Annotated in this window: 97 protein-coding genes, 1 tRNA gene, 3 rRNA genes and 1 pseudogene (2 of these 102 only partly in view); 64 read left to right on the forward strand and 38 right to left on the reverse strand. The window is 47.3% G+C overall.

All coding sequences use genetic code 11. The features are described from left to right. From P6910_RS05730 to P6910_RS05745, 4 genes are all read left to right on the forward strand, one after another. Positions 1-1,130, forward strand: a 23S ribosomal RNA gene (locus P6910_RS05730); it begins 1,761 nt to the left of the window's first position. Positions 1,131-1,321: 191 nt separating this feature from the next. Further along, positions 1,322-1,437, forward strand: a 5S ribosomal RNA gene (gene rrf, locus P6910_RS05735). A gap of 80 nt (positions 1,438-1,517) precedes the next feature. Beyond that, positions 1,518-1,633: ribosomal RNA gene (rrf, locus tag P6910_RS05740) — 5S ribosomal RNA — on the forward strand. 384 nt (positions 1,634-2,017) lie between these two features. Further along, a tRNA-His gene (locus tag P6910_RS05745) sits at positions 2,018-2,093 on the forward strand. Positions 2,094-2,167: 74 nt separating this feature from the next. Here the strand turns inward: P6910_RS05745 and P6910_RS05750 are convergent. After that, positions 2,168-2,341, reverse strand: a complete 174-nt coding sequence (locus tag P6910_RS05750) for a hypothetical protein (RefSeq protein ID WP_317145326.1) — start codon at positions 2,339-2,341, stop codon at positions 2,168-2,170. A gap of 376 nt (positions 2,342-2,717) precedes the next feature. Between P6910_RS05750 and P6910_RS05755 the strand changes: the two genes are divergently transcribed. Then, positions 2,718-3,425, forward strand: coding sequence for a glycerophosphodiester phosphodiesterase family protein (locus P6910_RS05755; protein WP_317145327.1), 708 nt, complete (start codon positions 2,718-2,720; stop codon positions 3,423-3,425). A gap of 36 nt (positions 3,426-3,461) precedes the next feature. Here the strand turns inward: P6910_RS05755 and yjgA are convergent, their stop codons facing one another. Continuing rightward, complete coding sequence (gene yjgA, locus P6910_RS05760; protein ID WP_317145328.1) at positions 3,462-3,989, reverse strand: ribosome biogenesis factor YjgA; 528 nt, start codon at positions 3,987-3,989, stop codon at positions 3,462-3,464. Between the two features lie 203 nt (positions 3,990-4,192). On the opposite strand from yjgA, the gene pmbA reads away from it, so the two are divergent. Both pmbA and P6910_RS05770 read left to right on the forward strand, forming a co-directional pair. Beyond that, positions 4,193-5,548, forward strand: a complete 1,356-nt coding sequence (gene pmbA, locus P6910_RS05765; protein WP_317145329.1) for a metalloprotease PmbA — start codon at positions 4,193-4,195, stop codon at positions 5,546-5,548. 52 nt (positions 5,549-5,600) lie between these two features. Beyond that, positions 5,601-6,752, forward strand: coding sequence for an AAA family ATPase (locus tag P6910_RS05770; protein ID WP_317145330.1), 1,152 nt, complete (start codon positions 5,601-5,603; stop codon positions 6,750-6,752). A 775-nt stretch (positions 6,753-7,527) separates the two neighbouring features. Here the strand turns inward: P6910_RS05770 and mgtE are convergent. The 12 genes from mgtE to P6910_RS05830 form a co-directional block, all read right to left on the reverse strand. Next, positions 7,528-8,886, reverse strand: a complete 1,359-nt coding sequence (gene mgtE / locus P6910_RS05775; protein WP_317146510.1) for a magnesium transporter — start codon at positions 8,884-8,886, stop codon at positions 7,528-7,530. 188 nt (positions 8,887-9,074) lie between these two features. After that, positions 9,075-9,344 (reverse strand): HPr family phosphocarrier protein, encoded by a 270-nt coding sequence (locus tag P6910_RS05780; protein WP_317145331.1) that lies wholly within the window; start codon positions 9,342-9,344, stop codon positions 9,075-9,077. Next, positions 9,344-10,201 (reverse strand): RNase adapter RapZ, encoded by an 858-nt coding sequence (gene rapZ / locus P6910_RS05785; protein WP_317145332.1) that lies wholly within the window; start codon positions 10,199-10,201, stop codon positions 9,344-9,346. The genes P6910_RS05780 and rapZ overlap by 1 nt, the downstream gene beginning before the upstream one ends. Positions 10,202-10,466: 265 nt before the next feature. Continuing rightward, entirely contained in the window at positions 10,467-10,919 is a 453-nt protein-coding gene (gene ptsN, locus P6910_RS05790) for a PTS IIA-like nitrogen regulatory protein PtsN (protein ID WP_317145333.1), read from the reverse strand. Positions 10,920-10,933: 14 nt separating this feature from the next. After that, complete coding sequence (gene hpf, locus P6910_RS05795; protein WP_317145334.1) at positions 10,934-11,245, reverse strand: ribosome hibernation-promoting factor, HPF/YfiA family; 312 nt, start codon at positions 11,243-11,245, stop codon at positions 10,934-10,936. A 193-nt stretch (positions 11,246-11,438) separates the two neighbouring features. Further along, positions 11,439-12,893, reverse strand: a complete 1,455-nt coding sequence (locus tag P6910_RS05800; RefSeq protein WP_317145335.1) for an RNA polymerase factor sigma-54 — start codon at positions 12,891-12,893, stop codon at positions 11,439-11,441. Between the two features lie 258 nt (positions 12,894-13,151). Next, on the reverse strand, positions 13,152-13,877 hold the full coding sequence (lptB, locus tag P6910_RS05805; protein ID WP_317145336.1) for an LPS export ABC transporter ATP-binding protein: 726 nt from the start codon (positions 13,875-13,877) through the stop codon (positions 13,152-13,154). A 100-nt stretch (positions 13,878-13,977) separates the two neighbouring features. Beyond that, positions 13,978-14,565 carry a lipopolysaccharide transport periplasmic protein LptA gene (lptA, locus tag P6910_RS05810; protein WP_317145337.1) on the reverse strand — a complete coding sequence of 196 codons (588 nt, stop codon included), beginning with the start codon at positions 14,563-14,565 and terminating at the stop codon, positions 13,978-13,980. After that, positions 14,549-15,121 carry an LPS export ABC transporter periplasmic protein LptC gene (lptC, locus tag P6910_RS05815; RefSeq protein ID WP_317145338.1) on the reverse strand — a complete coding sequence of 191 codons (573 nt, stop codon included), beginning with the start codon at positions 15,119-15,121 and terminating at the stop codon, positions 14,549-14,551. The genes lptA and lptC overlap by 17 nt, the downstream gene beginning before the upstream one ends. Positions 15,122-15,440: 319 nt before the next feature. Then, on the reverse strand, positions 15,441-15,974 hold the full coding sequence (locus tag P6910_RS05820) for a KdsC family phosphatase (RefSeq protein WP_410493917.1): 534 nt from the start codon (positions 15,972-15,974) through the stop codon (positions 15,441-15,443). Further along, positions 15,974-16,948 carry a KpsF/GutQ family sugar-phosphate isomerase gene (locus tag P6910_RS05825; protein WP_317145340.1) on the reverse strand — a complete coding sequence of 325 codons (975 nt, stop codon included), beginning with the start codon at positions 16,946-16,948 and terminating at the stop codon, positions 15,974-15,976. Before P6910_RS05825 ends, P6910_RS05820 begins: the two co-directional genes overlap by 1 nt. 198 nt (positions 16,949-17,146) lie before the next feature. Beyond that, entirely contained in the window at positions 17,147-18,097 is a 951-nt protein-coding gene (locus tag P6910_RS05830) for a calcium/sodium antiporter (protein ID WP_317145341.1), read from the reverse strand. A gap of 393 nt (positions 18,098-18,490) precedes the next feature. On the opposite strand from P6910_RS05830, the gene P6910_RS05835 reads away from it, so the two are divergent. From P6910_RS05835 to P6910_RS05890, 12 genes are all read left to right on the forward strand, one after another. Next, the gene (locus P6910_RS05835; RefSeq protein WP_317145342.1) at positions 18,491-19,306 is read left to right on the forward strand and encodes an ATP-binding cassette domain-containing protein; all 816 of its coding nucleotides are present in this window, start codon (positions 18,491-18,493) and stop codon (positions 19,304-19,306) included. Next, positions 19,303-20,097, forward strand: a complete 795-nt coding sequence (gene mlaE / locus P6910_RS05840) for a lipid asymmetry maintenance ABC transporter permease subunit MlaE (protein WP_317145343.1) — start codon at positions 19,303-19,305, stop codon at positions 20,095-20,097. The genes P6910_RS05835 and mlaE overlap by 4 nt, the downstream gene beginning before the upstream one ends. Before the next feature lies 1 nt (position 20,098). Continuing rightward, positions 20,099-20,560: an outer membrane lipid asymmetry maintenance protein MlaD gene (mlaD, locus tag P6910_RS05845; protein ID WP_317145344.1), complete on the forward strand. Its 462-nt coding sequence runs from the start codon at positions 20,099-20,101 to the stop codon at positions 20,558-20,560. Between the two features lie 47 nt (positions 20,561-20,607). Continuing rightward, positions 20,608-21,279 carry an ABC transporter substrate-binding protein gene (locus P6910_RS05850; protein WP_317145345.1) on the forward strand — a complete coding sequence of 224 codons (672 nt, stop codon included), beginning with the start codon at positions 20,608-20,610 and terminating at the stop codon, positions 21,277-21,279. Positions 21,280-21,320: 41 nt separating this feature from the next. Next, positions 21,321-21,641: a lipid asymmetry maintenance protein MlaB gene (locus tag P6910_RS05855; RefSeq protein WP_317145346.1), complete on the forward strand. Its 321-nt coding sequence runs from the start codon at positions 21,321-21,323 to the stop codon at positions 21,639-21,641. 244 nt (positions 21,642-21,885) lie between these two features. Beyond that, the gene (locus P6910_RS05860; protein ID WP_317145347.1) at positions 21,886-22,125 is read left to right on the forward strand and encodes a BolA family protein; all 240 of its coding nucleotides are present in this window, start codon (positions 21,886-21,888) and stop codon (positions 22,123-22,125) included. 25 nt (positions 22,126-22,150) lie between these two features. Further along, on the forward strand, positions 22,151-23,413 hold the full coding sequence (gene murA, locus P6910_RS05865; protein WP_317146511.1) for a UDP-N-acetylglucosamine 1-carboxyvinyltransferase: 1,263 nt from the start codon (positions 22,151-22,153) through the stop codon (positions 23,411-23,413). A gap of 194 nt (positions 23,414-23,607) precedes the next feature. Then, positions 23,608-24,252, forward strand: a complete 645-nt coding sequence (gene hisG, locus P6910_RS05870) for an ATP phosphoribosyltransferase (protein WP_317145348.1) — start codon at positions 23,608-23,610, stop codon at positions 24,250-24,252. 78 nt (positions 24,253-24,330) lie between these two features. Continuing rightward, entirely contained in the window at positions 24,331-25,635 is a 1,305-nt protein-coding gene (gene hisD, locus P6910_RS05875; RefSeq protein ID WP_317145349.1) for a histidinol dehydrogenase, read from the forward strand. Between the two features lie 70 nt (positions 25,636-25,705). Further along, a complete protein-coding gene (locus tag P6910_RS05880) occupies positions 25,706-26,344 on the forward strand; it encodes a VTT domain-containing protein (RefSeq protein ID WP_317145350.1) in 639 nt (212 codons plus the stop codon). 313 nt (positions 26,345-26,657) lie between these two features. Beyond that, the gene (locus P6910_RS05885) at positions 26,658-27,428 is read left to right on the forward strand and encodes a hypothetical protein (RefSeq protein ID WP_317145351.1); all 771 of its coding nucleotides are present in this window, start codon (positions 26,658-26,660) and stop codon (positions 27,426-27,428) included. A 50-nt stretch (positions 27,429-27,478) separates the two neighbouring features. Next, entirely contained in the window at positions 27,479-28,054 is a 576-nt protein-coding gene (locus P6910_RS05890) for a hypothetical protein (protein WP_317145352.1), read from the forward strand. A 214-nt stretch (positions 28,055-28,268) separates the two neighbouring features. Here P6910_RS05890 and P6910_RS05895 read toward each other — a convergent pair whose 3' ends face one another. Beyond that, on the reverse strand, positions 28,269-29,396 hold the full coding sequence (locus P6910_RS05895; protein ID WP_317145353.1) for a S1C family serine protease: 1,128 nt from the start codon (positions 29,394-29,396) through the stop codon (positions 28,269-28,271). 191 nt (positions 29,397-29,587) lie between these two features. On the opposite strand from P6910_RS05895, the gene P6910_RS05900 reads away from it, so the two are divergent. From P6910_RS05900 to tdh, 5 genes are all read left to right on the forward strand, one after another. Continuing rightward, positions 29,588-30,349, forward strand: coding sequence for a Nif3-like dinuclear metal center hexameric protein (locus tag P6910_RS05900; RefSeq protein ID WP_317145354.1), 762 nt, complete (start codon positions 29,588-29,590; stop codon positions 30,347-30,349). A gap of 151 nt (positions 30,350-30,500) precedes the next feature. Continuing rightward, the gene (gene cysD, locus P6910_RS05905) at positions 30,501-31,457 is read left to right on the forward strand and encodes a sulfate adenylyltransferase subunit CysD (protein WP_317145355.1); all 957 of its coding nucleotides are present in this window, start codon (positions 30,501-30,503) and stop codon (positions 31,455-31,457) included. Then, complete coding sequence (cysN, locus tag P6910_RS05910; RefSeq protein WP_317145356.1) at positions 31,457-33,076, forward strand: sulfate adenylyltransferase subunit CysN; 1,620 nt, start codon at positions 31,457-31,459, stop codon at positions 33,074-33,076. Before cysD ends, cysN begins: the two co-directional genes overlap by 1 nt. 308 nt (positions 33,077-33,384) lie before the next feature. Further along, complete coding sequence (locus P6910_RS05915) at positions 33,385-34,584, forward strand: glycine C-acetyltransferase (protein WP_317145357.1); 1,200 nt, start codon at positions 33,385-33,387, stop codon at positions 34,582-34,584. 34 nt (positions 34,585-34,618) lie between these two features. Continuing rightward, positions 34,619-35,644, forward strand: coding sequence for an L-threonine 3-dehydrogenase (tdh, locus tag P6910_RS05920; RefSeq protein ID WP_317145358.1), 1,026 nt, complete (start codon positions 34,619-34,621; stop codon positions 35,642-35,644). A 173-nt stretch (positions 35,645-35,817) separates the two neighbouring features. On the opposite strand, the gene pstB is transcribed toward tdh, so the two are convergent. From pstB to pstS, 4 genes are all read right to left on the reverse strand, one after another. Beyond that, positions 35,818-36,567 carry a phosphate ABC transporter ATP-binding protein PstB gene (gene pstB / locus P6910_RS05925; protein ID WP_410493918.1) on the reverse strand — a complete coding sequence of 250 codons (750 nt, stop codon included), beginning with the start codon at positions 36,565-36,567 and terminating at the stop codon, positions 35,818-35,820. Between the two features lie 92 nt (positions 36,568-36,659). Then, the gene (gene pstA / locus P6910_RS05930; protein WP_317145360.1) at positions 36,660-37,502 is read right to left on the reverse strand and encodes a phosphate ABC transporter permease PstA; all 843 of its coding nucleotides are present in this window, start codon (positions 37,500-37,502) and stop codon (positions 36,660-36,662) included. Continuing rightward, positions 37,502-38,413, reverse strand: coding sequence for a phosphate ABC transporter permease subunit PstC (pstC, locus tag P6910_RS05935; RefSeq protein WP_317145361.1), 912 nt, complete (start codon positions 38,411-38,413; stop codon positions 37,502-37,504). The genes pstA and pstC overlap by 1 nt, the downstream gene beginning before the upstream one ends. A gap of 96 nt (positions 38,414-38,509) precedes the next feature. Continuing rightward, positions 38,510-39,559, reverse strand: a complete 1,050-nt coding sequence (pstS, locus tag P6910_RS05940) for a phosphate ABC transporter substrate-binding protein PstS (RefSeq protein WP_317145362.1) — start codon at positions 39,557-39,559, stop codon at positions 38,510-38,512. Positions 39,560-40,435: 876 nt separating this feature from the next. On the opposite strand from pstS, the gene wecB reads away from it, so the two are divergent. From wecB to P6910_RS05955, 3 genes are read left to right on the forward strand one after another with little or no spacing between them, the layout of a single operon-like run. Continuing rightward, positions 40,436-41,500: a non-hydrolyzing UDP-N-acetylglucosamine 2-epimerase gene (gene wecB, locus P6910_RS05945; RefSeq protein WP_317145363.1), complete on the forward strand. Its 1,065-nt coding sequence runs from the start codon at positions 40,436-40,438 to the stop codon at positions 41,498-41,500. A 2-nt stretch (positions 41,501-41,502) separates the two neighbouring features. Continuing rightward, the gene (locus P6910_RS05950) at positions 41,503-43,695 is read left to right on the forward strand and encodes a glycosyl transferase family protein (RefSeq protein WP_317145364.1); all 2,193 of its coding nucleotides are present in this window, start codon (positions 41,503-41,505) and stop codon (positions 43,693-43,695) included. Next, positions 43,695-46,211 carry an NfrA family protein gene (locus P6910_RS05955; RefSeq protein ID WP_317145365.1) on the forward strand — a complete coding sequence of 839 codons (2,517 nt, stop codon included), beginning with the start codon at positions 43,695-43,697 and terminating at the stop codon, positions 46,209-46,211. Before P6910_RS05950 ends, P6910_RS05955 begins: the two co-directional genes overlap by 1 nt. Positions 46,212-46,214: 3 nt before the next feature. On the opposite strand, the gene P6910_RS05960 is transcribed toward P6910_RS05955, so the two are convergent. Beyond that, positions 46,215-48,383 carry a heavy metal translocating P-type ATPase gene (locus P6910_RS05960; protein WP_317145366.1) on the reverse strand — a complete coding sequence of 723 codons (2,169 nt, stop codon included), beginning with the start codon at positions 48,381-48,383 and terminating at the stop codon, positions 46,215-46,217. 129 nt (positions 48,384-48,512) lie between these two features. Then, the gene (locus P6910_RS05965; RefSeq protein ID WP_317145367.1) at positions 48,513-49,097 is read right to left on the reverse strand and encodes a heme-binding protein; all 585 of its coding nucleotides are present in this window, start codon (positions 49,095-49,097) and stop codon (positions 48,513-48,515) included. Positions 49,098-49,193: 96 nt separating this feature from the next. On the opposite strand from P6910_RS05965, the gene P6910_RS05970 reads away from it, so the two are divergent. The 19 genes from P6910_RS05970 to P6910_RS06060 all read left to right on the forward strand — a co-directional run bounded on the left by P6910_RS05970 (position 49,194) and on the right by P6910_RS06060 (position 76,811). After that, a complete protein-coding gene (locus P6910_RS05970) occupies positions 49,194-49,883 on the forward strand; it encodes a response regulator transcription factor (protein WP_317145368.1) in 690 nt (229 codons plus the stop codon). A 25-nt stretch (positions 49,884-49,908) separates the two neighbouring features. Continuing rightward, positions 49,909-51,216 (forward strand): HAMP domain-containing sensor histidine kinase, encoded by a 1,308-nt coding sequence (locus tag P6910_RS05975; RefSeq protein ID WP_317145369.1) that lies wholly within the window; start codon positions 49,909-49,911, stop codon positions 51,214-51,216. Between the two features lie 272 nt (positions 51,217-51,488). Continuing rightward, on the forward strand, positions 51,489-52,871 hold the full coding sequence (locus P6910_RS05980) for an RING finger protein (RefSeq protein ID WP_317145370.1): 1,383 nt from the start codon (positions 51,489-51,491) through the stop codon (positions 52,869-52,871). Between the two features lie 228 nt (positions 52,872-53,099). Continuing rightward, entirely contained in the window at positions 53,100-54,539 is a 1,440-nt protein-coding gene (locus tag P6910_RS05985) for an RING finger protein (RefSeq protein WP_317145371.1), read from the forward strand. 228 nt (positions 54,540-54,767) lie between these two features. Further along, positions 54,768-56,201, forward strand: a complete 1,434-nt coding sequence (locus tag P6910_RS05990; protein ID WP_317145372.1) for an RING finger protein — start codon at positions 54,768-54,770, stop codon at positions 56,199-56,201. A 153-nt stretch (positions 56,202-56,354) separates the two neighbouring features. After that, the gene (locus tag P6910_RS05995; protein ID WP_317145373.1) at positions 56,355-57,791 is read left to right on the forward strand and encodes an RING finger protein; all 1,437 of its coding nucleotides are present in this window, start codon (positions 56,355-56,357) and stop codon (positions 57,789-57,791) included. Positions 57,792-57,929: 138 nt separating this feature from the next. Then, positions 57,930-59,363, forward strand: a complete 1,434-nt coding sequence (locus P6910_RS06000) for an RING finger protein (RefSeq protein ID WP_317145374.1) — start codon at positions 57,930-57,932, stop codon at positions 59,361-59,363. A gap of 335 nt (positions 59,364-59,698) precedes the next feature. After that, complete coding sequence (locus P6910_RS06005) at positions 59,699-61,147, forward strand: RING finger protein (RefSeq protein WP_317145375.1); 1,449 nt, start codon at positions 59,699-59,701, stop codon at positions 61,145-61,147. Between the two features lie 71 nt (positions 61,148-61,218). Beyond that, complete coding sequence (locus P6910_RS06010; RefSeq protein WP_317145376.1) at positions 61,219-62,667, forward strand: RING finger protein; 1,449 nt, start codon at positions 61,219-61,221, stop codon at positions 62,665-62,667. A 225-nt stretch (positions 62,668-62,892) separates the two neighbouring features. Next, positions 62,893-64,326, forward strand: coding sequence for an RING finger protein (locus P6910_RS06015; protein WP_317145377.1), 1,434 nt, complete (start codon positions 62,893-62,895; stop codon positions 64,324-64,326). Between the two features lie 399 nt (positions 64,327-64,725). Next, on the forward strand, positions 64,726-66,171 hold the full coding sequence (locus tag P6910_RS06020) for an RING finger protein (protein WP_317145378.1): 1,446 nt from the start codon (positions 64,726-64,728) through the stop codon (positions 66,169-66,171). A gap of 274 nt (positions 66,172-66,445) precedes the next feature. Beyond that, positions 66,446-67,578 (forward strand): IS630 family transposase gene (locus P6910_RS06025; protein WP_317141894.1). Its coding sequence is split into 2 segments (ribosomal slippage): positions 66,446-66,866 and positions 66,866-67,578, totalling 1,134 coding nucleotides; the frame shifts between segments, so codons are not numbered across the junction. Positions 67,579-67,733: 155 nt separating this feature from the next. Next, positions 67,734-69,149: an RING finger protein gene (locus P6910_RS06030; protein ID WP_317145379.1), complete on the forward strand. Its 1,416-nt coding sequence runs from the start codon at positions 67,734-67,736 to the stop codon at positions 69,147-69,149. 184 nt (positions 69,150-69,333) lie between these two features. Beyond that, positions 69,334-70,773, forward strand: a complete 1,440-nt coding sequence (locus P6910_RS06035) for an RING finger protein (RefSeq protein WP_317145380.1) — start codon at positions 69,334-69,336, stop codon at positions 70,771-70,773. A 307-nt stretch (positions 70,774-71,080) separates the two neighbouring features. Next, the gene (locus P6910_RS06040; RefSeq protein ID WP_317145381.1) at positions 71,081-72,526 is read left to right on the forward strand and encodes an RING finger protein; all 1,446 of its coding nucleotides are present in this window, start codon (positions 71,081-71,083) and stop codon (positions 72,524-72,526) included. A gap of 176 nt (positions 72,527-72,702) precedes the next feature. Further along, complete coding sequence (locus P6910_RS06045) at positions 72,703-74,118, forward strand: RING finger protein (protein ID WP_317145382.1); 1,416 nt, start codon at positions 72,703-72,705, stop codon at positions 74,116-74,118. Between the two features lie 325 nt (positions 74,119-74,443). Continuing rightward, a complete protein-coding gene (locus P6910_RS06050) occupies positions 74,444-75,925 on the forward strand; it encodes an RING finger protein (RefSeq protein ID WP_317145383.1) in 1,482 nt (493 codons plus the stop codon). Positions 75,926-76,046: 121 nt separating this feature from the next. After that, complete coding sequence (locus tag P6910_RS06055; RefSeq protein WP_317145384.1) at positions 76,047-76,391, forward strand: helix-turn-helix domain-containing protein; 345 nt, start codon at positions 76,047-76,049, stop codon at positions 76,389-76,391. Between the two features lie 183 nt (positions 76,392-76,574). After that, positions 76,575-76,811 (forward strand): hypothetical protein, encoded by a 237-nt coding sequence (locus tag P6910_RS06060; RefSeq protein WP_317145385.1) that lies wholly within the window; start codon positions 76,575-76,577, stop codon positions 76,809-76,811. Between the two features lie 126 nt (positions 76,812-76,937). Here the strand turns inward: P6910_RS06060 and folE are convergent, their stop codons facing one another. Further along, positions 76,938-77,495 (reverse strand): GTP cyclohydrolase I FolE, encoded by a 558-nt coding sequence (gene folE, locus P6910_RS06065; RefSeq protein WP_317145386.1) that lies wholly within the window; start codon positions 77,493-77,495, stop codon positions 76,938-76,940. Between the two features lie 249 nt (positions 77,496-77,744). On the opposite strand from folE, the gene P6910_RS06070 reads away from it, so the two are divergent. From P6910_RS06070 to P6910_RS06085, 4 genes are all read left to right on the forward strand, one after another. Beyond that, a complete protein-coding gene (locus P6910_RS06070; protein WP_317145387.1) occupies positions 77,745-78,770 on the forward strand; it encodes an amino acid ABC transporter substrate-binding protein in 1,026 nt (341 codons plus the stop codon). A gap of 127 nt (positions 78,771-78,897) precedes the next feature. After that, positions 78,898-80,097, forward strand: coding sequence for an amino acid ABC transporter permease (locus P6910_RS06075; protein WP_317145388.1), 1,200 nt, complete (start codon positions 78,898-78,900; stop codon positions 80,095-80,097). A gap of 11 nt (positions 80,098-80,108) precedes the next feature. Continuing rightward, complete coding sequence (locus P6910_RS06080) at positions 80,109-81,197, forward strand: amino acid ABC transporter permease (protein WP_317145389.1); 1,089 nt, start codon at positions 80,109-80,111, stop codon at positions 81,195-81,197. A gap of 39 nt (positions 81,198-81,236) precedes the next feature. Further along, positions 81,237-81,998: an amino acid ABC transporter ATP-binding protein gene (locus P6910_RS06085; protein ID WP_410493919.1), complete on the forward strand. Its 762-nt coding sequence runs from the start codon at positions 81,237-81,239 to the stop codon at positions 81,996-81,998. A 90-nt stretch (positions 81,999-82,088) separates the two neighbouring features. Here the strand turns inward: P6910_RS06085 and P6910_RS06090 are convergent, their stop codons facing one another. Continuing rightward, positions 82,089-83,378 carry an OmpP1/FadL family transporter gene (locus tag P6910_RS06090; RefSeq protein ID WP_317145391.1) on the reverse strand — a complete coding sequence of 430 codons (1,290 nt, stop codon included), beginning with the start codon at positions 83,376-83,378 and terminating at the stop codon, positions 82,089-82,091. Positions 83,379-83,983: 605 nt separating this feature from the next. Here P6910_RS06090 and P6910_RS06095 point away from each other — a divergent pair. Next, positions 83,984-84,343, forward strand: a complete 360-nt coding sequence (locus P6910_RS06095; RefSeq protein WP_317145392.1) for a hypothetical protein — start codon at positions 83,984-83,986, stop codon at positions 84,341-84,343. Between the two features lie 130 nt (positions 84,344-84,473). On the opposite strand, the gene P6910_RS06100 is transcribed toward P6910_RS06095, so the two are convergent. Further along, positions 84,474-85,763, reverse strand: a complete 1,290-nt coding sequence (locus P6910_RS06100; RefSeq protein ID WP_317145393.1) for an OmpP1/FadL family transporter — start codon at positions 85,761-85,763, stop codon at positions 84,474-84,476. A 673-nt stretch (positions 85,764-86,436) separates the two neighbouring features. Here P6910_RS06100 and P6910_RS06105 point away from each other — a divergent pair. The 5 genes from P6910_RS06105 (at position 86,437) to P6910_RS06125 (ending at position 91,334) form a co-directional block, all read left to right on the forward strand. Further along, positions 86,437-87,051, forward strand: coding sequence for a trimeric intracellular cation channel family protein (locus P6910_RS06105; RefSeq protein WP_317145394.1), 615 nt, complete (start codon positions 86,437-86,439; stop codon positions 87,049-87,051). Between the two features lie 210 nt (positions 87,052-87,261). Continuing rightward, positions 87,262-88,497 (forward strand): OmpP1/FadL family transporter, encoded by a 1,236-nt coding sequence (locus P6910_RS06110; protein WP_317146512.1) that lies wholly within the window; start codon positions 87,262-87,264, stop codon positions 88,495-88,497. Between the two features lie 78 nt (positions 88,498-88,575). Further along, on the forward strand, positions 88,576-89,148 hold the full coding sequence (locus tag P6910_RS06115) for a hypothetical protein (RefSeq protein ID WP_317145395.1): 573 nt from the start codon (positions 88,576-88,578) through the stop codon (positions 89,146-89,148). A gap of 7 nt (positions 89,149-89,155) precedes the next feature. Beyond that, complete coding sequence (locus P6910_RS06120) at positions 89,156-90,562, forward strand: hypothetical protein (RefSeq protein ID WP_317145396.1); 1,407 nt, start codon at positions 89,156-89,158, stop codon at positions 90,560-90,562. Positions 90,563-90,578: 16 nt separating this feature from the next. Then, positions 90,579-91,334, forward strand: coding sequence for a VacJ family lipoprotein (locus P6910_RS06125; RefSeq protein ID WP_317145397.1), 756 nt, complete (start codon positions 90,579-90,581; stop codon positions 91,332-91,334). Between the two features lie 73 nt (positions 91,335-91,407). On the opposite strand, the gene yaaA is transcribed toward P6910_RS06125, so the two are convergent. The 11 genes from yaaA to nrdA all read right to left on the reverse strand — a co-directional run bounded on the left by yaaA (position 91,408) and on the right by nrdA (position 105,629). After that, complete coding sequence (yaaA, locus tag P6910_RS06130; protein ID WP_317145398.1) at positions 91,408-92,181, reverse strand: peroxide stress protein YaaA; 774 nt, start codon at positions 92,179-92,181, stop codon at positions 91,408-91,410. A gap of 485 nt (positions 92,182-92,666) precedes the next feature. After that, positions 92,667-94,070, reverse strand: a complete 1,404-nt coding sequence (locus P6910_RS06135) for a PhoH family protein (protein WP_317145399.1) — start codon at positions 94,068-94,070, stop codon at positions 92,667-92,669. 293 nt (positions 94,071-94,363) lie between these two features. Continuing rightward, positions 94,364-95,779: an ATP-dependent RNA helicase RhlB gene (rhlB, locus tag P6910_RS06140; RefSeq protein ID WP_317145400.1), complete on the reverse strand. Its 1,416-nt coding sequence runs from the start codon at positions 95,777-95,779 to the stop codon at positions 94,364-94,366. A 274-nt stretch (positions 95,780-96,053) separates the two neighbouring features. Next, positions 96,054-96,341, reverse strand: a complete 288-nt coding sequence (locus tag P6910_RS06145) for a hypothetical protein (RefSeq protein WP_317145401.1) — start codon at positions 96,339-96,341, stop codon at positions 96,054-96,056. A 307-nt stretch (positions 96,342-96,648) separates the two neighbouring features. After that, entirely contained in the window at positions 96,649-97,104 is a 456-nt protein-coding gene (gene pyrI, locus P6910_RS06150; RefSeq protein WP_317145402.1) for an aspartate carbamoyltransferase regulatory subunit, read from the reverse strand. Between the two features lie 14 nt (positions 97,105-97,118). Then, positions 97,119-98,039, reverse strand: coding sequence for an aspartate carbamoyltransferase (pyrB, locus tag P6910_RS06155; protein ID WP_317145403.1), 921 nt, complete (start codon positions 98,037-98,039; stop codon positions 97,119-97,121). A gap of 377 nt (positions 98,040-98,416) precedes the next feature. After that, positions 98,417-100,261, reverse strand: coding sequence for an extracellular solute-binding protein (locus P6910_RS06160; RefSeq protein WP_317145404.1), 1,845 nt, complete (start codon positions 100,259-100,261; stop codon positions 98,417-98,419). A gap of 92 nt (positions 100,262-100,353) precedes the next feature. After that, a complete protein-coding gene (locus P6910_RS06165; RefSeq protein WP_317145405.1) occupies positions 100,354-101,619 on the reverse strand; it encodes a hypothetical protein in 1,266 nt (421 codons plus the stop codon). Between the two features lie 177 nt (positions 101,620-101,796). Continuing rightward, positions 101,797-102,075, reverse strand: a complete 279-nt coding sequence (gene yfaE, locus P6910_RS06170; protein ID WP_317145406.1) for a class I ribonucleotide reductase maintenance protein YfaE — start codon at positions 102,073-102,075, stop codon at positions 101,797-101,799. 52 nt (positions 102,076-102,127) lie between these two features. Further along, positions 102,128-103,258, reverse strand: coding sequence for a class Ia ribonucleoside-diphosphate reductase subunit beta (gene nrdB / locus P6910_RS06175; RefSeq protein ID WP_317145407.1), 1,131 nt, complete (start codon positions 103,256-103,258; stop codon positions 102,128-102,130). A 100-nt stretch (positions 103,259-103,358) separates the two neighbouring features. Next, the gene (gene nrdA / locus P6910_RS06180) at positions 103,359-105,629 is read right to left on the reverse strand and encodes a class 1a ribonucleoside-diphosphate reductase subunit alpha (protein ID WP_317145408.1); all 2,271 of its coding nucleotides are present in this window, start codon (positions 105,627-105,629) and stop codon (positions 103,359-103,361) included. Between the two features lie 797 nt (positions 105,630-106,426). Between nrdA and P6910_RS06185 the strand changes: the two genes are divergently transcribed. Together P6910_RS06185 and P6910_RS06190 are read left to right on the forward strand one after the other, a co-directional pair. Then, a complete protein-coding gene (locus tag P6910_RS06185; RefSeq protein ID WP_410493881.1) occupies positions 106,427-107,146 on the forward strand; it encodes a winged helix-turn-helix domain-containing protein in 720 nt (239 codons plus the stop codon). Between the two features lie 30 nt (positions 107,147-107,176). Next, the gene (locus tag P6910_RS06190; RefSeq protein ID WP_317145410.1) at positions 107,177-108,766 is read left to right on the forward strand and encodes an ATP-binding protein; all 1,590 of its coding nucleotides are present in this window, start codon (positions 107,177-107,179) and stop codon (positions 108,764-108,766) included. 65 nt (positions 108,767-108,831) lie between these two features. Here the strand turns inward: P6910_RS06190 and P6910_RS06195 are convergent, their stop codons facing one another. After that, positions 108,832-109,785, reverse strand: a complete 954-nt coding sequence (locus P6910_RS06195) for a LysR family transcriptional regulator (protein ID WP_317145411.1) — start codon at positions 109,783-109,785, stop codon at positions 108,832-108,834. Positions 109,786-110,054: 269 nt separating this feature from the next. Between P6910_RS06195 and P6910_RS06200 the strand changes: the two genes are divergently transcribed. After that, the gene (locus P6910_RS06200) at positions 110,055-110,780 is read left to right on the forward strand and encodes a hypothetical protein (RefSeq protein WP_317145412.1); all 726 of its coding nucleotides are present in this window, start codon (positions 110,055-110,057) and stop codon (positions 110,778-110,780) included. 94 nt (positions 110,781-110,874) lie between these two features. Here the strand turns inward: P6910_RS06200 and P6910_RS06205 are convergent. Next, positions 110,875-111,195 (reverse strand): annotated as a pseudogene (locus P6910_RS06205) (LysR family transcriptional regulator); the annotation flags it as partial. 270 nt (positions 111,196-111,465) lie between these two features. Between P6910_RS06205 and metE the strand changes: the two are divergent. Continuing rightward, entirely contained in the window at positions 111,466-113,751 is a 2,286-nt protein-coding gene (gene metE, locus P6910_RS06210; RefSeq protein WP_317145413.1) for a 5-methyltetrahydropteroyltriglutamate--homocysteine S-methyltransferase, read from the forward strand. Here metE and P6910_RS06215 read toward each other — a convergent pair. Further along, a complete protein-coding gene (locus tag P6910_RS06215; RefSeq protein ID WP_317145414.1) occupies positions 113,732-114,169 on the reverse strand; it encodes a hypothetical protein in 438 nt (145 codons plus the stop codon). The genes metE and P6910_RS06215 overlap by 20 nt on opposite strands. Positions 114,170-114,507: 338 nt before the next feature. Between P6910_RS06215 and P6910_RS26715 the strand changes: the two genes are divergently transcribed. The 4 genes from P6910_RS26715 to P6910_RS26730 form a co-directional block, all read left to right on the forward strand. Continuing rightward, positions 114,508-114,672, forward strand: a complete 165-nt coding sequence (locus P6910_RS26715; protein WP_410493921.1) for a transposase family protein — start codon at positions 114,508-114,510, stop codon at positions 114,670-114,672. After that, positions 114,650-115,045 (forward strand): transposase, encoded by a 396-nt coding sequence (locus P6910_RS26720; protein WP_410493882.1) that lies wholly within the window; start codon positions 114,650-114,652, stop codon positions 115,043-115,045. Before P6910_RS26715 ends, P6910_RS26720 begins: the two co-directional genes overlap by 23 nt. A 14-nt stretch (positions 115,046-115,059) precedes the next feature. Beyond that, on the forward strand, positions 115,060-115,191 hold the full coding sequence (locus tag P6910_RS26725; RefSeq protein WP_410493922.1) for a hypothetical protein: 132 nt from the start codon (positions 115,060-115,062) through the stop codon (positions 115,189-115,191). Between the two features lie 73 nt (positions 115,192-115,264). Then, positions 115,265-115,343 carry the 5' portion of a transposase gene (locus P6910_RS26730; RefSeq protein ID WP_410493923.1) on the forward strand. The gene runs 41 nt beyond the window's last position, so 79 of the gene's 120 nt are visible here — the first part of the coding sequence; it begins with the start codon at positions 115,265-115,267; its stop codon lies off the right edge, out of view.

Genomic DNA, 115,343 nt, shown 5'->3' on the forward strand with positions numbered 1-115,343 from the left:
GACTGTTTATTAAAAACACAGCACTGTGCTAACACGTAAGTGGACGTATACGGTGTGACGCCTGCCCGGTGCTCGAAGGTTAATTGATGGGGTTATCTTAGGAGAAGCTCTTGATCGAAGCCCGAGTAAACGGCGGCCGTAACTATAACGGTCCTAAGGTAGCGAAATTCCTTGTCGGGTAAGTTCCGACCTGCACGAATGGCGTAACGATGGCCACGCTGTCTCCACCCAAGACTCAGTGAAATTGAAATCGCTGTTAAGATGCAGTGTATCCGCGGCTAGACGGAAAGACCCCGTGAACCTTTACTACAGCTTCACAGTGGATCTTGATGTTGCTTGTGTAGGATAGGTGGGAGGCTTGGAAGTGTGAACGCCAGTTTGCATGGAGCCAACCTTGAAATACCACCCTGGCAATATTGAGGTTCTAACCCAGGTCCTTTACCAGGATCGGGGACATTGTGTGGTGGGTAGTTTGACTGGGGCGGTCTCCTCCCAAAGAGTAACGGAGGAGCACGAAGGTTGGCTAAGCACGGTCGGACATCGTGCGGTTAGTGTAATGGTACAAGCCAGCTTGACTGCGAGAGGTACATCTCGAGCAGGTACGAAAGTAGGTCATAGTGATCCGGTGGTTCTGAATGGAAGGGCCATCGCTCAACGGATAAAAGGTACTCCGGGGATAACAGGCTGATACCGCCCAAGAGTTCACATCGACGGCGGTGTTTGGCACCTCGATGTCGGCTCATCACATCCTGGGGCTGAAGCCGGTCCCAAGGGTATGGCTGTTCGCCATTTAAAGTGGTACGCGAGCTGGGTTTAGAACGTCGTGAGACAGTTCGGTCCCTATCTGCCGTGGACGTTGGAAGTTTGAGGAGAGCTGCTCCTAGTACGAGAGGACCGGAGTGGACGAACCACTGGTGTTCGGGTTGTGTCGCCAGACGCATTGCCCGGTAGCTAAGTTCGGACGGGATAACCGCTGAAAGCATCTAAGCGGGAAGCCCCCTTCAAGATGAGACTTCCCTGGCCGCAAGGCCCATAAGAGACGTTGAAGACGACGACGTTGATAGGCGGGGTGTGTAAGCGTTGTGAGGCGTTGAGCTAACCCGTACTAATGACTCGAGAGGCTTGACCATATAACGCCAAAGCGATTTAGCAGCCGAAAGCTTGAAGCTGGAAGCCGTACACAGTGAACGAGAGTGTTGAGCAAGAAGAAACGACACAGCTTAAAAAGAGATTTGGATTCCAGAGCCTTCCGCTTGCGACAAACAGCTTCAAGCCTCCAGCTTCAAGCTTCCAGCTCAAAAGCAAGGTTCAACCAGTTTTGCCTGGTGACCATAGAGTGTTGGAACCACCCGATCCCATCCCGAACTCGGAAGTGAAACGACACATCGCCGATGGTAGTGTGGGGCTTCCCCATGTGAGAGTAGGTCATCGCCAGGCACTCATTTTGGAAACTCTGAAAATATTACAGAGTTTTAGTCTCAAAGCAGTCTGTAAGACTTTGAGAAAAACCGATTTTGCCTGATAGCCACAGAGTATTGGAACCACCCGATCCCATCCCGAACTCGGAAGTGAAACGATGCATCGCCGATGGTAGTGTGGGGCTTCCCCATGTGAGAGTAGGTCACTGTCAGGCATTGAATAAAAAAAGGCCCACGATAGAATTCGTTGGCCTTTTTTTTTATTCAGTGATTTGCGACGTTATACCCATCACAGAGAAGAGCCGCACTAGCCTCGTCGATACGTAAGCGCTAAATTCCCCTCATTAACATCGTCAAAAACTCCAGTGAATGTTTTGCTTTTAACTGGGGTTTTATGACAGCAGAAGAGCGTGCCAACTGAAAGGCCTCTTGTAACGGTGCTTACAAGAGCGGCATGTATCCGGAATATCTTAAGCCGACGGAACAAAAAGATTTCGTTTTTTACCAGAAGTGCTATTTTTTGCTTGCAAGGAGATCGGCTTTCCTTATAATCAGCCGCGTCTTCAGGGATGGCATCTCTTCCCAGAAGCGACGAAGTGGTGGGCGTAGCTCAGTTGGTAGAGCCCCGGATTGTGATTCCGGTGGTCGTGGGTTCGAACCCCATCGTCCACCCCACTTTTAAAAAGGCCTGGCTATCAAGTCAGGTCTTTTTTGCTTTTGAACTCAGCACTCATTATTTTCTTATACTTCTACTGATCTTCGTGCAGCTCGAGATAAATCCTGTATTTTTTGTTGTAGTAATCTGCAAGCGATGTGTCAGGGGATAGCGTTTCCTTTTGCCGACTCATAGCCTGTATAGACTCTCCCATTAAAGCGTAAGTTCCACTTGCGACAGAAGAAACCAAAGCACCTGATAACAACATGCAGTCGGATTCTTGAGGCATATTGCGGGTATACCTGATAAATTGACGTGTTCCTGAGCAAGCAGTGTATTTTTCGCCAATCCGCCACAGGGCGGGAGTTCGCTGCAGGCATAAGATGTCATCAGAGGGCTGCATTATTGTGTCAGAAGTCTGCCAGAGCTTTAGTGTCTGGGTGTTTTTTTGCCAGTATCTTTCCCCTTTTGGTGACCAGGGCAGATCGCAAACTGGCTGTGCCCACATCAACACTGAGAAGCGCATCTTCTATCGTTGTAAACCCGACAACAGTCTTCCATATTACCTGCGGTTTTTTGCCACAAAAATAAGCATAATAGTAGAAGAGTAAATCAGCAGGTTTTGAAGAGATAAGCAGATGATTATGGACTCAGTGATCGGGCATCGAGGTGCAGCCGCTGTGGCTCCGGAGAATACTCTGGCTGGCATTCAGAAGGCGGCCGATTTGAGGCTGAAATGGATAGAGCTGGATGTGACCCTGCTGGGAGATGGCTCAGCGGTGATGTTCCATGACCCAACAATGAGCAGGACTACTTCAGGAAGTGGGCATTTAAGGGGAAAGAATCTGGCTCAGGTCGTTACTCTGGATGCCGGAAGCTGGTTCTCGGGGGCGTTCGCCGGTGAAAAGGTGCCAACACTTCTTGAAACACTGACTTTGATCAAGAAACTGAAGCTGAGTTTGAATCTTGAGTTGAAGCCCAATCGTTGCGATTTAAAGCTTTTGGTTGAGGAAGTGGTTGCAGCCATAGAAGCGGCTGAATTTCCTGAGGATCAACTGCTGGTGTCGAGCTTTAATCATAAAGTGCTGGTTCTGTATCGGGCAAAAGCTGGCAGCAGGATTGGTTGTCTTTTCGAGTCGCTGCCTCGAAACTGGAAACACAAAGCCAGACAGGTTGGTGCCAAAACGATTCATCTGAATGGCAAAAAACTGAAAGAGAAAAATGCGCATGACATCAAAGCGGCAGGTTATGAGCTTTATTGCTATACCGTTAACGACAAGGATATGGCTGATCGATTAAGAACCTGGGGCGTTGATGGCGTCTTTACGGATAACCCTGCTTTAATCGCTTAACAGAGTGCCTGGCAGGCACTCGGTTGCAACTGAAAATCAGTGCTCTTCGTCTACTTCTCTCAAGTACTTGAATAGTTTTCTGGAAGCCGCGGGAGGTTTGTCCTGTCCGGCTTCCTTTTGAGCGTTACGTACCAGTTGTCGTATGTGCTGATGATCGGCTTCAGGGTATTTGTCGAGGTATTCGGTGAGCACCTCATGTCCCTCGTTGATCAACCGGTCACGCCAGCGCTCCAATTGGTGAAAGCGACGATTGTATTCCTCGCTGGTGGAATCCAGACTATCGAGATATTTCTGGATGGGTTCCAGCTCCTGGTCTCGCATCAATTTGCCAATGAAGCCCAAGTGCCGTTTGCGGGCATTATTGCTTTTAATTCGCTTGCTCTCATCCAGCGCTTCCCTGAGACGCTCATTCAGGGGCAGCTTGTCCAACATGGCTGGCTTCATATCCATCAGGCGGGCACCCATGGCCTTGAGCTCGTCCATATCGCGTTTGAGCTCGGATTTGCTGACGTAAATGATTTCTTCAACGTCGTCTTCAAATGGGTAGGGGTCTTGATCTGACATGATTCAGGTCTACTTAAAGAGATGCAGGCATTTTACTCCAGTTACGGAGATTCAGCTATGAGTGTAGAAGGCTGCCACACTTGTATCCGGCCAATGATGATAGTACTCATGGTGAATGGTTTGTTTTTCTTTCGCTATGGGCATTTGCGGCTGGGCACGGCACAATAGGACTTACACGTATAATTCTGGAAGGCAGGAATTTCATGGGTGATAAAACCAACGCTGTACTGGATCCCCGCTCTGAAGAGGATCGCCTGAAGACCCTGGTCAGCGATATTTTGGCCGAAGCCCGACGTCAGGGGGCAGATGCCTGTGAAGTCGGAGTCAGTCTCGATGCAGGTCTTTCGGTGGGTGTCAGAATGGGTGATGTTGAAACAGTGGAGTTTAACCGTGATCAGGGTTTTGGTATCACCGTTTATCAGGGAAAGAAAAAAGGATCAGCCAGTACTTCAGACAGTACACCTGAAGCCATCAGGGAGACTGTAAAGGCAGCTTGTGATATTGCTGGATATGCCTCGGAAGATCCTTGTGCCGGTCTTGCTGATGCAGAGTTAATGGCGACTGAACTGCCAGAGCTGGACCTGTATCACCCTTGGGGTGTTGGTGCAGAAGAGGCTATAGAGCTGGCTTTGAAGTGTGAGGAAGCTGGCAGATCGTTTAGTAGTAAAATCAAGAATTCTGACGGTGCCAATGTGGGTACTCATCAAGGCTGTCGTGTATATGGGAACAGTCACGGCTTTGTAGGCAGTTATATTTCCAGTCGTCATAGTCTGAGTTGTGTTTTGATTGGTGAAAAAGCCGGTGAAATGCAGAGAGATTATTGGTACACCGTCGCCCGTGATGGTAGTGATCTTGAGTCTGCTCCGGATGTCGGTCGCAAGGCAGCGGAAAGAACGTTAGCCCGGCTGGGTGCCAGAAAAGTCCCCACGGGTCAGGTACCTGTGCTGTTTGCAGCAGAAGTGGCTTCAGGTCTTGTATCACATCTGTTGGAGAGTATCAGTGGTGGCAGCCTTTATCGTCGGGCTTCATTCCTGCTGGATCATCTGGGTAAGCAGATATTTCCTGACTGGGTGCGCATCCATGAGCAGCCATACCTGAAGAAAGCACTGGGTTCGGCCAGTTTTGATAATGACGGTTTGGCTACCCAGGCCAAGGATTTTATCTCTGATGGGGTTCTGGCCAGCTATCTCCTGAGTACTTATTCTGCCCGCAAGCTGGGCATGAAGAGTACTGCTAATGCCGGAGGTGTCAATAACCTGTTCCTTGACTGCAATGCAGGCGGCAGGGAAGAGTTATTAAAACAGATGGGAACGGGCTTGCTGGTGACTGAGTTGATGGGGCAGGGCGTGAATATTGTCACAGGTGATTACTCAAGAGGTGCGGGGGGCTATTGGGTTGAAAATGGCGAAATACAGCATCCTGTCTCTGAAGTGACTATCGCTGGAAACCTGAAAGATATGTTTATGAACATGGTGGCTGCAGGGAATGATTATGATCGCAGAGGGAGTATTCAGACCGGTTCGATTCTGATCAGTGAGATGACTCTGGCGGGTGAGTGATAAGGGTTCAGCCTGTTATCCGTTTGGCTGAGTATAAAAGCAGGTTAAATGAATGATAATCACATCTTTAAAGCTAAAGAATTGGCGGAACTTCCGTGATGCTGAGATCAATTTGGCCCAGGTTTCTTATATTGTCGGTCCGAACGCATCCGGTAAGTCAAACTTACTCGATGTTTTCAGGTTTATAAGGGATATCTGTAGAGCCGATGGCGGAGGACTTCAGAAAGCTGTGAAGGACCGTGGGGGTATCACAAGACTGCGTTGTTTGCACCATCGTCGAGATACGGAAGTAAAAATAGAAGTTTCTATGTCAGAAGGAGGACAATCGGATGCTGCAAGCTGGAAATATGTACTGGCCTTCAAAACAGAAGGTAAGGGTGCACAGAGGATTATGATTTCCAGCGAAGAAGTATGGAAGAATGGCAAAAGAATATTAAATCGACCTGATAAAGACGATAAAAAAGATGCTTTGTTGTTAACTGAGACTCACCTGGAGCAGACCCGGGCAAATAAAGAATTTAGATCAATCGTTACAAGTTTTTCGGAGGTCACTTATCTCCATCTTGTTCCGCAGCTGCTTAAATATGCAGATCATATTGGCGGGAACAGGCTGGAAAACGACCCTTTTGGGCAAGGCTTTCTTGAGCGATTGGCCAGAACTCCAAAAAAAACCAGGGATTCGAGACTAAAAAAGATTGGGGATGCACTTTCCATTGCCGTACCACGATTTAAAGGCTTGAGATATATACAGAACGAAAGAGGTCAACCTCATCTGGAAGCGCAATATGAACATCATCGTCCAAATGCAGGCTGGCAATCAGAGGAGCACTTTTCTGATGGAACCTTGAGATTGTTGGGTATTCTTTGGAGTTTGTTGGAAGGTAAGGGGGTTCTGCTACTGGAAGAGCCAGAATTATCACTCCACAATGCTGTAGTGGAGCAAATTCCTTTGATGATTGATCGAGTGCAAAGAAGGGCAAAAACGAGAAGAAGGCAGGTCATCATAAGCACTCACAGCGAAGCAATTCTGAATAATGAGGGTATTGATCCAAAGAGCGTAATCATTCTGGAGCCCGGCAGAGAAGGTAGCCAGATTCGAACAGTCAGCAAGGCTGAAAATAAAGCACTTGAAGCGGGTTTGACAGTGAGTGAAGTGATATTGCCTAAAACCCGACCCGCAAATGTCCAGCAGCTAGGAGCCTGACCGAGAATAGACTGCCCTACTGCGGCGGCAGCAAATCGGTCTGAAAATCCGCTTTTGTTCGTCAAATAGCTCGCTATTCTCCTCACAAAACCGAATTTTCATCCTCAATTTTCTGCCGTCCTCGCTACGGGCGCTATTCTCGGTCAGGCTCCTAGGGTTGTGGGGATGATACCGCCGTATGTCGCTACTGAGGATCAGTTGAGTAGCGCAGTAGCTGTTTCAATGATATAAGGACTGCAGATAAGAAAGGGCTCTTTGACATTCAAATGATAAAGCCCACAGGTAATGGTCAGTTAAAGAGTAGATTACCAAAATATATAAACTTGTCGCATACGTATCCCGTCTTGATGATAACTGATCTTGACAGGATTATATGTGCTCCGATTCTGATTTCTCGGTGGCTTGGTCAACAGAGAGTGCCTGATAATATGCTTTTGAGAGTTGCCGTGAGGGAAACAGAAGCCTGGTTACTTTCAGACTCGGATGGCTTTTCAGATTATTTTCAGGTGCCTGTGTTTAAAGTGCCAGATCATCCCGAGAACCTCGATGACCCCAAAGTCACGCTTTTGAACCTGATTAGACGATACGGAACAAAGAAGGATAAGTAGGAAATCTTGCCTTCAAAAGCCAGCCGGTCAAAAGTCGGTATTGCATATAACAGTCGTTTAATCACTTTTGTTGAGAAAGGCTGGAAAGCAGAAAGAGCCTCTTTGAAATCAGATAGTTTGAAGAGAGCTATAGGACGCCTTCAAGAGTTAGCAGACAGACTGCACTGTCAGCCATAAAACAAGGCCGCCAGTCCCAGGAAAGACAGGAATCCAACAACATCGGACACTGTCGTTAGTATTATCGTGCCAGCTAATGCGGGATCTATTTTCATGGATTTGAGAATAACCGGCAGGCTGGCACCGACAACAACGGCAGTGCTGAGATTGATGATCATGGCACAGGCGATCACCAGAGAAATGACCGGGTCATGAAACCATAAATAGGCAATCAGGGAAACCAGAGCAGCCCAAAGTATTCCATTGAGAAATCCTGCCATTAATTCACGACTGAGTAACCATCGAAGGTTGGTCCGACTGATCTGGCCCAGTGCCATGCCCCGAATCACCAGGGTCAGAGCCTGTCCGCCAGCATTGCCGCCCATTCCTGCAACAATGGGCATCAGGACAGCCAGAGCAACGACCTTGTCGATGGTAGCCTGAAACATACCTATGACAGAAGCGGCAATAAAGGCTGTTATCAGGTTGATACCCAGCCAGACTGCGCGTCGACGGGCTGTCTTCAGTGCGGGAGCAAAGGTGTCTTCATCGTCATCCAGACCTGCCATACTCATCATGGAGTGTTCGGCTTCTTCCCGGATAACATCTACCACGTCGTCAATCGTAATGCGGCCCAAAAGCTGCCCCTGCTCCGAAACTACCGGTGCTGATACCAGGTCCTGCCGTTCAAACAATTGGGCGACCTGGCTGTCTTCCATATCGGCAGCGATAGGTTCCAGGTCGGTCTGCATTACTTCAAACACTGTGGCTGAAGGGGATGTGGTAAGGAGAACGGACAGAGGCAATGCCCCAATGTATTCGTCTCTGCGGTTGACGACAAACAGACTGTCTGTCATCTCCGGAATATCCTTGTGACGCCTGAGGTAACGAAGCACAACATCGAGTGTACTGCTGGGTCGGATGGTGATGACATCGGTATTCATCAGTCCGCCGGCTGTGTCTTCCGGATAAGAGAGAACGGCTTCTACCCGTTGCCGATCCTGACTGTCCATAGAATCCAGCACTTTTCGGGTGATGGTGTCGGGCAGCTGCTGTAGCAAGTCAGCTATGTCATCAACGTCCTGACCTTCGGTAATGACTTTGAGCTCTGCCACATTCATCCTGTCCAGGAAAAACTGCCGGACTTCGTCACTCAGCTCTTGCAATACGTCGCCTTCCATCTCTCGATCGATCAGGCGCCATAGAAGGCTGCGAAGTTTGGGGGGGGAAGATTCAAGCAGATGAGCCGCATCCGGAGCCGGAAGACCATTCAGCATACGCCTGAGTTCGGGAGAAACGCCGTGCTCAAGAGCTTCGTTGAGCTCCTGAAATGCTTTGTCTCCGATACTCAGTTGTAGCTGTTGTGCCATAGATGCGTATCCGGCTTTTTTGGTAGAAGTGTCTGAGTATCGAACTTCTGTTCTGGTAACCATCAAGTCTGATAGTCAGACTCAGCCATTTCACATGTCATTCTTTGTTTGCTTTGCTGAGCTTTCAATCTCTGGCAAAGCTTTTCGAGATACCAGTATAAACAGAGATTTAATGATGAAAAGGGTGACTATTCACCCTCTTCAAAAAAATCATTGATCAGATTGCACAGAGCCGAACAGGCCTCTTCTTCATCATGGCCTTCAAATGTCAAATCAAGGACAGAGCCCTTTCCAGCAGCCAGCATCATGACGGCCATGATGCTTTTTCCATCCACTTCACGGCCATTAAAGCTCACTCTTGCCTGGCTGGCAAAAGCCGAAGTCGTAGAAACAAATTTGGATGCTGCCCGAGCATGTAAACCAAGTTTATTAATAATGGTGATCTGCTTCTTGATCATTATTTGGAAAGCTCCCGATGTCTGACCTGAACACAGTCAAAACGTTCTTTGAGCCACTCGCCCAGTTTTTCACTAATAAATACGGAACGGTGCTGCCCGCCGGTACATCCGATCGCAATCGTCATATAACTGCGCTGTCCGGATTCGAACCTTGGTAACCATTTTTCCACGAATGTGCTGAGATCTTCAAACATCTCATCCACCATGGGTTCTGATGTCAGAAAATCTTTAACGGGCTGATCCTGACCTGTGAAGGATCTTAAGGCTTCAACCCAGAAAGGATTAGGCAGACAGCGAACATCAAAGACGTAGTCTGCGTCAACCGGCATGCCGTGCTTGAAGCCAAAGGACTGGATCATCAGGGTCATACTTTTGCTGGTGGAGCCGCAGAGTCGTTGTCTTATCTGTTCTCTGATTTCATGGACAGACAGTGGTGAAGTGTCCAGCCTTATGTCGGCTTCTTCAGCCAGTGGAGCCAGCAGTTTCTTTTCCAGATTAATGGCTTCTGTCAGGGATACCTCATCATTGCTGAGAGGATGGCGACGGCGTGTCGAGCTATAGCGCTTCATCAGGGTGTTGCTGTCTGCGTCGAGAAATATTACCTGACACTCAACCCCCTGTTTTTTCAACTTTTCCAACAATGTCGGGAAGCGTTCCAGAGAGCCGGGCACATTACGAACATCGAGGCTGACAGCCATACGGTGCGGTTCAACCAGGTTGCTTTTAAGATTGGCTGGGAGATCATTCAACATGCTGGCAGGAAGGTTGTCTACACAGTAAAAGCCCTCATCTTCAAGGGCGTGAAGGGCGGAGCTTTTGCCGGAGCCTGAACGTCCACTGATGATGACCAGCTTCATGGTGTGTCCTTCCCGATTGTTTGACTGTGTAAACAGGTCTCTCACCTGGTTCCGAGTGAGGCAAGTCTATCAAAACCCAATGAGATTAGAACCAGTCGCTTGCTTTTATTTCTAGCATAGTCCGGATATTTCTATTCCATGCAGTTTTGAAGGATAAATAGGCTTTGTAGTGACAAAAGTGAAGAAGAAAGGATTTCTGAGCAAAAAACATTTTGCCTGCTTCTCTTATCAGATCAGCAAGCAAAATGTTTTTTATATACAGCCTTTAAGCGGGGGGACAGATGATGTTGTAAAGTGCCTCGGAAGTTTCTGCCGCTCGCATCTGGCTCAACAATACTTCTGATTGAAAGCGTTCAGCCACAGCCTGCAGTATATTCAGATGCTCCTGAGTATTTTCTTCCGGAACGATGAGTGCGAACACCAGATCGACCGGCTGTTTGTCCACAGAGTCAAAATCTACGGGTTCAGACAGTTTGATCAGAAGTCCGGTAGGATGCTGACAAGCACTGGAGCGACAGTGGGGCAGAGCTATCCCTTTGCCTAAACCGGTGGTACCGAGTCGCTCTCTGCTAATCAGCTTGTTAAACAGATCCTTGGTGTTGATGGCGGGAACATGCTCACTGATGATTTCCGCAACAATTTCCAGGATTTTCTTTTTGCTGGCCCCCTGCACATCGCAAAGGGTGCGCCCGGGGGTAAGAATGTTTTCAATAATCATACAGCGATCGATGCTTACAGGCGGCCGTTGGCACCCTGTAGCCGGTCAAGCGTTTTCTCTTTGTGTTTTACCAGTTGTCGATCCAGTTTGTCCGACATGTCATCAATGGCAGCGTACATATCTTCAGCCTCAGCGGTTGCATTAATATCCGCCCTACGAACATGTAGAGTCGCTTCCACTCTGTGCTTCAGTTTTTCAACACTCAGAGTGACCTGAACGTTTGTAATCTGATCAAAGTGGGCGGCAAGGCGGTCGAGTTTCTTGGTGACATAATCTTTCAGAGCCTCAGTCACCTCTACATGATGTCCACTGATGTTGACTTGCATGTAACGCTCTCCTGCTGATCCCGATTCTCGACATTGGACTGCCCCCGGGATTCTACGGGCAACCCTGATTGAAAGTCTATCACTGTCATTGACAGTTGGCGCTGTTCTGAGACAAAAAATCTATGGGGCGATTTGTGGTATAAGGGTCGATTACCTCAACCTGCGAAAGCTTATTACCATAATCGCTGAAGGCTCAAATAAGCTGCTTGCGTTCATTCGATGGCGGAATATTCATCGATTCACGATATTTGGCAATGGTTCTCCTGGCTACTTTGATCCCCTGATCCCCCAGCAAACCGGCAATTTTGTTATCACTCAGTGGTTTTTTAGGGTTTTCATCGGATACCAGTTTTTTGATCAAGGCTCTGATGGCTGTTGATGAGCACTCGCCGCCAGTGGCTGTGCTGACATGGCTGGAGAAAAAGTATTTCAGCTCAAACACGCCTCTTGGAGTGTGCATGTATTTCTGGGTAGTGACCCTGGAAATAGTGGACTCGTGCATATCCACTGCCTGAGCAATGTCTGCCAGCACCAGGGGCTTCATTGCCTGCTCACCCTGCTCCAGAAAATCTTTCTGAAATTCAACAATCTTGTCGGCTACTTTCAGTAGGGTTTCGTTACGACTTTGCAGGTTTTTCAGAAACCAGCGGGCTTCCTGTAGCTGGTTCTTCATAAAGACGTTGTCACGACTGTTATTGGCACGCTGCACCATTGAGGCGTAATTGTTGTTGATGCGAAGTCTGGGCAGGGACTCTGAGTTCAGTTCAACCGCCCAGCGGTCCCTGACTTTGGTGACCGAAATATCGGGGGTGACGTATTCCGTGTCTGCCTGACCGATTTCAGATCCGGGCCTCGGGTTGAGGCTTTGAACCAGGTTAAGGGCTTCCCTGAGTTGATGTTCTTTGAGACGGGTACGCCGCATGATTTGAGCGTAGTCACGACTTCCCAGTGCCTGAAGATGATTCTGGATCAGCAGGCGTGCTTCTTTCAGGAAATGGGTTTCTTGTGGCAGTTGATTGAGTTGAACTTCGAGACATTCTTTCAGGTTGGCGCTGGCGCAACCCACCGGATCAAAGTGAAGAATCCGTCGCTGCATGACCTGAAGTTCTTCAAACGCCAGTTCCTCTAGCTGTTCCTGTAGCGAAAGATAAATTTCTTCCAGGGAGTGAGTCAGGTATCCATCATTATTGGTGGCTTCGATAACAGCCAGACCCATCAGCCTGTCTCTGTCAGTCATGGGAGTCAGGTTTAACTGCCATTCCAGGTAGTCCTGGAGGGAATCAGTAGCCCGGGAGCGGGCAATAGGATCATGTTCTTCATCGGTTGCAGCGGGCAGGCTGGAATAGACATCATCCCATCCGGAGTCAACGGGCAGGTCATTGGGTATGCTGTCGGCCCACTGGGGTTCTTCCGGTTCCGGGGGCTGTTCTGCTTTTTCATTAAAGTCAACAGGTCGCTCCCCTTCATCACGGGGTGCAGGTGGTTCTTCAACAGACTCTTCAGACTCCAGCATCGGGTTGGATTCAAGAACTTCCTGGATTTCCTGCTGAAGATCCAGAGTGGAAAGTTGTAGAAGCCTTATGGCCTGCTGCAGCTGAGGTGTCATGGTCAGCTGCTGGCCCATTTTTAGCTGTAAGGATGGCTTCATAGGCAACTGTATACCTTTACTTCGGTGTCTGCACTGAGGGTGCCAGATTTGATGCCATCAGCGCCTGACAGTTATATCTCAGTGTCTGTTGATTTTTTTGATTGGGCTACTCTCCGTGTCACTGGGATTATAATCACATCTGAAGCTTCGGGAAAGTGATTCATCAAGTCAGCCATGCAACATTCAGAACAAGAGTACGAAGATAAATCAGCTCAACACCTTTGCTCGCTTCTTTCGCGAGATCCACCCAAGAGCTGATCAGAGACTGAACTGATGCCCGAGATAGACGTCACGAACCTTTTGATTAGCCAGGACAGTCTGACTGTCACCCTCGGCAATAATAGTGCCTTCACTGACAATGTAGGCCTTCTCGCAGATATCCAGTGTTTCCCGGACATTATGGTCGGTAATCAGGACTCCGATGCCTCGGGCTCTCAGGTGCGTGATAATAGCCTTGATGTCACCAACAGAAATGGGGTCAACACCGGCAAAGGGTTCATCGAGCAGGATAAATTTTGGGTCAGTGCAAAGAGCTCGGGCAATTTCTACCCTGCGCTTTTCACCACCGGAAAGGCTCATACCCGGATTGTCCCTGATATGATTGATATTGAACTCCTCAAGTAATGACTCCATCTTTGCAATGCGGTCTTTCCTGGAAAGGTCGGAACGGGTTTCCAATATCGAAAGCAGGTTATCGGTGACCGTCAATTTCCTGAAAATAGAAACTTCCTGTGGCAAATAACCTACGCCGGCTCTGGCTCGGCCATGCATAGGTTCATGGGTTAAATTCTGGCCACTGAGATCAACCTGTCCACCGTCTGCTTTTACGAGACCTACAATCATGTAGAAGCAGGTAGTTTTACCGGCCCCGTTGGGGCCAAGAAGTCCAACAATCTGACCACTGTCGACAGCCAGGGATACATCTTTGACGACCTGTCTGCCTTTGTAGCTTTTACTGAGATGTTCTGCCTTAAGCGTTGCCATCCGGTGTCTGTCTTCCTGTTTAAAAGTTAGCTGTCGTTTTTCTGACAGCCCTTTCAAGCCTGTTCAGTCGTTGAGCATTGAGTGTAATGGGGTTTGAGTACTACTGCTTGCTCTCAGGTTTGGGTTGGTAAATCATTTTGACCCGACCATCCGGATTGCTTTTGTTCTCGCTGCCCTTGGCATTCACGGTCTGTTTGGTCAGGTCATAATCAATACGTTCACCCGTGAAGGTATCACCCTTCTGAGTCAACTGTGCCTGCTTGATCAGTTGGATCTTATCGCCAGCCACCTGATAATCGATAGTATGACCCCAGGCTTGCAGAGTGCCCTGATCATCAGGTTGCTGTTCTTCGTAGTAAGCCCTTTCCTGGTTGCCTTCTGCCACAATTTTCTTAACTTCTTGCTGAGCGGAATATATGGTCACCTTGTCTCCGGTAATCCGGGTGGTGCCCTGGATCATCACAACATTGCCCTTATAGATGGATACACCTTTCTTGTTATCGATATCGGCGGTGTTGGATTCGATTTCAATAGGCTTCTGCCGGTCGGATGGCAATGCTTGTGCCATGACAGGGAGCAGAACCGTGGCCCCCAGGATCAGGTAATATTCGACCCCTCTGCGACGGCTCTTTCTGTCTGGCCGCTCATTTGGATGAAGGCGCTTGGCCTGTTCATGGCTTTGGCTCATGAAATCCTCTTACCCTAGACTTGAGTTTAACCAGACTCTCCTCGAAGAAAGCCTCCATACCAATGGCGCGCGTACGTCCAGTGTCGTTGGTGATCAGTACCGGTCGATCGGTAACCGCCAGACCCTTTTCAGAGTATATGGTCATGAAATCAGTGTCTATTCGCACATGACTACCATTGCCGAGATTCGTCTGGGTCATCACCACATCATCCCAGAGCTCTATATCCTCGTTGCCGGGCAACAGTTTGCCATAGAGGGCGTCGGCCACCATGGGTTTTCCGGGGGTGCTGAAATTCTCCAGATGAGGGGTTTGCAGCAACGTTGTATCATTGTGCGGGTAATGGGTGATACTGTCTGAAACCAGCGTGTAATCCAGTTTACCCTCTTTGTTGAACTGGATGATCCTAGTGTCAATAAAATAGTAGTCAGCGTTTTCGCGAACCAGAGGCTGTTTTTTCTGAACCCCAACATGGAGTTTGCTGTCATAAGCCCAATAGCCGACTCCGACCAGTATCAGCATAAGAAAAGCAATGATTATCAGGTTCCGATTGGGCATCAGATCATTGGCTCCGGGTCACAATCTGGTCAGAATCTGCACAGGCAGATAGCAACAAAAGAAGGTCATCCAGGAAAATGCTGCCCAGTTTGTGCAGTCGGCGGCATTTTCGCAGCAAATGAATTCAGTCTACCATGATTTTTTTTGATCATCAGGGGCTGCAGACGAATGTTTTCAAACGCTAGACACTGGCTGTCGGCCTTAGGCAACCAGAGTTAAACGATTGTGCTTTCTTGTTGTCAAAAAAATGCCTGAGCGTGTAAAGCTATCGCTGTAATGATAGAAAACTATTACAGCGACATTATAGGTATTTTTAACTCTATTTCAGGTAACTGCTCAGCATGTCATCCAGCTTGCCTTTGGCTTTAAGAATGAAGTCACAGAATTCTCTGGCTGCACCTTCACCGCCACGATTAGTAGTGATAGCAGGTGAGTGTTCACGAACGTAGTAATGCCCGTTAGGAACGGTACAGCCAAAACCAACCTGTCGAATGGCTGGGAGATCTGGCAGATCGTCACCGATGTAGGCAACTTCATCCAGACTAAGACCCTGACCCTCTTCCTGAAGCAGTTCTTTCAGAGCAACGAACTTGTCTTCACGGCCCTGATAGAAAATATCTACGCCCAGGTCGGAAGCTCGTTTTTCAACAAATACGGATCGACGGCCGGTGATGATGGCTGTTTTTACACCTGACTGCTTGAGCATTTTCAGGCCATGACCGTCCAGAGTATTGAATATTTTCAGTGATTCGCCATGCTCACCAAACAACAGTTTGCCGTCAGTGAGAACACCGTCTACATCAAAAACAGCCAAACGAATCCTGGCAGCGACAGATTGTAGTGAAGAACTGATCATACTACGCCCGCCTTCAGTAGATCGTGCATATTAATGGCGCCGATCAGTTCATTGTCATCATCCACACAGATTAGTGCATTGATTTTCCGGTCATCCATAATCTTCAGGGCTTCAGCCGCAAGAATCTCGGGGTGGATGGTTTTGCAGTGGCCGGTCATCACTTCATCAATGAGTGTGGATTTGGGGTCGACGCCCTTGTCCAGGGCCCGACGCAGGTCACCATCGGTGAAAATGCCAATGACATGGCGTTTGTTATCGACAATGGCGGTCATGCCCAAACCTTTGCGAGTGACTTCCAGCAGGGCGTCGCTCATTGGTGTGCCCAAAGGAACTTCTGGTACCCGTCTGCCAATGTGCATGATGTCTTTTACTTTCAGAAGCAGCCGTTTACCCAGGGAGCCACCAGGGTGAGAGAAAGCAAAGTCTTCTGCAGTAAAACCGCGGGCTTCCAGCAGGGCAATGGCCAACGCATCGCCCATTACCAGAGCTGTGGTCGTGCTGGAGGTAGGCGCGAGATCCAGAGGACAGGCTTCTTTTTCCACCCCGGTGTTGAGATGGGCTTCAGCATCTTTTGCCAGTGTTGAATTTGGATTGCCGGTCATGCTGATCAGAGGGGTGCCCAGTCTTTTCAGCAGGGGCAACAGAGTAATGACTTCGCTGGTTTCGCCAGAATTGGAAAGAGCCAGAACCACGTCTTCATGGGTGACCATTCCCATATCACCATGGCTGGCTTCCCCGGGGTGTACAAAGTAAGCAGGGGTGCCAGTGCTGGCGAGGGTTGCAGCAAGCTTGCGGGCAATATGTCCCGACTTGCCCATGCCAACGACAATAATCCGGCCGCGGCATTCAAGCATAACACGGCAGGCACTGGCAAAACTGCTGTCGATCCTGTCTATCAGGCTCTGAACAGCTTCCAGTTCCATGGTAACGGTGCGGCGACCAATTGAGATGAAAGGCTCGTCAGTAGTCATATTACGTACAGATTAGTTGTGACACGGCTATTCTATAGTGCCTTTCGCCACAGTAACAGTTCGGAATTGCTGCATCAAAACCTGTGCACTATGATCAGTTCCTCCTGATCCCGATACTATAGACCTTATCGGACTCACTGGGCTACGATGGAGCAAACTGGGTAGGCAGAACTGACTGTTCAGTCCTGCCAGAGACAGTCAGTGCTGAATGAATAGCCAGGCACCATAGAGTAAGTATATTGAGAGCAGCGCAATACCTGTCACTCTGCCTAAATGTCGAGGTTTCCTGCCAATCAGGCAGATCAGGGTCAGCAATGTTGTCATGCCCAGCATAACGGGATAATCCCGCAGGATAACTGCCTGATCCAGTGCTCCGGGAGCTACCAGTCCGGGCATGGAGAGAACTGCCAGAAGGTTAAACGTGTTTGAGCCGATCACATTGCCCAGGGCAATATCATGATGGCCTTTCAGAGCGCTGCTGATGGAAGCGGCCAGTTCTGGCAGGCTGGTGCCAATGGCAACAATCGTCAATCCGATCACAAGGTCGCTGATGCCCATGGCCTGAGCAATCTCGGTAGCCCCCCATACCAGTAGCTGTGAGCTGCCCAGCAAGAGTAAAAGACCAGAACCCAGCATAAACCAGGCTTTTGCTGAGGACATTTCTGGAATGTCTTCATCTTCCACCGCTGGCTCATCCGGGTGTTGTTTCTGCCAGCGAATCATCAGGTAAAGGGTAATGAAGAGGCCTGCCAGCAGAATCAAACCATCTATTCGGCCCAGATAACCATTGGCAATGCAGAGACCGGAAATAATCGTTATCACTAACAGAAGGGGGATTTCTCTCTTTGTCAGAGCCGCTTTAACAGGCAGGGGGGCTATCAGGGCAGTAACACCCAGAACCAGGCCGATGTTGGCGATGTTTGAACCCATGGCATTGCCCACGGCCAGTCCTGGGAATCCCTGCAGTGCAGCAGACAGAGAGACCAGGATTTCAGGTGCAGAGGTGCCTATAGAGACCACTGTCAGGCCGATTAACATTCTTGACACGTTCAGATTGCTGGCCGTAGCGGCGGCACCGGCAACAAAACGGTCTGCACTCCAGGTCAGGATAATGAAACCGACCAGAATGGCAGCAAGGGCAATGAGCATAGGATAAATTCTCTTCTCTAATTCAGGATGATTGGCTGAGATACTTTTTTTTACCTTGGAAGCGTCAAGATGATTTTATTCAGTCATTATTTTGTGAAGAAACCTTTATCAGAAAGGAAGCTGTCATTCTCGGGACGGATCGGCTCACATAGCATTGTTGAGCCAGTCCGGACTCTAGTTAAAAGCGCTCAGTCTAAGTCTGTTGATAGTGAAAAGATAGTAAAAAGCCGGTAAAGAAGCTGTTTGGATGCAGTGATACTGATAAGGATACGTTCTCGTAGTTCAAAAGGTAGCTGAAAGTCGCCATAATGAGATGCAGGTCGGTGGTTAGCTACCAGAGGATGGCGGTTACTACTGAGCGCAGTCCATACATAGACAAGGAATGGCCTTCCAATGACAAAGGCAAGTGATAACTTTATAGATGTCCGTGGTTTGACGTTTCATCGAGGCGATCGAACGATTTTCAAGAATGTTGATATCGCCATTCCCAGAGGAAAGGTGGTGGGTATTATGGGGCCATCGGGTACAGGTAAAACAACGTTATTACGTTTGATCGGACGTCAGCTTCGTCCTGACTCCGGACAGATCTTTGTGGATGGCCAGAATCTTGATTTGCTCTCCCGTGAAGAGTTGTTTCGTACCCGTCGTAAAATGGGTATGCTTTTTCAGAGCGGTGCGCTCTTTACTGATTTGTCGGTATTTGAAAATGTTGCCTTCCCTTTGCGTATTCATACCAGACTGGCTGAGCCGATGATTCGGGACATTGTCTTTATGAAGCTGGAGGCGGTGGGGCTAAGGGGTGCCTGGTCGTTGATGCCGGCAGAACTGTCCGGTGGAATGAACCGTCGTGTGGCACTGGCTAGAGCCATTGCACTGGATCCGGCTATGGTGATGTACGACGAGCCCTTTGTAGGGCAGGATCCTATAGCTATGGGTGTGCTGGTAAAACTGATCAGAATGTTGAACGAAGCACTGAATATTACCAGTATTGTGGTATCACACGATCTTCATGAGACAGCGTCAATCTCCGACTACCTCTACCTGATAGCCGACGGTGAAGTTATTGGTCAGGGTGAGCCGGACCGGCTTATGAGTTCCAATGATTCCCGGGTTAAACAGTTTATGAATGGACTATCTGATGGTCCCGTGCCATTCCATTATCCGGCACCGGATTATAAAGAAGTATTGCTGGGTGGGGGGGGTGGATGAGCACAGGTATTCTTGACAGACTGTCGCAGCTCGGCCGTTTTGGGTTGGATCAGATTCAGTCTATTGGTCGGGCAGGCATTTTTCTGGTATTGGCTATTTTCTCTCGAGCCGGTTTCAGTAACCGATTCTCCTTATTGATTCAGCAGCTATACAGTGTCGGCGTCATGTCGCTGATTATTGTTACTGTGTCAGGGCTGTTTATTGGCATGGTGCTGGCCTTGCAGGGCTACAACATACTGATACGATACGGCTCAGAAGATGCCGTGGGGCAGATGGTGGCTCTCAGCCTTTTGAGAGAGCTCGGGCCGGTAGTTACAGCTCTGTTGTTTGCTGGACGAGCAGGTTCTGCTCTGACGGCTGAAATAGGTTTGATGAAAACCACAGAACAACTGTCCAGTATGGAAATGATCGGGGTTGATCCACTCAAGCGCGTCATTGCGCCTCGATTCTGGGCAGGAGTGATCTCCATGCCATTGCTGGCTGCCATTTTCAGTCTGGTCGGTATACTGGGAGCTGTGATGGTCGGCGTGGATTGGCTGGGTATTTATGAAGGTTCTTTCTGGGCCACTATGCAGGCTTCGGTCAGCCTGACGGCGGACATAGGGAATGGGCTGATCAAAAGCCTTGTATTTGGTTTTGTCGTGACCTGGATAGCGGTATTCCAGGGGTATGATGCCATTCCCACTTCAGAGGGGGTCAGCAGGGCCACAACAAGGACTGTTGTTTATTCTTCGCTGGCCATTCTGGGGCTGGATTTCATTTTGACCGCTGTCATGTTTGGAGAACTCTAAGATGCGGATGAGAACGGTAGAGATAAGTGTCGGCGGTTTCATGTTGGCCGGGATGCTGGCATTGGTTGTACTGGCGCTAAAAGTCAGTGGTCTTTCATTGGAAAGCAGCAAGCAATCCTATACCGTGACTGCCATGTTTGATAACACAGGAGCCCTCAAGCCAAGATCCAAAGTAGCCCTGGCCGGCGTCATCATTGGCAGGGTCACCAAGGTAGAACTCGACAAACAGACCTATATGGCAAAGGTTGAGATGGAAATCGATTCTGATATAGATAACATTCCTGTCGACAGCACTGCCTCTATCGTGACAGCAGGACTGTTGGGGGAGAAATATATTGGTATCAGCATCGGTGGAGATACAGACTACATCAAGCCCGGTGGTCGCTTCGAGGATACCCAGTCAGCTGTTATTCTGGAAGAGTTGATAGGCAAATTCCTTCTGGGTTCAGTCGACAAGGACTAAAGGCTATTAATTCCAACATAGAAAGCCTGTAGAGGATGATAAAATCAATGATGAAAATGGTAAAGTCTGTTCAACAGTTCACGATGGCCCTGGTCTGCCTGATGGTGGTGGGTGTATCTTATGCTGCACCTGTTTTGCAGCCCCCGGAAATGGAAGTCAGGAAGATTACTTCCGAGTTGCTGGATACTTTTAATAATAACAAGAAGCAGTACCAGAAAGATCCTGAAGGTTTTTTTAAGGAAGTCGATCGTCTTTTATCCCCTGTGGTGGCTTTTGACCAGATAGCCCGCTATGTCATGGGCAAGTACGCTCACCGCAGTCCTGAACAGGTTGAGAAGTTTGAATCGGTATTCAAGGGCAGTTTAATCCGTTTCTATGGCAAGGCGCTGTTGTCTCTGGACGACACTAGTCTGGTTATTGAGAGTGTGGATAAAACCTCACCTGAGTTGCTGAAAAAATATCAGGAAGGTCAAACCAGTCGTATACCCGTCAGGATGAAGGTTCGTACCAGCACCAACACGGTCGAGATCTTTTACTCAATGGTGCATGTTGATGGTCGCTGGAAGCTGCGTAACGTGACAATCGAAGGGATCAATATTGCCAAGCAATTCCAGAGTCAGTTTGCAGACGCTATGAAAAAGCACAAGAAAGTATCTTATGTAATAGATAACTGGGCTGCCATCATGTCGGCTTCAGCGGACGGCAGCAGTAAGAAGTAATTTTGTCCATTTTTTGCTATGAGCATTCAGGAATCGAAATCATGCAGCTTGAACGATTGGCACCAGGACAGTTTTCTCTTAACGGGATTGTCAATTTTGATAATGCTGTCGAGGTGGAGAGTGAGGGGCGTAAGCTGTTGGAAGAAGACGTAGCTCCCGGAGGCGTCTTGAGAGTCAGTCTTGGGCAACTGCTTAAAGGGGATAGCTCAACCCTGTCTGTTTGCCTGTCCTGGATCAGGCTGGCTCAGAGTAAGGGTGGCCATCTCTGCCTTTCTGATATACCGGTGGAGCTTGCTGCCCTGGCGAAAGTCTGTGGAATAGCTTCGATTCTGCAGGAAAGCACCTGTCCTACTGCTTCCTGATTAAACGCAAGTAACGCCCCTTTCCCTGTTTATTCGCTACCAGCCCCCTTCCGGGACTGGTCAGTGCAGTCAATGTCCGATATGATTTATCGATTTGCCCGCAAGCACGTACATAGAGTGCGGGCTTGTTGAGTGGTTGTTATTTTTTTCATGAAAATACCGCTGTTGGGTGGTGTTTTTGTGCTTATGCTTTTAAGGCGTGAGACGGCCTTTCCGGCTCATGACTGTTTTGAGAGGTGAATGCATGCAAGCCACCGAAGTGAAGGCGCTGCTGGAAGAGAGTTTCCCGGGTTCAGAGGTTCTGGTAGAAGGAGAAGGGTGTGACCTTCGGCTGACCATTATCAGTGACCAGTTTGAAGGGGCCCTGCCTATCAAACGTCAGCAGATGGTGTACAAACACCTCAATGAACTGATCGCCAGTGGTGCCATTCATGCGGTGACCATGATCACCCAGACACCTTCAGAAGCGCAGCGTCAGGCCTAACCAGCGAATCACAGGTGAAACTATGATGGATAAACTGATTATCACTGGTGGTACGCGTCTGGATGGCGAAATCCGTATTTCCGGTGCCAAGAACTCTGCACTGCCTATTCTGGCAGCCACCCTGCTGGCGGATGATCCTGTTACTGTCTGCAACCTTCCTCATTTACACGATATCACTACCATGTTTGAGCTGTTTGGCTGCATGGGTGTCGATCTGATGGTCGATGAACGTATGAACGTTGAAGTTCATGCCAGCACCATCAAGCAACTGAAAGCGCCCTACGAACTGGTAAAAACCATGCGGGCTTCCATTCTGGTTCTGGGACCTCTGCTGGCCCGGTTCGGTCGTGCAGAAGTCTCTTTGCCCGGCGGTTGTGCCATCGGCAGTCGACCAGTGGATCTGCATATTCGTGGCCTGCAGGCTATGGGTGCTGATATTGTGGTTGAAGATGGTTACATCAAGGCCAGCGTCAGGGATCGTCTGAAAGGTGCCCGTATCTTCATGGATACCGTGACCGTAACCGGAACTGAAAACATTCTTATGGCAGCCTGTCTGGCCGACGGTGAAACCATTATCGAGAATGCTGCCCGTGAGCCGGAAGTGGTTGATTTGGCAGAATGTCTGAAAACCATGGGTGCCAGAATTGAAGGTGCTGGTACCGATGTTGTACGTGTTCAGGGTGTTGAGCGCCTGAAAGGGTGCACCTATTCCGTTCTGCCTGATCGAATTGAAACCGGTACTTATCTGATCGCGGCGGCTGCGACCGGAGGCCGCGTTCGCCTCAAGGACACTCAGCCTGATCTGCTGGATGCGATTCTGATTAAACTGCGTGAAGCGGGTGCTTCCGTTGAATGGGGTGAGGATTGGATTGAGCTGGACATGAAAGGTAAGCGTCCGGAAGCGATTGATCTTAAGACGGCTCCCTACCCTGCCATGCCTACCGATATTCAGGCCCAGTTTACGGCGTTGAATCTGATTTCTGATGGCGTAGGCAGCATCACAGAAACCGTCTTCGAAAACCGCTTCATGCACATTCAGGAAATGAAGCGAATGGGAGCTGACGTGAAGGTAGAAGGCAACACCGTTGTGATTAAAGGGGTTGACTCGCTGAAGGCGGCACCGGTTATGGCGACTGATCTGAGGGCATCAGCCAGTCTGGTGATTGCGGGCCTGATTGCTGAAGGTGACACGGTTGTGGAACGCATCTATCACATTGATCGTGGTTATGAGTGTATTGAAGAGAAGCTTCAGCAGCTCGGTGCGAAAATTCAGCGTGTACCTGCCTGATAGCTTTCTGTAAATTGCAGCTATTAAGCAGGGGCAAGCTTCCAGCTTGCCCCTGCTGAGCCTCTTAGATCAGTTCTGAATCTTTCTCTCTCATAAAAGTATAAAAATCCTCAGTCGGCACGGGTGTATGACACCCACGTTATCTTCTGTTTGGTGTAAACTACGCCACTTAAAGCAAAGGAAGCCTGTCCCGGATGTCCAGTCAGATCACAATAGCGCTTTCCAAAGGGCGCATACTCAAAGATACACTGCCTCTTCTCAAGGCGGCGGGTATTGAATTAGCTGAAGACCCTGCCAAGAGCAGGAAGCTGATTATTTCTACTACTCATCCAGACGTCAATCTGTTGATTGTCAGAGCCAGTGACGTGCCCACCTACGTTGAGTACGGCGCTGCGGATGTCGGTGTGGCAGGAAAAGATGTGTTGCTGGAACATGGATCGACCGAGCTTTATGAGCCTTTGGACCTGCAAATTGCTCAATGCAAACTGATGACTGCTGGTAAAACCGGGCATGAAGAGCCGACAACTGGTCGGGTCAAAGTAGCGACCAAGTTTGTGAATGTTGCCAGACGCTTCTATGCATCCCAGGGGCGTCAGGCCGATGTTATCAAACTCTACGGTTCCATGGAGCTGGCGCCACTGGTGGGTCTGGCAGATATCATTGTTGATGTCGTGGATACCGGTAATACCCTGAGAGCCAATGGGCTGGAACCAAGAGAATTGATCACTCAGGTCTCCTCCAGGCTGGTGGTGAACAAGGCTTCCATGAAAGTGAAGTTTGAAGCCATTAATGCACTGATTCAGCAGTTGCGAGCTGCAGTAGAGGCCCAAACCCATTAACTGCTTTGACGGAAGAGCGTTTTTGTTCCAATTCGGGATGGAAGGTTTTCATGATAAAAAGTGCGACGGAGTAATACGATGACGGTGAATCCTGTACAACTGAGCTACGAAAACCGGGATTTCAATGAGCAGCTGGATCGTCTGCTGGCTTGGGGTGGTGTCTCTGATGAAGAGATTCAGCATCGTGTTAAGCATATCATCGCTGAAGTGCGCTCCCGTGGTGACGAGGCTCTGGTAGAGTTTACCCGTCGTTTTGATCGCCTTTCTGTTGCCGGTATGGCAGATCTTACTCTGGGGGAAGAGCAACTTCAGAAAGCACTGGAAACCATCCCGCAGGAGCAGAGGCAGGCTCTGCAAACAGCGGCCAGCAGAATCAGAAGCTATCACGAGCGTCAGGTGCAATCTTCCTGGACTTACCAGGAAGAGGACGGAACCGTGCTTGGACAACAGGTGTTGCCTATGGATCGCGTAGGTCTCTATGTGCCCGGAGGTAAGGCTGCCTACCCTTCATCCGTAATGATGAATGCCATTCCGGCTCATGTTGCTGGCGTAAAAGAAATTATTATGGTGGTGCCCACACCGGATGGTGTAGTCAATGACATGGTGCTTGCCGCTGCCGCTGTTGCTGGCGTCAAAAAAGTATTCACCATAGGTGGAGCCCAGGCCGTGGCCGCTCTTGCCTACGGTACAGAAACCGTTCCCGGCGTCGACAAGATCGTTGGCCCTGGCAATATCTATGTCGCCACCGCCAAGCGTGAGGTGTTTGGTCAGGTGGGTATCGATATGATTGCAGGTCCATCTGAAATCCTGATCGTATGCGATGGTCACACAGATCCGGACTGGATAGCCATGGATCTGTTTTCTCAGGCCGAGCACGATGAAGACGCTCAGTCGATTCTGGTGTCTCCGGATCAGGCTTTTCTTGATCAGGTTGTAGCAAGTATGCGTCGATTGTTGCCTGACATGGAGCGCAGGAACATCATTGCAGAGTCGGTGAATAACCGAGGCATTATGATCCATGTTCCGGATATGAAAGCCGCCTGTGACGTCACCAACCGAATAGCTCCCGAACACCTGGAGTTGTCAGTAGAAGATCCTCAGGCTTTGTTGTCTGATATCCGTCATGCCGGTGCTATTTTTATGGGGCGTTATACGGCCGAAGCCCTGGGTGATTATTGTGCCGGTCCTAATCATGTATTGCCTACATCCGGCACGGCCAGGTTTTCCTCCCCGCTTGGGGTTTACGATTTCCAGAAGCGCTCTTCACTGATTCACTTTTCACCCGAAGGGGCGTCAGAAATGGGTAAAGTGGCTTCTATAATGGCGCGAGGAGAATCCCTGACAGCTCATGCCCGTTCAGCAGAATACCGTATCAAGAAATGAAGCATCGACTTCTGGTGTGTCGTTGTTATCTCTCTTCAGGAAAAACAGAAAGTCTGTTATAGCTGCGCTTATGCTCAGCTGTACACCACTGCTGTTCAGTTCCTGGGCGGCTTCACTGTTAATCCGGTATCAGGCTGATCTTTCTGCCCTTAGTGTTGGGCAGTGGTTGCCTTTCTTTCTATTGAGTGCTGTGACCATGGCTTTGGCTCTGACGCCCAGCACTTTTGTGGCACTGGTAGCCGGGTTTTTTCTTGGCTGGGATGCCATTCCCTATATGTTGTCAGCTTATCTGATGGCTTCAGTAATGGGCTATTGTGCGGGCGCACTTCTGGATGGTGGACACCTGATACATACCATTCGAAACAGCCCACGCGTCAAAAAAGCACTGGAAACCCTGAATGCCAGTGCTTGGAGCCTGATGTTTCTGGTCAGGCTTTCACCCGTTTTGCCTTTTGCACTAATGAATCTGTTAATACCTGCCATGAAAGTTCCGTTTTCGGTTTTCCTGCTGGGTGGGTTCTTCGGCATGTTGCCCAGGACGCTTTTCTCCATCTGGCTGGGTCTCAAAGCCTACGACATTGTTTCCCTGATGAACGGCGAAGTATCAGCGTCTCAGTCAAGCTGGTTGGTTATGCTGTTGATCGTCCTGTCTGGCGCAGGGTTGTTCTGTCTGTTGAGTCGGGCGGTAAAACAGGCAAAGACAATATAATCGGAGGATTATCAGATGAGTTTTCTCAGTAGCTGCTATGTTTGTTACTCTCGATTGAATACAGTTGGTACTTTCTACACGCCTGCATCAACGCGAAATTGCATAGAGCTATTCTTCTGCAACGACTTAATCTGAATTCGTCCGTTTTCGATAGATTCCTGCAACTCATCAATACGTCTGGGAGGGTCATGTGGTAAGTCATACTTGAGAAAACTACTGGAGAAGAGTTGGAAGACACTGTTTTTCGGTTCTATACTCACGCCTCCAATACTCATCATGCCTGTCAGCCTCCTGGCATCATGTCAAGGTTTTAATGATGATCATCGATCCACGTAAAATAATTGGCTTCAGCCTTCTATTTACGTCGCCTTCATGGGGTGCGGTTGTCAATGCTAACCTCCTTCCTGTTGCGGGAGCCATTGTAGAATTTTCTCCTGAAACAGGTTCTCTGCCTTGTCGTGGGGTGCTGGTATCGAAAGATTTAATGGCTACTTCGCCAGCATGCGCGCAAAAGGCAAGGGAACGCTCAAATTATGGACTGATTGAAACTTTAACATTATCAGGCGATTCAGTAGGGTACATCGCTGAACAGCCGATTAAATCCCTTGAAAACAGTATGCTGCTGAATGTCTTCAGGCCAGGGAGTTATCCCGTCTTTAATGATGCTTTATTAGTTCCAGAGCAAGCATTTACGTACAATGTTAATGAAAAACAACAGCTGGTTCAGCAGCCAGTTACTCTCGCTCTTGGTGAAGCTCGAAGTAAGTCGAAATTTATTATTTCCTCAGAGTTCTCAATACCTCAGGGCTCACCAATCTTTGACCTTAACAACCAGCTGGTTTGCCTGAGAGGTGCGGGCAACCAATGCGTCTCTGTCAGTGAATTGCCAATTGCAAGATTCAGAAGAGATCTAAAAGATTACCCTTATGATCCAGATGATGAAGTGACTGACACATTTGCCGATAATGTAGGGGCCTTTGTTGTTGCTAATGTAGGAACTGCTTCAGTAATCTTATATTTCGCTGCCTACCTTAGAGCCCGTGCCGTGGTACGCCTGTCGGCGTTTTCTGGGCTGGTATTCTGAGCCTGAAGTACTGCGGTTACTGCGACGCAGATTCTAAAGGAGAGGCAAGTATGTGTAGGACTGTTCTGCGGCCACTGTTTGGAAGTGCGTGTCTGATTTTAATCTGTCTCAATAGTTGGGCTCTGGGGTCTTCTGAAACAGAGGCCGTTTGTCACGTTTCTGGAAAAAAAGTGTGTGTGACTGCTGAAAAGGCCACTTCTTATGAAAAGTGGCTTTGGTTTTCCACATCATGCGATTTGAGCTGTGAGTATTATCACGATGTTTTTGTGGAACAGTTTTTTTCGCTGGAACATCTGAGCGAGTTTGAAGGTTTCGGAATAAATCTCCGAAAAAAATCAGATGGCAGGCTGATTTGGAGTCATTACAAGCTCGGCAGAGGGTATAAAAAGCAGGCTTTGATCATCGAGATAGAAGTGACGAAGGAGGATCGCTTTGAGAGTCCTGACGGCAAGCTGTTTAACCGTGTGCTGTTAGAAGATCTGTCCAGACTCCGGCCTGTAACCCCGGAATTATTGAAACGTCACAATACCAATTACAGGGAATGGCTTTGGTGGGTGCTGGGTCATACTGTGAGTTTTTTTTCTGGTTTTTTTGGTTCCTTTTTATTGCTGGGTTTAATGCCATAAGTACTCAGCCATACGGAATCGAATATTTCTGGCTTATTGGGCAGGTGCTCTGCAAGGCGCAACGACGGGAACATAGCAAGCTATGTGACCAGAGTTGCAACGCAGCACGACTGCATGGATGCAGGAGCTAGAGCAACGCAGGAGCAGTTGCCGCGAGTGCCTGAACAATAAGTCAGAAAATATGATTTCGTATGGTTGAGTACTTAAACCCGAATCAGTTGACCATATTCGGTCGGGTCGCGACAACCGCCTTCATTTCAAAGGGTTGGTTGTTACGCAGAATCTGTAAGGTGACTTCACTCCCTGGTGGTTCCTGAGCCACCATATTCATGACCTTCCTGCCATCATTGGTGCTTATGTTGTTGATGGCTGTCAGAATGTCTCCACGTCTCAGACCGGCCAAATCTGCAGGACCATTGTCGTAGACACCCGAAATCAAAATGCCAACGTTGCTTTCAACACCGTACGCTTGCGCCAGTCTACTGGTGAGCGGTTGTGATTCTATGCCCAGCCAGCCCCGCACAACACGACCGTATTTGATAATGGATTGAGTGACAAATCGAGCCATGCTGGAGGGGATCGCAAAGCCAACGCCTTCATTACCTCCTCCTCTGGAAAACAGCAGCGTGTTAATGCCCACTAATTCACCACGGGCGTTGATCAGGGCGCCCCCCGAGTTACCCACGTTGATGGCGGCGTCGGTTTGAATAAAATCTTCATAAGTATTGAGACTAAGGTCATTCCTGCCAGTAGCGCTGATAATCCCCATGGTGACTGTTTGCCCCAGTCCAAAGGGGTTACCTATTGCCAGAACGACGTCTCCCACCTCAGTCTGGCCAGAGTCGGCCAGATCCAGGCTGGGTAAATCGTTTAAATCAATTTTCAGTACCGCCAGATCCGTCTCTGGGTCCCTACCGACAATGGTTGCGGATTCTTCCCTGCCATCTTTCAGCACAGCCACAATACGGTCAGCGCCTTCAATAACGTGATTATTAGTCAGCAGGTAGCCGTCAGGGCTGATAATGACTCCGGAGCCGAGACTGGTTTCTACCTTGGCTCTGCCAAGGTTGTTTTCTGTGAAGGGACTTTTCGGCATTCTGGAGCGGCTGGATTCATTGATCAGTGTAGCGGTAGCAATGTTAACCACGGCAGGTGCTGCTTCCTTGACTGCCGAGCTGTAGGAAACCTCGCCAATGCCCAACAGTTGTTCGCCTTTGCTGAGCACATCATTGAAACTCAAATGAGGCAGGCCCAGCCATTTCGGAGCAAGCAGCATCACCAGCAAGGCGACAATCAGGCCTGACAGGGCGGGATAGATGAGCTGGTTGAGGAGTTTTTTCATGATGTGCTTGTCAATGATTGTGGGCCGAGACTTTTGGTGCTGGAAATAAAAATTATTGAAACCCGAAAGCCAGCAGTATAATTCCTTAATATACCTGTATTTTGTGGCTGATAGATAGCCCCCGAACTTGTGGGAAGCTGGTCATGACCATGACGTGACAGGTTCGGATTCAATAAACAGTGGAGTGAAAAATGAGCATCACGCCGAAGCAGCTGGTGAAGATTCTCGAGGATGAACTACAACCGGGGCTATTCAAAGATTACTGCCCCAATGGTCTTCAGGTCGAAGGGAGTGAACAGATTAAACGTCTTGTGACCGGTGTGACGGCTTGTCAGGCCCTGATTGATAAAGCCGTTGAGCTCAAAGCCGACGCTATTCTGGTTCACCACGGCTACTTCTGGAAGGGTGAAGATTCTGCTATTGTCGGCATGAAGAAGCGCCGGATTGAAACACTTCTCAAGCACAACATCAGTTTGATCGGCTATCACCTGCCGCTGGATGGGCATCAGGAACTGGGTAACAATGCTCAGCTAGCCAGACTCCTCGGCTGGAAGACAGAAGGTGGCATGGAGCCTGGAAAAGCTCGCTCGGTAGGCAGTTGGGGAAGGCCTGAGGCGCCTGTTTCTCTGGAAGTTCTGGGCAAGCAGATTGAAGAAAAACTGGGTCGTAAGCCCCTGCTGATTGCGGGCGGTGACCATGAGATCAAAACTTTGGCCTGGTGTACTGGTGCTGCCCAGCGCATGATTGATCTGGCCCTGGATCTGAAGGTAGATGCTTTTGTGAGTGGTGAAATCTCCGAATCCACCGTTCACTTTGCCCGCGAGAATGGCATTCACTACATCAGCGCCGGACACCACGCTACTGAGCGCTACGGTGTCATGGCTTTAGGTGAATGGCTGAAAGAAAAGCAGGGTATTGAACATACCTTTGTCGATATTGACTCTCCCGTTTGATCTTCTGATCAGACCAGACCGATAGTTTATGGCGTTTCAGGGTTAATATAATGTTATAAATTATTGGTATAATTTTTTTGTTTTATATTCCATTGATGCTGCTAGTATTCGAACTAAGAACAATTCTTAGCCAGCTTCGGGTCTAGCATTCATGTCTGACACAGCCACTCAGGAGAGCACCAAAGAACGTGCTATCAAGCTTTCTGGAGAGCGCCTCAATCATTTGAAGCAGCTCGAAGCAGAAAGCATCCAGATTATCAGGGAAGTTGCTGCCGAGTTTGATAACCCGGTTATGCTCTATTCCATTGGTAAGGATTCAGCGGTAATGCTGCATCTTGCCATGAAAGCCTTTTACCCGGGTAAACCGCCTTTTCCGCTCATGCATGTGGATACCACATGGAAATTCAAGGAAATGATTCAGTTCCGTGACCAGTTGGTCGATGACCTGGGTCTTGAGTTGATTGTGCATATCAATCAGGACGGCGTTGAGCAGGGTGTTGGCCCCTTTTCCCACGGCAGCGCCAAACACACTGATATCATGAAAACCCAGGCCTTGAAACAGGCTCTGGACAAATACGGTTTTGATGCTGCGTTCGGTGGGGCTCGTCGTGATGAAGAAAAGTCACGGGCGAAAGAGCGGGTTTACTCTTTCCGTGACAGGCACCATCGCTGGGATCCCAAGAACCAGCGGCCGGAACTCTGGAATATCTACAACAGTGAAGTAGAAAAGGGCGAAAGCATTCGGGTCTTCCCTCTGTCCAACTGGACCGAGCTGGATATCTGGCAGTACATCTATCGCGAAAATATTCCCATAGTTCCTCTTTATCTTTCCAAAGAACGCCCGGTGGTAGAACGTGATGGCAATCTGATTATGGTTGACGATGAACGTATGCCTCTGGAACCCGGTGAGAAGCCAGTGATGAGGAAAGTCCGCTTCCGTACACTGGGCTGCTACCCATTGACGGGAGCCGTTGAGTCAGAAGCTGACACTCTGCCTGATGTCATTCAGGAAATGCTGCTCACCAAAACCTCTGAACGTCAGGGGCGGGTTATTGACCATGACAGTGCCGGATCAATGGAGAAGAAAAAACAAGAGGGGTATTTCTAATGTCTCATCAGTCTGATCTGATTGCTTCGGATATTCAGGAATATCTCCGCAGGCACGAGCAGAAAGAGATTCTGCGTTTCCTGACCTGTGGCAGTGTCGACGACGGTAAAAGCACCCTGATTGGCCGACTTTTACATGACACCAGCATGATCTATGAAGATCAGCTGGCTTCTGTTGAGAACGACAGCAAGCGTGTAGGAACCCAGGGCGAAAAAGTTGATCTGGCTCTGCTGGTGGATGGTTTGCAGGCTGAGCGGGAGCAGGGTATCACTATTGATGTGGCCTACCGCTACTTCTCTACAGAAAACCGGAAGTACATCATTGCTGATACTCCGGGTCACGAACAATACACCCGAAATATGGCCACCGGAGCTTCCACCTGTGATCTGGCCATTATTCTGGTGGATGCCCGCCAGGGGGTGCTGACACAAACCCGTCGTCATACCTACATTGCCAGCCTGCTGGGTATCAAACACCTGGTAGTAGCGATCAACAAGATGGATCTGGTGGGTTTCAGTCAGGCACGTTTTGAGGAAATTCGTAATCAGTACCTGGACTTCTCGGAATCACTGAACCTGGGGGACGTTCGTTTTGTCCCTGTATCGGCTCTGGACGGAGACAACGTTGTTCATCGCAGTGACAAAGCTGACTGGTATACCGGGCAGACTCTGATGGAAGTGATGGAAAGCGTTGAGGTGGCGAATGACCGTAACCTCGATGACTTCCGTCTTCCGGTTCAATATGTGAGCCGACCCGACCTCGATTTCCGGGGTTATGCAGGCACTATCGCTTCCGGTGTGGTTAAGCCCGGCGACAGAGTAAAGGTATTACCCTCCGGATTGGAAAGTTCTGTCGCACGAGTGGTGACCTACGACGGCGATCTGGAAAAAGGTTTTGCGGGTCAGGCTGTGACCCTGACGCTGGAAGACGAGATCGATATCAGTCGCGGTGATATGCTGGTGCACGCCCGGGATGATATTTCGGTCTCTTCGCATCTGAATGCCAGCGTCGTCTGGATGGCGGAGCAGGCCATGAAGCCCGGACGCCAGTACCTGATCAAATTTGCCACCACCAAAGTAACAGGAAGTTTCACAGCCATTAATCACAGGGTGGATATCAATACCCTGAAACAACAGGAGGCCGATCAACTGGCTCTGAATGAGATAGGCTCCTGCCAGCTGGTGCTCACACAACCTGTTGTTTTTGATCGCTATGAGGATAACCGTCAAACCGGCGCTTTTATTGTTATTGATCGCTTGAGCAATGCAACCATTGCCGCAGGCATGGTTGAATCTGCTGCTAACGAGGATGGTACCGCAGATAAGGTTCTGGCCAGCGACAGGGCGAATCGACTGGGTCAGGGGGCCGCTCTGGTTATGGTTGATGGTTCTGAAGGTTATCTGCAGAAAGTAGAGCGTCATTTGTTTGATGGCGGGCTTTTACCGATTGTCGTCGATCATCAGGATCAACACTGGGTTCAGAAAACGGAAGCCCTGCTTCAGGCGGGTCTGGTGGTTCTGGTGGCCAGGACTGAACTGAAAGACCTGCAGGTTGAGGTTTTACACAATGTTAATGAGTCAGACAGTCTGTCGGCTCTCGTCAATTCTCTGTCTTTGTAACTGAGACGGGCTATCGCAGTTTTTCCTTTGTGATAGCCTTTTTTCCCTCCCTCCAAGACTCTGTCTGATCATTTATCTCTCTTTTCCAGTTCAGGATGAGGGCTTAAATACGTACAAATGCTGGTACAGAGTCTCGACACCCTGATTCACTATTGCAACTCTTCTACAATGGGGAATTGGCACTTTATTCAGCCTGAGATATGTTTGGAGGTTGAATTGGGACTACTTCCCTCAGAGTCTGACTGAGAAGAGTGCATCAACTGCCTGTTCCGGCCAGCCCCTCATATTCTTTGATTTCTGGAGCCGAAATGAAAGCCGACTTTTATGCTGGACTGCGTGAGCAGCTGGAAGACCTTAAAAAAGAAGGTTTGTACAAAAGCGAGCGAGTGATTACCTCCCAGCAGCAGGCTGATATCACTGTTAATACGGGTGAAGAGGTGATTAACTTTTGTGCCAATAACTATCTCGGATTGGCCAACTCCCCCGAGCTGATAGACGCAGGCAGGCAGGCACTGGACAAATATGGCTATGGTATGGCTTCCGTACGCTTTATCTGTGGTACCCAGAATGTACACAAGGAATTGGAAAAGCGCATTTCCGACTTCCTGGGCATGAATGACACTATTCTGTATTCCTCCTGCTTTGACGCTAACGCCGGTTTGTTTGAGACCCTGCTGGGCCCTGAAGACGCTATCATCAGTGATTCTCTGAATCATGCCAGCATCATCGATGGTGTGCGTCTGTGCAAGGCCAGGCGTTTCCGCTACGCCAATAACGACATGGCAGACCTGGAAGCCAAATTGAAAGAAGCCACAGACGCAGGTGCGCGTTACAAGCTGATCGCAACGGACGGTGTGTTCTCCATGGATGGCGTGATTGCCAACCTCGAAGGTGTCTGCGATCTGGCTGACAAGTACGATGCAATGGTGATGGTGGACGATTCCCATGCCGTAGGTTTTGTCGGTGAAAATGGCCGTGGTACCCATGAATACTGTGGTGTAATGGATCGTGTTGACATTATTACCGGTACTCTCGGCAAGGCTTTGGGTGGTGCTTCCGGTGGTTATACCTCTGCCCGCAGCCCTGAAGTCATCGACTGGCTGCGCAACCGCTCCCGTCCTTACCTGTTCTCCAACACCCTGAGCCCAACCATTGCCAGCGCTTCTATCAAGGTTCTGGATATGCTGGAATCGGGTGGTGAGCTGCGTGAGAAGCTGCGTCACAACTCGAATTACTTCCGCACAGAGATGGAAAAGCTGGGTTTTACCCTGGCAGGTAATGGACATGCGATCATTCCCGTCATGCTGGGCGATGCTTCTTTGGCGGCCGAGTTTGCGGAACGAATGCTGAAAGAGGGAATCTATGTAGTAGGATTCTCTTTCCCCGTTGTTCCCAGGGGCGCAGCCCGAATTCGCACCCAGATGTCAGCTGCTCATAACCAGGAGCATATGGATAGAGTCATTGCAGCCTTTGCTAAAGTGGGCCGTGAGCTGGGCGTTATCTCTTGAAGGGCCTGTAGAGCTGAGTGAATAGGAACCTGACATGAAAACCCTGGCAAAACTGAAAGCAGAAAAAGGCATCTGGCTGGCCGACAAGCCCAGGCCGGAACCTGGCTACAACGATGTTCTGATCAAGATTCGCAAAACAGCGATCTGTGGAACCGACATGCACATCTATAACTGGGATGAATGGTCTCAAAAAACCATTCCTGTCGGGATGCATGTAGGGCACGAGTTCATTGGTGAAATTGTGGAAATGGGCGAAGGCGTGCGTGGCTTTGAAATAGGTCAGCGTGTGTCCGGCGAAGGTCATATTACCTGTGGCCACTGCCGTAATTGCCGCGCCGGCCGTCGCCACCTTTGTAATTTCACGGTTGGTGTGGGTGTCAATCGAGAAGGAGCTTTCGCAGAGTACCTTTGTATACCAGCGACTAATGCTTTCCCGATTCCCGATGACATTAGTGATGATCTGGCCTCCATCTTCGATCCCTTTGGTAATGCTGTGCACACAGCTCTGTCGTTTGATCTGGTGGGTGAAGATGTATTGATCACCGGTGCTGGCCCTATCGGCATTATGGCTGTTGCTATCTGCAAACATGTCGGTGCTCGTAACGTCGTCATTACTGACGTAAACGAATACCGTCTCGATCTGGCCCGTAAAATGGGGGCTACCCGCGCCGTTAACGTCGCCACTGAAGATCTGAAAGAGGTCATGGCAGAACTGAACATGGTAGAAGGCTTTGACGTAGGTCTGGAAATGTCTGGTAATGGTCGTGCTTTCCAACAGATGCTGGAAAGCATGAACTACGGCGGTAAGGTATCCCTGCTTGGGATTCCTTCCAGCGATACTACCATTGACTGGAATCAGGTGATCTTCAAGGGTCTGGTCATCAAGGGTATTTATGGCCGTGAGATGTACGAAACCTGGTATAAAATGACCAGTATGCTCCAGTCCGGTCTGGATATTTCCCCGGTGATTACTCACCGGATGCCCGTGGATGATTTCCAGAAAGGTTTTGAAATCATGGGGTCCGGCCAGTCCGGCAAAGTGATTCTTGACTGGAGTTGACCACCTCTAACATCGACCTGTCCGCGCCATAATACGACTTAACTCTGGTTCCCATGCACCAGTGTGGGAACCCATGGATTATGGTTTTCCATGGAAAAGTTTCTTTCACTGAAGCTGAGAGTTCTGTAAAAGAAAATGTGGAGCCGAAAGGCTCCACGGTCAGAGGATAATGCTCAACCAAAGTCACCCGCGATGTAGTCACGGGTCTTCTGATTTTCAGCTTCGTTGAAGATCTTGCTGGTTTCGTCAAACTCAACCAGCTCACCCAGATACATAAAGCCGGTGTAATCAGAGATACGCATGGCCTGTTGCATGTTGTGAGTCACGATCACAATGGTGTACTTCTGACGCAGTTCAGTAATCAGCTCTTCAATGGCGCTGGTGGCCAGTGGGTCGAGAGCCGAAGTGGGTTCGTCCATCAGGATAACTTCAGGCTCCAGGGCAATGGTACGGGCAATGCACAGACGCTGCTGCTGACCACCGGAGAGGCTGCTGGCATCAGCATTCAGCTTGTCTTTCACTTCTTTCCACAGATGAGCACGCTTCAGGGCCTTTCTGACACGAATGGCCATTTCTGGCTTGCTCAGTCCGCCTTTCATCTTCAGACCGAAAGTGATGTTGTCGTAAATGGACATCGGGAAAGGCGTGGGCTTCTGGAAAACCATACCGACTTTGGAGCGCAATTCATTCAGGTCCACACCACGTTGCAGGATATTTTCGTTATCCAGCAGAATCTCACCCTCAGCCGACTGGCTGCCATACAGGTCGAAGATGCGATTCATGGTGCGCAGCAGGGTGGATTTACCACAGCCGGAAGGGCCAATCAGAGCCGTTACCTTGTTGTTGTAAATCGGCATGTTGATGTTCTTCAGGGCTGGCTCAGAACCTTTGCTGTAAAAGAAACTGAGGTCTTTTACTTCCATTCTGGGTTGCAGAATATCATCGGCCAGACCGGTTTCTGTCTTGATTTGACTCAGGCTTTCTGTAGCCGCAGGAGCAGTAGCAATGTTCATGTTCATTTGGCTGCCTTTCGAGCTTTGATCCAACGCGGTAAAGCAGTGGACAGAATATTGATAATCAGAATAAATACGGTAATCAGCAGTGCGCCGGCCCAGGCCAGTTCATTCCAGGATTCAAAGGGGCTCATGGCGTACTGATAAATGGTCACCGGCAGGTTAGCCATGGGCTTGTCCAGATCGGTGCTCATGAAGTTACTGTTCAGGGCGGTAAACAACAGGGGCGCTGTCTCACCGGTAATCCGCGCGACAGACAACAGAATACCGGTAACAATACCGGGGCCGGCTGCCCGATAACATAGCTGGGTAATGACTCGCCAGCGTGGGGCGCCCAGACCACTACCCGCTTCTTTCAGAGTGGTTGGAACCAGACGCAGCATTTCCTCCGTGGTGCTGACGATAATGGGCAGTGCCAGAATAGCCAGTGCAATGGCGCCTGCCCAACCAGAAAAGGAGCCGGTGGTGACCACCACAACCTTGTAGACAAACAGGCCCACCAAAATAGAAGGTGCACTCATCAACATACCGTTGAGAAAGCGCAGTGCTTCAGCAATTTTAGAACTCTTGTCAGATTCAGATAGCCAGGTTCCGGCCAGGACACCCAGAGGTGCAGCGATGAGAATACCGAGAGCGGTTAGAATCAAACTGCCGACAATGGCATTTTTCAGGCCACCATGGCTGCCGGGTCCCGGAGTCAGTTCGGTGAAAACATGGAGTCCCATGCCGGAAATACCTTTTCCGATCAGGCTATACAGTACGCTGGCCAGAACCATCAGGCCAAACAGTGCACAGAAGGTGCAGAAGCCCATGAACGCGTAGTTTTTGAGTTTCCTGACTGGCATTATCGCTTCCTCAACAGCAGACGGGCAGCGCCCATCACAATAAATGTCAGTACAAACAGTACAAGGCCCAGACTGATCAGAGCCGAGATGTGCATCTCATTAGTCGCTTCGTTGAACTGTTGGGCTATCGTGGAAGAAATAGAGCTCGCGGGCATGAACAGCGAAGTCTCTATACGGTTGGCGCCGCCTATTACAAAGGCAACCGCCATGGTTTCGCCCAGAGCACGACCCAGGCCGAGGATTCCAGCCCCCACTGCTGCATTCTTGATACTTGGCAGCAGTACTCGGGTAATAACTTCGTAGGGCGTAGCGCCAACACCGTATGCCGCTTCTCTGACCACATTGGGGATGGTTTTCAGGGCGTCACGGGTCAGAGCCGTAATAATGGGCAAAATCATGAATGACAGAATGATGCCCGCCGTCAGCAGGCCGATGCCGATGGGGGGGCCGTCAAACCAGTGGCCGATCAGAGGCAGACCTACCAGATTTTCCAGTGCCCAGAATTGAAAACCTTCCGAGAACCAGGGCGCGAAGACAAACAGGCCCCACATACCGTAAATAATACTGGGTACTGCGGCCAGCAGCTCAATGGCCATGCTCACGGGGCGGCTGATCCAGTCGGGGGCCAGCTCGGCCAGGAAGACCGCCGTTCCAAGACCGACAGGAATGGCAATCACAATGGCGATAAGCGAAGAAACCAGAGTGCCGTAAATGGCTGAGGCGGCACCAAACTCACTGTTTACCGGGTCCCAGACATTACGAAATACAAAGCCGGGGCCAAACTCGGAGAGAGCCAGCCAACCGCCGTCAATCAGGGAAAGGATAATCCCGATCAACACCAGAAAAATCAGAATGGCGCTGGTGAAGCTCAGTCTGTAGAAGATTGAGTCACCCTTTATAGCGCTAGGCATCGCAGTTAAAAGCATAAGCAACAACAAGACAGCTGACCAGCACTATGCTGATCAGCTGTCGTTCGTTTCCTGTTTAAGAAAGGCTAGAATAACCGGTTACTTGATAATGGTTTGTCCGTTGCTGGTCAAGTCTTCTTTCCAGACATTCTCTACCATGTTAACTACGCTTTCAGGCATTGGGATGTAGTCCAGACCTTCTGCGAGTTCACCGCCATTCTCGTAGCTCCACTCGAAGAAGTCGATGATCTGCTCAGCTTTCTCGGCGTCAGCCTGATCTTTATGCATTAGGATAAAGGTCGCTGCTGTCATAGGCCAGGAGTCAGCACCAGGCTGGTTGTTCAGCAACAATTCGAACCCTGGAGCGTTCTGCCAGTCGGCATTGGCAGCGGCAGCCTGGAAAGTCTCCATGCTTGGCTTCAGGAACTTGCCATCAGCGCTGGCCAGCTGGGTGTAGGTCAGGTCGTTTTGTTTTGCAAAGGCATATTCTACATAACCGATAGCACCACGGGTACGGCCTACGAAGTTGGCGACACCAGCGTTACCATTACCACCGATAGTGGTCGCTGCTTTGGGCCAGGTGATGTCGGTGTTTCTGCCGATATTCTCACTCCACTCCGGGCTGATCTGGCTCAGATAGTCAGTGAAGTTGTAGGTGGTACCAGAACCATCGGAACGATGAACGACATAGATAGCCTGGGCAGGAATCTCAAGATCCGGGTTCAGAGCAGTGATGCGCTCATCATTCCACTTCTTGATTTTACCCAGGTAGATGTCTGCCAGAACTTCACCGGTCAGCTTCAGAGCACCTGGCTCAATGCCGGGAACGTTAATTACTGGAACAATAGCGCCCATCACCATTGGGAACTGGATCATCTCTTCTTTATCCAGTCGCTCTTCATTCAGAGGTGCGTCGCTGGCGCCAAAATCAACGGTCTTGGCCGTGATCTGACGGATACCACCGCCGGAACCGATGGCCTGATAGTTGATGCGAATACCGGTTTCTTTCTGGTATTCCTCAGCCCATTTGGCATAGATCGGATGAGGGAAACTGGCTCCCGCACCGTTGATAACTTCTGTCTTCGCAGATGCAGAGAAGGACGCTGCAGCCAGCATGGAGGACATTACAATAGACTTCAGTAACTTCACTTCTATTCTCCCCGAGAAACTCGCTTGGAGTGTACTTGCGTTTATTAAGAAAAATCTTCTGCCGCGCCGTTATCTGTCAGTGGGTTGTGCAAAATATTTTTCTGTTACCTCAAAATTTGATGGGTGCAAGAATAAAGGGGGAATATTTCAGTAATGTTACAGGTTTGTTTGGGTTTCATGACAATGGTGGTTTCTTAATCCAGAGAGCCTGATCTGCAGGGCAGGAGGCTTGCGAATAAGGTTTTATACACTCGAAAAATTTAAATTTACGGTAAATCAGGCCACTTTTAGGGCAGTATCTCTGAGATTAGTAGGTGTTTTTTCAGTCTCATAGTGGATTGGCGCTGTGCTTTTCTGACAACAGAGTTTGATTTTACAGTGTTCTAAAGTCCTTCTATAGCTACTGGATTTGTATGTGTGGCCAGCAGGTAAACGAGCGATGCCCATAAGCTTGCAAATAGTAAGTGATCGTTGTGAGCAAGAGTAGTCAGTATCTCAGTATCTTCAAAGGCGATGGGTGTATTCAAAATTTCATTGGGCCTGATATGTTCTTTAGTTGATATACTGGCCTCATATCAAGCTGTTTCTATTTTTTGATATTTGCACTTTTTTATTTTGTTGAAATGGACAGCAGTCTTGTCAATATGATAAAGAGAGATGAGAATTGCAATGATCTGGGTCAGATAAATGTCATTCCATAATTTGATATACTGCCCTCAACTCAAGCTGTTTCTATTTTTTGAAATTTGTGCCTTTTTGCTTTGCTTAACTGAGTCTGTCATCTTGTCAGCGTGATGAAGGTTGCAATGATCTGGGTCAGGTAAATATCATTATTAGAGGTGGTTAAGTTCGGAAAATATTAAATTAAACAAACAAATGCAAACTCACACTGACGTTACCATTGTTACAGGCACCCGCCCTGAGATTATAAAAATGGCACCTGTTTATCAGGAGTTAAAAAATCAGAATATTTTGGTCAGGTGGTGTCACAGCGGTCAGCATCGAGAACTTGCAGAGCAAGCATTTGAGTATTTCAAAATTGTTCCGAACCAAATGCTGTCTCGCCCTCCTGCCAGCAACTTATCTAGCCTTTTATCCGGTCTGATTCAGCAAGTTAATGATGAGTTGAACCAATTCTTGCCAAAAGTGGTATTGACGCATGGCGACACCCTCACCACCATGGCAGGAACACTCACTGCGTTTCTCAATAAAATACCATTAATAGGCCATGTAGAGGCCGGCTTACGTTCCGGGAGTATGGATCACCCTTTTCCTGAAGAGGCCAACAGAAAAGTTGTTGCTGTCATGGCTAATCGCCATTATGCTCCCAGTGAACACGCTCGTCAGAACTTGCTCCACGAAGGAAAGCATAATAGAGATATCGTTGTCACCGGAAATACTGTTATTGACGCCCAGAAATATTTTGTCCCATCGCCTCCAACTAACATCAATAACAATATTCTAGTCACTGTTCACCGACGAGAAAACTGGGATAAGATTGAGACAATATGCATTGCCCTAAGGCACATTTTATCTGAATTCAAAGACTATAATGCGACGGTCGTATTACATCCCAACCCGGATTTAACTCAAAAAATTTGTTCATACCTGTCAAATCATAAACAGATTTCACTGGTAAAGTCCCTCAGCTATCCAGAGTTACAATGCACCCTTGCGACATCCAAGTTAGTCCTTACAGACTCTGGAGGTATTCAGGAGGAAGCTCCTACTTATGGTGTGCCTGTTGTCGTTTTGAGAGAAACTACTGAGCGTCCCGAGGCCGTAAATGCAGGTGTGGCTAGTTTATCAGGAGCCAGCAACATATCCCGGATAGTGATGTCGGCTATTAATATGCTGAACATAACAAAAACGATTACAAACCCTTATGGTGACGGTAGTGCATCTCGTCGAATCGTTAGTGATTTGCAGAATTTAATGTAGTTATGTCGTTTGATTTTTTTACAGCCTATTTATTCACTCTTCGTGAAATAGCATTTATTTTAATGGTTTTTCTGTTTATCTTCGGGCTTGATGATCTGTTCATTGATGGAGCATACTGGATCAGGAAACTGTATCGAAAATTTCGAGTTTATCGAAAGCATCCAAGGTTGATTTTGGATGATCTTTATTCAGTTAATGAAAAACCTTTGGCGATAATGGTTCCTGCCTGGCAGGAAGCAGGAGTCATTAACACGATGGCAGATCAGGCAGCTGCCAGACTGGATTACGAGAACTATCATATTTTTATCGGAACTTATCCGAACGACCCCGAGACGCAAAGGGACGTTGATGCTGCCTGCGCCAACCATCCACATATTCATAAGGTGGTTTGCAAGTTGCCTGGACCAACCAGCAAAGCAGATTGCCTGAATAACATAATTTACGCCATTCAAAGTTTCGAAAATCGAGCAAAGTTCAAGTTTGCCGGCTATATCCTGCATGATGCTGAAGACAGTCTTTCACCAGCAGAGCTAAGACTATTTAATTACCTTTTGCCAAGAAAGGACCTGATTCAGTTGCCCGTTTATCCTCTTGCCGACAAATGGTACAAACTAACCCGTGGTCACTATCTTGATGAATTTTCCGAAGCTCACGGTAAAGATGTAGTGATGCGTGAAGCAATTGCTGGACAGGTCCCCAGTGCTGGAGTAGGAACCTGCTTTAGTCGCAAAGCGATCAGCGCACTTCTCAATGACAGTGATGGCAAGGCATTTAACACTCGTTCCTTAACCGAAGATTACGAAATAGGGTTCCAGCTGAAGAAAAAAGGGTTAAAAGAGATATTTGTTCGTTTTTCTGCCTTAACACCGGAGCTGAAGAAAAAAATAAAGCAAAAAACAGGTGCAAAACAAAAGACGCAGGCTACTGTGTGTGTTGAAGAATATTTCCCGGACTCATTTACCTCAGCGATTCGGCAAAAGAGTAGGTGGATTGTGGGCATTGTATTTCAGGGGATGAGCTCTCTGAAATGGACCAGTTCCTTTGCACAAAACTATTTTATTTACCGTGATCGGAGAGGATTGATAGGGCATTTCGTTAATCTTTTTGCCATGTTGATATTAGTTCAATTAATAGCCGTCAATATTTATCAATACTTTGTTGCTGATCACTACCGATTTTTATCGGTTCTTGGCAATAGTGCTACCGTTAACTTCCTCGTTACTGCTAATTTTTTCTTTCTGACAAGCCGTGCAGTTCACCGCTGTTATTTTGTTACCCGCTTTTACGGGCTTTTCCAGGGGATACTATCTTTGCCCCGAATGATCTGGGCAAATATCATCAATTTTTCAGCAACAATTCGGGCCATCTGGTTGTTGAGTCAGGCTGGAAGCTCGGCTGGTGTAGCCTGGGATAAAACCGATCACGAGTTTCCGGCAGAACCCCCTCCCCAGCGCGAATATATAGGCGAGCTACTGGTAAGGAAGGGGCGGTTGTCGGAGACCTCTTTGAAACAAGCACTGCGTTCAGGCACTGAAAAAATGCGCCTTGGTGAATGGTTAGTAGAAAATGGAAGTGTCAGTAATGAAGATTTATCTGAAGCTCTTGCCCTCCAATGCCGCTTGAGTTTTACAGATTGTGATCCCTTTAAGCTTTCTCCAAAACTGATTCAGCGACTGCCCGCAGATATAGCTTTAAAGTATCAGATAATTCCCGTTGGAGGTAATGACGACCTATTGATTTTAGGTTGCAATAGTCCAATTAGATCCATGACTCGGGAAGCTATATCCAGAAAAATCAAGTGTCGTATTGAATGCCATATGATTCCACAGGGGATGGTTATCGTTGGTTTGCGCCTCTGGTATTTAGGTGTCACTCAAGAGAATCCGGAACCACTCCTTCAATATGAGGCGAGTGCTGGAAATATCAGCTCTGCACAGCTTAAGCGAATAAGAGATCGGTACTACATACGTCAAAAGTCACTTGGTGAATGTCTCATAGCCCTTGGATACTTAGAACCAGCCGTGTTAGATCAGGTTCGACATACCTATATGTTTAATTCCAATCTTCGCTTTGGAGAGTTTCTTCAGGCGGAAGGAGTAGTTAATAAAAACCAGATCGAAGACGCCTATGCTTACCAGAAAAAACTTCAATTGCCATTTGCCCAACTGATTAATGCTGAAAAAGTGGCGGTATAATGTCTGTATTACGTAGCAAAGTATTATGGCTATTTTTCGCCTTGCATTCAGTTGCCTTGGCAGCAAACACAATGAGTTCAGAGCTATTCTCAGGGCTATCTGAACAAGAACAATTCCAGACTTTTCCCTATGTGGATAAAGCTTTTCGGTATGCAGAGGCTGAACACTGGCAGCAGGCAATTGATGAAATAATTAAAGCTCAGCATTTAGCGCCGGATCATACAGCATTTGCACTTCAGGAAGTACGCTACTTGATGGCTGCTGAACGCTTTGATGATGCTCTGCAACATCTTTTAGTACTGGATTCTGCTAATAATGAAATAGAGACAAGATTATGGGATCTTTGGTTGCAGACAGGGCAGAATGAAGCACTAGAGACATTTCGACAATCTATAGACTCAGGAAAATACCACTATGATCAGGTTTCTTCGACCAATACTTTGTACCTGATTAAAAAACACTTTGGTCTGAAGCACGCTTTGAGTATTGCAGGCTCTTTGCCTCAAGATAAATTGATCCTTAGCTCTACCGCACAATGGGCTTTTGATGATCAGCAATGGGAGCAAGCTATTAAAGATTATCAAACCCTTGCAAGTATGCGCTCCCTGACCGAAGAAGAAGCTATCCAGTCAGGACAGGCTTTTGTTCATCTCAATGATGCTCAGAGTGCCTGGCAGCAGGTTGCACAGATCGGCCGTCCGGCATCATCTTCTTTGATTGTGAAGCAGTTACTTTATAGCTCTTATGATCGGGAAGATGATGATCAAGCTCTGAGGGCTTTAGATTGGTTAGAGAAATATAATTTTTCGGGCAGTAAAGAAAGCAAGGCCAAACTGGATATCTATGAAAAGGAGCAAAACTGGACCGAAGCAGTCATGGTAGCAAACAGTTTGCAACTTCCCTGCATCCGGCAAATTGATCTGCTAATAAAAGCAGATATGACGTCTGAGGCAGTCAAAAAATTAAACCAATGTGAAAAGGGCAACATTTCAGATCAATGGCTAAATTATGCCGAAAGTATAGCCTCGACCAATATTATTGCTTCTGCGAGAACTGAAGATAAGGAACTCAGAGCAAAACAAGCGCAAATATTGGCAAATCGTTATTTGATTGAAGAGAACTATGAACAGCTGCTAAAAATTAGCACCCAGTTGCCGGACGATCTCGAGCGAACCCGATTTCGGGCCATTTCGCAACAGGCTCTTGGGCAGTACAGAGAGGCTGCAAAAAACTGGTATACCCTTTATCAAACGCAAAATGACTTTGCAGCACTCGGAACAGCCAGCTATCTCATGAGGCTTGATAGTCAGGCTGAGATTGCAGTTAAAATGATAACCGCTTCTATAAGTCCGTCAGAGCTATTAAAGCACCAGACGCTAGCTACAAGTTTGCTGGACCTTTATCGGACCTATCCCCTACTGGTAGACACTGAATATTTGAAAGCTCTGGGTATGCAAATTCCAGATAGTAGAATGGCATCAGAAGACTGCTTTGCGTTGGGACAATGTAGGCTTACCAAGGAGGCCGCTGAGCCACGGCTTCTTTTACAACTGGCCTATTTACTAGAAAAAGACTCTCCTGCAGAGGCTTTAAAATTATTTAAACTGGCCCGTGAATATCCTGTTTACCAGACTGACTTTCGGATACCGCTACAAATAGCCATGATCCACGAAAGGAATGGTAATCCTAAAGAGACAAGAGAAAGTATTAAGACAGCCATTGACTTGGTTCCGCCCACAGAGCAAGAGCTTTTGTATGCTCAGGACAGCTATCGAAACGCTCACTATGGTGCGTATTTTGGTATCAGTGGCTGGATAGGTCATAATATTCGCAGCAATACTCCTCAAATAATAGGAAGTACCAGTAAATACTTTACTCTGATGGAAACAGGTTATTCCTTCCAAAGTAAAAACTTTCTGACGCCAGAAAACATCTACTTTAACTTATTATCAGGTGGTGATGACAAACCATTTGAGAACAATGAACTCGACTTTGGTGGTAAGTGGCGTTTGATTCACCAGCGTAATGTTTTTCTTAGGGTTGGTTTACGTCAGGGTCTAAATAATGATAGAAAGTTTCGTTCCTACCTCAGAGCATCGGCTGATTTAATTGCTGATAGTGATTATCAAAAGGCTTGGCGATTAGATAAAGAGCAGTGGTGGACTCAATCACTGTATACGGATGCCACTTATTACCTTAATGATAATGATTATGCATTGTATGTTCGTTATGAGGCTGGACCTATGGGAGTAATTTCACATGTCCAACGGCAGCGCTGGCGCACTTACGGACTGCTGCAGGGAGATCTCAGTGATTATTCGTTGTACGATACAGGCAGTCGTTATGATATGCGAACAGGTTTTGGTGTCGGATGGCTATCTGAGTGGCAGCAGGATGCTTATGCAGGCTTTCTGAATCAACTGGAAGTTAATATCGAATGGCAGCTATCTCTGGCAAGTGATTATGCTCGCTCAGGTGATAACAGCCTGTTGTTAAGGTTCTCCTGGCAACGCTGAATATTAGAGAACCTTGACCTGTACGCATTCTTTTCTCATAAGCCTCAGAGCATTCAAAGTCACCAAAACCGTACCACCCGCATCCGAAAGCACAGCGGCCATCAACCCCGTCATACCAAACAGGGTAGTCAACAGAAACAGGGTATTTACGCCCAGTGCCAGGGCAATATTCTGACGGGTAATACTTGCTGTTTTCTTTGACAACTGAATCATACGAGGCAGTTCTAACAGCCGCTCGTGGGTGAGGGCGGCATCCGCTGTTTCCAGGGCCACGTCACTGCCTCGTCCCATGGCAATGCCCAACTCAGCGGTTTTCAGCGCGGGTGCATCGTTGATGCCATCGCCTACCATGGCGACAGCGCCATTATTTTGAGCCTGAATGGCCTGAAGGGCTTTCACCTTGTCTTCCGGTGATAACTCCGCTTGGTAGTCTATTCCCAGTTTGTCGGCAATAGTGGCGGCTGTACGTCGGTTGTCGCCGGTTAGCATGATACTGCCAATACCGATATTTTTGAGCTTTCTGATCGCTTCAACAGCGTCTTCTCTCAGTGTGTCGGCCAGGCTGATAAGACCCAGAATGGCTTCTCCATCCTGAACGACCACCACCGTGTAGCCTTCTGATTCCAAGGACTCGATGGTGGATTTGTTTTCACCAAGATCCTTTTCATCAATATAACGGGGAGCGACTACTTTTATGTCTCGTCCTGAGACGGTGCCCTGAACCCCACGACCCGTTAAAACCCGGATGTCTGTCGCTTCTGAGAACCTGAGATTCCTGTTTTTGGTTTCATCAATAATGGCGTTAGCCAGAGGATGGCTGGAACCCATTTCTAAAGAGCCTGCCAGAGAGAGTACTTTATCTTCCTGCTCGCTGATGCCTACCACCCGGGTAACCCTGGGTTTACCCTCAGTCAGGGTGCCGGTTTTATCAAAAGCCAGCATTCTGATATTTCTCAGTTGTTCCAGAGCTGCGCCACCTTTAACCAGCGCACCGAAGCGCGCCGCAGAAGCCAGTGCCGACGTGACTGCGGCTGGAATGGATACGACCAGTGCACAGGGGCAGGCAATCAACAGCAGCGTCAAGGCTTTGTAGGCCCAGGGCGTCCAGTCCGCGCCGCTAAACAGCGGAGGGATGATCATGACCAGAGCTGCCAGCCCCATGACCAGTGGTGTGTACCAGGCACTGAATGCATCGACCATTCTGGCCACCGGTGCACGGCGTTCTTCCGCCTCTTCTATCAGGTTAACGATGCGATCAATGGCGTTCTCACCGGGTTCTGATACCACTGTTAATCGAACAGGCTGATCGACCACCATGGAGCCCGCCATGATCTTTTCATTAGCTTTCCTGTTCACTGGAATGGACTCGCCCGTCACCGCACTCTCGTCAAAAGAGCCGTGACTGGAATCAAGAACGGCATCGACCGGTAAACGATCGCCGGGTAACACTTCAATCCGCTCACCGGGCACCAGAGAGTATGCAGGTACTTCTATTCGTTCACCGTCTTGTACTTTCCAGGCTGTGTCTGGCGTGAGTTGCATCAGGCTTTTAATGCCAGCTTTGGCTTTTCTTCCGGCAAAACCTTCCAACAGTTCACCCAGAGAAAACAGTAACAGCACCAAACCTGCTTCAACGGTTTCACCCAATATCAGGGCACCTAATGCGGCCAGGGTCATCAGGGTTTCAATACCGAACCAGGTGCCATTACGAATCTGGATGAGTGCTTTTCTGGCAAAAGGCAGAACACCCAGCGTGGTCGCTACCAGAAAGCCCGATGAACCCCATACCGGGTCAAAGTACATGAAGGTTCCAGCCAGGGTCATCACTACAGCGAGGAGGGTGAAGGTCGAATGGGCTTTCCAGAGAGGCTCCTCCGCTTCTTTACGGTCTGTGCTTTTCAGGGTAAACCCGAGCTGTTTTACTGTTTTCTCGATGTTTTTGGGGGAGACTTTCTGATCCAGGTCAATCACAAGGCGTTCTGTCGCGAAGGCGACTCTGACCTGCTTGACGCCGGGGGTGACAGCCAGTGCTTTTTCGATGTTTGTTGCACAGCTGGCGCAGTCCATCCCACCCACGGACCATTTATAGCGAGTAGTCGCTCCAATGGCGGTGGCGGGCTGGACCACTTTGTCTACTGAGCAGCAGCTTTTCGTCGATGTGCATGTGGACATGGCTGCACCCTTCCTTAAACACATAAAAATATATTTATATGTTATGCCTGATTTCAGTAGAGTCAACCTGTTTTTTGATAACATGCTTGCTACTCATCAGGATTTTTGATGAGTAGCGTCAGGAGGGGCTTACTTGAGGGCTACCTTGATTGCCTGCTCAGCGCAAGCCTGGTCCAGGTGACCACCTGGCGCACCGCCAATTCCGATGCCACCCACAATCTGTCCGTCAACCTTGATGGGCATACCGCCACCGAGCAGCAACATGCGTGAGTCCATATCTTTCAGACCTTGCAGGAAAGGCTTGTCGGTCACCAGTTTGGCCAGGTTGGCAGTAGGCTGACCCATGGAGGCTGCGGTGAACGCTTTTTTCTGAGCACTGTCCACAGTGTGTGGTCCAGCCAGCTCGGAACGTCCGAAGGCTTTCAGGGAACCTGTGCGGTCAACAACAGCAACACTGACGTTGTAACCGTCTTTGCGACAGAATTGCAGACCCTGGTTGACCAGCTCCAGAGCAGCTCCGTCAGTCAGGGTTGGCAGAGCAGTGGTTTTTGCCTGCACACCAGTAGCCAGTCCGGTAGCAATGAAGGCCAGTGCGATAATGCTCTTTTTCATGGTGGTTTCCTCAATGTTTTTCTTGTTGTTTCTGTGTTGCTGTTGTCTCAGCGCCTGTTTGTAGATTAGTGAGCCACCATTGCCCTGACCTTGCCTGAACATTACAGGCTGGAAAGGTTCCTTCTTTTCTCACGGTTTACTGTTACTCTTGACACTGAGAAAAATACTAATAATGTCCCCGGATTTTGGAGTAGCCTGTTGAATATCCTGATGGTAGAAGACGACTCAGTTATATCCACCTTTGTCAGTGACGGCTTAAAAGAACATGGTTATGGCGTTGCCCAGTGCCAGAGTGCAGAGGAAGCTCTGGATGAAGTGGTGGTTGAGCCTTTTGATTTGGCCATTGTGGATATTATGCTTCCGGGAATGAACGGTCTGGATCTGGTGAAAACACTCAGAGGGCAGGGTGTCGCTTTTCCTATTCTTTTTCTCAGTGCACGAAAGGCAGTAGACGACAAGGTTTCTGGTCTGCGAATCGGTGGGGATGACTATCTCACCAAGCCCTTTTCTTTTAATGAGCTTTTGGCGCGGATAGAAGTACTGCTTCGTCGAAACCAGTCTACCCAGACACAGACAGTGTTATCTGAGAAACTGAGTTTCCACAGCCTCAGTTTTGATCCTTCCCGAAAGCTGGCCTGGCGAGGGGATAAAAAACTCTCCCTTCAACCCCGAGAAATGGTTCTGCTGGAGTTCTTTCTTCGAAATCGTGAGAGAGTGATTTCCAGAACACAAATCATGGAGCATGTCTGGGATTATCAGTTCGACCCACAAACCAATGTTGTTGATGTTTTGGTCTGTCGGCTGAGAGGCAAGATTGATAAAGATGAATCCGTAAAACTGCTGCACACGATCAGGGGGATGGGTTATGTGCTCAGAGCCGGTGAATAAATCAGTCAGTAGTGACAGAGGAGTCATGACACCCACCAAGCGAATACTTACTTTCTGGTTTGGATTCATTATGCTGATGATTGCCTCCGGTCTGGGAGCCGTCAGTTATCACCTGTTTGAAGAGGAATTAGTCAGCCGGGATGCTCAGCTGTTGAAAGTAATCAACAACAATATGCAGCGCATATACAACAGCAATGGTCAGAAAAAGATTCTGTCAGTGCTGGAGCGTGATCGTTATTTTTTGCGTTTGAGTGGCTACAGTGCCAGCCTTTGGGCCAATGATGGCGAGTTACTTTTTCACGAGGGTGTCGATCTGCCGTTCTCTTTGACCGAAACTTTGAGTGATGGAAGTTTGGTCACCAGGCAGTTGATTGGCAATCAGACACTGGTGCTGAGTCTTTCCGGCAAACTGCGTTATGAAGAGCTGGCCAGCTTTCGCAATGTTATGCTGGTAACGCTGTTGGCACTCTGGGTCATCAGCATTCTTCTGGTAGCCTGGCTGAATGAGCGGATGCTGAGACCCATCCGCAAGCTGGTGGAACATGTTAAAACACTGCAAAGAAAGGGCTTGCAGGATAAACTTCCACTGTCGTCATCCAGAAACAGTGAGTTAGGCCAGCTAACTCTGCTCTTTAATCAGCAGATGAGCCGGATTGATCAGTTGATTCGGAGTCTTGAAGACACTCTGAATGCGGCAGCCCATGATCTCAGAACCCCTTTGACCCGGATGCGACTCAGTGCAGAAAAAGCCATGATTAATAATGATCCCAGGGTATTGAAAGAAAGCCTGATGGATTGCCTGGAAGAAAGCGAAAGAATGTTGGCTATGGTCAACAGTCTGCTGGATGTGGCAGCAGTGGAGCAGCATTTGGATGCCAGAGATCGTAACCGGGCCAATTTGTCTGATCTGATTACCGAAGCGGCTCAACCCTACGAATATCTGGCGGAAGAGAAGCGCATCCGCCTCAGCTTTGAGCTGCCTGAGGCCATGAATGTCCTGGCCAGTCCAAACCGGTTACGACAGGTATTTGCCAACCTTCTGGATAATGCCCTCAAATTTACTCCGGAAGAGGGCAGTATTCTGGTTTCAGCCCGACAAGAAGGCGACGAGTGGCGAGTGTCAGTGAAGGATTCTGGCAGTGGAATTGCCGCATCTGATCTGCCTCATATTTTCGATCGCCTTTATCGGGGTGATACCAGTCGAAAAACACCGGGGTTTGGTCTTGGACTGTCTCTAGTCAAAGCGATTATTGAGGCCCACGATGGCAGGATCAAGGTAGAAAGCAAAAAAGGGCAGGGGACCGAGTTTAACTGCCTGTTGCCAGCAGCTTGATCAGGGGGGAGCCAGCCAGAAGCCTCTTGTGCTGGACCGCGTTCTCTGCTGTGCCTGATGATTTCACCAGAGAGAATCTGTTTTTTGTGCAAACATGTGCGAAAACAGATAACAGCGTCAAAAACACTTTTAAGGTTGGCAATCGAGTCTTTGGCTGAATCCGGATCAGCTTTTTCTATTGTCCACAATCGCCTATATAAATATGTGCCAAGTACGCACTCACAAAGTTGGTTGAAAGTAGTACAGCTTTTTTAACGAATGCAGGTGAAAGTATGACCATGCTGTATGCCTTAAAGTCACTTTTTTTTTTAGTACTTTTGTTTTTTTATCAGCAGGGACTGGCAAACGACACTTATCGCCTTGAAAAATTTCGCAATTACCAAATGAAAAACTGGAAACCACTTTCAAAAGAGCAACAAATGCGCACGGGGCAACCCGGCATGAGCCCACTTGAAAACATCCGCATTGGCTTTGTCAGACTTAACTTAGCCTCTGACGATTTAACCGGAGATGGGCGACTGGAAATCTGTGAAGATTACGAGGTTGATGAGCAAGACTTTAATCGTTTGAACAACTTTTATTTTAATTATGTGAACAGGGGTAATCCTCAACGTCGAAAAGTTCGAATTCAAAGAGTGTTGAGACTCATACAGCGAATATTCGCTATGAATATAAATATGACCAATGGACAAAGCCCGGCTGATAAACAGCGAGTTGGAGCAAAGGCAAAAAGTCTCTTTGAACAATTGTTTTTGTCTGTAAAAGTAAATGGCAGAAGTAATCCATATTTCCATTATTTCTTTTTAGGTTCGGCGGCACATCAGTCCAGTCATGTCGGTGTTAATCATGGTCTGGTCCTGATGCTTCTTGCTTTTCTTGGTCCCCACTTTCTTTCCCCGTATGACTTTTATACTTATTGTAAAGTGCTGGGTAACAGATATACCAAACAAAGTTACGGCCGAGCATTCGACAGTTCATTGCTTTCTGAAAATATCAATGAATATAATTCTCCGCAAAGCATTGCCAATCAATTAATTGCAGCCCAGTTGGACGCAGAAACAGCACTTCTAATCGGTTTAACTGCAATAGCATCAGCAGCTTTCCAGTGCGTGAATCTTGATAAGGAATTGCAAGAGACACTAGAAACTGTGTTACGAGAATACTTGCAAGACGATCTTCTGATCATTCTTCACAGCAATATTGTCAGCTATTGCCACCCTGTTAGCTCATGCCCGGCACCCAGAGCTATGTTTACCGGGGCAGGCATCGAAAGGTTTACACGCAGTCTTGTAGGCATTGACTTCAGTTCTGAGAGTTCAGACAGTGAGTATTTTGTTGAGGAGTCAAATTCTGAGCATCAGGATCAGTCGATAGTCATACAACAACAAAATGAACTGATAACCCAACTACGACGGGAATTAGCATACCAAACCGCAACGGAGGAAGCAGGTGCAGTTGGAGGAGTCTCAGGAGAAACCAAAAAATGCCCACTTTGTACCGGACAAATGACAGATAATATAGTGTTAAATCGCTGTGGACACGCCGGTTTTTGCAAGAACTGTGCTGAGCAACTTGTATATGAACAGAGGAAGTGTCCCTTTTGTCGGGATATACCGTTGTCGTATATTAAGATTCGTGACATGTCTTTTCCCTGAATGCTGCACAGTGACAGCCTGATGTTTCTCCTTCGAAGTTAGTGGGATCAGCTCTCTTTTCCCCATCAGGATAGACCTGAGGCCAGGCATGAGGTGGTCGGTATCAATGATAATATCCGGATCAGCTTTTTCTATTGGCTTCCATGGCCTATATAAATATGTGCCAGGGACGCTCAAACAGAGCTCGTTAATAGTAACGCAGTTGTTTTAACGAATACCGGTGAAAGTATGGTCATACCCTGTGACTTAAAGACGTTTTTGTTTTCAGTATTTTTGTTTTTTTATCAGCAGGGACTGGCAAACGACACCTATGGCCTTGAAGAGTTTTGCCAGTATCAAAAGACAAACTGGAAACCGTCTCCGGAAAAACAACAAAACTACACAGCTCAACCCGCCATGGACCCTCTTGAAGACATCCGTGTTGGCTTTCTCAGGCTTAATTTAGCCTCTGACGATTTATCTGGCGATGAGCGACTGGAAATTTGTGAAAAATACGAGGTTGCTGAACAAGACTTTAGAAATCTGATAAACCTTTATTTTGATTATGTGAACATGGGTGATCCTCAGTATCGAAAAGTTCGCATTCAAAAAATGCTGAGACTCATAAAACGTATATTCGCTATTAATACAAATATTACCAATGGAAAAAGCCGGGCAGAGAGAAAACTAATCGAGATAGCGGCAAAAAGCCTTTTTGAACAAATGTTCTTGTCTCCCAATATAAATGGCAGCAGTAATCCTTATTTCAATTATTTTGATTCAACTCCTGAGTCACATCGGCCCTATAATTTCGGAGTTAATAACGGTCTGGTCCTGATGCTTCTTGCTTTTCTTGGTCCCCACTTTCTTTCCATGGAGCAATTGAATACCAATTTTGGCGTCTTGAATAAAAAATATACCGGAAAAAGCTACGTTCGAGCATTCAACCGTGGATTGCTTTCTAGAAATATCGATGAATATAATTCTCCGCAAGGCATTGCCAATCAATTAAATAGAGCTGAATTGGACGCAGGAACAGCACTTCTAATCGGCTTAAGTGCAATGGCATCATCAACTTATCAGTACATGTGTACACAACTGGAATCGCGAGATACACTGGAAACCGTGTTGATAAGTTACTTATTACCCGGTCTTCTGCCCATTGTCTACAGAAATATAACCCGCCATTGCCTCCCTCCCTCGCGCCTTCTACCTAGGGTTATGTTGACCGTGAGTGGTATCCAGGAGTTTACACAGAGTATTTTGGGTATTGACCTCACACCTGCATCATCGTCAGAAAGTCTGAGCAATCTAAGGTTTTTACATTACTTAAGTTTTTATTCTGAGGATTCAGACAGTGAGGATTCTATTGAGGAGTCGGATTCTGAGTATCAGGATCAGTCAATAGTTATTCAACAACAAAATGAACTCATAGCCGAATTGCGACGGGAATCAGCAAGGCAGCCTGCAAGGGAGGAAGCTGGAGCAGTTGGAGGAGCTCTGGTAGAAACCAAAAAATGTCCAATTTGTCGCAACCCGGTGGAAGATACTATGTTGTTGGCAAGTTGTGGGCACGCTGGTTTTTGCAAAGATTGTGCTGAGCGAATTATAGATGAACAGAGGGGTTGTCCCTTTTGTCGGGAAAGACCCTCATCATACATTAGGGTTATTGACATGTCTTTTCCTTGAGTGTGGCACAGTGCCAGTCTGATGCTTCTCCTTCCGGATTAGTGGGATCAGCGTTCTTCTTCCCATAGAGATACACCCGAGACCAGGCTTCAGGTAATTGCTGTTAATGGCAATATCCGGATCAGCTTTTTCTATTGGTTTCCATGTCCTATATAAATATGTGCTAAGGAAGATCACAGAAAGATCATTAATAGCAGTGCAGCTGTTTTAACGAATGCAGGTGAAAATATGGCCATATCATTTGCCTTAAAGACGCTTTTGTTTTCAGTGTTTTTGTTTTTTTATCAGCAGGGGCTGGCAAACGACACTTATCGCCTTGAAAAATTTCGCCATCATCAAATAAAAAACTGGAAGCAGCTTTCAAAAGAGCAACAAAGGTGCTCGGGTCAGCTCGGCATGAGCCCAGTTGAAAATATCCGCATTGGCTTTGTCAGGCTTAATTTAGTCTCTGACGATGTATCTGGAGACGAGCGAGTGGAAATCTGTGAAGATTACGAAGTTGATGAGCAAGACTTCAATCGTCTGAACAACTTTTATTTTAATTATGTGAACAGGGGGAACCCTCAACGTCGAAAAGTTCGAATTCAAAGAATACTGAGACTAATACATCGTATATTCGCTATTAATATAAATAGGTTCAATGATCAAAGTCGGGCAGAGAAAGAGTTAGTCAATGTAATGGCAAAAAGCCTTTTTGATCAATTGTTTTTGTCTGATTATATAAATGGCAGTATTAATCTTTATTTCCATTATTTCTATTTAGCTCCGGCGGAACAGCGGTGCAATTCTGCCGGTGTTAATAACGAACTTGTCCTGATATTTCTTGCTTTTCTTGGTCCCCACTTTCTTACCTATGACGAACTTCATATCTGCTTTACAGTGTTGTATAACAGATATACTGTAAAAAACCACGACAAAGCATACGACCGTGCATTGCTTTCTGAAAATATCAATGAATATAATTCTCCGCAAAGTCTTGCCAATCAGCTAATTGCAGCTGAATTGGACGCAGAAATAGCGCTTCTAATTGGTTTAACTGCAATGGCAACAGCAGCTATTCAGCGCATGTATTTAGGACAGGAGTCGCAAGAGACACTGGAAACCTTGTTGATAAGATGCTTGCCATACGAGCTTCTGGGCACTATTTACACCAAGATGTCCAGCCATTGCCACACTCGACGCACGCGCTGTAGACTTGGGGTTATGTTCACCGAGTATGGTATGCGAGAGTTTACACACAGTATTGTTGGTATTGATCCCACTCCTGTATTACCAGAGGCATCTTCCTTAGAAAGCCTCGAATTTCTGAATCAGTATCCTAGTTCAGGCAGTGAGGTTTCTGTTGAGGAGTCGGATTCTGAGGATCATGATCAGTCAATAGTTATTCAACAACAAAATGAACTGATAGCCGAGCTAAGACAGGAATTAGCAAACCAGTCTGCAACGGAGGAGGCAGGTGCAGCAGGAGGAGTCACAGGAGTCACTAAAAAATGTGGAGCTTGCCTCAAGCCACTGGAAGAAATGATCAAGTTCGAAAGTTGTGAGCACGCTGGTTTGTGCCAGATTTGTATTGAGCGAATTATACGGGAGCAGACCGGTTGCCCCTATTGTCGGTTAAAATCGGAATCATACAAGAGAGTTTTAGATATGTCTTCTCATTAAACATTGGTTGTCACCTCTTCAGTTGCAACGGATCGGCTTTTTTTATTGGTTACCATGGTCTATAAAAATAGGTGCCTGGGACGCTTACGCAAAGCTCGTTAATAGTAGTACGACAACAGTAGTGCAGCTGTTTTAACGAACGCCGGTGACAGTATGACTATACCATGTGCTTTAGAGACGCTTTTGTGTTCAGTGTTGTTGCTTTTTTATCAGCATGGGCTAGCTAACGACACCTATGGTCTGGAAGAATTTCGTCATCATCAAAAGACAAACTGTAAACCACCTTTAGAAAAACAACAAAACTGCAAAGGTCAACCCGCCATAAGCCCACTTGAAAACATTCGCATTGGCTTTGTCAGGCTTAATTTAGCTTCTGATGATCTATCAGGAGATGGGCGATTGGAAATCTGTGAAAATTACCAGGTTACTGAGCAGGACTTTGCACGTCTGAACAATTTTTATTTTAATTATGTGGGCGTGGGTGATCCTCAATATCGAAAAGCTCGTATTCAAAGAATGCTGAGACTCATACATCGCATATTCTCTACGAATATAAATATGATCAATGTGCAAAGTCCGGAAGATAGAGGACTAATTAATGTAACGGCAAGAAACCTTTTTAAACAATTGTTTGCGACTGCCAGCATAAATGGTGAAAGTAATCCTTGTTTCAATTATTTTCATTTCGTTCCGGATGCCCCTCAGCCCAATTACGTTTGTGTTAATAACGACCTGGCCCTGATGTTCCTTGCTTTTCTTGGTTTCCACTTTTTTTACAAGGATGAACTTTATACCAGCTTTTGTATGTTACATAACATATATACCGGACAAAGCTACGATCAAGCATTCGACAGTGCACTGCTTTCTGAAAATATCAATGAATATAATTCTCCGCAAAGCCTTGCCAATCAATTAAATACAGCCGGATTGGACGCAGAAACAGCACTTCTAATCGGTTTAACTGCAATGGCATCAGCCGCTTTCCAACGCAGTAGTTCGGGACTGGAATCGCAAGAGACACTGGAAACCTTGCTGATAAGATGCTTGCCATGCGAGTTTCTGAGCATTGTCTACAGCAATATAGCCAGTCATTGCCACTCTGGATACTCGTGCCCTATACCTATGGCTATGTTTACCGAAGAGGGCATGCAAGAGTTTACACACAGTATTGTGGGTATTCACCCAACACCTGCATTATCGGAGGCATATTCGTTCGAAAGTCTGGACTATCTATTGGATTATTCTGAAAGTTCATACAGTGAGGGTTCTGATGAAGAGTCGGATTCTGAGGATCAGGAACAGTCAATCGTTATTCAACAACAAAATGAACTGATAGCCCAGCTACGACAGGAATTTGCAAGCCAGCCTGCAACGAATGAAGCGGGTGCCGTTGGAGGGATTAGTGGAGTCACCAAAAAGTGTGGAGTTTGTCTCAAGCCACTGGAAGAAATGATGAAGTTCGAAAGTTGTGAACACGCCGGTCTGTGTCAGATTTGTATTGAACGAATTATACTGGAGCAGACCGGCTGTCCCTATTGTCGGGTAAAATCGGAATCATATAAGAGGGTTTTAGATATGTCTTCTCATTGAGCATTGGTTGTCACCTCTTCGGTTGCAACGGAGAGGCTTTTTCTATTGGTCTTCATAGCCTATATAAACATTTGCCAAGGATGCTTATACAAAGCTCATTAACAGTAGGAGGCTCGTTTAACGAATGCAGGTTAAAGTATGACCCTACAATGTGCCTTTAAGACGCTTTTGTTTTTAATATTTTTGTTTTTTTGTCGGCAGGGCGTGGCAAACGATACCTATGGCATTGAAGAGTTTCGCCAGTATCAAAAGACATACTGGAAACCGCCTTCAAAAAAACAAAAGATGCATACAGGTCAACCCGCCATGAGCCCACTTGAAAACATTCGTATTGGCTTTGTCAGCCTTAATTTAGCCTCTGACGATGTATCTGGCGATGAGCGACTGGAAATCTGTGAAACATACGAGATTACTCAGCAAGGCTTTGAACTTCTGATAAGCTTTTACTCTAATTATGTCAACATGGGAGACCCTCATTATCGAAAAGTTCGCATTCAAAGAGTATTGAGACTGATGCATCGTATATTCACTATAAATATAAATAAGACCAATGGACAGAGTCAGGCAGATAAAGAGTTAATCAATGCAACGGCAAAAAGCCTTTATGAGCAATTGTTTTTGTATGTCAACATAAATGGCAGCACTAATCCTTATTTTCATTATTTTCATTTCGCTACGGCGGTAGAGCAGTCCAATTCTGTCGGTGTTAATCACGATCTGGTCCTGGTGTTCCTTGCTTTTCTTGGTCCCCACTTTCTTTCCAGGGAGGAGCTTTATACCAACTTTAGAGTATTGGATCAAAAATATACCGTAAGAAGCTACAATCGAGCATTCGACCGTGGATTGCTTTGTAAAAATATCAATGAATATAATTCTCCGACAAGTATTGCCAATCAATTAAATACAGCTGAATTGGACGCAGGAACAGCACTTCTAATCGGTTTAACTTCAATGGCATCGGCCGCTTTCCAGCGCATGGATTCAGGGCTGGAATCGCAAGAGACATTGGAAACCGTGTTGATAAAATGTCTGCCATACGAGCTTTTGGCCATTGTCTATAGCAATATTGCCAGCCGTTGCTATCCTCCCTCGCGCCTCGTACCCGGGGCTATGTTTACCGTAGATGGTATGCAAGAATTTACCCTCATTATCGTGGGTATTGACCTCAGAGCTTTATTATCGGAGGCATCTGCGTCAGAAAGTCTGGAATATCTTCTGGATTATTCTGAGAGTTCAGGCAGTGAGGGATCTGCTGAGGAGTCGGATTCTGAGGATCAGGATCAGTCAATAGTCATTCAACAGCAAAATGCACTGATAGCCGAACTACGCCAGGAATTAGCAAACCAGCCTGCAACGGAAGAAGCGGGTGCGGTTGGAGGAGCCTCAGAAGAAATCAAAAAATGTCCAATTTGTCGCAACCCAGTGACGGATATTATGCTGTTACAAAATTGTGGGCACGCTGGTTTTTGCGAGGATTGTGCTGTGCGACTAATATGCGAGCAGAAGGGCTGTCCCTTTTGTCGGGCAACACCTTCGTCCTACGTCAGGGTTCTCGACATGTCTTTTCCTTGAATGTCTGCACAGCCAGTGTATTGCCTGATGGTAACTGATACGTTCAAGCTCATTGACAAAATACTTGTAAGGATCAATGCCCGCAACAAGACAACTGACGGTTAATGTCCGGAACAGGGTAAGGTTGTCTGCCCCTTCCTGCATAGAGCCAAAAAAGCAGTTCTTTTCCTTATCGGGATACAACTGAGACCGGACAACAGGTGGTTGGCGTCAATGGCAACATCCAGATCAGCTTTTTCTATGGGTCTCCATAGCCTATAAAGATATGTGCTAAGGAAGCTCACACAAGGCTCACTGATAGCAGTGTAGCTTTTTTAACGAATGCAGGTGAAAGTATGGCTATAACATGTGTCTTAAAGACACTTTTGTTTTCGGTGTTGTTGTTTTTTTATCAGCAGGGGCTGGCAAACGATACCTATCGTCTTGAAAAATTTCGTAAGTATCAAATGAAAAACTGGAAACCCCTTTCAAAAGAACAACAAAACTGCACAGATCAACTCGAAATAAGCTCACTTGAAAATATCCGTCTTGGCTTTGTCAGGCTTAATTTAGAATCTGATGATTTATCTGGAGATGGTCGACTGGAAACCTGTGAAACGTACGAAGTTTATGAGAAAGATTTTAATCGTCTGAACAACTTTTATTTTAATTATGTGAATAGGGGTAATCCTGAACGTCGAAAAGTTCGCATTCAAAGAGTATTGAGACTAATACATCGTATATTTGCTATTAATTTAAATAGGTTTAATGATCAAAGTCGGGGAGAAAAAGAGTTAATCGATGCAATGGCAAAAAGCCTTTTTGATCAACTGTTTTTATCTGTCAACATAAACGGAAGAAGTAATCCCTATTTCAATTATTTTCATTTAGTTCAGGGGGGGAAGCAGTGCAATTATGTTGGGGTTAATAACGGTCTGGTCCTGATGTTTCTTGCTTTTCTTGCACCCCACTTTCTTTCCAGGGATCGACTTTATACCTACTTTTGTATCTTGGGTAACATATACACCGGAGAAAGCTGCGATCAAGCATTCGACCGTGCATTGCTTTCTGAAAATATCAACGCATATGATTGTCCGCAATGCCTTTCAGATCAATTGAAAGCAGCCGAATTGGACACAGGAATAGCGCTTCTGATCGGTTTAACTGCAATGGCATCAGCGGCTTTCCAGCGCATTGATTCAGGACTGGAGTCACAGGAGACACTGGAAAACTTGTTGATAAGATGCTTGCCCTACGAGCTTTTGCCAATTGTCTACAGTAATGCGGCCAGGCATTGCCGCCCAGGACGCTCATGCCCTGTACCTGCGTTTATGTATACCGTGAATGGCATGCAAGAATTTACATCCAGTATTATGGGTATTAACCCCGCACCTTTAACGGAAGCATCATCGTTCGAAAGTCTGAAGTTTCTAATGGATTATATTGAGCTTTCAGATAGTGTAGGTTCAGACAGTGAGTTTGCTTCTGAGGAATCGGATTCCGAGGATCAGGATCAGTCAATAGTCGTTCGGCAACAAAATGAACTGATAGGCCAATTACGACAGGAATTGGCAAACCAACCTATAACGGAGGAAGCGGGTGCTGTCAGAGGAGTCTCTGCAGGAACCAAAAAATGTCCAATTTGTACCGACTCGCTGACAGACGTTGCGGTGTTACATCGTTGTGGACATGCCGGTTTTTGCAAGACTTGTGCTGAGCGGCTTATAAATGAGCAGAGGGAATGTCCCTTTTGTCGGGAGATACCGTTGTCATACATGAAGGTTATCGATATGTCTTTGCCCTGAATGTGTGCCAAGAATGCTGATAAAAAGCCCATTAACAGTAGGAAACTCTTTTAACGAATGCAGGTTAAAGTATGATCCCACAATGTGCCTTTAAGACGCTTTTGTTTTCGGTAATTTTGTTTTTTTATCAGCAGGGGCTGGCAAATGACACCTATGGTCTTGAAGAGTTTCGCAAGTATCAAATGAAAAACTGGAAACCGCTTTCAAAAGAACAACAAAGCTGTATAGTTCAACCCGTCATGAGCCCACTTGAAAACATCTGTATTGGTTTTGTCAGGCTTAATATAGAATCTGGCGATGTATCTGGAGATGGCCGACTGGAAATCTGTGAAAATTACGAGGTTACTGAGAAAGACTTCAAGCTTCTGATCAACTTTTATTTTAACTATGTGAACAGTACTGATACTCAAAATAATCGAAAAATGCGCATTCAAAGAGTACTGAGACTGATGCATCATATATTCGCTATAAATATAAACCAGACCAATGGAGCAAGCCCTGACAAGAAAGAGCTAATCAGTGTCTTAGCACAAAGCCTCTTTGACCATTTTTTTTCGCCTGAAATGAGAAATGGCGGGAGAAATCCTTATTTCAATTATTTCTCTTTATATCCGGTAGCAAGTCAGTTCGATTATCTCGGTTTTAACAATATTTTAGTCCTGATGCTTGTGACTTTTCTTGGTCCTCATTTTCTTTTCAGCAATGATTTTCATAACTACTTTACCGTGCTGCGTAACAGTTATACTGAAAAAAACTACGATCGGGCATTATCCCGTGGATCGCTTTATGAAAATATCAATGAAAATTCTCCGCAAAGCATTGCCAGTCATTTCACTGCAATCGGATTGGACACAGAAACAGCACTTCTAATTGGTTTAACTGCAATGGCATCGGCAGCTTTCCAGAGCCTCAACTCAGGGCAGGAATGGCCAGAGACACTAGAAACTTTGTTGCAAAGATACTTACCCTGCGAGATTCTGGGTACTCTCTACTGGAATTTGGTTGGCCTTTTCCCCGCAGGACGTTCATGGCCCGTACCTCAGGTCATGTTTACCGTAGAGGGTATGCAAGAGTTTACACAGGGTATTTTGGGTATTGACGTCACTCCTGAGTCTGCATCATCGCAGGCAGAATCGTCAGAAAGCCCGGGCTGTCAATCGGATTATTCTCAGGGTTCAGACAATCAGGTTGTGGACCCTGACGGTGAGCCGCATTCTGAGCATCAGGACCAGCTAATAGTCATACAGCAACAGAATGAACTGATAACTGAACTACCACAGGAATCAGCAGGCCAACCTGCAACGGGAGAAACGGGGGCTGTCGGAGGAGCCTCGGCAGGAACCAAAAAATGTCCACTTTGTGCCGACCCACTGACAGACATTATAGTCTTACATTGTTGTCCAGACGCCGACTTTTGCAATACTTGTGCTGATCGACTTATATATGAGCAGAGGGAATGCCCCTTTTGTCGGAACATACCCTTGTCATACATGAAGATTCCTGACATGTCTTTACCTTGAATGTACGCGCAGTGCCAGTCTGACGCTTCTCCTTCCGGTTTAGTGCGGTCAGCACTCTTCTCCCAGACATACACCTTAGATCAGGCTCCAGGTGACTGGTATCAATGGCAACATCCGGATCAGCTTTTTCTGTGGGTCTCTGTAGACTATATAAATGTGTGCCAAGGATGCTGATGCAAAGCTCATTAACAATAGGAAGCTCTGTTAACGAATGTAGGTTAAAGTATGACCCTACCATGTGCCTTAAAGACGCTTTTGTTTTCAGTATTTTTGTTTTTTTATCAGCAGGGGCTGGCAAACGACACCTATGACCTGGAAGGATTTCGTCAGCATCAAAAAGAAAACTGTAAACCGCCTTTAAAAAAACAAGGGTGTACACCCACCATAAGCCCGCTTGAAAACATCCGTATTGGCTTTGTAAGGCTTAATTTAGCCTCTGAAGATGTGTCTGGAGATGGGCGACTGGAAATCTGTGAAAATTACGAGGTGGCTGAGCAAGACTTTAAACGTCTGAACAACTTTTATTTTAATTATGTGGGCATGGGTGATCCTCTATTTCGAAAAGTTCGTATTCAAACAATACTGAGACTCATACATCGTATATTCGCTATGAATATAAATATAACTAATGGACGAAGCCGGGCAGAGAAAAAGCAAATTAATGAAGTGGCAGAAAGCCTTTTTGAACAATTTTTTTCGTCAGTCGACATAAATGGCGGAAGCAATCCTTATTTTAATTATTTCTATTTAATTCCGGGTGCTGCTCAGTCCAATTATGTGGATGTTAATAACGGTCTGGTTCTGATGTTTCTTGCTTTTCTTGGTCCCCACTTTCTTTACAAAGATCAACTTTATACCTGCTTTTGTATGTTGGCTAACATATATACCGGACAAAGCTACGATCGAGCATTCGACAGTGCACTACTTTCTGAAAATATTAATGAATATAATTGTCCGCAAAGCCTTGCCAATCAATTAAATGCAGCCGGATTGGACGCAGAAACAGCACTTCTAATCGGTTTAACTGCAATGGCATCAGCCGCTTTCCAGCGCATGAACTCAGGACTGGCATCGCTGGAGACATTGGAAACCGTGTTGATAAGATGCTTGCCATACGAGCTTCTGGCCATTGTCTACAGAAATATAGCCAGCCGTTGTCGATCAGGACGATCGTTTCATGTACCTGGTGCAATGTACACCCTTGGTGGTATGCAAGCGTTTACATACGGTGTTGTGGGTATTTACCCCAGACCTGCATTACCGCAGTCATATCCGTCGGAAAATCTGGACTTTCTAGTGGACTATTCTGAGTATTCTGACAGTGAGGTTACTGTTGAGGAGCCGGAATCTGAGGATGAGGAACAGGATCAGTCAATAGTCATTAAACAACAAAATGAACTGATAGCTGAACTACGACAGGAATTAGCAAGTCAGCCTGCTACTGAAGAAGCTGGTGCGGTTGGTGGAGCCTCAGGAGAGACCAAAAAATGTCCACTTTGTACTGACCCACTGGCAGACATTATAGTGTTACAAAGTTGTGGGCACGCTGGTTTTTGCAAGAATTGTGCTGAGCGACTTATACGTGAGCGGAGGGAATGTCCCTTCTGTCGGGAAATACCCTTATCCTACTTCAGGGTTATCGACATGTCTCTGCACTGAATATCTGCACAATGCCAGTTTATTACCCTATGCCTCTCTTTCCGGATTCGTTTGATCGGCTCGCGGATACCGGGAGCATGATGGTAGTTGATGCGTTGAAGGTCATCGACAACATACTTTTAAAGGGCAATGCCTGAAAAAAGTCAGAAGTCGTTTAACACCTGAAGCAGGGCAAGGTTGTCTGCCCCTCCTTCTGCCCAGCCAAAAAAGCCAGTTCTTGCTCTCCATCGGAAAGCGTCTGCGACTAGACTCAATGTGATTGGTGTCAAAGGCAACATCCGGATCAGCCTTTTCAATTGCTCTCCATAACCTGCCTAAATAGGTGCCTGGGTTGGGAGTTCATTCAAAGCTCATTAATAGTAGTGCAGCTGTTCAACGAGTGAAGGTGAAAGTACGATCATGCTATGCGCCTTAAGAACGCTTTTATTTACAGTATTTTTGTTTTTTTATCAGCAGGGACTAGCAAACGATACCTATAACCTTGAAGAATTTCGACAGCATCAAAAGAAAAACTTGAAACAGTCTTCGGAAAAACAACAAAACTGCACAGGTCAACCCGCCATGAAACCACTTGAAAACATCCGTATTGGCTTTGTAAGGCTTAATTTAGCCTCTGACGATGTATCTGGAGATGAGCGTCTGGAAATTTGTGAAAATTACGAGGTTGCTGTGCAAGACTTTAAACATTTGGACAACTTTTATTTTGATTATGTGGACATGGGTGTTCCTCAATATCGAAAAGTTCGCATTCAAAGAGTGCTGAGACTATTGCATCGTATATTCGCTATGAATATAAATATGACCAATGGACAAAGCCGGGAAGAGAAAAAGGTAATCATTACAACGGCACAAAGCCTTTTTGAGCAGTTTTTTTCATCTGTCAACATAAATGGCAAAAGCAATCCTTATTTCAATTATTTCTATTCAATTCCGGAGGCCCCTCTGTCTAATTATGCTGGTGTTAATAACGATCTGGTTCTGATAATTCTTGCTTTTCTTGGTCCCCACTTTCTTTACAAGGAACAACTTTTTACCAGCTTTATTATGTTGGCTGGCATATATACCGGGCAAAGCTACGATCAAGCATTCGACAGTGCGCTGCTTTCTGAAAATATCAATGAATACAATTCTCCGCAAAGCCTTGCCAATCAATTAAATGCAGCCGGATTGGACGCAGGAACAGCACTTCTGATCGGTTTAACTGCAATGGCATCAGCCGCTTTTCAGCGCATGAATTCAGGACTGGAATCGCAGGAGACACTGGAAAACTTGTTGATAAGATGCTCGCCATTCGAGCTTCTGCCGATTATCTACAACAATATAGCCTGCCATTGCCGCCCTGGACGCTCGTGCCCTGTACCTGGGGTTATGTATACCTTGTATAGCATGCAAGAGTTTACAAACCGTATTTTGGGTTTTGACTCCAGACCCACATTATCGTTGGCATCATCGGTAGAAAGTCTGAACTTTCTCGTGGATTATATTGTGCTTTCAGACAGTGCTGTTTCAGACAGCGAGGGTTCTGTTGAGGATTCGGATTCCGGGGATCAGGATCTGTCAATAGTCGTTCAACAACAAAATGAACTGATAGCTAAGCTAAGACAAGAATTAGCAAACCAAACTGAAAAGGAGGAAGCGGGTGCTGTCGGAGGAGCCTCAGCAGAAACCAAAAAATGTCCACTTTGTACCGACCGCCTGACAGACGTTATAGCGTTACATAGTTGCGGACACGCTGGTTTTTGCAATAATTGTGCTGAGCGACTTATACGTGAGGAGAGGGAATGTCCCTTTTGTCGGAACGTACCCTTGTCATACATGAAGATTCTCGACATGTCTTTACCCTGAATGTGTGCAAAGTGCCGGTCTATTGACTGACGCTTTGAAGTACATCGACGAAGTACTTGTAAGGATTAATGCTTTCAAAAAGACAATCGTCGTCAAATATGTGGAACAGGGCAAGGTTGTCTGCACGTTCTTCCTGTTCAGCCAAAAAAGCCAGTTCTTTCTCCCCATCGGGATACATCTGAGACTAGTACATAACTCCAGTTTCTTTGTCCTGCAGCAATGCCGGAATTTTCCATTCTGGCATTCTTCTCCCTGATTCAGATCAGGGTGACCTATGCCAGCTCAATACCGTATCCGCCTGTCCATAGACGAACAGCAGCAATTAAAAGACCTCATTCACCAGACCAAGGTGGCCAAGCATAAACGTATTCATGCCCAGATCCTCCTGTGTCTCGATGAAAACGGGCCAAAACTGACGGAGCTCCAGACCAGCCAAACCTGTGGTGTTTCAACGAAAACGGTTCAGAGAACACGCAAACGCTGTGTACTTGAAGGGCTGGATATTGCTGTTAATAGCAAGTTCAATGGCATTGCCCGCCCAAGAAAACTCCAGGGGGAGCAGCAGGCGGCATTGACAGCTCTGGCTTGCTCAACACCACCAGAAGGTCATAGCCGCTGGACGCTACAGCTTCTCGCTGACCGTATGGTTGAGTTGGAGCATGTCAATTCCATCTCGCATCAAACCATTGGCCGAGAGTTAAAAAAAACGAGTTGAAGCCTTGGCAGAAAAAGGAGTGGTGTATTCCAAAAAAAGCAAACGCAGAATTTGTTTGCGCTATGGAACGTGTTTTGGATGTTTATCAACAACCACATGATCCGAATCGACCACTGATCTGTATGGATGAGAGCAGTAAGCAGCATACTTTGGAGGTCAGGACTCCACTCCCTATGAAGCCTGGCCAACCCCTAAAATATGACAATGAGTATGAGCGCAATGGTGTGAGTTCTCTCTTCATGTTTTTTGCGCCACTGGAAGGTTGGCGACATATCGAGGTGACTGATAGCCGAACTGCCTGCGACTGGGCTCACCAGATCAAACAGCTGGTTGATGTTCACTTCCCAAAAGCTGATGTCATCCGTCTTGTCATGGATAACCTGAACACACATACACCTGCATCTCTTTATAAAGCCTTTGAACCAGGAGAGGCTCATCGGTTGGCCAGTAAGTTGGAAATCATCTATACACCCAAGCATGGAAGCTGGCTCAACATGGCAGAGATTGAATTGAGTATTCTCAGTCGTCAGTGTTTAAGTAGACGCATACCCGATCAGGCCGCACTGAAATCAGAGATTGAAGCGTGGGAGTCCCAGCGTAATGGTGTAGAAAGCAAAATGGAATGGCGATTTACGACCGAGGATGCTCGGGTAAAACTCAAGAAGCTTTACCCGACGATCAAATCGGAGTGATGTACTAGACTCCATGTGTTGGTGTCAATGGTAACATCAGGTTCAGCTTTTTCTATTGCTCTGTGTAGCCAGTATAAATATGTGCTGATGATGCTCACACAAAGCTCATTAGAAGTAGTGCAGCTGTTTCAACCAGTGAAGGTGAAAGTATGACCATGGCATACGTCTTAAAGACGCTTTTGTTTTTAGTGTTTTTGTTTTTTTATCAGCAGGGTGTGGCAAACGATACCTATAACCTTGAAGAATTTCGCCAGCATCATATGACAAACTGGAAACCACCTTCAAAAAAACAACAAAGGCTTACAGGTCAACCCGCCATGAGCACACTTGAAAACATCCGTATTGGCTTTGTCAGACTCGATCTGGAATCTGACGATGTATTTGGAGATGGGCGACTGGAAATCTGTGATGATTACGAAGTTGATGAGCAAGACTTTAATCGTCTGAACAACTTTTATTTTGATTATGTGAATATGGGTGATCTTCAGTATCGAAGAGATCGCATCCGAAGAGTACTGAGACTGATGCATCGTATGTTCGCTATGAATATAAATATGATCAATGTACAAAGCCCGGAAAAGAAACAGCTGGCAAATGCAAAAGCAAAAAGCCTTTTTGAAAAAATGTTTCTGTCTGCCAGAATAAACGACAGAATTAACCCTTATTTTCATTATTTCTATCCGGATTCGACAGAAAATCAGTCGAATTTTCTCGGTGTTAATAATGATTTAGTCCTGATGTTTCTTGCTTTTCTTGGGCCCCATTTTCTTTTCCAGAATGACTTATATGCCTACTTTGATGTACTTCATAACAGCCATGCCGAAAAAAGCTGCGAACAAGCATTCGATCGTGAATTGCTTTCTGAAAATATCAATGAATATGACTCTCCGCAAAGTCTTGCCAATCAATTAAAAGTAGCCGAATTGGACGCAGGTACAGCACTTTTAATCGGTTTGACTGCAATGGCATCATCAGCTTTCCGGCACATGCATTTAGGACTGGAATGGCATGAGACACTGGAAGCTTTGTTGAGAAGACACTTGCCAAACGAGCTTCTGGCCACTATCTACAGCAATATAGACGTCCATTGTCATCCTGTGCAATCGTATTCTATACCTACGGTTATGTATACCACGGGTGGTATGCAAGAGTTTACACACAGTATTTTGGGTATTGATCTGCACGCATTATCGTCAGAAAGCCCGGGCAATGGATTGGATTATTCTGAGAGTTTAGAGACTGAGTTTTTTCTTGAGGAGTCGGATTCTGAGCATCAGGATCAATCAATAGTCATTCAACAACAAAACGAACTGATAGCCCAGCTACGAAGGGAGTTGGCAAGCCAAACAGCACCTGGGCAAGCGGGTGCAGTTGGAGGTGCATCAGTAAGAGTCAAAAAATGTGCAGTTTGTCATGAGCCACTGCAAGAAATGATGGGGTTCGAAAGTTGTGAACACGTTGGTTTGTGTCAGATTTGTATTGAGCGAATTATACGGGAGCAAAGCGGCTGTCCCTTTTGTCGGTTTAAATCGGAATCGTATAAGAGGGTTTTCGACATGTCTTTTCATTGAAAATAGTTGTCACCTTTTCAGTTGCATCGGATCAGCTTTTTTTATTGGTAGCAATGGTCTATACAGATAGGTGTCATGGGCGATTACATAAAGCTCATTAATAATAAATAGTGCAGTAATAGTGGACCGTTAATAGTAGAGCGTTAATAGCAGAACGGCTGTTTTAACGAATGTCGGTGACAGTATGGCAATACCTTGTCCTTTAAAGACGCTTTTGTTTTCAGTGTTGCTGGTTTTTTATAAGCAGGGCTTAGCTAATGACAGCTATTGTCTGGAAGAATTTCGCCAACAGCAAAAGATAAACTGGAAGCTGCCTTCAGAAAAACAACAAAACTGCACAGATCAACCCGCCATGAGTCCATTTGAAAACATCCGCATTGGCTTCTTCAGGCTTAATTTAGCCTCTGACGATCTATCTGGAGACAGTCGAGTGGAAATCTGTGAAAATTACCAGGTTGCAGAGCAGGACTTTAAACGTCTGCAGAACTTTTATTTTGATTATGTGGGCATGGGTGACGCTCAAAATCGAAAAATTCGTATTCAAAGAATGCTGAGACTAATACATCATATATTCGCTATAAATATAAATATGACCAATGGACAAAGCCGGGAAGAGAAAAAACGAATCAGTGAAGCAGCAAAAAGTCTTTTTATACAGTTTTTTATCTCTACCAATATAAATGACAGAAGCAACCCTCATCTCAATTATTTCAATTTCGTTCCGGAGGAACATACATCCAATTATGTTGGTGTTGACAACATTCTGGTCCTGATGCTTCTCTCTTTTCTTGGTCCCCACATTCTTGTCAAGAAAGTACTTTGTCTCTATTTCAGTATTTTGCATAACGTGTATACCGGACAAAGCTACGACCAGGCATTCGATAGTGCATTGCTTTCTAAAAATATCAATGAATATAATTCTCCGCAAAAACTTGCCAATCAATTAAATGCAGCCGAATTGGACGCAGAGACAGCACTTCTAATCGGTTTAACTGCAATGGCATCAGCCGCTTTCCAGCGCATTAATTCAGGACTGGCCTCGCTGGAGACACTGGAAACCATGTTGGTAAGATGCTTGCCATACGAAATTCTAGCCATTGTCTACAGCAATTTAGCCCGCCATTGCCGCTCTGGACGCTCGTGCCCTGTCCCCGTGGTCATGTATAGCGTGGGTGGCATGCAACACTTCACCCGAAGTATTGTAGGTATTTACCCCGAGCCAGTATTATCGTCAGAAAGTCTGGACTATCTGGTGGATTATATTGAGCTTCCAGACACTGCAGCTTCAGACGGTGAGGCTTCTGTTGAGGAGTCGGATTCTGAGGATCATGATCCGTCAATCGTTATTCAACAACAAAATGAGCTGATAGCCCAGCTAAGACAGGAATTAGCAAACCAGCCTGCAACGGTGGAAACAGGTGCAATTGGAGGAGCGACAGGCGTCACCAAAAAATGTGGAGTTTGCCACGGTCCCCTGCAAGAAGTAATGGGTTTTAAAAGTTGTGAACACGCTGGTTTGTGCCAGATTTGTATTGAGCGAATTATACGGGAGCAGACCGGCTGTCCCTTTTGTCGGGTAAAATCGGAATCATACAAGAGGGTTTTTGATATGTCTTCTCATTGAAAATGGGTTGTCATCTCTCCGGCTGCATCAGAATAAGCTTTTTTATTGGTCATTATGGCCATAAGTACTCAGCCGTACGGAATCGAATACTCCTGGCTTATTGGGCAGGTGCTCTGCAAGGCGCAACGACGGGAACATAGCAAGCTATGTGACCAGAGTTGCAACGCAGGAGCAGTTGCCGCGAGTGCCTGAACAATGAGTCAGAAAATATGATTTCGTAGGGTTGAGTACTTAAGTAGTTGCCAGGGACGCTCATCAAAAACTCATTAATAGCAGTGCCGCTGTTTTAACGAATACAGGTGAAAGTATGATAAGACTATGTTCCTTGAGGACGCTTTTCTTTTCAGTGTTGTTGTTTTTTTCTCACCAGGGGCTGGCAAACGATAGTTATGATCTTGAAAGATTTCGCGAGTATCAAAAAACAAACTGGAAACCGCCTTCAAAGAAAAAACAGAGACAATCAGGCCAGCCTGTGATGGGCCCACTTGAAAACATCCGCATTGGCTTTGTCAGGCTTAATTTAGAATCTGACGATTTGTTTGGAGATGTGCGACTGAAAATCTGTGAAAATTACGAGGTTTCTGAGGAAGACTTTCAACGACTGCTAAACTTTTTTTTTAACTATGTGAACATAGGTGATCCTCACTATCAAAAAGCACGCATTCTAACAGCACTGAGACTGATACACCGTATGTTCGATATAAATATAAATGCGTTCATGGAACAAAGCCCGACAGAGAAAGAATTAATAAATACAATGGCAAAAAGCCTCTTTACGCAAATGTTTTTATCTGACAATGTAAACGGTCGAAGGAATCCTTATTTCCTTTATTTTCATTCAGTTCCATCAGAAGATCAGTCTTATTATCATAACGGTGTTAATAATGGTTTAGTCTTGATGTTTCTTGCTTTTCTTGGTCCCCATTATCTTTCCCGGTATGGCTTGTCTGAATGGTTTAGCGTGCTTCAAAGACGCTATACCAGAAAAAGCTACGATCGAGCATTCTCCCGTGAGCTGCTTGCTGGAGATGTCAATGAATATAATTCTCCGCAAAGCATTGCCAATCAATTGACTGCAGCCGCACTGGACACAGAGACAGCACTTCTAATTGGCTTAACCGCAATGGCACCAGCCGCTTCCCGGTGCCTGGATTCAGGACAGAGATGGCCAGAGACACTGGAAACCTTGTTGATGAGTCACATGCCAGACGAACTTCTGGTCATTATCTACAACAATTTAGCCAGCCTTTGCCATAATGGACGCATCTTCCCTGTCCCTACGGTTATGTGCACCTTGAGTGGCAGGCAAGATTTTACCCATAGTATTTTGGCTATTAACCCTGAACCTGCAATATCATCGGCATCATCGTCAGAAAGCCTGGACTATCAATCGGATTATTCACTGGGTTCAGACAATGAGGTTGAGGATTCTGGTGAGGCGTTGGATTCTGGGCATCAGGATCAGTCAATAGTCATTCAGCAACAAAATGAACTGATAGCCCAATTACGACAGGAAATAGCAAACCAACACAGAGCGGAGGAAGCGGGTGCAGTGGGAGGAGCCCCAGAAAAAGTCATAGAATGTCCGGTTTGTTTCGAACCACTGCAAGAAATAACGTTATTAGAAACTTGTGGACATGCGGGTTTATGCAAAGCGTGTGCAGAGCGATTTGTCCGGGAGCAGAGGGGATGTCCTGTTTGTCGGAAAGAACCGGAATCATTCAGAAAGATATTCTTAATGCCCCCTCATTGAATGTGTTCGCAGTGCAAGTTTATCGAAAGAAAGCGTTCGAGCGGGGGACAGACCCTGCTATTTGTCGAGATCGGATTTTAACGGATTGGCCCCGAACTTCTCTTGCCAGATTTGCGGGGTTAATGCTGAATATCGCGAGTCGGACGGCAACTGTTTCAAGGAATTCAGGTGAAAGTATGACCATAGAATGTGCCTTAAAGATGCTATTGTTCTCAGTGCTTTTGTTTTTTTATCAGCAGGGGCTGGCAAACGACACCTATGACCTTGAGGAATTCCGCCAGCATCAAAAGAAAAGCTGGAAACCGCCTTCAGAAAAACAACAAAGTTGCACAGATCAGCCCGCCATAACCCCTCTTGAAAACATCCGTATTGGCTTTGTCAGGCTTAATTTAGCCTCTGACGCTGTCTCTGGAGATGAGCGACTGGAAATCTGTGATGATTACGAGATTTCTGAGCAAGACTTTAATCGTTTGAACAACTTTTATTTTGATTATGTGAACGTGACCGAACAATCTCGAAAACTTCGCATTCAAAGAATGCTGAGACTAATGAATTTTGTATTCACTATAAATATAAACAGGACCAATGGGAAAAAACCCGAAGATAAACGGAGAATAAATGCGATAGCAGAAAGCCTCTTTGAGAAAAACTTTTTGTCGGAAAGTATAAATGACGGGAGTGAACATTATTTTCATTATTATGATTTTGAATTTGCAGCGAATCATTACAGTTATGACGATGTAAATAAAGATTTATTTCTAATGACTTTTCTTGGTCCCCACTTTCTTTTACAGAATGAATTATATGACCACTTTAAAGTACTGCATAACAGCTATACCAGAACAAGCTACTATGATGCATTTGAACGTGAATTACTTTCTGTAAATATCAATGAATATCATTCTCCGCAAAGTCTTGCCAATCAATTAAATACAGCTGAATTGGACGCAGGAACAGCACTTTTAATCGGTTTAACTGCAATGGCATCAGCAGCTATCCAGCGCATTAATTCAGGGCGGGAATGGCAAGAGACACTGGAAACCTTATTGGTAAGTTACTTGCCATACGAACTTCTGGATATTGTCTACAAAAATATAGCTATTCATTGTAACGCTGGACAATCGTATACAGTACCTATCGTTATGTTTACCGTGAATGGTATGCAAGAGTTTACACACAGTATTTTGGGTATTGACCCCATACCTGCATCATCGTCAGAAAGGCAGGGTCACTTATTAGATTCTTCTGAGGGTTCAGGCAGTGATGGTTATGTAGAAGAGCCGGATTCTGAGCATCAGGAAGCGTCAAAAGTTATTCAACAACAAAATGAACTGATAGCCGAACTGCGACGGGAATTAGCAAACCAGTCTGAGAGGGAGGAAGCTGGTGCAGTTGGAGGAGCTTCGGGAGCAGTCAACAAATGTCCACTATGTCGCACACCGCTGGAAGACATCATGCTGTTACAAAGTTGCGGGCATGCTGGTTTTTGCAAGAATTGTGCTGAGCGAATTATAAATGAGCAGAGGGACTGTCCCTTTTGTCGGGAAGCTACCTTATCATTCATCAGAGTTATCGACATGTCTTTTCCTTGAATGTCTGCAGAGTGCCAGATTACCTGGTGAGCTGAAGAAAATTGACGAAGTGCTTGTAAAGATCAATGTCTGCAAAAAGACAACTGACGATTAATGTTTGAGCAGACCAATGTTGTTTGCCCCGTCTTCTGTCTGGCTAAAAAGTCAGTGCTTTCTCTCCATCGGGATAGACACGAGAGCAGGCTTGAGGTGGTTGCTGTCAATGGCAACATCCGGGTCAGCTTTTTCTATGGGTCTCCATGGCCTATATAAATAGGCACTGAGGGGGGCTCACGTAAAGCTCATTAATAGTTGTGCAGCCGTTTTAACGAATGCAGGTGAGAGTATGACCATAGAATGTGCCTTAAAGACACTTTTGTTTTCAGTATTTTTGTTTTTTTATCAGCAGGTGCTGGCAGACGACACCTACGGCCTTGAAGAATTTCGCAGGTATCATAAGGCAAACTCGAATCCACCTTTAAACGAACAACAAAGGCACGCTGGTCAAAGTCCACTTGAAAACATCCGCATTGGTTTTGTCGGACTTAATTTAACCTCTGACGACCTGTCTGGAGATGAGCGATTTGAAATCAGCACGAATTACGAGGTTGATGAGCAAGATTTTAGACGTCTGATCAGCTTCTATTTTCGTTATGTGAACATGACTCACGCTCAATATGATCGAAAAAATCGCATTCAAAGAATGCTGAGACTAATACATTATATGTTCGCTATAAATATAAATCAGACCTATGTACAAAGTCCTGACAAGAAAGCGCTAATTAAAGCAATAGCACAAAGCCTCTTTGAACATTTTTTTTCGTCTGTAATGAGAGGTGGCTGGAGAAACCCTTATTTTCATTATTTCTCTTCAGATTGGGGAGCAAGTCAGTCCAATTATGTTGGACTTAATAACAATTTAGTCCTGATGCTTCTGGCTTTTCTTGGTCCTCATTTTCTTTCCAGCGATGACTTTAATCACTACTTTACCGTGCTGCGTAACAGTTATATCAGAATGCGTAACAGTTATACCGGAATATGCTACAACCGGTCATTTTTCCTTGGATGGCTTTCTGAAAATATCAATGAATACAGTTCAACGCAAAGCATTGCCAGTCAATTCGTGACAGCCGGATTCGACACGGAAATAGCACTTCTAATTGGCTTAACTGCCATGGCATCGGCAGCTTTCCAGAGCATCAACTCAGGGCGGGAATGGCCTGAGACACTGGAAACTTTGCTGCAAAGATACTTACCCTACGAGATTATGGGCACTATCTACTGGAGTTTGGCTGGCTTTTTCCCCCCTGGACATTTATACCCTGTACCTCGGGTCATGTTTACTGTGAAGGGTATGCAAGAGTTTACAGAGGCTATTTTGGGTATTGACCCAACGCCAGAGTCTGCAGTACCGCAGGCAGAATCGTCACAAAACCTGGGCTATCTATCGGATTATTTTCGAGGTTCAGACAATGGGCGAGAATTTGAAGTTGAGTTTGGGGCTTCTGGTGAGGATTCAAATTCTGAGCATCAAGACCCGGCTACAGTCATTCAACAACAAAATGAACTGATAGCCCAACTGCGACGGCAATTAGCAAGCCAGACTTTAACGGAGGAAGCTGGAGCCGTTGGAGGCGCTCCAGGTGGAACCGCTAAATGTCCAGTTTGTTTCGAACCACCACATGAAATGACGGCACTAGAGCCTTGTGGACACGCTGGTTTGTGCAAGACTTGTGCTGAACGATTTGTGCGGGAGCAGCGAGGGTGTCCCATTTGTCGAAAAATAACGCACTCATACAGGAATATATACTTCGTGCCCCATCATTGAACGAAATTAAGGGCGCAATCCCGCTTCTTTAGAGGCGGGTCAAGCCCCTGCAAGGCGCTAGCCATGCTGTGACAATTGCTTAGATATTGTTACTGACTTTTTCGAGGTAGTGACCAATAAAATGCTCCGGGGGATCCGACTCAAAGCCAATCCAACAGATCAGCAAAAGTTGGTTTTGTCTCAATGGATGGGCTGCGCCCGGGTTATCTGGAATGCAAAATGCGACGAACTATGCGGTCACTGTGGACATGTTGACAACGCTGATCGAAACGCCAGCATCGTAATTAAGAATCGAGCGATTAATCTATTTTCAGACTCTGGAACGGAGTTGGTCGGCAAGGGAATTCCCGTGCTGACTAAAGGGCGTCGAGCCAATCGTAAGTCGAGAGAGGGCAAGCCCTCTCCTGCAAGTGGCAGAGAAGCGTCAAAAAAGAAAGGAACGGCATCTATTTTGGTAGGTGCTTAGTATTGGAAGCTCGCTCCTTTAGGAGGCTGTCGCAAAACTCTTCATTCTCTTCATTCCCGCGAAGGCGGGTGTCGCAAAACCCTCTCCAGCGAGGGAACGAGTTGACTCCCGTCATTCCCGGCTTCATTCTCGTCCTTCCCGCGAAGGAGGCTGTCGCAAAACCCTCTCCAGCGAGGGAACGAGTTGACTCCCGTCATTCCCGACTTCATTCTCGTCATTCCCGACTTCATTCTCGTCATTCCCGACTTCATTCTCGTCATTCCCGACTTCATTCTCGTCATTCCCGCGAAGGCGGGAATCCACACAGACTCACCACCAGAACCATACTGCCCGATGCCCCCTTGGCCTTGTCATCCCCGAGAAGGCAGAGATCCACCGTTGGCGCTGGATTCCCGCCTTCGCGGGAATGACGACCTCTGAGCATGGGAACAAGCTGTTGGAGTTTTGCGACACCCTCTTTAGGGGCGAGTAGTTCACAAAGTTTAACGGTCTGTTGCTGTGGCCGTGAAAACAGGAGCCACCAGGGCTCCTTTATACGACAGTGAATTATTTGTTGCGGATAAACTGCAGGAATTCTTGACGAGAAGGCTGGTTTTCACGCATCAGGCCCAGCATCACAGAAGAGGTCATGGAAGAGTTCTGCTTTTCGACACCACGCATCATCATGCACATGTGTTTGGCTTCAATAACAACACCCACCCCTTTTGCACCCGTAGCTTCAACAATGGCGTCGGCAATCTGCCTGGTCATGTTTTCCTGAATCTGTAGACGACGGGCAAACATATCCACGATACGGGCGAACTTGGACAAACCGAGCACTTTGCCATCAGGGATGTAACCGATGTGGCACTTGCCAATAAAGGGCAGCATGTGGTGTTCGCACATGGAGTAGAGTTCAATATCCCTGACGACCACCATTTCGCTGATATCGGATTCGAACACCGCGTTATTGACAATATCCTCAAGGCTTTGCTCATAACCGCGTGTCAGGAACTGCATGGCCTTGGCGGCACGTTTCGGGGTTTCTCTCAGACCATCCCGGTGAATATCTTCTCCCAGGGATTCGAGGATGGCTTTGTAATGTTCGCTCAGATGTTCGGTCATGGATCGCTCAATAGTGACATGAAAAGTAGTGGCATGAAGAGGGCAGGGGCCGATACTGCCTGTCTTTCATGGGTAGTTCATGTAAAAAATTGGCCAGAGTTTAACATAAAGGGGGCCATGTGGAACGGTTTGGGTCTCTGAGAGATTTATTTGTTGGCGGACTTGTCAGCTCTGCCTAATGTAGGTAAGTTACTGCGAGTATCAGATGCCTACTGTAAAGTAGTAAAAAAATAACAAACGGGATCTATTATGATAAGAAAACTCAAAAAATGGGTTGCACCTGTTCTTATGCTGGCAGCTACCGGTGCCCAGGCTGAGAGCGATAGCGGTACACTGGAAACCGTGTTAAGCAAAGGTTACCTGAGTTGTGGTGTAAACACCGGTCTGCCGGGTTTTGCGACACCTGATGAGAAAGGCAAGTGGTCCGGCATTGATGTCGATGTCTGTCGTGGCGTGGCGGCTGCGGTACTGGGCGACGCCTCCAAGGTTAAATTCATTCCCCTGACCGCCAAAGAGCGTTTTACCGCTTTGCAGTCCGGTGAAATTGACATGCTTTCCCGTAATACCACCTGGACACTTACCCGTGACGCTTCGCTGGGTCTCAACTTTGCCGGTGTCAGCTATTACGATGGTCAGGGCTTTCTGGTGAAAAAAGAGCTGGGTGTGACCAGTGCCAAACAACTGGATGGTGCTGCGATCTGCATTCAGTCCGGTACGACCACCGAGTTGAACCTGGCTGATTATTTTCGCACCAATGGCATGAAATACCAGCCTGTTGTCTTTGATACCTCCGACGGTACGGCCAAAGGTTTTGATTCAGGTCGTTGTGATGTTCTGACTTCTGACCAATCCCAGCTTTATGCGCTGAGACTGCGTCTGTCCAAGCCGGATCAGGCTGTCGTTCTTCCCGAAGTGATTTCAAAAGAGCCTCTGGGGCCACTGGTTCGCCAGGGCGATGACCAATGGTTCAACATTGTGAAGTGGTCTCTGTTTGCCATGATCAATGCTGAAGAACTGGGTCTGACTTCAGCCAATGTCGACAAGAGCAAGTCCTCAACCGATCCTTCCGTTCGCCGTTTGCTGGGCATTGAAGGTCCAAAAGGCAAGGGTATGGGTCTCAAGGACGACTGGGCTTACCAGGTAGTGAAGCAAGTGGGTAACTATGGTGAAATCTTTGAGCGTAATATCGGTGCATCCTCTCCGCTGAAGATTGAGCGTGGTCTCAATGCCCAGTGGAGCCAGGGCGGTATTCTCTACGCGCCTCCTTTCCGCTAAGAGTTCTCAAAGGCTGGCAGCCCCAATGAAGTGGGTTGTCAGCCTTCTGCTATCAGATGCCTATAGCAAAATACCTCTGGCAAAATACCTTTAGCAAAATAAAAGTAAAGCCATGAAAGGATTCTTCATGGCTAATAAAAGGCACCCTATGTTAGTAAGACTCTGGCGAGACCCGGTCTGGCGGGCTGTTCTTTTTCAGGTTCTGTTGATCCTTGCTGTCGTGGCAATGGTCGCCTGGGTAGTGAACAATACCCTGTCTAATCTTGAGCATCGTGGCATCAGTACCGGCTTTGATTTTTTATCCCAGTCTGCAGGTTTTGGCATTATCCAGACGCTGGTGGAGTACGACGAAAGCCATACCTTTGGCAGAACCTTTCTGGTAGGTTTGCTCAATACTCTGCTGGTCTCATTTCTGGGCGTTATCTTTGCCACCGTTCTTGGATTCCTGATCGGTGTAGCCCGCCTCTCCTCTAACTGGCTGCTGTCAAAAATGGCCAGTATTTATATTGAGGTTTTCCGGAATATTCCCCTGCTGCTGCAGATTTTCTTCTGGTACTTTGCGGTTCTGGGCATTCTGCCCAACCCCCGTCAAAGCATCAGCCTGTTTGATACCATCTTTCTTAATGTTCGTGGAATCTCTCTCCCCTGGCCCGAATTCAATGCTGGCATGGTGACGGTTGTCTGGGTGTTCGTAGCTTGTCTGGCTGTTGTTCTGACGTTGAGATTCTTTATGCGCTCATGGTTGTCTAACCGTCAACATGGCGAAAACAACGGGCGAACGATTCTTTTTAACAAGTTGGCAATGGCTTCATTCGTTGTGCTGATTCCACTGGTGACCAGCTTTCTGGTGGATGCTCAGTTGCAATGGGAGATACCGGAATTAAAAGGTTTTAATTTCTCTGGCGGCCTGGTTTTAATCCCTGAACTGGCTGCGCTCTGGTTTGCCCTGAGTATTTATACCGCAGCTTTTATTGCTGAAGTCGTTCGTTCTGGTATTGAGTCCGTCAGCAAAGGTCAGAAAGAGGCCGCTGCGGCTCTGGGTCTCAAGCCCCGCAGAGTTTTGAGTCTGGTGGTGATTCCCCAGGCCATGCGGGTGATTATTCCGCCCCTGACCAATCAGTACCTTAACCTGATCAAGAACTCTTCACTGGCGACGGCCATAGGTTATCCGGATCTGGTCAGTGTTTTTGCGGGAACCACACTGAACCAGACCGGTCAGGCCGTTGAGGTGATCGCCATGACCATGGCCGTTTATCTCACAATCAGTCTGACCGTGTCTGTCTTGATGAACTTCTATAACCGCTGGGTATCGCTGGTAGAGCGATAAGGACTCTCTTTATGAAGAGCACGAAGATGGAAGAAAAAATGATTCCTGCAAGAGAGCCCCCGGTCAACTCGAGGGGTGTTTTAGGCTGGATGCGGGAGAAGCTGTTTGCGACGCCCTTACAGTCACTGATGACGCTGACGATTATTTATGGTCTCTATCTGATCCTCCCTCCCTTTTGGCAGTGGGCGGTCATGGACGCCACCTGGACGGGAGAAAGCCGCTCGGCCTGTAATGTCGATGGTGCCTGCTGGGCTTTTGTTACTGCACGACTGGATCAGTTTATTTACGGCTTCTATCCCGAGAGTGAAATCTGGCGGGTGAATCTGTTTTTTGTGCAATTGGCGCTGATTCTGGGTTGGCTGATGATTCCGGCCATTCCCGGCAAGAAGCTGGCATTGGGGGTGGGGCTGCTGGTGTTGCCTGTCACGTCCTGGCTGACGCTGTCCGGAGGCTACTTCGGTCTGCCCGAGGTTGAAACCCACAAGTGGGGTGGTTTGATGGTGACACTGGTGCTGGCGCTTTACGGCATGCTGGCATCATTACCGGTAGGCGTTTTGTTGGCCCTTGGCAGACGATCCTCCATGCCGGTGATCAGGACTTTCTGTACTGCGTATATTGAACTCTGGCGTGGCGTTCCGCTGATTACTGTTCTGTTTATGGCGTCGGTCATGCTGCCACTGTTTGTACCGGAAGAAATTGTTTTCGACAAACTGGTTCGGGCCCTGATTGGCATCGTCATGTTCCAGTCAGCTTATATGGCAGAAGTGGTGCGCGGTGGATTGCAGGCTATTCCAAGAGGTCAGGTAGAAGCCTGCCAGAGTCTCGGAATGGGTTACTGGCAGAGTATGTTGCTGGTGGTTCTGCCCCAGGCTGTTCGTCTGGTGATTCCCGGCATTGTGAATACCTTTATTGCCCTGTTCAAAGACACCAGTCTGGTATTGGTAATTGGTCTGTTTGATCTGCTTTCGATTGTTCAGGCGGCCCTGAATGACCCCGAGTGGCTGGGCAGTGCCATAGAAGGTTATCTGTTTGCCGGATTTGTGTTCTGGTTGTTCTGTTTTGGTATGTCCAAATACAGCCAGCGCCTGGAAAAGAATTGAATTCAAGAATAATGAAAATGAGAGGTCTTCATGGATAAGATGGTCCGGGAAGTTAAAGACCCTGCAAGTCCTGTCATCAGGTTGAATGGGGTTAACAAATGGTACGACAGCTTTCATGTCCTCAGAGATATTAATCTGGATGTGGTGCGTGGCGAAAAGATCGTGATCTGCGGGCCTTCCGGCTCGGGTAAGTCGACGTTGATTCGCTGCATCAATGCTCTGGAAGAGCATCAGGAAGGTCAGATTATTGTTGATGGCACAGAGCTGACCCGGGATCTGAAAAATATAGAGAAGGTCCGTCGTGAAGTCGGTATGGTGTTTCAGCAGTTCAACCTGTTCCCCCATCTGACGGTATTAGAAAACTGCACACTGGCGCCGCTCTGGGTCAGAAAAACTGCTAAAAAAGAAGCGGAAAAAACGGCGATGGAATACCTTGAGCGCGTCCGTATTCCCGATCAGGCGGATAAATATCCCGGGCAACTCTCTGGAGGTCAGCAGCAGCGTGTGGCAATTGCCCGGAGCCTCTGTATGAACCCGGAAATCATGTTGTTTGACGAGCCGACTTCGGCACTGGACCCGGAAATGATCAAGGAAGTACTGGACGTCATGATCGAGCTGGCCAATGAAGGCATGACCATGCTCTGCGTGACCCATGAGATGGGCTTTGCCAAAACGGTAGCGGATCGTATGATCTTTATGGATCAGGGGCAAATCGTGGAAGAGGCGACACCGGAAGTCTTCTTTAATAATCCGAAGTCTGAGCGTAGCAGGGAGTTTTTGGGGCAGATCCTTAATCACTGATTGTCGCAGGGAATTCAGCTTGAATTCCATACAACAAGGCCGCTGATCGAAAGATCAGCGGCCTTGTTATGTTTCTACTGAAAAACCGGCTTAGAAACGGTAAGTTGCAGAAGCATGGAGGGAGTATGAGCTGGATTCATACTTGCCCGCGTAAGATGTAGTAGTGTCAGTCAGATCACCACCGCCTTTGACATCGTCATTCTCAACGGTGTCATAGACAGCAGCAAAGTCCAGATCTACCTGTCCGTCAAGAATGCTGGTTCCGGCACCCAGAGTAAAACTATGGGCATTGGCTGGAGTAGAGAAGGTGGGTGCAGCATATTCTTCGGGTACAACAGCTGTTGTATAAATATAACCTGCTCTCAGGGCCCAGTTTTCAATGCCAGTGTATTCCGCAGCAATGCGGTAGTTGTACTGGTCTTCCCAGTTGGTGTTGATTGCTGGTACAGCTAGACCAGTGGCAGGGGCATCATCGGAGGTAAACTTGATCTGTTCGTTGTTACTGTACTCAGAGTATGTAATCTCACCGAACAGGGTCCAGTGTGGAGCTACCTGATAATCGATACCGGTAGAGATCTGCATGGGCAGTGCGGTTTCTGCGGTCGCATCAACATCGCTATAGTCATCTATTGGGCTAATTGAAGGAGAGCCCGATCTGAAAGATGCTTTACCGTCTGCTTCAATATCTACTTCAGAGCGGTAGTTGATACCCCAGCCCCAGCGGTTGTCGTCAGAACGGTACATGGCTCCCAAACGGACACCGAACGTATTGAAACCGCTCATGTCGTTGTAGCCCACTGCAACACCAACCGGACCTAACGCTGACACCATGTTGATATCGGCAGTGGCGTAGGTCAGGCGATAAGTACCCCCAACGGACCAGTTTCTGTTGATGCGATAAGATAATCCCAGACCCGCTTCAATAATTTTGATGTCAGTAGAGTAGTCGTCAGTGACGGATGCAAGGCTTCCAACCTTTACATCTTCATACTTGGCAGCAGCACCACCAGAAGCATAAACACCATAACCCATAGTGAACTTGTCGTTCAGTTTGTACAGACCTGTCAGGCCGCCCGCAGGGGAAAAGTTGGTTTCACCTTCAATAAAAGTATCTCCATCCGCAGGACCATTTACCTGAGTAAAAGTAGGAGACACATGCAGAGCAATATCATTGGACTCCGCAAAAGCCATGCCGGCCGGGTTGAAGAAGATGGCACTGGAATCATCGACAGAAGAAACGGCTGCACCTGCCAATGCACTGTATTCGGCATCCCAGAGAGTCGCTTTTTCAAAACCACCGGCTACCGCATGACCTGAAGAAACAGCAACAGCGAGAGTGGAAACGAGGAAAAAAGGCGAGGAACGTGTAGGGCTTTTCATTATTACTCCTTAATGGTGGCAAGACCTCAGGCAGCTCCCTGTTTTAAAAAAGGATTTCTTTTTATTAACAAGTGACATCAATCTGCCTGATTGCGAACCTTGTGTGCTCTTGTGGATTTTTGCTGGTTCGCTGGTCGAACGACGGCTATTTTATTTATTCTTAATCGAAATTAATGTTATTTTTTTGTAAATAATTAGCTATTAAAAAATCTTTTAAAAGTGCTTCAAAACAAGCTTTGAAATTATTGTGAGCAGTAACTCTATTTCTAACTTTCTGATTCAAGGTGAATTTTTTTGTTAATAATAATTCGAATATTATTCGAGTTATTGTTGCAATTAATTCCATGCACCTTGATTAAGATGCGTTACTGGAATTCTTCTCCGGAAGACCCGGGGCGACCCCGTCTGGGCGACCCCGTCTGGGCGACCCCGTTAAGAAACACGGGCAGAAAGCGGAAGGTATTTTACTTTTCCTGTCAGGTAGCGTAATCGCTAGAAACGCCTGACGGATGGCAAAATAGCACAAGAGGCTTGCTCTGCAAGCCGAGCTTTCATCCCCGTCCTCAAGAGGGTGTCGTAAAACTCTGGTTCCCATGCTCCAGAGGGTGTCGCAAAACTCTCTCCAACGTGCGAACGAGTTGACTCTCGTCATTCCCGACTTCATTCTCGTCATTCCCGGCTTCATTCTCGTCATTCCCGACTTCATTCTCGTCATTCCCGGCTTCATTCTCGTCATTCCCGCGAAGGCGGGAATCCACACTGACTCACCACCAGAACCATTCTGCCCGGTGCCCCCTGGCCTTGTCATTCCCGAGAAGGCAGAGATCCACCGTTGGCGCTGGATTCCCGCCTTCGCGGGAATGACGACCTCAGAGCATGGGAACGAGCTATTGGAGTTTTGCGACACCCTCTCAAAGTACGGGGTTTTACGCTCATTCGATAATGAGGTCGGACCGGGTGGTTAATTCATTAACTGTATTTATGAGGGGATAAACATCCATTGGACGGAAGGGGTTAAATAATGATCTCAGAAAAAAACAAGGCCGCAGATCTTTTGATCAGCGACCTTGTTTATTATGCGACTAACAAACCGACTTAGAAGCGGTAAGTTGCAGAAGCATGGAGGGAGTAGGAGCTGGATTCATACTTACCAGCATAAGATTTAGTAGTGCTGGTCAGGTCACCACCCCCTTTTACATCATCATTCTTAACTGTGTCGTATACAGCAGCAAAGTCCAGATCCACTTGTCCATCAAGAATGCTGGTACCTGCACCCAGAGTGAAGCTGTGCGCATCGGCTGGGCTTGAGAAGGTGGGCGCAGCATATTCTTCGGGTACAACAGCTGTTGTATAAATGTAACCGGCTCTGAGAGCCCAGTTTTCGATTCCGGTGTACTCGGCAGCAACGCGGTAGTTGTATTGGTCTTCCCAGTTGGTGTTGATTGCAGGTACGGCGACAGTGGTATCGTCAGAGCTAAAGTCGATCTTTTCAATGTCGCTGTACTTAGAGTAAGTGATCTCACCGAACAGGGTCCAGTGTGGGGCTACCTTGTAGTCAACACCGGTAGATATCAACATCGGCAATGCTGTTTCTGCAGTGGCATCACCTGTATCGCTGCCGCCAGCTCCGTCACGGTAGTTGTAATCACCATCCGCTTCAATATCGACTTCAGAACGGTAGTTGATACCCCAGCCCCAGCGGTCGTCATCAGAGCGGTACATGGCACCCAGACGAACACCGAAGGTATTGTAGCCGCTCAGGTCGTTATAGCCCACTGCAGCACCAACAGCACCACCAAACGCATCAGGGGCAGACGCCAAGTTGATATCGGCAGTAGCATAGGTCAGGCGATACGTACCCCCAACGGACCAGTTATTGTTAATGCGGTATGATAACCCCAGACCCGCTTCAATAATTTTGATGTCAGTAGAGTAGTCGGCTGTGACGGGTAGAGCGCTGCCAACCTTAACATCCTCATAACTGGCAGCTGCACCACCGGAAGCATAAATACCGTAACCCATGGTGAACTTGTCATCCAGTTTAAACAGACCTGTAAAGCCGCCAACAGGGGAAAAGTTTTTTTCACCATCAGTAAAATTTGTACCATCCGCAGGACTGCTTGTCTGGGTAATGGTTGGAGATAAGTGCAGAGCAATATCATTAGACTCCGCAAAAGCCAGACCGGCCGGGTTAAAGAAGATGGCACTGGAATCACTGACAGAAGAAACCGCTGCACCTGCCAGTGCAGTGTATTCAGCATCCCAGAGAGTCGCTTTTTCAAATCCACCGGCTACCGCCTGACCTGCTGAAAGTGCAACAGCCAGGGAGGAGGCTACAGCTAATGGAGAGAGCGAAAAATGCGAGGAACGAGTGTGGCTTTTCATTATAACTCCTGGCGGTGGCAAGACCTGAGGCGGCTGCTTGTTACAAAGAAAGCCACAAAGAAATGACTTCTTTTTGATTAACAAGTGATATGAGGCTGCCTGATTGCGAACTTTGTTTGCTCTTTTTTGAGTCTTTTCCGGTTCGCTGGTCGAAAGACCGCTGGTCTATTTATGCTTATTATTAGTTTTTGTCGCCGTTTTAAACGTGCTCTGCAATCGATGTTTGAAACGACAGTACGAAATATCTCTGTTTAGAGGTGTCGAGTCAAGACAGGGTTGGGTGTTAATTGTAATTCGAATAGTATTCGATTTTTATTTTAATGAATTTAAGATGTTTTTATGCGGCTTCTTATTAGTAACTTAATGATATTTAATGGTTTTTCTCGAAGGTTGAGATCCGGATCAGTATCGGGAAAAGAAGAAAAAATTTTTTAAAAAAATATGCAATCGAGCCTCTGATTGCTGTGTAGGCGGTAGTAATCGGGCCATGTCGAATACTTAAGATGTTTTTTATATAAACTGAAAGACAGGCACTCATGGAGTTATCTGAACCTGCATAAGGCTTCAACGTTTGAGGAAAGCTCCTGTTGAATTAAGTAAGCGTCCTGATGTGGCCTATGCGATTTGGAACGTATACTTTGGGTATTCATTCATCGGATTCATTTTCTCTTTCATGCTGCTCTATATTCTGGATTTATTTGGTACTGCCGTGTTTGCCATTAGCGGTGCCTGGCTGGCCTGTCGCAAGGATATGGATATCTTTGGGGCAATGGTTCTGGCATTTGTCACTGCCGTGGGTGGTGGCACGATTCGCGATGTTCTTCTGGGAGCAACGCCGGTTTTCTGGGTGCAGAATCATGATTATGTTCTGGTTACTCTTGCCTCAACCCTGTTGGCGATTCTGGTAAGGCGCTGGCATCAGAAAACCCATCATATGATGTTGCTTTCCGATGCGCTGGGTCTGGCTGTATTTACTGTGATTGGTGTCACTAAAGCTCTGGATTTTGGTGCTTCGGCTATTGTCTCTGTCATGATGGGGGTGCTTACCGGTTGTGGTGGAGGTGCTATTCGGGATCTGCTTTCCGGTGAAGTGCCAATGGTGCTAAAAAAAGAAGTGTACGCCTTTGCCGCTATGGCGGGTGGCGGTCTTTTTGTTGCATTGGAATCTTATACTGGAGTCAATATGGCAACACTGCTGTCTGCAGGTCTGGTACTGTTACTCAGACTTCTGGCTATTTATAAGAAATTATCTCTCCCCCGTTTTGACCTGCCTCCCACCGCTCGCTGACCTGAAAGGAGCTTTGAGATATAGCTATTTGCTCAGAGCTCCTGTGTTTTTAATATCTCTTGATTACTAATCGTCGTTAATGCCTCTAAAAAAAAAAGCATGGAAGCGTTTCTGCGTCTATACCTTTGAGAACAACACACACAATGAGGTTTGAAGATGACTTTGTGTTTACGACAGAGGTTGGCTGTTCTGTCACCTCTTCTTGCCGCCATGGCAGTTTCCTTTCATTCCAGTAGTGCTTTCTCTGCAGGTTACGGTATTAATGAAAACTCAGCCAGCTACATGGGCACAGCTTATGCGGGCAGAGCGTCCAACCCACAGGATGCTTCTGTTGCAGCCAATAACCCGGCGGGTATAGCTTATGTTGAGGGTACTCAGGTTTCAGTGGGCTCCGCTATCATTCTTGAGGGAGGTGAGTTTGAGGGGCAGCATACTCTTCCTACTGGAACGGTGGCTGCTCAAGGTAAAACAGAAGATTTTGTGTCAACAAGCGGTATACCTTTTGGGCATTTTGTTATGCCACTGAATGAGCAAATCAGCTTTGGTATAAGTGGATATGCTCCTAATGGTATTGAGCTGGATTATGACGAGGATTGGGCAGGTCGTTACTTTGGTAATAAAACCAGTGTTAAAACCGTCAACCTGCAGGGAACGATTTCCTACAAATTCCAGGACGACTTTTCTGTAGGTTTTGGGTTAATAGGTTCCTATGTGGAAGGGGAATTAACTCAAAATGTCAATCCTGGTGTACCTGCTGCAAAAGCAAAGATTAATGGTGATGCTAAAACATTGGGTTGGACTCTGGGAGCACTTTGGAATGTTTATGATAAAACCTATGTCGGCCTTGCTTACTTTTCGGAACTTGATTTTGAACTCGAAGGAGATGTAAAAGTCGAGGGCCTGAGTCCAAATGAGATGAAATCGGATGCGAAGCTCGATATCACTATGCCAGAAAAAGCAGCTTTGAGCCTCACTCATGAGCTAAACGATGAATGGACTCTAATGGCTGAGGCCACCTGGACTCGTTGGAGCCGGTTCGAGGAATTTTATGTCAGAGCGGATAATAATGACTTGTCCAGCTACGTCCCAATCAACTGGAAGGATGTCTGGGCATGGAGTTTTGGAGCTACATGGCAAGTCCTGCCTGAGTGGAAGCTGAGGGCGGGCTATATGTTTGATGAGTCTCCCGTCGATGATGACAATCGCACTGTGCGTACACCGGATTCAGATCGCAACTGGTTTACTGTGGGAGCAAACTGGAGGCCTGATACCAATATCTCCGTAGACATTTCCTATGCGTATGTGAGTCTGAAAGAAGGCAAAATCAGTGAATCCAAGTACAGTGCAGATCAAAGGACTACTCCTAATCCTTTTTACGGCACAATAACTGGCGATTATAAAAACAGCTCCAATATAGTGGCTGCACAATTGAATTATATTTTCTAGACTTGTTGAGTCTGAGACCTTGCCTGTCTTCACAGGCAAGGTCTCGGTTGAGGTTTTTCAGAACCAGGGAATAAGTCGATGAAATCAGTCTTTAACAAAAAAACGATTAAAGTTAGTTTCGTGATGGCCGCGTTAGTGGCGACGGCGGGTACTATAGTTTCGGGGTATGCAGACCATCCCGGCAACGATAAAGATGAAGTGATCACCGAAAAGCCTACTGTTGATCAGGGCAAGATCTGTCAGGATCTTGGTCAGCTTTTTACCAAAAGCCAGAATGGTTTTTCGGACATACGTAAGCAACCTTCTTTCTACAACAAGATCACCATATGGCAGACAGACTATCAACCACTGAACGGTGGCTGTGAGGTCTGGCAGTGGTCGAATCGTTACAGCTATGTATGCAGTCGTGTTCTGCCTGATGAACAGACTGCGGCTCAGGCTTTTGACGAAGCCAACCGTGTCATTGGTCAATGTCTGCCGAAGAGTTGGGCGCAAAAGCAGGTGGCATTGCCTGACAACAAGGGCGAGAAAATTCAGTATTCCTTTAATGGGCAGGTCAGGGGCTCTCTGGAAAAGGTCAGTACCGGTGGACTGTTTACCCATGACTGGACAGTTTACCTGTTGATTTCATCACCGGAAAATACTCAGTAGTACTGATATGAGTAAAAGAAAGGCATTTTGTCCGGTATTACTCACGGACACCGTGGCGTGGGCAAAATGTTTTTTGAAAGACCGTGGTCGTTTAACTTCCATCCTGAAAAAGCTCCCGTTATTAGTGCTTCTTCTCTATCAGGGCACTCTGTGGGCTTATGGCTTTCCTATTAAGGACCCATTTCTGGCGACCGTCGTTGGCACCCCGCCCGGGCAACAGGTGAAGCTGCGGCAAGGTATTGTGCGTGAAGCGATTTTAGGATTGGCAGACGAGACCGTTAAGGGTGCACCGGGTATATTCTGGGATGTGATCAAACCCCGCTTCAAGCTGGCCTGGCAGGAGAAACCTGCTCCGCTGATCTTTATTATTGCCGGCACCGGCGGTCGTTTCGATACCAGTAAGGTCGAGTTCCTGAAAAAGGTTTACTATCAGGCGGGCTTTCATGTCATTCAGATCTCATCTCCCACCAGTTACGACTTTGTTGTTTCCGGCTCCCGATCCCATCGACCCGGCCTGACGCAGCAGGATTCAGAAGATCTCTATCGTCTTATGAAAGCGTCTGTCAGGCGGGTTCGCTCCTTTAAAAAAATTCAGGTTAAAGGCTGGTATCTGACAGGTTACAGCCTTGGTGCGCTCAACGCTGCCTATATCGCCAGAATAGACAGCAAACAGAACGCCTTTGGCTTTAATCGTGTGCTGTTAGTGAATCCTCCTGTTGACCTGCGGCGCACCGTCGATAGTCTTGATCGCTTGCTGCTTGCCGATGTGCGGGGCGTTGATAATGCAAAAACGCTTTTTAATCATTTCTTTGACAAGCTGGCTGCTTATTTCCGGACGCATAAAAGTATTGATATCGATGAATCCATGTTGGTTCAGGTGGAGAAAAGCGTTTATGCCCTGAGCAGGGAAGAGCTGGCACTGCTGATAGGCGTCAGTTTCAGGTTGGTAGTAGCGTCCCTGTATTTCACTTCTGCTGTCATGACCTGGAACGTCAGCCTGATTCCCAGGTTCTTCAAACTCACGCGAAGTGATAGCCGAACTCCTTTTTTTAAGCGGGCCATGTTTTGCAGCTTTGAATGCTATATAGATAAGGTGCTGATTCCTTATGAAGAGAAACAGAAGGGAATCTGCTTTGATCAGAAAAAATCCCTTGCTGCGCAGCGTACTCTTATATTTGAGCAGAACAGTTTGCCTCGCCTTAAGTCCTGGTTGAAGAGAGCCCGGCATGTAGGTGTGGTGCACAATGTGGATGACTTTATTATTGATAAGAAAGGGCTCGACTTTCTTTATGATACTTTTGCTGGGCGAATAAAAATCTACCCCCTGGGTGGGCATATGGGCAATCTGAAGTACCCACAAAACGTCGAGGATATGCTCAGCTTTATCAAAGGTAAGGGCTTTCCTGATGCTTAGAGCCGGATTCCTGCTCTTGTTGTTTTCTCTAACAGTCTGCAATCTCCCGGCTGATCATAGTATCCCTTATTCAGATCCTATGGACACTTTGAAGTACAGAGACCCTGATGATGAGTTATTGGAAGACTGGCATCACAATATGAATTCAATGTCGTTTATGGATGTCTATGATCCACTGGAGCCCTTTAATCGCGAGGTGTTTGTTTTCAACCGGCAGTTGGATCGCTATTTTCTTGAGCCCGTCATGCAGCTTTATGAAACGGTGACTCCGTTTTTTGTTCGGATCGGAATAGCCCATTTTTTTCAGAATCTGAAAGAAGTTTCCACCCTTATGAACAACCTGCTTCAGTTTGAAGGTGAGCGAGCTGTTAAATCAGTCGGTCGATTATTCATCAACTCTACTCTGGGTATTTTTGGCTTTTTTGATCCTGCTGAAAGTATGGGGTTGCCCCATCAACGCAATGAATTTGGCAATACACTGGCAAAATATGGGGTGGGACCCGGACCTTATCTGGTGGTTCCGGTCATTGGCCCATTCAGTTTGAGGGATGTGAGTGGTCTGGTCGTTGATCTGGCCGCGGAAGATTATATTGATTTTCTCGGGGTGCCTTCACAGGTGTTTTCCGAGCCTGAGCTGTTTGCCATCTATGGAATTAACTATCGCTATACCGTTCCCATGAGCTACGATGACTTCAGCTCACCGTTCAGCTACGACATCATTCGCTTTTTGTATACTAAAAGGCGGGAGTTGGAAGTGGGCGTGAATAAGTAAATCTGCAATGTATCTGTAATAGAAGGGAGGTGTCTTCCAGCTCACAGGCAATCATGGAGCTGGAAGAGGGTACTCAGGCTTCTTTGCGAATAAATACCCATTCCTTGTCATTCGACATGGCTTCGTTGTAGCCATAACCCTCGTAATCAAAACCTTTCAGGTCATCGACTTTTTTGAGGTTGTTATCAATGGCGTAACGGCACATCAGGCCTCTGGCCTTTTTAGCGTAGAAGCTGATGATTTTGTACTTGTCACCTTTCCAATCCTTGAAAACCGGAGTGATGATCTGACCTTTCAAAAGTTTGGGCTTAACGGCCTTGAAGTATTCATTGGAGGCCAGGTTAACCAGAATATCATCTTTTTGGGCGGCCATTTCTTCATTCAGTTTGTCGGTGATCTGTTCGCCCCAGAATGCATAAAGGTCTTTTCCGGCATTATTGGCAAATTTGGTGCCCATCTCCAGACGATATGCCTGCATCAGGTCGAGAGGTTTCAACAGACCATAGAGCCCTGAGAGTATGCGCAGGTGTTTCTGGGCATAATCAAACTGTTTGGCATTCATGGTCTCGGCGTCAAGCCCTGTGTAAACATCACCTTTAAAGGCCAGAACTGCCTGTTTGGCATTTTCCTGGGTAAAAGGCTGTTGCCACGCCTGGTAACGGGCTGCATTCAGCTGTGACAGTTTATCGCTGATGCTCATCAGGCTGCTGATATCTGCCGGACTCAGCTCTCGCAGTTGATCAATCAGGTTCTGGGACTGGTCCAGAAATTCTGGCTGACTGAACTTTTTCGTCACCACAGCGGTGTCGTAGTCCAGGGTTTTGGCAGGTGACACGACAAAAAGCATGGTTTTTTCTTCCTTCTGAATTCCGGTTCTACCCCTAAGTACTCAACCATACGAAATCATATTTTCTGACTCATTGTTCAGGCACTCGCGGCAACTGCTCCTGCGTTGCTCTAGCAGCCTGCATCCATACAGTCGTGCTGCGTTGCAACTCTGGTCACATAGCTTGCTATGTTCCCGTCGTTGCGCCTTGCAGAGCGCCTGCCCAATAAGCCAGAAATATTCGATTCCGTATGGCTGAGTACTTAACAAGCTGAAGTGTTCAGCTTTAGCACTATGGAACACATCCTAGTAGAGCGAGGAGGTGTTTGGTAGTGAATTATCTCTATTATCTTGATAGACCGGTCAGGCTATGGTGTTTAGCTGTGTGGTTGAGGCAAGTCGCTAATCAGGAGGGTAGGGCTTCAGGGAGAGGTTAATGATTACTGGTTCTCAATTTTTGATAGCCAGACGATCAAGTCTGGCTATCTCTCTGAGGTCAGTGAAAATTAAAGGTTTTCTTCAGCGTATGCGGCCAGCGGCGAGCGTGGGACTCCCTGTAATTGGACTGCGCCACCGTGTGGAAAGTTTTTAAATCGTTCAGTCATGTAAGTCAGTCCTGAACTGGTCGGTGCCAGATAAGGGGTATCAATCTGGGCCAGGTTGCCCAGACAGATGACCTTACTGCCTGAACCCGCGCGGGTGATAATGGTTTTTATCTGGTGCGGCGTCAGGTTCTGACATTCATCAATGATGATCAGGCTCTGCTGAAAGCTTCGTCCCCTGATATAGTTCAGGGATTTGAAATGGAGAGGGACCTGCTTGAGAATGTAGTCCACACTGCTGTTGGTGGATTCATCGTCATAGTGCAGGGCTTCGAGGTTGTCAGTAATGGCACCCAGCCAGGGCTCCATTTTCTCCGCTTCCGTGCCTGGCAGGAAGCCAATGTCTTCATCCAGCCCCCGGGTTGAGCGGGTCGCTATGATTCGACGGAACTGTTTGGTGGCGACGGTCATCTCTATCGCGGCAGCCAGAGCCAGAATGGTTTTACCTGAGCCCGCAGCACCGGTCAGGTTGACCAGATGAATATCGGGGTCCATTAAAAGATTCAGGGCTATGGCCTGATGAATATCGAGAGGCTGAAGCCCCCAGGCTTCCTGACTCATTAGTGTTTCACGACAGAAGTGTTGCAACTGGATTTCGTCCTGAGTGATGGCGTTCACCCGGGCTACAAAACCAGTGTCGTCCAGGAAAAACTGGTTCAGATAGATATCGTCACCGAGTTCTTCTTTCAACAGTCGATGGTAGGTAATACCCTCCAGCTGCTCTGTCTGAACCTGGGAAACGCGGTCCCAGAAGTTGCCTTCGAACAGTCGATAACCTTTACTGAGCAAACCAATATCTGAAACCAGCTGATCGCTGTGGTAATCCTCCGTTGGAATACCGCATCCCCTGGCTTTCAGACGCATATTGATATCTTTAGTCACCAGAACAACAGGTGCACCCGGGTGGGTTTCCTGAAAATGACAGATATCGTTAATGATGCGGTTATCGTTATTGCTGGTGGGCAGCGTGGTAATGTTCTCTACATGATGAGAGCTCAGGATTGAGAGAGTACCCTGAGGCTCTGATTTATTACCACGTCTGATAGGAACGCCTGCTTCGATCTCCGAGGGTGAGGCAGTACCCAGTATCTGGTCAATCAGTCTGATGGCCTGTCGGCAGTCAGCAGCGATGGTTTGCTTTCCGTTCTTAAGCTTGTCCAGTTCCTCCAGAACGGTCATGGGGATGAGCACTTGATGCTCTTCAAAGTTGAGGATTGAGTTGGGGTCGTGTATCAGAACATTGCTGTCAAGAATGTAGGTGGTTGTTTGGGTTGAGATGATCGGCCTGGCTTCCAAGGCGTTTCCCATAGGCAGCTTCCTCGTCCTTTTTTTGGGTCTCTCATATTTGATTCTTATCGAAAAGCAGCAAGTCAGCAAGTTTAAATTTCAGATAGGATTAAAAAAATTTAAATACTGATTTTATTGTTTTAATAAGTGAAATTTGATTCTAAACTTAAAGGATTACATTCTTATTTCTGCTAAATGTTACGTCCTGAATCTGTCCTGACTTTTTCCGTTTAGATTGCTTTTTTGAGGGTTTAAAGGCTTTCGCCAGCGAACCTTCTATCGAACATTCGCTGGTGGTGAGTGCACGTTAATGATTATTTCAGCAGATCTCCAGGTGGGTATTCCAGGCTGAGCTTTGCACCCAGCATTTCTTCCAGGTCGGGAATCAGGAAAGAGTCTTCTTCACAGGCAAAGCTGATGCTGGTACCACTGGCTCCAGCCCGGCCTGTCCGGCCAATGCGGTGGACATAATCTTCCGGATCTTCGGGCAAGTTGTAGTTGATCACATGACTTATTCCGTCAATGTGGATACCACGGCCCGCAACATCGGTAGCCACCAGAACCGTCAGCCTGCCATTCTTGAAGTTATCCAGCGTCTTGAGGCGCTTCTTCTGAGGTACTTCACCGGAAATTTGATCAGCTTTGAGGCCTTTCTTTTGTAGCTTCTCGGTCAGCCGACGGGTTTCATCCCGACGGTTGGTGAACACAATCACCCGCTCCAGGTTGTTATGATTGATCAAGTTGATCAAGAGAGGGACTTTCTGCTCATTAGTGACGATATAAACCTTCTGATCGACGGTCTCTGTGGCAACGCTTTCTGGTTCGATTTCAACTTTCACAGGCTTCCAGGTCCACTGTTCACCGAGCCTGAGTACCTCATCCGTGAAGGTGGCTGAAAACAGCAGGGTCTGGCGATCTCCAGGGCGGGGTGTCATCCGGATAATGCGTCGAACCTGGGGAATGAAGCCCATATCCAGCATTCGGTCAGCTTCGTCAATGACCAGTGTTTCTGTCAGGTCCAGATGCAGGTCTTTGCGTTCGCAGTAATCCAGAAGTCGGCCAGGAGTGGCCACCAGGATATCGATGAAGCCATTGCTCATGCGGCTGCGCTGCTTCTCGTAATCCATTCCACCAACAACTGTCAGCACATTCAGGGGCAAGTATTTGGTCAAAGCCTCAGCATCCTGACCAATCTGTAATGCCAACTCCCGGGTAGGTGCAATGATGACGGCACGGGGTTCACCGAGGTAGCGTTGATCCGGTGGTGGGATATCGATCAGTTGTTTGATGGTGCTGACAAGAAAGGCGGCTGTTTTACCCGTGCCGGTTTGAGCTTTACCAATAGCGTCTCTACCAGCCAGTGTGCTGCCCAGTACTTCTGCCTGAATGGGGGTGCAGTACTTGTAGCCCAGTTCCTGAATGGCTCTCATCAGATGATCAGGCAGATCAAAGTCATGAAAGCGGGTTTTGCCCTGCTCTGGCTCTACCTGAAACTGGCTGATATGCCAGGAAGGCTCGGACTTCTTGTTGGCTGAGCGATGAGAGCTGTGTGAATGGCTACGTCGAGCAGTGTTCTGTGTCTTGGGGTTTCTGGATTGGGCTCCGACAGCTTTGCTACTTTTCTTCCCGCCCCGAGGCTTGGAAGAAGGATTTTTTGGTGCCTGTGAAGGCTTTTGCCCACCGGATGAAGGTGCTTTTTTCTTTCTGAAAAGACCTAGTAAACCACTCAATGCTTTAATCTCGTTCCAATACGATATCGGTATCCCGGTCTGCAGCGTTGGGCTGCCGTGTCCTGAGAGTGTCTCGGAACCGGGGATTGAATCTGCTGATGACGGGTATCTCCGCCCTGGTGTTAAAGAGTCGGGCAAACAGAAAGAGAAAGAGGCCTTCAGGTACCTGTCTGTTAACAGTCAGGTACCTACTCAGCAGCAACGCGCCGCAGGAAACTGGATCTGCAAGGCTGCGGCATTCCAGAGGGATTCTAAGGTATCTGGCGGGTGATTGCTAAAATGATTGATCATTCACGTCGCTGTAATCCGGGCTGTCCTGTTCTTCATGTTTTCTTTTACGCATGAAGAGTTTGTCCAGCTTGCCTTTTTTGCTGATTTTTCTCTTTTTTCTGCGGAGTTTCGATTTGTAGAGTATCAACATCAGAGGTTGATCAGGCATAGGTTTCAGGGGGCGTCCCTTGAAAAAAAAACTCGCTTCTTCGGCGAACTTCTGGATTTTGGCAGCCAGCGTTTCGGTTTCGGTCTCCGGGCCTTTCTCATAACCCTGATTCAGTACGTTCATAATGTATTGCACTGGCGCTATTTCCATAGGACACCTCAATGTTAGGAACTGTATGCTCTGTTATCCGGGAAAATCCGCTAATGGTGACCAGATAACCTCTTTTTCATGAAGATCAATTCTAAAGATACGCAGTTTTCTCTCATGCAACCATTAGACATAGGTCTAGGGGAAATGGTTCCTCAGGAACCGCCCGGTTTAGCGAAACAAATGATAATCGGAAGTTCTGTCGTGCCAGGGCAGACTTATCTAATTGACAGGGAATCCCCCAATAATTCACAAAAACCAGAGGGGGATTTCTTGTCAATAGTCAGAGTTCGGAAACAATATCCTTGCTGAATGACTTCTCGCAATAGTGACACTTCAGTCGAATATCGTCGTCTTTTTCCCGCAGGTAGAAATAGCTGCTCACAGGCTCATTGTGAGTGATGCAGTTTGAGTTAGGGCAGGGAAAAGCGCCTCTGAGCGTCTCGGGAACCGTCATTTTGAATTTATCAACGACCTGGTATTCGTCGATGACATTGATGGTGGCTCCCTGGGCGAACAGGGCCAGCTGATTGGCTTCTTGTTCAGTGAACTTCAGGCCAGTCACTTTAATAATATCTTTGCGACCCTGAGCCTTGCTGGGCAGGTTAAAGCCCACGGTAATGCTGACATTGGAGTCCAGCAATTGCAGGCGATCCAGAATTTTAACACCCTGACCTGCGGGGATATGGTCAATGACGGTGCCCTTGCGAATGGCTTCAACCTGAAGCTTGTTGGTCATTGCTGTGTCTCCCTTCAGATACTTTCGTTCAAAACCAGAGCCAGAAGTGCCTGACGGGCATAGACCCCATTCTCGGCCTGCTGAAAATAGTAGGCATAAGGTGTGTCATCGACAGCCACTTCTATCTCGTCGACCCGGGGCAGGGGGTGAAGAATTTTCAGGTTCTCTCTGGCCCCATTCAGAGTGTCGACACCCAGAATATATTTAGAGGCCATGTGCATGTATTCAGTTTCATCAAAGCGCTCTTTTTGAACCCGTGTCATATAGATAATGTCAGATTCTGGGACCATTTCTTCAATAGTCCCGGCTTTGCGGTAATGAATGCCTTTTTCCTCCAGTTCTTCCAGCAGGTAATCGGGCATTGAAAGGGCATCGGGTGCGATAAAGTTAAATTTGGCACCGAACAGTGACATAGCCTGAACCAATGAATGAACGGTTCTGCCGTATTTAAGGTCACCGACAAAGGTAATGGTCAGATCGTCCAGCGTCCCCTGACATTCCTGAATACTGAACAGGTCCAGCAATGTCTGTGTCGGGTGCTGGTTGGAACCGTCACCGCCATTGATGATGGGGACATTAGCGAATTCAGAGGCTAGTCTTGCCGCGCCTTCCTGAGGGTGACGCATGATGTAGGCATCGGTATAGGAACTGATGATTTTGACTGAGTCGGCCAATGTTTCGCCTTTCTTGGCCGAAGTGTTACTGCTGTCAGAGAAACCAATCAGGGTTCCTCCCAGCCTTTGAACAGCGGTTTCGAATGAGAGACGGGTACGGGTGGAAGCCTCGAAGAAGCAGCTGGCAATCACCTTGCCCTTCAGCAGATCAGGACGTGGCTTTGTTTTAAGCTGGGCGGCAGTCTCCAGAATCTGTTCAAGGTCTGAACGATTCAGGTCTGCTATGGAAATGATGTCCCTCAGATAGAGCTGGTTTTCCATCAAGAGTTACCTGTTCCTGAGTAAGGGTGTAGAGTTGGGCGCTGGTGCCAAATAGCCTTTGGAGCTATATGGAAAGCACAAGCCAAAAAAAAGCCCCTGATAAAGGGGCTTTTTTTCTGAAAAACGGATCACTGCCGATGCCGCTTGGCATCCTGCTCAGACGTGAGTTTGAGCCATAACAGCCAGTTTCGGATGTCATCCGCGCGTGTCCGTGACAGTATACGTTTCAGCTTTAACAGCCTCTATGCATTAAATCGTTTTAGACCTAAGTTAAAGAAGCTCGTGCCTTCAGGCAAGCCTTCTTAAGCAAATTGCCAAGTATTCTACCGATGCCAACCCCCAAATCAAGAACTTGTTGGCAGTGTTTTTCTGTTTGGCTAAAGACTCTGGTTTGGTCTGTACCACCAGTTATTCAGGTCGAGCCAGTAAAGATGGTCTTGTGGTGGATGATCAAGATAATGCCAGTAGGCCAGATGAGTCTTTTGAGTATGCCATTTGGGAATGACATAGTGGCCCCACATCAGCACCCGGTCCATAGCCCTGACAATGGGTGTCAGTTTTTCGTAGTTGTCTGCTTTTGTTGCTTTGGCCAGCAAGTGGTCAATGACCGGGTTGGTGATACCGACAATGTTACCACTGTGTTTTTCCATTACGACTCTGCTGCTCCACATGTCATAAAGCTCGTTGCCCGGGTATGTGGATTGCCAGAAATACCAGTCCACCAGTTCGAAATCGAACGCCCTGACTCTTTTTCGGAACAGGCTTTTGTCGAGAGTATTTATATTCAGTGTTATGCCAAGATCAGCAAGACTTTTGCGGTAAGAAAGTAACAGGCGCTCCTGTTTAGGGTCCTCGGTCAGGAGGTTGAGAGTGAGAGGCTTGCCTGAGTCTGCTTCTATCATTCGACCGTTTTCCAGCCGGTATCCCGCTTTTTTAAAGAGAGACAGAGCTTTCCTGACATTCTCCCTGTTTTTACCGCTTCCGTCTGAAACAGGGACGCTGATAGCTTGCTTGAAAAGTTCATCGGGTAACTGCTCCTGAAACGGTTCTAGCAGCTTGAGTTCTTCTTCCGTAGGCAAGCCTTTGGCTGCAAGAGGCGAGTTGGCGAAAAAACTCGTAGTACGCTGAAAATCACAATTCAGCAGAGTTCTGTTAATCCATTCGAAATCGAAGGCCATGATTAAAGCCTGACGAAGAGCCGGGTTTTTGAACTTACCCCTGCGAAGGTTAAAGGCCAGGGCACTCATGCCCGATGGATAGAGCATTGCAATGTCTTGCTTCAGCACTCGACCTTCCTTTACCGCCGGGAAACTGAATGACTGATGCCACTTTTGAGAGTCTGTCTCCTGATGAACATCGTAAAGCCCCGCTCTGAAACCTTCGATTACAGCCTGATGGTCACGATAATAGTCCACCCTGATTTCGTCAAAATTGTATCTTCCTTTCTGGCTGGGAAGATTCATGGCCCAGTAATCCCGGACTCGCTCAAAAGTGATGTTTTGACCTAATCTGACCTGCTTGACCTTCAGGGGACCACTGGTCACCGGGCTGATCAGGTGTTTGTCCTGAAAGTTTCTGGCGTGCCAGTAATGATGGGGAAGTACGCGAAGGTAACCCAGCAGGGCAAGCTGTTTCTTGCCGGGTTTGTCCAGATAAAAAATGACTCGGTAAGGCGACGTTTTTTCAACTCTGACTACGTCTTTATAGAGGTTTTTCAAAAAGGGTGAGCCTTCCTTTTTGAATAACTCAAAGGTAAATACAACATCTTTTGAAGTGAGAGGATGGTTGTCACTGAACTTTGCTGCCGGGTTGATATGAAAGGCAACCCAACTGAAGTCGTCAGGGTATTCGATGGCTTCGGCCAGAAAGGGATAAAGAGAGTGGGGTTCGTCGGCTGACCGGGTCATTAATGAGCCGTAGGTGTGGTAAAGGTAATCAGGAATGGTTCCTTTGCCATTAAATGGATTCAGGGTATCGAATGAGCCTGTCCTGGCCAGTCTCAGAACGCCACCTTTAGGGGCATTGGGGTTTGTGTAAGCAAAATGAGTAAAGCTGTCCGGATATTTGTGGGTACCGATCAGAGTGAAGGACTTTTCAATATATACCTCACTTTGGGCAGCCAGAGAGCTTGTCAGGCAGAGACTGAGGAGAAGGCTTTTTATTATTCTGATTCTGGAGCCATAAATCTTGTATAGATGGTTGCTGGAAACAACTCTGCTCACAATATCTTCAGCCTTTTTTGTGTCGAGGTGGATGCACGGGGAAAGAACGGTTGGGAGAAATATAGCTCAGCTCTTCTGCTCTTTGCTCAGGCCTATGACTGTCCCGGCAGCAGTGGTGGAAGGTTAAGCTGGATGTTGGCTTCAAGCGCTCTAAGCAGTCCACTGGCAAGGTGTCGAGACCAGAACTGACCTAATCCATGCAGCGACTTCTCAGAAGCGGGTACGGGGATCTCCAGCCCTTCAACAGGCAGGCTGCCCCGGGCATAGATAGCGTCAGCCGGACCCTGGATAAAATGTCCCTGGGTGGTATCGTTCAAGAGCTCCCCGTCCAGATAAGCATGTGTGATGAGAGCTTCGGGTTTCAGGTCAGGTTCTTCGTTTTGAACTTGCCAGTAGATGGCTGAGTTCAGGGCAAGACTGTTAAATACCACTGCTTTGAATCGAGTTTTAAACGAAACATATTGGGCGATTGCGCCACCCAGAGAAGAGCCCGTCAACTCAAACTCATGGTCAGGATAGTGCTCATAAAGATCGACAGTGAGCTCTAAGGCTCTTCTCAGCATCGGCACTTCCAGCGGAAAATAACTGCTGCCAGTGATGAAGCGGTATAAGCTGGAGGTGATCTGAGTCAGATAGCCATATCCATAGCCACCCTGTGTCCAGACTGCATTAGCCAGAGAGTTAAGGCTGTCAAATTCTGTCCCGGTGAAGGCTATGAGAATCTTGTTTTCTGAGGTGTGGAGCAGGACTCTGGCTTTCAGCCCGGAATCCTTGTGATCATAGATTCGGTTTGTTTCGTGTCGAGTGTCAAATACCCCCTGTGTCAGCCATTTTTCAGGGACATCTGTCTTGACTGCGTTGCGATATTGAATATGAGTCAGGCGCTCTTCAAGAGCCTCTTTGATCCCTCCTTTGTCACTGCTAACTTTGTAGCGATAAGACAGGTAACTGGCATATGCATAGGGATAGAGTGCTTTCAGGCGCTGCCTGAACTCAGCCATCCTGGCCACTTCTTCTTCCATAAACTGAACATTGCCGCGATACCAGCGCTCAACGTTTTCTCTTTCGGCAGGAGAGTGAATGTAACCTCGAATGGGGTCGGATTCCGGGATCTTGTTGAAATTGAGCTTTTCAGAATCAAAAGGCCCAATGTAAGGAATGCTGTCTGCCGGGCGGGGATATTTCAGGTTGAGAACAGACAAAGGGGCGTCTGTTTTGAGAAATCCGCGTGCCTGATAATCCCCAAGACTGTCGCCCACGGCGAATGCGTTATGGCTTAATCCAAGCGCTGAGAGTGTGCTGACCAGCAGAATAAGCAGCGTAAAACGAGGGCGTAGTGATGCCGATTTCCCTGTCATAGTCACGATACCTCCCTGAATACTCTGCCGCCTATAAAGTATTGGACAAAGCGGAAGCGTTTTAGTTCAGGGAAACGACTGGTTGATTGGGGGTAAGGCAAAACGTTTTTTATTTCTAATAGTTATATAAAATTAAATTTGAATTTTTTTTATAAAAAGAGGTCTGTTTTCCGGTCATTACTCTTTTTTGATATGACAGCCACCGGGGATCTCAATAGTGAGGTCGCTTTTGGCATGGCAGCAACAGGGCAGGATTTTTCCATCGGGGACAAACGCGACGGGCTCAGCAAAGTATTCCACTTCACCAGCCACCAGTTCAACCTGACAACTACCACAGAATCCCTCACGGCATTGGTATTCAATATCTACCTTCTGTGATTCAAGCGCTTCCAGCAGGTTGAGGTCACTTCTGGAAATAAAGCTGAAGCCATCCAGTATCTTGACGATGTTGGCCATGAGGGTCTCCCGGTGAGAGGTGGCCAGTCTTCCGGCCACCTTATTATCACTCTTACAGTGAGAAGTTGCTGAAGTCATCGGTCTGGACTTCGTTATCAATCTGGCCCACCAGGTAAGAGCTGACTTCCACTTCCTGAGGTGCTACCTGAACAGCGTCGCTGTTGAGCCAGCTATTCATCCAGGGCAGAGGGTTCTGGCGAGATGGAAAAGCGGGTTCAAAGCCCAGGGCTACCATTCTCTGGTTGGTGATGTATTCCACGTACTGGCTGAGTATGTCTTTGTTCAAACCAATCATTGAGCCATTCTGGAATAGGTATTCAGCCCATTCTTTTTCCTGCTCAGCAGCAGCAATAAAGATTTGTCTGGCTTCTGCCTGAAGCTCAATAGCAATTTCAGCCATTTCCGGATCGTCTTTACCTTCGGCCATGATTTGCAGTATGTGTTGGGTGCCGGTCAGGTGCAGGGCTTCGTCACGGGCGATCAGTTTGATGATTTTTGCATTGCCTTCCATGGTGGAACGCTCAGCAAAAGCAAAGCTGCAGGCAAAGCTGACGTAGAAACGAATGGCTTCGAGAACGTTGACCGATACCAGGGTCAGGTAAAGTTTTCGCTTCAGATCCCTGACGGAAACCTTTACTTCCTTACCTTTGATCAGGTGAGTGCCTTCACCCAGCATGTTGAGCTGGGAGACTCCTTCGATCAGATCATCGTAGTAACGGGTGATGTCTGCTGCCCTTTTGACAATGGCCTCGTTATTCACAATATCATCAAAAACCACGGAAGGTTCAGTGATGATGTTACGAATAATATGGGTGTAAGAGCGGGAGTGAATCGTTTCACTAAAGGCCCAGGTCTCAATCCAGGTTTCCAGCTCAGGCAGGGAAACAATGGGTAGCAGGGCAACATTAGGTGAACGACCCTGCACAGAGTCCAGCAGGGTCTGATATTTAAGGTTGCTCAGGAAGATGTGTTTTTCATGTTCTGGCAGATGAGCGAAGTCACTGCGGTCGGTCGATAAGTCGACCTCTTCCGGGCGCCAGAAGAATGAAAGCTGCTTTTCGATCAGCTTTTCAAAGATCGGGTGTTTCTGGACATCATAACGGGAGACGTTAACACCCCGTCCAAAAAACATAGGTTCCTGAGTGGCATTGAACTTTTCTTGGTTGAAAGTCGAGTAGCTCATGTTTTCTCTGCTTCTGGGCCAGGAAGGGCCGGCCTCGTCCAGTTGCTGTTAACCCTGATTTAAATGGGACACTGTTCCAGTGTCCCGGTTCCGACTTTCGTCAAATTTTACAAGCGCCGCCTGCACAGCCTTCATCTGTTTCTTCCTGGCCGTCTGACGCACCATCACGGGTGTTGTGATAGTAAAGGGTCTTCACACCCAGCTTGTAGGCTGTCAGAAGGTCTTTTAGAAGGAGCTTCATTGGCACCTTGCCACCTTCGAACCGAGCAGGATCGTAGTTGGTGTTGGCCGAAATGGTCTGATCAACAAACTTCTGCATGATCGCAACCAGCTGGAGGTAACCGTCGTTACTGTTGATATCCCATAGCAGTTCATAGTTGTTACGCAGCTCTTCGAAGTCCGGTACAACCTGCTTCAGGATACCGTCCTTGCTGGCCTTGACGCTGACATAGCCACGTGGTGGTTCAATGCCATTGGTGGCGTTACTGATCTGTGATGAAGTCTCGGAAGGCATCAGGGCAGTCAGTGTTGAGTTACGCAGACCGTGATGCTTGATCTCGCTGCGCAGAGCTTCCCAGTCCAGGTGAAGTTCTTCGCTGCAGACTTCGTCCAGGTCCTTCTTGTAGGTATCTACAGGCAGGATGCCCTGAGAGTAAGTGGTCTCATGGAACTTGGTGCAGGTGCCTTTCTCTTTTGCCAGCTGGTTAGAAGCTTTCAGCAAATAGTACTGAATGGCTTCAAAGGTTTTATGAGTCAGCCCGTTGGCTGAGCCATCAGAATAACGAACACCGTTTTTAGCCAGGTAGTTGGCAAAGTTGATCACGCCAATTCCCAGAGGGCGACGTGCCATGGTGGCATTGTATGCCGCTGGCAGAGGATAATCCTGATAGTCCAGCAGGTTATCCAGCGCACGGACCAGAAGGTTACTCATCTCTTCCAGTTCGTCCAGGCTATCAAGCTTACCCAGATTGAAAGCAGCCAGGGTGCACAGTGCGATTTCACCTTCTTCATCCATTACATGCTCGAGAGGCTTGGTAGGCAGTGCAATTTCCAGGCAGAGGTTGCTCTGGCGAACCGGAGCTACTGTCGGGTCGAATGGGCTGTGAGTGTTGCAGTGGTCAACATTCTGAAGGTAAATACGGCCGGTACTGGCGCGCTCGGACGCAAACAGTGAGAACAGTTCTACTGCTTTCAGAGTCTTTTTGCGGATGTTTGGATCCTGTTCGTACCTGACGTAAAGCGCTTCAAACTTTTCCTGATCTTCAAAAAAAGCATCGTACAATCCCGGAACATCAATCGGAGAAAATAGAGAGATGTTGCCACCTGTAATCAGGCGCTGATACATCAGGCGGTTGAACTGAACGCCGTAATCCAGATGACGAACACGGTTTTCTTCAACACCCCGGTTATTCTTCAGAACCAGCAGATTCTCAACTTCGAAGTGCCAGATAGGGTAGAACAGAGTCGCTGCGCCGCCACGAACCCCCCCCTGTGAGCAGGACTTAACCGCTGTCTGGAAGTGCTTGTAAAAAGGAATACAGCCTGTATGGAAAGCTTCACCGTTACGGATCGGGCTGCCAATGGCACGAATACCGCCAGCATTGATACCAATGCCTGCGCGTTGGGAAACATATTTAACGATGGCGCTGGATGTCGCATTGATAGAATCCAGCGAGTCACCACACTCAATCAATACACAGGAACTGAACTGGCGGGTAGGTGTGCGAACACCGGCCATAATGGGTGTTGGCAGAGAAAGCTTGAATGTAGAGACAGCTTTGTAGAAACGCTCAATATAATCCAGCCGGGTCTCTTTCGGGTAGCTGGCAAACAGGCAGGCACCGATCAGCATGTAAAGCATTTGGGGGCTTTCATAATATTCACCAGTGACCCGGTTCTGAACCAGATATTTGCCTTCCAGCTGTTTAACGGCAGCGTAGCTGAAGTCCATGTCACGCTTGTGATCAATAAAGCCATTCATGGCGTTGAAGTCAGCTTCACTGTAATCATGAAGAAGATGAGCGTCGTACTTCTTCATTTCTGCCAGTTTGACAACGTGGTCGTAGAGCCCGGGTGGCTCGAACTGGCCGTACGCTTTTTTGCGCAGATGGAAGATGGCCAGACGGGCCGCCAGATACTGGTAGTCAGGAGCCTGTTCGGAGATCAGGTCGGCGGCTGACTTGATCAGTGTTTCGTGGATATCTGTGGTCTGTATGCCATCGTAGAACTGAATTTGTGATTTAAGTTCAACTTCGGAAACGGAAACGTTGTTCAGTCCTTCAGCAGCCCAGGTGATCACCTTGTGGATCTTCTCCAGATCCAGCTGCTCCTTGTCTCCGTCGCGCTTGGTGACCAGGATATCTTTGTTCATTAAAAGCCCTTACCAGTAAAAAATAAAACTCAAGATATTGTATTTTTATGTTTCGGCTACTACTGAATGCCAGCCCCTGTCTTGGGTGCAGGAGTCGTGTCGCAGAGGGTTGAGCCGAGAAAAATCCGCAGGTCACTGATCCCGCAGTAAAAACTGTCTCGAAGAGGTGTTTTCAGGAGCCAGATGCTGTCCTGAGTGACCTGTCAGCTTTTCTTCCCTGATACCGCAGCGCCTGCGCCACAAATCCCTTTCGTTAGCGACTTCACAGATTCTGTCTTTCAGTTCGGCACACCACCCAACAATGTACTAACCATGTCATCTAACTACCTGGTTAACTGTTCGGTTAACCAACACAAGATGTTGTGTGACGACCTTGTATATACACAAGATAATGCGCTATTGGCAGAAGTTCAAGTTTGAAATTTAGTGGAAAAATTGTGCATAACTTGTGAGTTTTTTGCAGTGTTAGTACTTGCAAACGGCCTGACTGCTTTTACTGACACGGCTTTCAGTATTCTACAGATCTGCCGGCACAGGCCAGACTCTATATATAATAAAAAGTCATAAATAAGTATAAATCAATAAGAAATAAGTAGTATTCAGGAGGGAGCACCAAAAGAGTGTGAAACTCAACACAGAGTGTTTCACAAATGCAGGTTTTTAGTGCAAAAAAATGACCTTTTGGGGAATTTCCCGGTCACCTAGGGACTCTAAAGCAATGCTGTAGTAGTATCCGTGAGCTGAGCCTGACAATTACCGTCGGGCTTGTAGTCTTCATTTTAATAATCTTTGGAAGTTTGGCTGTGGAGAATTCAGAAACAGGTCGAATCCTGATAGTTGAGGACGATGAGCGGTTGGCCACACTCACCAGGGACTATCTCGAGAACAATGGACTCTCGGTCTCTATAGAAGGTGATGGTGGTAAAGCGGTTGATCGTATTCTTGAAGAGCGCCCCGATCTGGTGGTGTTGGATCTGATGCTGCCAGGAGAAGATGGTGTTTCCATCTGTCGCCGTGTTCGTGGGCAGTACGCTGGACAAATTCTGATGCTGACCGCACGGACCGATGACCTGGATGAAGTTCTGGGGCTGGAAATGGGTGCAGACGATTATGTTGCCAAACCGGTACGTCCAAGAGTGCTGTTGGCCAGAATCCGGGCTTTGCTGCGCCGAAACCAGGGCCCCATGGAAGAACAGGAAGAGCAAGGCAGCAGCCGCCTGATGTTTGGTCCATTGGTTGTGGATAACTCTATGCGAGAAGCCTGGCTGAACGATGTGAGTGTAGAGTTAACCAGTGCCGAGTTTGATCTGCTGTGGTTGCTCTGCTCCAATGCGGGTCGGGTTTTGAGCCGGGAAGAAATTTTCTCTCAGCTGCGTGGTATAGAGTACGACGGACAGGATCGCTCCATTGATGTTCGGGTGTCCCGTATTCGACCCAAGATTGGCGATGATCCCATGCATCCTCGTTTGATCAAGACCGTTCGCAGTAAAGGTTACCTCTTCGTTAAAAGTGAATAAGTGCTCTGAGCTATTTAAGTAGAGAAGCCTGTGAGTAGTATTTTCTTACGCATATACGGCGGGCTCCTGTTTACGCTGGTGCTTGTCGCTGTTCTGTCAGGTATTTCAGTTACGCTGATCAATGGGGTGAGACAGGCTGACTATCGAGAAGATATGGTCAGGGGAACCTTTCGTCTGATCGTAGAGACGGTTGAAACCTTACCTGAAGCCGAACGTAACACCTGGCTGGAAGACTGGGGAGAGCGCCTTGCGATTCCCTTCGAGCTCGTGAGCATGGAAGATTCAGGGCTGGACCAGGAGCAGTTCAAATCTTTGAAGCCTGATGGCATCAAGGTCCGTATGTTGGATCAGAACAGAGCTCTGGTTATGACTCCTTTGGAGGGAGATACTCTTCTGGAAGGTGTGGTGTCGTCTATATCAGAGCAAACAGCCAGTGGTACTCTCAGTCTTCTGAAAGCTAAATTAATGCGTTTTCCTGTCGCAAGCAGAGCAGACAAACTGAAAGAGTTGTCTGTTAATAGCTTCAGTTACCCTGTCCATCTGGTGGAACCTTCTCAGACTCGATTACTCCCTGTGCAGCAGGAGCAGCTTCGTAAAGACAGTATGATGATGCTGCTGGATGATGAGGCACAGACAGTCTCTATCTACACAAGCCTGCCGGATGAAACCCGTTTGCTCAGAATGGGACCATTAGGGTTACTGAACCCTTATCCCTTCAAGCTGATGCTGACCATTGGTTTGTTCGTGTTGACCTCCCTGAGTTTGGCTATTTATATCCTGGTTCGGGGAATGGAGAAACGTCTGCGCAAGCTTGAGAGAGCAGCGACACGTTTCAGTCATGGCGACTTTGATGTCCGTGTCTCTCTGTATGGTGCCGACTCTATTGGTCGTCTGGCTCAGGCATTTAATGCCATGGCGGGTCATATCCAGAGACTGTTAAGCCTGCAGAAAGAAATGATCAGAGGCGTCTCTCACGAGTTAAGGACACCTGTCGCCCGGCTCAGGTTTGGTCTGGACCTGGTGGCTGATGCCAGAACGCCTGAAGAAAGAGATCATCAGTTAGAAGGTATGGATAAGGATATTCAGGAACTGGATAACCTGGTGGATGAGATTCTGACCTATGCCAATCTTGAACAGGGTGCGCCCGAGGTGCGTTTCAAGCGGCACGATGTCGATAAGGTCATTGGTCAGGTCGTTGCTGAGCACAAGCGTCTTCAGCATCGTGTGGCGATTGAGCATGTTCCCTGCAATATACTTGATCCACGTCGTTTTGCGGACATTGATCGTCGCTACATGCACCGGGCCATCCAGAACCTGGTGGGTAATGCCTGTCGCTACGCAGACAATAAACTGGAGGTCAGGTTTTCTGCAACACAGGACACTTGTCGTGTTGATGTGGACGATGATGGCCCCGGTATTCCAGAGGATCAATGGGATCGAGTCTTTTCAGCGTTTTCAAGATTGGATGACAGTCGTACCAGAAAATCAGGTGGCTACGGCCTTGGACTTTCTATCGTGAGACGAATTATGTACTGGCATAACGGTCGGGCAATGGTCAGCCATAGCCCTCTGGGTGGTGCCCGGTTCAGTCTGGTTTTGCCTCGTAAGCAGAGACGCTAACCGACTGGAAAAGCCCTGCTTGCAAGAAGGCTATTTTTGAAAGTAGCCTTTTTCGTTTCCTTCCATCAGGGCTTTAAGGCTTTTTCCGATATGGCTGGAAGAATTCCCGATAACGTTTTGAAGCAGGTTTCCCTGGCTGTTTCCAGAAAGTCAGCGATGTAGGGTTGTTCTTTCTGTTCCACCCGGATACCCGCATAGAGTGTTGACCAGAGACCTCCACTGCCCAGCTTTCTCGCTGCTACATGGTCTTTTTCAAGATATTCTGCCAGAGCCCAGTTAGGCAGTGCACAAACGCCGCGCTGACTGGCAACCAGCTGCAACATCATCAGGGTCAACTCAACCGTTCTGACCTGATTGGGTTCTACATCATCCGGATCCAAAAAGCGATTGAAGATATCAAGCCGGTTGTGGTCAATGGGGTAGATGATCAGTGTTTCTGCATCGAGATCAGCAGGCTCAATCCACTCCTTTTCCAGCAAGGAATGTTGTCTGGAGAGAGCCAGTAACATCTCATAGCGAAACAATGAGATATAGGTCAGACCAGGAATATCTATCGGGTCAGAGGTTACCACCAGATCCAGCTCTCCTCTGGATAGAGCGGGTAAGGGGGCAAAGTTGAAGCCGGTGGCAAAGTCCATTTCGACTTCGGGCCATTGCTGGCGGTAAGCGTCAATGGTTGGCATCAGCCATTGGTAACAGCTGTGACACTCAATGGCAATGTTGAGGCGTCCGGACTCTCCTCCTGACAACCTGAACAGGTCTTGCTCAGCGTGTCTTAGCTGGGGAAGAAGTTCATCTGCCAACTGCAGGATGCGCAGGCCGGCTGATGTAAACCTGGGGGGGCGGGTTTTACGGATGAACAACTCCATGCCAATCCGCGCTTCAAGTTCCTTAATCTGGTGAGACAGGGCTGACTGAGTCAGATGCAGGCTTCTGGCTGCTTCAACCAGACTCCCGGTCTGCTTCAGAGCAAGAAGTGTTTTCAGGTGCCTCAGTTCCAATCCTATGTTGGTTGTCATGATAAGCAATGTTTCATGTAGGGGTTTGTTTTCAAAAAACATTAATCTAACTCATTTTTATCGTTAGGAAAATGATTTATATTCAACTTTTTTCCTGTGCCAGACTGATAGCCCTTGAAGAAGTCGGGAGCAAAGATATTTGCAGCTGTATGTTATGGGTAGACAATATATTGAAAAATGGTGCGTTTGCGAGAAAACAGCTACGCTCAGTCTGAGTTCGATGCATCAACATTATCCAGTTCTTTGTTTACATGGGAGGAAATTCAGGTTTGAAACAAGACTCGCGTGATCGAATGCTGGAAAGTATCGTGCGCAACAAATCCTTCGCGGAAATCGGTGGGCTTTGGGGCGGCGAACAGGAGCGACTCAGTGTTGCACATGAGTTTGGAGCCCGAGAACTAACTATGATCGACATCCTGCCGCCGGTGAACCAGTGGTGGCATGTCTTTGAGGATCGAATGAAACAAAAAGGAATTGAAGGCTATCAAACCTTATCAGGCGACATTATGACAATGCCCTGCGGCCCCTATGATATCACGCACTCTTCGGGAGTTATGTATCACTTGCCAAACCCTGTTCAATATCTGTCAGCACTGCGTGCGATCACCAACGAGTATTGCGTGATGACATCGGCCAGTATACCGCGACGTATAGAAAACAAGTATGGTCTCTTGGAGTTGGATGGTGGAAAAGTTCTTTTCGTCCCGGGTATGAGCGAAGAACAAAAGTGGATTTTCACCGAGTTTTATGTTGGTGATAACGAAAGTTTTACAGACGATGACGGTATGTTCATCGGATTTCGAAATATGGGGCAAGACGGGTTTGCGACAACGAACTATGTACCATGGTGGTGGTTGCTACCCGGAGAGGCCATTGTCAGTATGGCTCGTGCCGCAGGTTGGGAAGTAGTGGAAATATCCGAAAACTGGGGTGGCAAGGCGCACACCATACTCCTGAAAAACAATGGTCGGGTGGACACGGCCACCATGGGATAGATCTCGTTTAATGTTTTGGCTGAAAAGCGAAGAGAATCTTGCCTCATTCGTTTCTTAATAAAGCAGAACGCAATGATGAGATGCGAAGCGTTTAGCATTCAATGGCAATGTTGAGGCGTCCGGGCTCTCCTCCTGCCAGCGTGGACGGATCTTGCCTAGCATACCTTAGCTGAGTAGGAAGCTCATCTGCTAACTGCAAGATACGCAAACCTGCTGATGTAAATGTAAATCTGGGAGGGTGTGTTTTACGGATGAACAACTCCATGCCAATCCGCGCTTCAAGTTCCTTAATCTGGTGAGACAGAGCTGACTGAGTCAGATGCAGGCTTCTGGCTGCTTCAACCAGACTCCCGGTCTGCTTCAGAGCAAGAAGTGTTTTCAGGTGCCTCAGTTCCAATCCTATGTTGGTTGTCATGATAAGCAATGTTTCATGTAGGGGTTTGTTTTCAAAATATTATTAATTTTACTCACTTTTGTTATTAGTAAAATGAGTTTGATTCAATTTTTTCCGTGAGCCAGACTGTATACCCATGAGCAGCTGGATGCGAGGACACTGACTTCGTAGCCATAGCTGATTATGAAAAGACAACAGATAGCCATGAACGACAGAGTAATTTTAAGTCGACATAGGTTATGAACAAATCTCTCTGAATCAACAAGAGTGGATGCTCTGGAGAATCCGATTATGGCAATCTCACACAGCGGTGGCTTTCCACGCATTGGTGCCAATCGCGAGCTGAAAAAAGCGCAGGAAGCCTACTGGAAGGGTGAACTGAGTAAAGAAAGGCTTTTAGAGGAAGGTAAACGCCTCAGGTTGCAACACTGGGCTATGCAAAAGGAAGCCGGGCTGGATCTGATCCCGGTTGGGGATTTTGCCTGGTACGACCAGATGTTGAATCACTCACTCATGCTGGGCGCCGTTCCGGCACGGTTTGGTGCAGATTCTGACTGTGAAGATATTGACACCCTGTTTCGCATGGCCCGGGGCAGGGCGCCTGGCGGGACTCCAGCAGCAGCGTGTGAGATGACCAAGTGGTTTGATACCAACTATCACTACATTGTTCCGGAGTTGCATAAAGGCCAGACCTTAAAGTTGTCGTCTACAGAAATTATTCGTGAGACCCGCGAAGCATTGGATGCAGGATTTAAGGTCAAGCCAACACTGATAGGTCCACTTACCTGGCTGTGGCTTGGGAAGGTGAAAGGAGAGGCGTTTAATCGTCTGGAACTGTTGGATGACGTTATAGAGGTCTATGGTCAGGTACTCAATGAGTTGGCAAAACTGGGTGTTGAGTGGGTTCAAATTGATGAACCTATCCTGGTACTGGATCTTCCTACCGAATGGCATCAGGCTTTTGAGTCCACTTACAACAGGCTGCAAGGCAAAGATCTGAAGATCCTGCTGGCGACCTATTTTGGAGGTCTTAATGGCACAACAACAACTGCAGTGAATTTACCCGTTGAGGGGCTGCATATTGATCTGGTTCGTGATGCTGAGCAACTGACGGCAATCCTTGACAGGCTGCCTTCCTACAAAGTGCTTTCAGCTGGTGTCGTGAACGGCAGAAATATCTGGAAAGCGGATATTCGTTTTATAGTCAGTAAACTTCAGGAAGCCAGCGAGCGTCTGGGTAACCGTCTCTGGGTTGCCCCCAGTTGTTCACTTCTGCATACGCCGGTTGATCTTGAATGTGAAACAGATCTGGATGATGAGTTGAAATCCTGGTTTGCCTTTGCAGTTCAGAAGTGTCAGGAAGTATCAATCATAGCCCGTCTGCTTTCAGGCAATCGGAATCCCGAGGTTCAGGCTGCTCTGGCTGCTTCGGATCAAGCGGTTGAAGCCCGGAGTCAGTCATCGAGAATATATAATGAAGCCGTTCAGAACCGGGTTGCCGGAATCAGCAGTGGCGATGACCAGCGAAACCTGCCTTATAAAGAAAGAGCTGTCGTTCAGGCATCCAGACTTAAATTGCCGTTGTTTCCAACTACGACAATCGGCTCTTTTCCTCAGACGGTTGATATCAGAAAGCAGCGTCGTTTATTCAGAAAAGGCGAGCTGAGTGAGCATGACTATGTAGAAGCCATGCAAAAGGAGATTCTGGACACTGTTGCCAGACAGGAGGCGCTCGGACTCGATGTCCTTGTTCATGGTGAAGCCGAACGTAATGACATGGTCGAGTATTTTGGTGAGCAGCTCAATGGCTTTGCCTTTACCAGCAATGGTTGGGTGCAGAGCTACGGTAGCCGCTGTGTAAAACCTCCCATCATTATTGGTGATATTTCCAGACCAGAGCCCATGACTGTGAACTGGAGTTGTTTTGCCCAGGACCAAACCAGTAAGTGGATGAAGGGTATGCTCACAGGCCCGGTAACAATACTCTGCTGGTCTTTCCCGCGGGAAGATGTCGATCGAAGTGTTTCCTGCCTGCAACTTGCTCTGGCGCTCAGGGATGAAGTCGTGGATCTGGAAAAGGCGGGTATTGGCATCATCCAGATTGATGAGCCGGCGATTCGCGAAGGTTTGCCCTTGCGCAAAGAAGACTGGCCTGACTACCTGAACTGGGCAGTAAAAAGCTTCAGGATTGCTGCCAGTGGCGTTCAGGATGAAACCCAGATCCACACACACATGTGTTATAGCGAGTTCAACGACATCATTGAATACATCGCGGCAATGGATGCCGATGTTATTACTATTGAGACCTCCAGATCTGACATGGAGTTACTGGATGCTTTTGAGCGGTTTGAATACCCCAATGAGATAGGCCCGGGGGTTTATGATATCCACTCGCCGAATGTTCCGGAGTCACAGTGGATGAAACAGCTGATGAAGAAAGCCGCCGAAAAAATCCCGCCGCAACGTTTATGGGTCAATCCGGACTGTGGCCTTAAAACCCGTGATTGGCCCGAGGTAGAAGCGGCGCTGAGCAATATGGTGCAGGTGGCTAACGAACTCAGGGATGAGCTGGCTTAACCGGTGATGCCTTGACCTGGACTTCAATAACGGGGAGTTCTGGAGGGGGAGCGGTGAAGGAAGCCTCTTGCCCTTCATAAGTCAGGAACGAGGGAGCCATCACCTCGGCATGGACGCCGGTGAGAATTTCTACCTCTCCCTCTTGCTCTCCAGGCTTGACAAGGTAGAAAACTTTATAGAGTCGGCTCTTTTCCGCATCCTCAAAATAGAGAGTGGCTCCCTGGTCCGCCGAGACGATAATGCTCCGGGGCTCCAGGGGGCGCTCGTCAATGATCAGGTTTGTATCCAGTTGGTATTGGGTTTGGGTAGCTTCTTTGTTATGGCCTGGCATTGAACACCCTGATAACAGCAGTATAAGGGGTATGATCAGGAACTTCTGATACAGGCTATCCAAGTGTTGAGCATTCTTGTTCGACATCAAAAAAATCCTTAATTTTAGTGCTTCTGTCTCTGAGACATTGTTCGTGAGATAACTTCATGCCTAAAGATAGATGCTTTAGAGAAACTAATCTCTGAAATTGGGCTCTTCAGGGATATCTGTGGGTAAAAATGAGTCAATTTGAGAGGTGGAAGCATCAGCAGCTGATTTTTGGTAGCAGACAAAACAACCATAAAAACACCGCTGATGCTAATAAAAACTATCCTCAATAAAGTTCATAAACTCAAGTCATTTGTTTACCAGGATGTGAAACTTGGCTTCTACCAAGGCTGTGAAGTATTCAATGTAGCCGTTGTTCCACGAGGAACAGCCAGACTATCTGCTCAGGATGCCAGAAACCTGCTCCGGGCTATGATTATCTTGCTGAGCGTCGTTTCGAGTTTGTTCCTCTCTGGGGAATCAGAGTTTTCTTGCTCTATAGAATGCGCCGGGTGGAATGTCAGACGTGCGGCGTAAAGGTTGAGCAAGTTCCATGGGCTTGAGGGTAAGAAGGAGCTGACCAAAGCCTATAGGCAATTTCTGGCAAACTGGGCCAGAAAGCTGTCTTGGAAAGGGGCTGCCAGTACTTTCAATACCTCATGGGAGAAAGTATTTCACGCTGTGGAGTACATGGTTGAGTGGGGCAAAGCGCAGCGTTCACTCGACAATATCAAGGCCATTGGCGTTGATGAAGTGGCTTACCATCTCGGACATAAATACCTGACAGTGGTTTATCAGATTGATCGCAGTTGTACCCGACTACTATGGGTTGGTCAGGATCGTACTGAAGCCACAATTAGAAACTTTTTCTTCTTTTTTGGCCTTGAGCGTAGTCAGCAACTGAGGTATGTCTGCTCAAACAGAAGGAGAACCTGACCGAGAAAGAAGAGATCAAGTTAAATACAGTGCTTCACTATAATCTCAAAAGTGTCAGAGCTTATCTGCTCAGAGAGGATTTTCAAGTGTTCTGGGCTACATCTCACCACACTGGGCAGGAAAGTTTCTGGATTGGTGGTGTATAAGAGTCATGCTGTCAAAGATAGCCGATGAAGAAAGTAGCTAAAACTGTTCGGCGACACAGGCCACTGATCCAGAATTTCAAGGCAAAATAAAGCATTTTCCAGCGGGATTGTGGAAGGTCTGAACACCAAGATAAAACTCACTACGAGAAAAT

Origin of the sequence: Endozoicomonas sp. 8E (genome assembly GCF_032883915.1) — a bacterium.
GTDB lineage: Bacteria > Pseudomonadota > Gammaproteobacteria > Pseudomonadales > Endozoicomonadaceae > Endozoicomonas_A.

What these genes read in the sequence shown, in the direction of transcription:
- P6910_RS05980 (WP_317145370.1), top strand. Translation starts at nt 51,489, where the DNA reads ATGACCATGCTGTATGCCTTAAAGTCACTTTTTTTTTTAGTACTTTTG.
- P6910_RS05950 (WP_317145364.1), top strand. Translation starts at nt 41,503, where the DNA reads ATGTCGTTTGATTTTTTTACAGCCTATTTATTCACTCTTCGTGAAATA.
- P6910_RS06120 (WP_317145396.1), top strand. Translation starts at nt 89,156, where the DNA reads ATGAGTAAAAGAAAGGCATTTTGTCCGGTATTACTCACGGACACCGTG.
- P6910_RS05830 (WP_317145341.1), bottom strand. Translation starts at nt 18,097, where the DNA reads ATGCTCATTGCCCTTGCTGCCATTCTGGTCGGTTTCATTATCCTGACC.
- tdh (WP_317145358.1), top strand. Translation starts at nt 34,619, where the DNA reads ATGAAAACCCTGGCAAAACTGAAAGCAGAAAAAGGCATCTGGCTGGCC.
- P6910_RS06030 (WP_317145379.1), top strand. Translation starts at nt 67,734, where the DNA reads ATGGCATACGTCTTAAAGACGCTTTTGTTTTTAGTGTTTTTGTTTTTT.
- P6910_RS06080 (WP_317145389.1), top strand. Translation starts at nt 80,109, where the DNA reads ATGAAGAGCACGAAGATGGAAGAAAAAATGATTCCTGCAAGAGAGCCC.
- P6910_RS06020 (WP_317145378.1), top strand. Translation starts at nt 64,726, where the DNA reads ATGCTATGCGCCTTAAGAACGCTTTTATTTACAGTATTTTTGTTTTTT.
- pyrB (WP_317145403.1), bottom strand. Translation starts at nt 98,039, where the DNA reads ATGGAAAACCAGCTCTATCTGAGGGACATCATTTCCATAGCAGACCTG.
- P6910_RS05825 (WP_317145340.1), bottom strand. Translation starts at nt 16,948, where the DNA reads ATGACTACTGACGAGCCTTTCATCTCAATTGGTCGCCGCACCGTTACC.
- lptB (WP_317145336.1), bottom strand. Translation starts at nt 13,877, where the DNA reads ATGGCAACGCTTAAGGCAGAACATCTCAGTAAAAGCTACAAAGGCAGA.
- yaaA (WP_317145398.1), bottom strand. Translation starts at nt 92,181, where the DNA reads ATGCTTTTTGTCGTGTCACCTGCCAAAACCCTGGACTACGACACCGCT.
- pstB (WP_410493918.1), bottom strand. Translation starts at nt 36,567, where the DNA reads ATGGAAGTAAAAGACCTCAGTTTCTTTTACAGCAAAGGTTCTGAGCCA.
- lptC (WP_317145338.1), bottom strand. Translation starts at nt 15,121, where the DNA reads ATGCCCAATCGGAACCTGATAATCATTGCTTTTCTTATGCTGATACTG.
- P6910_RS05780 (WP_317145331.1), bottom strand. Translation starts at nt 9,344, where the DNA reads ATGATCAAGAAGCAGATCACCATTATTAATAAACTTGGTTTACATGCT.
- yfaE (WP_317145406.1), bottom strand. Translation starts at nt 102,075, where the DNA reads ATGGCCAACATCGTCAAGATACTGGATGGCTTCAGCTTTATTTCCAGA.
- hisG (WP_317145348.1), top strand. Translation starts at nt 23,608, where the DNA reads ATGTCCAGTCAGATCACAATAGCGCTTTCCAAAGGGCGCATACTCAAA.
- hisD (WP_317145349.1), top strand. Translation starts at nt 24,331, where the DNA reads ATGACGGTGAATCCTGTACAACTGAGCTACGAAAACCGGGATTTCAAT.
- P6910_RS06085 (WP_410493919.1), top strand. Translation starts at nt 81,237, where the DNA reads ATGGTCCGGGAAGTTAAAGACCCTGCAAGTCCTGTCATCAGGTTGAAT.
- nrdA (WP_317145408.1), bottom strand. Translation starts at nt 105,629, where the DNA reads ATGAACAAAGATATCCTGGTCACCAAGCGCGACGGAGACAAGGAGCAG.
- wecB (WP_317145363.1), top strand. Translation starts at nt 40,436, where the DNA reads ATGCAAACTCACACTGACGTTACCATTGTTACAGGCACCCGCCCTGAG.
- P6910_RS05985 (WP_317145371.1), top strand. Translation starts at nt 53,100, where the DNA reads ATGGTCATACCCTGTGACTTAAAGACGTTTTTGTTTTCAGTATTTTTG.
- P6910_RS06145 (WP_317145401.1), bottom strand. Translation starts at nt 96,341, where the DNA reads ATGAACGTACTGAATCAGGGTTATGAGAAAGGCCCGGAGACCGAAACC.
- P6910_RS06135 (WP_317145399.1), bottom strand. Translation starts at nt 94,070, where the DNA reads ATGGGAAACGCCTTGGAAGCCAGGCCGATCATCTCAACCCAAACAACC.
- cysD (WP_317145355.1), top strand. Translation starts at nt 30,501, where the DNA reads ATGTCTGACACAGCCACTCAGGAGAGCACCAAAGAACGTGCTATCAAG.
- P6910_RS06040 (WP_317145381.1), top strand. Translation starts at nt 71,081, where the DNA reads ATGATAAGACTATGTTCCTTGAGGACGCTTTTCTTTTCAGTGTTGTTG.
- P6910_RS06165 (WP_317145405.1), bottom strand. Translation starts at nt 101,619, where the DNA reads ATGACAGGGAAATCGGCATCACTACGCCCTCGTTTTACGCTGCTTATT.
- P6910_RS05750 (WP_317145326.1), bottom strand. Translation starts at nt 2,341, where the DNA reads ATGTTGTTATCAGGTGCTTTGGTTTCTTCTGTCGCAAGTGGAACTTAC.
- mlaE (WP_317145343.1), top strand. Translation starts at nt 19,303, where the DNA reads ATGAGCACAGGTATTCTTGACAGACTGTCGCAGCTCGGCCGTTTTGGG.
- P6910_RS05955 (WP_317145365.1), top strand. Translation starts at nt 43,695, where the DNA reads ATGTCTGTATTACGTAGCAAAGTATTATGGCTATTTTTCGCCTTGCAT.
- P6910_RS05965 (WP_317145367.1), bottom strand. Translation starts at nt 49,097, where the DNA reads ATGTTCAGGCAAGGTCAGGGCAATGGTGGCTCACTAATCTACAAACAG.
- P6910_RS06195 (WP_317145411.1), bottom strand. Translation starts at nt 109,785, where the DNA reads ATGACAACCAACATAGGATTGGAACTGAGGCACCTGAAAACACTTCTT.
- P6910_RS06075 (WP_317145388.1), top strand. Translation starts at nt 78,898, where the DNA reads ATGGCTAATAAAAGGCACCCTATGTTAGTAAGACTCTGGCGAGACCCG.
- P6910_RS05890 (WP_317145352.1), top strand. Translation starts at nt 27,479, where the DNA reads ATGTGTAGGACTGTTCTGCGGCCACTGTTTGGAAGTGCGTGTCTGATT.
- nrdB (WP_317145407.1), bottom strand. Translation starts at nt 103,258, where the DNA reads ATGAGCTACTCGACTTTCAACCAAGAAAAGTTCAATGCCACTCAGGAA.
- P6910_RS05770 (WP_317145330.1), top strand. Translation starts at nt 5,601, where the DNA reads ATGATAATCACATCTTTAAAGCTAAAGAATTGGCGGAACTTCCGTGAT.
- pstA (WP_317145360.1), bottom strand. Translation starts at nt 37,502, where the DNA reads ATGCCAGTCAGGAAACTCAAAAACTACGCGTTCATGGGCTTCTGCACC.
- P6910_RS05895 (WP_317145353.1), bottom strand. Translation starts at nt 29,396, where the DNA reads ATGAAAAAACTCCTCAACCAGCTCATCTATCCCGCCCTGTCAGGCCTG.
- P6910_RS05995 (WP_317145373.1), top strand. Translation starts at nt 56,355, where the DNA reads ATGACTATACCATGTGCTTTAGAGACGCTTTTGTGTTCAGTGTTGTTG.
- P6910_RS05880 (WP_317145350.1), top strand. Translation starts at nt 25,706, where the DNA reads ATGCTCAGCTGTACACCACTGCTGTTCAGTTCCTGGGCGGCTTCACTG.
- P6910_RS06015 (WP_317145377.1), top strand. Translation starts at nt 62,893, where the DNA reads ATGACCCTACCATGTGCCTTAAAGACGCTTTTGTTTTCAGTATTTTTG.
- P6910_RS05755 (WP_317145327.1), top strand. Translation starts at nt 2,718, where the DNA reads ATGGACTCAGTGATCGGGCATCGAGGTGCAGCCGCTGTGGCTCCGGAG.
- P6910_RS06005 (WP_317145375.1), top strand. Translation starts at nt 59,699, where the DNA reads ATGGCTATAACATGTGTCTTAAAGACACTTTTGTTTTCGGTGTTGTTG.
- rapZ (WP_317145332.1), bottom strand. Translation starts at nt 10,201, where the DNA reads ATGAAGCTGGTCATCATCAGTGGACGTTCAGGCTCCGGCAAAAGCTCC.
- mlaD (WP_317145344.1), top strand. Translation starts at nt 20,099, where the DNA reads ATGCGGATGAGAACGGTAGAGATAAGTGTCGGCGGTTTCATGTTGGCC.
- folE (WP_317145386.1), bottom strand. Translation starts at nt 77,495, where the DNA reads ATGACCGAACATCTGAGCGAACATTACAAAGCCATCCTCGAATCCCTG.
- P6910_RS06055 (WP_317145384.1), top strand. Translation starts at nt 76,047, where the DNA reads ATGCTCCGGGGGATCCGACTCAAAGCCAATCCAACAGATCAGCAAAAG.
- P6910_RS06215 (WP_317145414.1), bottom strand. Translation starts at nt 114,169, where the DNA reads ATGTCGAACAAGAATGCTCAACACTTGGATAGCCTGTATCAGAAGTTC.
- P6910_RS06050 (WP_317145383.1), top strand. Translation starts at nt 74,444, where the DNA reads ATGACCATAGAATGTGCCTTAAAGACACTTTTGTTTTCAGTATTTTTG.
- P6910_RS05915 (WP_317145357.1), top strand. Translation starts at nt 33,385, where the DNA reads ATGAAAGCCGACTTTTATGCTGGACTGCGTGAGCAGCTGGAAGACCTT.
- P6910_RS05835 (WP_317145342.1), top strand. Translation starts at nt 18,491, where the DNA reads ATGACAAAGGCAAGTGATAACTTTATAGATGTCCGTGGTTTGACGTTT.
- P6910_RS06090 (WP_317145391.1), bottom strand. Translation starts at nt 83,378, where the DNA reads ATGAAAAGCCCTACACGTTCCTCGCCTTTTTTCCTCGTTTCCACTCTC.
- P6910_RS05860 (WP_317145347.1), top strand. Translation starts at nt 21,886, where the DNA reads ATGCAAGCCACCGAAGTGAAGGCGCTGCTGGAAGAGAGTTTCCCGGGT.
- metE (WP_317145413.1), top strand. Translation starts at nt 111,466, where the DNA reads ATGGCAATCTCACACAGCGGTGGCTTTCCACGCATTGGTGCCAATCGC.
- P6910_RS05885 (WP_317145351.1), top strand. Translation starts at nt 26,658, where the DNA reads ATGATGATCATCGATCCACGTAAAATAATTGGCTTCAGCCTTCTATTT.
- pmbA (WP_317145329.1), top strand. Translation starts at nt 4,193, where the DNA reads ATGGGTGATAAAACCAACGCTGTACTGGATCCCCGCTCTGAAGAGGAT.
- lptA (WP_317145337.1), bottom strand. Translation starts at nt 14,565, where the DNA reads ATGAGCCAAAGCCATGAACAGGCCAAGCGCCTTCATCCAAATGAGCGG.
- pstC (WP_317145361.1), bottom strand. Translation starts at nt 38,413, where the DNA reads ATGCCTAGCGCTATAAAGGGTGACTCAATCTTCTACAGACTGAGCTTC.
- hpf (WP_317145334.1), bottom strand. Translation starts at nt 11,245, where the DNA reads ATGCAAGTCAACATCAGTGGACATCATGTAGAGGTGACTGAGGCTCTG.
- P6910_RS05850 (WP_317145345.1), top strand. Translation starts at nt 20,608, where the DNA reads ATGATGAAAATGGTAAAGTCTGTTCAACAGTTCACGATGGCCCTGGTC.
- P6910_RS05900 (WP_317145354.1), top strand. Translation starts at nt 29,588, where the DNA reads ATGAGCATCACGCCGAAGCAGCTGGTGAAGATTCTCGAGGATGAACTA.
- P6910_RS05975 (WP_317145369.1), top strand. Translation starts at nt 49,909, where the DNA reads ATGACACCCACCAAGCGAATACTTACTTTCTGGTTTGGATTCATTATG.
- P6910_RS05800 (WP_317145335.1), bottom strand. Translation starts at nt 12,893, where the DNA reads ATGAAGCCATCCTTACAGCTAAAAATGGGCCAGCAGCTGACCATGACA.
- P6910_RS05960 (WP_317145366.1), bottom strand. Translation starts at nt 48,383, where the DNA reads ATGTCCACATGCACATCGACGAAAAGCTGCTGCTCAGTAGACAAAGTG.
- P6910_RS05855 (WP_317145346.1), top strand. Translation starts at nt 21,321, where the DNA reads ATGCAGCTTGAACGATTGGCACCAGGACAGTTTTCTCTTAACGGGATT.
- P6910_RS06115 (WP_317145395.1), top strand. Translation starts at nt 88,576, where the DNA reads ATGAAATCAGTCTTTAACAAAAAAACGATTAAAGTTAGTTTCGTGATG.
- P6910_RS06070 (WP_317145387.1), top strand. Translation starts at nt 77,745, where the DNA reads ATGATAAGAAAACTCAAAAAATGGGTTGCACCTGTTCTTATGCTGGCA.
- P6910_RS05990 (WP_317145372.1), top strand. Translation starts at nt 54,768, where the DNA reads ATGGCCATATCATTTGCCTTAAAGACGCTTTTGTTTTCAGTGTTTTTG.
- P6910_RS06105 (WP_317145394.1), top strand. Translation starts at nt 86,437, where the DNA reads ATGCTGCTCTATATTCTGGATTTATTTGGTACTGCCGTGTTTGCCATT.
- P6910_RS06035 (WP_317145380.1), top strand. Translation starts at nt 69,334, where the DNA reads ATGGCAATACCTTGTCCTTTAAAGACGCTTTTGTTTTCAGTGTTGCTG.
- yjgA (WP_317145328.1), bottom strand. Translation starts at nt 3,989, where the DNA reads ATGTCAGATCAAGACCCCTACCCATTTGAAGACGACGTTGAAGAAATC.
- P6910_RS06000 (WP_317145374.1), top strand. Translation starts at nt 57,930, where the DNA reads ATGACCCTACAATGTGCCTTTAAGACGCTTTTGTTTTTAATATTTTTG.
- P6910_RS06010 (WP_317145376.1), top strand. Translation starts at nt 61,219, where the DNA reads ATGATCCCACAATGTGCCTTTAAGACGCTTTTGTTTTCGGTAATTTTG.
- pyrI (WP_317145402.1), bottom strand. Translation starts at nt 97,104, where the DNA reads ATGACCAACAAGCTTCAGGTTGAAGCCATTCGCAAGGGCACCGTCATT.
- P6910_RS06110 (WP_317146512.1), top strand. Translation starts at nt 87,262, where the DNA reads ATGGCAGTTTCCTTTCATTCCAGTAGTGCTTTCTCTGCAGGTTACGGT.
- murA (WP_317146511.1), top strand. Translation starts at nt 22,151, where the DNA reads ATGGATAAACTGATTATCACTGGTGGTACGCGTCTGGATGGCGAAATC.
- P6910_RS06045 (WP_317145382.1), top strand. Translation starts at nt 72,703, where the DNA reads ATGACCATAGAATGTGCCTTAAAGATGCTATTGTTCTCAGTGCTTTTG.
- ptsN (WP_317145333.1), bottom strand. Translation starts at nt 10,919, where the DNA reads ATGATTATTGAAAACATTCTTACCCCCGGGCGCACCCTTTGCGATGTG.
- cysN (WP_317145356.1), top strand. Translation starts at nt 31,457, where the DNA reads ATGTCTCATCAGTCTGATCTGATTGCTTCGGATATTCAGGAATATCTC.
- mgtE (WP_317146510.1), bottom strand. Translation starts at nt 8,886, where the DNA reads ATGGCACAACAGCTACAACTGAGTATCGGAGACAAAGCATTTCAGGAG.
- P6910_RS06100 (WP_317145393.1), bottom strand. Translation starts at nt 85,763, where the DNA reads ATGAAAAGCCACACTCGTTCCTCGCATTTTTCGCTCTCTCCATTAGCT.